Raw genomic sequence first — 114425 nt, 5'->3', positions numbered from 1 at the left:
GCAACGTCCACCGCACCACGGCGCGCACCGGCGTGCTGGTCTTCGTCTCGATCGCGGAACGCTATGCCGAAGTGGTTGCCGATTCGGGCATCGACGCCAAGGTCGGCCAGCATGTCTGGGACGGTGTCGTGCGCGATCTTACCGCGCATGCCGGCGACGACCGGCTTGCCGACGGCTTCGTCAAGGCGATCGAGCAGGTGGGTGCGGTGCTGGCCGAGCATTTCCCGGTCACAGTGGGCGACAGCAACGAACTTGACGACCATCTGGTCGAAATCTGAAAGCCCGCCTCCAAACGCTACTCAGCCGGACGCCTGACGCGGTTTTCTGCGCTTCCGGCCTTCGCCGGCCGAAGCACTCACTCATGAGCGGCCTTGGCAGGCAGGCTTCGGCCGGCGTTCACGTGTAAAGCTACGCTCCGCTCCGGTTCTCGAAAGCCCACGCCATCCGCCTCGGCTGAGCGCGTTTTCAAGCAGGCTTTGCCTGATGTCATCAGTGTCATGATCGCCTGTGAGAAAGCAGCCGGCGGGCCGCCGGGACTCTTGCAATCGGGCGATGCGGGTTTATGGTTAACAAATCATGAATACGCTGACGATCGACATCCGGAAAGCCGACCCGCGCGATGCCAGTGCCATCGCCGAGGTGCATCTGGAGGCCTGGCGCGGCGCCTATTCCGGCATCATTCCGCACCGCACCCTGACATCGATGATCAACCGTCGAGGTGCCGACTGGTGGGCAAATGCGATTCGCCGCGCCGCCACTGTTCTGGTGGTCGAGATCGGCGGAAAGATCGCCGGCTATGCGACGATCGGCAAGAACCGCGCCCGTGAACTCAGGCAGCAAGGCGAAATCTACGAATTATACCTGCGGCCGGAATATCAGGGCATCGGGCTCGGCAGCCGCCTGTTTTCGGCAGCCAAGGCGCGGTTGGCCGATCACGGGCTGAAAGGCATGGTCGTGTGGGCGCTGGAAGACAACCAGAACGCACTCGCCTTCTATGCCGGCGCCGGCGGCCGCGATGTAGCCGAGGGCGTCGAGATCTTCGAGCAGAAGGCGCTCAAGAAGGTTGCTTTCGTCTGGGAATGACAGCCCGGCCTTTCGGCCATTGCCTCTCCCGATTTCAGCCAGCACCATTCGCCGCATTGCACCATGACGCGTCGCCCGCTATCGATCTCCCATCGAGAGAGGGATTTAAGCCATGCGCATTGAAGCCATAGCCAGCGGAAAGAACCCGCCTGAGGACGTCAACGTCATCATCGAGGTGCCGATCGGCGGCGAGCCGATCAAGTATGAGATGGACAAGGAAGCCGGCACGCTGTTCGTCGACCGCTTCCTGCACACCTCGATGCGCTACCCCGGCAATTACGGCTTCGTGCCGCACACGCTGTCGGGCGACGGCGATCCGATCGACGTGCTGGTCTGCAACACGCGCGCCCTGGTGCCGGGCTGCGTCATCAACGTCAGGCCGATCGGCGTGCTGATCATGGAAGACAATGCCGGCCAGGATGAGAAGATCATTGCCGTGCCGTCGCCGAAACTGACGCTTCGCTACGAGAACGTCACCGAATACACCCAGCTGCCCGACATCACGCGCCAGCAGGTGCAGCACTTCTTCGAGCACTACAAGGATCTCGAGCCCGGCAAATGGGTCAAGATCGAAGGCTGGCACGATTCCAAATATGCCAAGAAGATGATCGTCGACGCGATCGAGCGGGCCAAGGCGAGCAAGTAGCCCAACTTCGTCATACCAGGGCGGAGCAGCCGCAAAGCGGCGTCGCGGAGACCCTGGTATCCATGCCGCGACGCCAGGCGACGTGTGCGGCGGAACGGAATTCCGCACCGCCGCGGCGGTGTTGATGTCGCGGCATGGATCCTCGGGTCTGCGCTGCGTCGCTACGCTCCTTGCTCCGCCCGTGGATGACGAAGCTACGGGTGCGATGCCCAATCTCCGCCGTGCTCAGTTATCCACTCGGCCGAAAGCCGGCACATTGCCGATGACGGTGCGCCTGTCCTTGCCGCAGGCGAAGGTGCGTGCCTTGTCGTCGGCAAGCTTGCGCGCCTGATCGTTGGCGGTGGGATTGCCGGTGGCCAGCACGAGGCCGACGGTGCAGCCGTCGCGGGCGCCCATCTGGCCGACCTTGGCGACGAGCAGCACCTCGGTCGGCTTTTTCTCGTCCTCGGGATTGCTGATCGAGCGGCGATGGATGGCTGCATAGGGCACAGCCTTGTCGCCGGTGGTTTCGATGCGCCATTCGATCTTGGCTCCGGACGAATTGAAACCGGAAAAGCTCTCCCAGACCGTCGTCATGTCGCCGCCGGGGGGAAAGCCGTAGAACAGCGATTCACGGGCATCGTCATAGGCTATCAGCACGGGATAGCCGCGATAGCCCGAACAGGCGAGTTCGGCCCAGTCGCCGTCGCCTTCCTCGGCCTGCGCGTAGGTCACGCAATCCTTTTTCGAATCCAGATCGGTGTAGGCGCTGGAAATGCCGTCGGCTTGCGCCGCCTGACCCAGACCGACCAGAACAAGCGGGATCAGAATGGCACGCATGGCGGTCAATCTCCGTTGCAAGCTGCCGCAGCGTAGCGCCAAACGTTATTTCTTCAAGCTCGCTTCAATCAGCAGGTCCGCGTTGCGGGCGACCGCTTGCGCCGGGCCGCCGAGCCCGAACAGCTGGCCGCTGATATAGGCACCCTCGATCAGCAGCAGCAGGCCGTCGCCGAGCGTGTCAGGGTCTTGCGCGCCCATCGCAACCGCCATGGCGCGCAGCCGGCGGCGCAGTTCCTGCTTGTTGGCCTCGCTGACCACACGGGCCGGATGGCTGTGGTCGGGATATTCGACCGCCGCATTGGTCATGCCGCAGCCGCGATAGTCCGCCACTTGCGTGCGCTTGCCGATGCGGGTCAGGAAAGCCTTGATCTGCGCGCGCGGGTCGCCGGGATGAGCGGCGACCGCCTCGTCGAAACGCTCCCAATATTCAAGATCGTACTGCCTGAGATAGGAGGCCGCCAGCTCGTCCTTGGACGGAAAGCTGCGGTAAAGACTGGGCTTGGTGACGCCGGCACGTTTGACGATCTCGTCGACGCCGATCGCCCTGATGCCGCGCCGGTAGAACAGGTCATAGGCCACATCGAGGATCTTCTTGGCGGCCTTCGGCGGAGCGGATGCATGACCCTCGCTGATGGTCAGATCAATATTTCTGTCGGTTGGCATCGTGTGGCTCGATTGACAATGTTACCGATCGGTACGTATACATGTTCCTACCCTGCAACGTACCGGTCAGTAACATGATAGCTCAATCCCGCCCCTTTGGCCAGCGCTACGCTTTCGTCGTGGTCGGCGTGATCTTCCTTAGCCTGCTGGTCGCGGCTGGCCTGCGCTCCGCACCCTCTGTCATGATGCTGCCGCTGGAAAACAGTTTCGGCTGGCGCCGCGACATCATCTCGCTGGCTGCTGGTGTCGGCATTCTGCTTTACGGTCTGACGGGGCCATTTGCCGCAGCCCTGATGGAGCGCATCGGGCTGCGCCGCACGTTGCTGGCCTCGCTGGTGGTGATGTCAGGCTCGACCGCGCTCAGCCTGCTGATGACCAAGCCGTGGCATCTGTTCATCACCTGGGGCGTGTTCTCGGGCATTGGTTCCGGTGCTGTCGCCAGCGTGCTCGGCGCGACCATCGTCAACCGTTGGTTCAAGACCAATCGCGGGCTTGTCATGGGATTGATGTCGGCCTCCAGCGCCTCGGGCATGCTGGTGTTCCTGCCGCTGATCGCCGCGCTGGCGCAGTCGGGCGGCTGGCAGCCGGTTGTCATTGCGGTCGCGATCGCGACCGCTGCCCTGATACCGCTGGTCTGGCTGCTGGTGCCGGAGCGGCCGGCATCGATCGGCATGGTGCGCTACGGCGCCGAGGCTGACGACGTGCCGCCCACTCCGCCTGCGTCACAGGGCAATTTTCTTGCGCATACGTTCTCGACGCTGCGCCGTGCCGCCGGCACGCGGGTGTTCTGGTATCTGTTCGCCACCTTCTTCGTCTGCGGCTTCACCACCAACGGGCTGGTCGGCACGCATCTGATCGCGTTCTGCGGCGACATGGGCATCGGCGAAGTGCAGGCCGCCGGCCTGCTGTCGATGATGGGCATCTTCGACCTGATCGGCACGACGTTGTCGGGCTGGCTCACCGACCGCTACGATCCGCGCAAGCTGCTCGGCGTCTATTACGGCATTCGTGGCCTGTCGCTGATCTATCTGCCCTATTCCGGCTTCTCGGCCACCAGCTTGATCATCTTCGCCGTGCTCTACGGCCTCGACTGGATCGCCACCGTGCCGCCGACGCTGCGGCTCGCCAACGAGGCGTTCGGCGATCGCAGCGGGCCGATCGTGTTCGGCTGGATCGTCGCCGGGCACCAGATCGGTGCGGCCGCTGCCGCCGCCTTTGGCGGCACCATGCGCGAGTTGCAGGGCAATTACGAACTGGCCTTCCTGATCGCCGGCATGACGGCAATCGCCGCCGCCTGTATCTCGCTGCTGATCAACACCAGCAAGCCGGCGTTCGATCCGGAGCCGCAAGCGGCTTAGGCGCGACGCTATCTCCCCCCTCGAGGGGGAGATGGCCGCGAAGCGGCCAGAGGGGGTCGGTCCGACTGGGCTCGGCCTCTTGCGATAGAAGGAGGTTAGCGCTCCACGCGCGGCGACCCCCTCTGCCGCCTCTGGCGACATCTCCCCCTCGAGGGGGGATTACCCTGTTCATTGTTATCAAACCTTCATCATCCCGAGATGCGCCTGAAACATTGACGCTGGATTTTGGTGGCACCGTTCAAGCCATCCAGGAGACAGCCGTGAACAAGCTTTCGATGACCCGCCGCGCTTTCGTCACTTCCGCCGGCGCCGTTGGCCTGGCCGGCGTTTCCGGCCTGGCGCTGCCCTATTATTCGCGCGCCAATCAGCGGCCTTCCTTCACCCATGGCGTCCAGTCCGGCGATGTCGACGCCACCAGCGGCGTGGTGTGGACGCGCACCGACCGACCGTCGCGCGTCATGTTCGAGGTGTCGTCGACGGAAAATTTCGCCAATGCGACACGCCTGGCGCCGCTCGACACGTCGCCGGCCAGCGATTACACGGTCAAGCGGCTGCTCACCGACCTCGCTTCCGACCAGGATATCTTCTACCGCATGACATCGGCCGATCTCGCCGACATCAACGCCGTTTCGGAGCCGATCACCGGCCGTTTCAGGACGGCGCCAGCCTCCAAGCGCGACATCCGCTTTGCCTGGTCCGGCGACACCGCCGGCCAGGGCTGGGGCATCGATGAGACCGGCATGAAGACCTACGCCACGATCGGCAAGCACACGCCTGACTTCTTCCTGCATTCGGGCGACACCATTTATGCCGACGGCGCCATGAAGGACGATGTCGACCTGCCCGGCGGCGGCAAGTGGAAGAACGTCGTGCTGATCGACGGCAAGCGCAAAGTCGCCGAGACGCTGGACGAGTACCGGGACCAGTGGAAATACAACATGATGGACAGGAGCGTGCTCGGCCTGAGCGCCATCTGCCCGACCTTCTACCAGTGGGACGACCATGAAGTGCTGAACAACTGGTCGGATTCCAAGGATCTCAGCGCCGACAGCCGCTACACGGAAAAATCCATCCACGTGCTGGCGGCCCGCGCGGCGCGGGCTTTCCACGAGATGACGACGATCCGCTACGAACCTTCCGAGCCCGGCCGCGTCTATCGCAAGATCGCTTATGGGCCGCTGCTCGACGTGTTCTTCCTCGACATGCGCTCCTATCGCGGCCCCAATGGTCCCGACATGCAGGATGAGATGACGCCGCAGTCGCGCATGCTCGGCGAGCAGCAGACGAAATGGCTGAAGCGCGAACTGGCGAATTCGAAGGCGACCTGGAAAATCATCGCCGCCGACATGCCGCTCGGCCTCGTCGTCTGGGACGACGGCACCAAGAAGGTTGGCGCCGAAGCGGTCAGCAATGGCGACAATGGCTTGCCAAAAGGGCGCGAGCTCGAGATCGCCAACCTGCTGCGCTTCATAAAGAATGCCGGCATCAGCAACACCGTCTGGCTCACCGCAGATGTGCATTACACGGCCGCGCATTATTACAACCCGGACAAGGCGCAGTTCCAGGAGTTCAATCCGTTCTGGGAATTCGTCTCGGGTCCGATCCATGCCGGCACGTTCGGTCCGAACGATTTCGACATGACGTTCGGTCCGGAGCTGAAGTTCATCAAGGCGCCGACCGCCGAACAGGGACAGAACCTGCCGCCCTCGGCCGGGCTGCAATTCTTCGGGCTCGTCGATATTTCAGGCGCCAGCGAGCAGATGACGGTGCGGCTGATGGATCGCGACGACAACGAACTCTACAAGGTGACGCTCGACCCGGTGCGGTCGGCGTAAGCGCGCTTCTCAACCCTCCCCCTTGTGGGGAAGGTCGGCGGCGGCTTCGCAAAGCGAAGCTGGCGAGACGGGGCGGGGGGTGAAGCGCTGACTAGTCCGGGTAGCAGACCATGGGGATATTCGGCCAGACGGCGCTGTCGCAGTTGGCGGCGTCCTGGCGCTGCTTGAAGGCGGCGCTGACCGGGCCGGTCACCATCGGGTCGACGCCGTCTGGTGCGTCGGCGAAAATCTGCTCGGCCGACTGTGCCTCTGACGGCAAGGCAGGCCGTGATTCCTTCATCGTCGCGGCTGACTGTGCGGCGTTGGCCGCCAGCAGGACGGCGAAGGCAACAGACGCGATGAGCGGCCAGAATCGGTTGAGTTTATCGGTCATGACGTTTGAACTGCCCGGGCCCCAAAGGGTTCCCGCCTTGGTTAACAAAATCATCTCACACGCAGATGCTTAAGATTTGATGAGTATTTGGTGACGCTCCTCCTCTTTCGCAACTGCGAAAAACCCTGTATGAGCCGCGCAACCGAAAGAGGCAGCGCCTTTTGGCCTGCTGCCTGCAACGCTTCCGAGACCAGAACATGAAAATCCGTAATATCGCGATCATCGCGCACGTCGACCATGGAAAGACCACCCTGGTCGACCAGCTTTTGAAGCAGTCCGGCTCCTTCCGAGACAATCAGCGCGTCGCCGAGCGCGCCATGGATTCCAACGACCTCGAAAAGGAACGCGGCATCACCATCCTGGCCAAGGCGACTTCGGTCGACTGGAAGGATACCCGCATCAACATCGTCGACACCCCCGGCCACGCCGATTTCGGTGGCGAGGTCGAACGCATCCTGTCGATGGTGGACTCAGCCATCGTGCTGGTCGACGCAGCCGAAGGGCCGATGCCGCAAACCAAGTTCGTCGTCGGCAAGGCGCTCAAGGTCGGCCTGAAGCCGATCGTCGTCATCAACAAGATCGACCGTCCGGACGCCCGTCACGTCGAGGTGGTCAACGAGGTGTTCGACCTTTTCGCGGCGCTCGACGCCACCGACGAGCAGCTCGACTTCCCGATTCTGTACGGTTCAGGCCGCGATGGCTGGGTTTCGGAAAATCCGGAAGGACCCAAGGACCAGCAACTGGGGCCGCTGTTCGACCTCGTCATCAAGCATGTGCCGGAGCCGACCGTTCATCCCGGCCCGTTCCGCATGATCGGCACCATCCTGGAAGCCAATCCGTTCCTCGGCCGCATCATCACCGGCCGTATCGAGAGCGGCACGCTGAAGGCCAACCAGCCGGTCAAGGTGCTGCACCATGACGGCACCCAGATCGAAACCGGCCGTATTTCGAAGATCCTGGCCTTCCGCGGCCTTGAGCGCCAGCCGATCGAAGAAGCGCAGGCGGGCGACATCGTCGCCATTGCCGGCCTGTCGAAGGGCACCGTCGCCGACACGTTCTGCGACCCGAGCGTGAGCGAACCGCTGCATGCGCAGCCGATCGATCCGCCGACCGTGACGATGTCGTTCCTGGTCAATGACAGTCCGCTGGCCGGCACCGAAGGGGACAAGGTGACCAGCCGCGTCATCCGCGACCGCCTGCTGCGCGAAGCCGAAGGCAATGTCGCGCTGAAGATCGAGGAATCGCCCGACAAGGATTCGTTCTTCGTCTCCGGCCGCGGCGAATTGCAGCTGGCCGTGCTGATCGAGACGATGCGCCGCGAAGGCTTTGAAATCGCCGTGTCGCGTCCGCGCGTCGTCATGCAGAAGGGCGAGAACGGCGAATTGCTGGAGCCGGTCGAAGAAGTCGTCATCGACGTCGATGAGGAGCATGCCGGCGTCGTCGTGCAGAAGATGTCCGAGCGCAAGGCCGAGATGGTCGAACTGCGCCCGTCCGGCGGCAATCGCCAGCGCATCGTCTTCCACGCGCCGACCCGTGGCCTGATCGGCTACCAGTCGGAGCTTTTGACCGACACGCGCGGCACCGCCGTGATGAACCGGCTCTTCCACGCCTATGAGCCCTACAAGGGTGAGCTGCCGGGCCGCACCAATGGCGTGCTGATTTCCAACGAACAGGGCGAATCGGTCGCCTACGCCATGTGGAACCTGGAAGATCGCGGCCCGATGGTCATCGATCCGGGCGTCAAGGTATATCAGGGCATGATCATCGGCATTCATAGCCGCGACAATGATCTTGAAGTGAACGTGCTCAAGGGCAAGAAGCTGACCAACATCCGTGCCGCCGGCAAGGACGAGGCGGTCAAGCTGACGCCGCCGATCCGCATGACGCTGGAACGCGCGCTGGCCTGGATTCAGGACGATGAACTGGTCGAAGTGACGCCGAAGACCATTCGGCTGCGCAAGCTCTATCTCGATCCGAACGAGCGCAAGCGGTTCGAGAAGTCGTCCAAGGTGGTCGGCGCGGCGTAAGCTCCCTATTTCCCAACAATCGAGAGGGGCGGAGCAACCAGTGTTCCGCCCCTTTTTCGTTCATCCACCGGCAGCCGAGATGATGGCCTGCCGATCGGCCTCGCCGGCCAGATCGATGCGGACCGCGATTCCCGCGCGGGCCGGCTTGCGCAGGGCCTTTGCGCCATCCGGGTCAATGATGAGCAGCCGCGTCTCCTCCAGCGCCTGAAGCCGTGATCGCGAGATGCCGAGTTCGCCGGCGAGCAGCCGGTCGAGTCGCAGCGATATCGGCATTTCCAGTCCAAGCTCGATTTCCAACACGGTCGCGGCTTCCCCGGTGTCGCCGAGCCTGCGCTTGTGAACGCTGACATCGGAGAACTCCTCGACGCGCCCGATCCGGTTGCGCAACGCGATTACATCGAAGGCATGACGGTGAGCGAGTGCAGGATCGTTGCTTTCGAGCGCCGCCAGCAGCGCCGGGTCGATGTCGCGGCGGTTGCAGCGCTCGAAAATGCCGAAATTCCAGGAGTTGTCGCAGTCGATGCAGCGATAGATCAGCCACACGTCGATGCGTTTGCCATTGGCGTTGACGCGGAATTTCCCGCTGCTGCAATAGGCCTTCACAGTGCCGCAACGATTGCAGCTGATGAGCGGCCGAGGTGGGGTTTGGGGTGCGATCGTCCAATGGATACGCTGAAGTCCAGACATGCCGATAAGCCCTTCCCGTCGGGAAGTTCATCAGGCCGGCGATGTCGAGATGCCCATGCGGGCGCGGCGTGGCGGTCGCTTGCTATGATCGGAAATCGGATGTCACGGGCGGCAGCGCGCAACAACGGTTCAGCAGTGCCAAACCGGTCTCGAACCGCCGCCCAGAAGAACACATGAAAATGAAAACAGACACCGCGAATGCGGTGTCATGCAGTGTGTCGGGGGAGTTGACGAGACCGGCGGTTACGTAGGCAAAGTGACGCTCAAAATTGTTTCGCGGCGGCCTTTCTAGCCGCGAGATGCTGGACCGACAAGGGTCTTTTGTCGGTGCTACCGCAGCCGAGCCACTTGCGCTAATATCCGAAATCGAAGGTTTTCAACCAGAGACCCCGGTTATGCACCCCACCTCGCTCCTGATTTTCGCCGCCGCTTTGTTCGTTGCCGCCGGTTCGCCCGGCCCCTCGATCGCGGCGCTTGTCGCGCGCGTCATCTCGAAAGGGTTTCGCGACGTGTTTCCGTTCCTGCTCGCCATGTGGATCGGCGAGGGCATCTGGCTGTCGCTGGCGGTGTTCGGCCTGGCTGTCGTGGCGCAGACCTTCCATTTCGCCTTCGTCGTGGTGAAATGGGTCGGCGTCGCCTATCTCGCTTACCTCGCCTGGAAAATGTGGACCGCGCCTGTCGATGCAAAAGAGGGCGAGATGCCGCGCGAGGATTCTCCGGCAAAGCTGTTCTTCGCCGGCATGGCGGTGACGCTTGGCAATCCCAAGATCATGATGTTCTACTTGGCGCTGCTGCCGACCATCATCGACCTCGCTTCGGTCAGCATCGTCGGCTGGGTCGAGCTGACGGCGACCATGGCCGTGGTGCTGGTCGCCATCGATCTCGGCTGGGTGCTCGCCGCATCACAGGCGCGCAAGCTTTTGAAGAGCAAACGCGCCATGAAGATCGCCAACCGCGTCAGCGCGACGACCATGGCCGGCGCGGCGGCGGCGATCGCTGCTCGCTGATCTTCCCCTCGCCCCGTTTACGGGGAGAAGGTGGCCCGAAGGGTCGGGTGAGGGGCAGCGCAAAGTTGGCCTCGATTCACGGATGTTGGTGCCGCCCCTCATCTGCCTGCCGGCATCTTCTCCCGTAAACGGGTAGAAGAAAGCAAATTCACCGTGCCATGGCGTGGTATTCGTCGTTCGGGCGCATGTCGATTGCCGCGGCCACCCGGTTCGACATGTTGAAGAAGGCAGCGGTCGAGGCGATGTCCCAGATGTCGCGGTCGGTGAAGCCGGCCTGACGCAGCGTGGCCCGGTCTGCCTCGACGATCTTGGCCGGCTCTTGCGTCAGCTTGACGGCGAATTCGAGCATTGCGGTCTGCCTGGGCGAAAGATCGGCGGCGCGGAAATTCATCGCCATCATTTCGCCGAGCGGCGGGTCGCCGGAGAGCTGGCGCACCGCCGCGCCGTGCGCGGTCAGGCAATAGTAGCAATGATTGATCGACGAGACGGCGACCGCGATCATCTCGCGTTCCAGCTTCGACAGGCCGGACTCACCCAGCATCAAATCGTTGTACATGTCGGTGAAGGCGCGCAGCTTCCTGTCGTCGAAGGCATAGGCCCTGAGCACGTTGGGGACGAGGCCGAGCTTCTCCTCGCATTTGGCGAAATAGGTTTTTGTCGCCTCGCTCAGCTCTCCCTGGCCAAGATCAAGCGCGCTGATTTTGCCGGTCATGGGTCATTTCTCCTCGTTGCGCGGCATCTTGTCGCCAAATTCCGATAATTCTTGGCAAGCCGTCAAACCTTTGTCGCCAAACAGCGGTCATCTGCTACCATAATCGTAAAAGCATTCGACGGGAGGGACGTGCGTCATGGCCAGCGTGAAATCCGCGAGCAAGCCGAAGAAAAAAGCCACGGCAGCGATTAAAGCGGAGGAAAGGCCAGCCAGGCTTGCAGACTATCTGCTCGCCCGCGCGCCAGCTGAAGACATTGCTCCCTACGATGTGGCCGACCTGGAGCGGGCCGCCGATCTCGCCGGCCAGGCAGTCGCCACTCACAGGAAAGGCGAGTGCGTCGTCGCCGTCGCTGCCGATTCGGGCGTTGTGCGAGACGGCCGCCCGATGACGGTTGTCACGGTCGTCAACGACAACATGCCGTTCCTGTTCGATTCCATCCTCGGCGAGATCACCGAGACATCGGGCGAACCGACCCTGGTCACCCATCCGGTTATCGTGGTGCGCCACGGCAAGGGCGGCGTGGAAGAAATCCTCGGCGACGGCAATTTCGCCAAGGACGATGGCAGCCACGACCGGCTTAGCGTCATCCATGTCCACATCCCGCGGCTGACATCCGAGCAGGCGAGCGGATTGAGCGAGCGGCTGCGCAAGATCCTTGGCCAGGTTCATGCCGCCGTTCACGATTGGAGGCCGATGCTGGCCCGCCTCGATCAGGCGATCTCGGAATTCCGCTATACGGCCGTGCCGCTCGACAAGAAGAGCGTTGCCGAGGCCCTCGCCTTCCTGGAGTGGCTGCGCGACGACAATTTCACCTTCCTTGGCATGCGCGAGTTCAAATACACCGGCGGCGAGGAAAGCGGCACGCTGGAGCGCGCTGAAAAGCCCGGCCTCGGCATCCTGTCCGACCCCGACGTGCTGGTGCTCAGGCGCGGCACCGAAGCGGTAACGACGACGCCGGAAATCCGCGCCTTCCTGCACGGGCCGGAGCCGCTGATCGTCACCAAGGCCAATGCCAAGTCTTCCGTGCACCGCCGCATCTATCTCGACTATATCGGCGTCAAGACCTACACCGCCAAGGGCACGCTCGCGGGCGAATTGCGCATCGTCGGCCTGTTCACCTCGACCGCCTACACGCGCTCGGTGATGAAGATCCCGTATCTCAGGTCCAAGGCCGAAACCATCATCGCCAAGTCCGGCTTCGACCGGCACGATCACTCCGGCAAGGCGCTGATCAACGTGCTGGAAAGCTATCCGCGCGACGAATTGTTCCAGGTGCCGGTGCCGATCCTGAGGAAGCACGCCGCTGCCATTCTGGGCCTGGTCGAGCGGCCACGCGTGCGGGCGCTGGTGCGCGCCGACCAGTTCGACCGGTTCGTCTCGATCCTCGTCTTCGTGCCGCGCGACCGTTACGACAGCGTCGTGCGCGAGAAGATCGGCTCGTATCTGAAGACCGTATTCGAAGGCCGGCTGTCGGCCTACTACCCGGCCTTTCCCGAGGGCGGGCTGGCGCGCGTGCACTTCATCATCGGCCGCTCCGGCGGCAAGACGCCGAAGGTCGAGCAAGCGACGATAGAGGCGGCGATCCGCGACATCGTGCGTACCTGGGAGGACGCCCTTTCCGATGCGGCCGAGGCCAGTGGCGGCGACCAGGCTTTGAAGGCGATTGCCGCGCGGCTGCCGGAAAGCTACCGCGATTCGTTCAGCGCGGCGGTGGCGCTGGCCGATGCCAGGCGCATTGCCAAGATCAGCGCCGGCAATCCGATCGCCATCGATTATTATCGTCATGCCGAGCAGAAACCGCATCAGGCGGCGCTGAAAATCTATCACCATGGCAGCCCGGTGGCGCTGTCGCGGCGGGTGCCGGTGCTGGAAAACATTGGCTTCCGCGTCATCAGCGAGCGCACCTTCGAGGTCGGCGACGAACAATCCGGCCTGGTCTTCATCCATGACATGGAGTTGGAGAACAGCTACGGCAAGCCGATCGACCTGACTGATGGCGGCGCGCTGTTCGAGGACGCTTTCCTCTCTGTCTGGCGAGGCGATGTCGACAATGACGGCTATAACGGCCTTGCCCAGACCGCCGGCTTGTGGTCAGGCGAGATCACGATCCTGCGCGCCTATGGCCGCTATCTGCAGCAGGTCGGCATCCCGCAAAGCCAGGATTTCATCGCCGCCGCGCTCAATCGCTATCCCGACATAGCGCGGGGCCTGCATGCGCTGTTCATCGCCCGGCTTGGCCCGACAGCCGAGACCGAAGGCGTGGTGGCCGCAAAGCACCTCAAGGCCAAGATCAAGGACGCGCTGGAGGATGTGTCGAACATCGATGACGACACCATCATCCGGCGCTATCTCAATCTGATCGAAGCCTCGCTGCGCACCAATCATTTCGTTGCCGATACGAAAGAGAAAGGCCAGTCGCTGGCGATCAAACTCGATTCGCACGCGGTCGAGGGCTTGCCGGCGCCGCGGCCGTGGCGGGAGATCTTCGTCTACGGTTCCGAGGTCGAAGGCCTGCATCTGCGCTTCGGTCCGGTGGCGCGCGGCGGCCTGCGCTGGTCCGACCGCGCCCAGGACTACCGCACCGAGGTGCTCGGCCTGGTCAAGGCACAGCAGGTCAAGAATGCCGTCATCGTGCCGGTTGGCGCCAAGGGCGGCTTCTATCCGAAGAAGCTGCCGATGAGCGCCGGTCGCGACGCGATCTTCGAGGCCGGCACCTCGGCCTACAAGAATTTCGTCTCCAGCCTGCTGTCGATCACCGACAATATCGGTCTCGACGGTGTCATCCCGCCGGCCGGCGTCATCAGACGCGACCCGGACGATCCGTATTTCGTCGTTGCCGCCGACAAGGGTACGGCGACCTTTTCCGACACCGCCAACGCGATCTCGGAGAAGCACGGCTTCTGGCTCGACGACGCCTTCGCCAGCGGCGGCTCGGCCGGCTACGACCACAAAAAGATGGGCATCACCGCCAAGGGCGCCTGGGAAGCGGTCAAGCGGCATTTCCGCGAGATCAACCGCGATATCCAGACCTCGTCCTTCAGCGTCGTCGGGGTTGGCGACATGTCGGGCGACGTGTTCGGCAACGGCATGCTTTTGTCGCCGAAAACCCGGCTGATCGCCGCCTTCGACCATCGCGACATCTTTATCGACCCCGATCCCGACATGGCAGCCTCGATGGCCGAGCGCGAGCGCATGTTCGCGCTGCCGCGTTCGAGCTGGCAGGACTACGACAAGACGAAACTGTCGGAAGGCGGCATCATCGTCTCGCGCAACCAGAAATCGATCACCTTGCCGGCGGCGGCGGCGGCGGCGATCGGCCTGGCCAAGACCACCGCCACGCCGGTCGAGATCATGACCGCCATCCTCAAGGCCCCGGTCGATCTCCTGTGGTTCGGCGGCATCGGCACCTATTTGCGGGCATCGACCGAAACCAACGCCGAAGTCGGCGATCGCGCCAACGATGCCATTCGCATCACCGCGCTCGATGTCCGGGCGAAAGTGATCGGCGAGGGCGCCAATCTCGGCGTCACGCAGCGGGCGCGCATCGAGTTCGGCCTGAATGGTGGCCGCTGCAATTCCGACGCCATCGACAATTCGGGCGGCGTCAACTGTTCCGACGTCGAGGTCAACATCAAGATCGCGCTGGCATCCGCCATGCGCAAGGGGTCGTTGACGCGCCCGGCACGCAACAAGCTGCTCGCCGAGATGACCGACGAGGTCGGCTCGCTGGTGCTGTCGAACAACTACCAGCAGACGCTGGCGCTTTCGATCGCCCGCAAGCGCGGCCTCGCCGACATCGCGCATCAGAGCCGCTTCATGACGGCGCTGGAAGCGCGTGGCCTGCTCGACCGCGCGGTGGAGACGCTGCCGTCGCCGGCAGCGCTCGCCGAGCGCGAAGCGCGTGGCGAACCGCTGACGAGAGCCGAACTCGGCGTGCTGCTCGCCTATGCCAAGATCGTGCTGTTTTCCGACATCGTCGCCAGCGACGTGCCTGATGACGCGCATTTCGATCGCGACCTGATGGGCTATTTTCCCGACCGGATGGCGAAGAAATACGCCACTGAGATCCATGGCCACCGGCTGCGCCGCGAGATCATCACGCGGGTCGTCGCCAACGACCTGGTCAATCGCGGCGGCCCGTCCTTCGTCAACCGGCTGCAGGAAGCCACGGGGCGCACCGCCGCCGACGTGGTGCGGACCTTCGCCTTGGTGCGCGACGGTTTTGCCTTGCCGGCGCTCTATCGCGAGATCGACGCGCTCGACAACCAGATCGACGGCCAGGTGCAGCTCGATCTCTATCAGATGGTCAGCCGCCTGATCTACGTGACCAGCGGCTGGTACCTCAAGAACGATGCCGGCACGGCACCCCTCGGCCAGCGCATCGCCGAGCTGCAGGAAGCACGCAAGGCGCTGGAACCGAAGCTCGTTGCGCTGCTGCCGGCTTTCTCGCGCGAGCGCATCGAGGAGAAGCGGCACGGGCTGTTCAAGAGCGGCGCGCCGGAAGGGCTGGCCGGGCAACTGGCGCTGAGCGAGGTGGCGGAACTTATCCCCGACATCGCGCTGACGGCGCGCACCGCCGGCGCCGATATCGTCGCCGCGGCCAAGGCGTTCTTCGCCGTCAGCGATGCCTTCCGCATCCCGCGTGTCGAGGACGCCGCACGCTCGATCACGCCTTCGGACTACTATGATCAGCTGGCACTGTCGCGCGCCACCGACACGATCGGCGCGGCACGGCGCGGCATCGCGGTGGCGGCACTCACCGGCCACGCCGGGACGGCGGACCCGGTGGCGGCCTGGCTGGACGCCGGCGGCGAGCGGGTGGCGCGCATCCGCGAGCGGCTGCAGGCGCTGACCGAGGGCGGCGACATCACCGTGTCGCGGCTGTCGGTGGCGTCGGGGCTGATGAGCGATCTGACGGGGATGTGAACCGCCGACGATCACCACACGCATCACCGGATGCGTGTGGCTCTTTTCGAATGCCATCCGCCTCGAAACCGGCGTTCAAAAAGCTCACCAGGAATGTTTGAGCGTGCCGACGATCTTCAGCCGGTCGCCGTAAAATTCGGTTCCGTAATAGCTGGTTGTCAAATACTTCCGGTCGAACAGGTTCGTTGCGTTCAGGGCCAACGTCACGTCCTTGGTCATCTTGTAGCTGATCGCCGCATCCACCAGTGCGTAGCCGCCAATCGAAGTCGTGTTCGCGTCATCCCCGTAGGTTTGTCCGATATAGCGCACGCCTCCGCCGATGGTCAGGTCGCCACGCCGTCCCTCCTCGGGTAGCGTATAATCAACCCAGGCCGAAGCCAGGTGGCGAGGGACACGCTGCGGCCGATTGCCGGCATTTCCTCCAATACCGTCTTCCAGGATCTCGGCATCCCAGTAGGAATAGGCAAGTGTCAGGTTCAGGTTTTCCGCAATGGCGGCCTTGCCCTCGAGTTCGATGCCGCGGACGCCAACCTTGCCGATCTGCTGCTGGACAACAGGCGTGACATAGGTCGGAACATTGGTTTGGGTAAGGTCGAAGACCGCGGCCGTGAACAGGCCGTCGAAGCCGTCGGGCTTGTACTTGATACCTGCCTCATACTGCCTGCCCTCTTGAGGCTTCAGCGAACCCGAGACCGCATATCCGTTGCCGCTTGGCGCCACGAGCGGCTGGAAGCTTTCCGAATAGTTGGCGTAGACCGCGAGGTTCGGAGTGAATTTGTAGGTCAGGCCGGCACGCTTGGTGAAGGCGGATGCCGTGTCGTCGTCCTGCGTTCCCGAGTCGAGATAGTCCGCCGTCGTATGCACGCGGTCCCAGCGCCCACCCAGGGTGACGATCCAGCGGTCGTCAAACGTCAATTGCTCCTGGGCATAGACACCGACTGCCTGTTGCTTGACCCGCCAGTTCACGTAGGGGCCGAGATTGATGCAGGACAGACCGCAATAGGCCGGATTGTCGATGCCGATGGGACCGGCGGTGCCGAAGAGAATGTTTTCACGGGTGTTGTCGTTGGCGTAGTCGACGCCGACAAGCGTCTTGCTGTCGATCCCGCCCCAGCCCGTATCGTATTGCAACTGATTGTCGAAGGCATAGCGGTTGGACAGGCCATCGACGGAAAATGCCGTGCGGTCCGCCGTGGGGTCAAGCGACGCGCCGTAGACCTCGGCGTAGTCGAGGCTCAAATGCGTGTAGCGGGCATTGGAGCGCAAGGTGAGGTTCTCGTTGAACTCGTGCTCGAACTGGTAGCCGATATCGACCTGCTCCGTGTTGAAGCGGTTGAAATCCGGCTCGCCCAGGAATGTGCCGATGTCGATATTGCCGCCAGCCGGGGTGCCGCGTGCGCCTGTGCCATCTCGCTTGTAATAGTCAGTCAGGATGGTGAGCGACGTTCCTTCCTCGGGCTTGATGGTCAACGCGGGCGCGATGTAAAGCCGATCGTCGTTGGAATAATCCCATCCTTGATCGCCATCCTTGGCCAGCCCTGTGAGCCGATAGGTCCACACGCCATCGGGGTCGATTGGCCGCCAAAATCAACGCCAACCTCCTTGGTACCGTCGCCATAGGACGTGTAAATCTCCCCCTGCTTCTGGTCCAGCGGCCGCTTGGTGATGGCATTGACCAGTCCGCCAGGACCGTTGAGACCAAAAAGCGTCGATGTCGATCCCTTCAGGACCTCCACGCGCTGAAGTCCGTAAGGTTCGAGACGGCTGGCCGTGAACCAGGCGGGGATGCGCGCCGTGAGACCATCGCGATAGGTACCGAGCGATGTCTGGTCGAAACCGCGGATGCGAATATAGTCGTATCGGTCATCGTTGCCGAACTCGTCGGTGAGGACGCTGGATGTATAGGCCACGGCCTGCTGCAGGCTTTCGACATGGCGCGCCTCCAGTTCCTTCTGGGTTACCACTGAAACCGAGGCGGGAACGTCGACGATCGGCGTATCGGTCTTGGTGGCGGTCGCCGTATCCTTGGCGACGATCGTTTGATCGGGCCCGACAACGCGGTCCGACTTGCCGGTGACGACGATGGTTTCCAGTTGAGTTGCATCGTCCGGCGAAACCTCCTGGGCCCGGCCGGCCCCCACCGCTCCAAAAGATGCCGCTATCAAGGCACTGCTCGCAAACAATCGCCTTGCCTGAGTGCGCGACAATGCCTGTCGACCAATCGTCATCTCTTATTCCCTGTCAGACCATATCGAGCCGTTCGACCGGCGACTTTCCGGCCCTGCGCGAGCGCAATTAGTCAAACCGGACAAAAAGAGTCAACTTAATAATCAAGAAATTCGCGCCGGCGGCAATCGCTGCGAAGCAGGGGGTGGAGGACGGTGCCGGACCTTCGGTCCGACTTCCCTCGCGAGAAAAAATAAGGGCTTGGCCCGCGCCGCGGAGGAAAGCCAATTGCTGGGTTTTCGAACAACGAACGCCCGGCAGGGGCAAGGGACGGCACCAAGCTTCGTTCATTGCATGAGCGCATGAAACATGCAGACATGGCGCCCGACACGGAACCGGTGCCGGGGGATCATCATGACGGTAGAAACAGTGCAGCGTGCGTCCGGGCGCGGCATCTGGGGATGGATGTTGTTCGACTGGGCGGCGCAGCCGTTCTTCACCGTCGTCACCACCTTCATCTTCGGGCCTTATTTCGTGTCGCGGATGGCGAGCGATCCGGAAACCGGGCAGGCGGCCTGGGGCTACGGCATTGCCGCGGCCGGCCTTGTCATTGCAGTGCTGTCGCCGATCCTCGGCTCGATCGCCGACCAGACCGGACCGCGCAAGCCGTGGATCGCATTCTTTGCCGCGGTCAAGATCACCTGCCTTTGCATGCTTTGGTTCGCGGCCCCCGGTTCGAACCTTTTCCTGGTCGTGCTGTTCTTTTCGCTGGCGTCGGTGGCGGCGGAGTTTTCGACCGTGTTCAACGATTCGATGATGCCGCGCCTGGTGCCGAAGAGCGAGATCGGCCGGGTTTCCAACATGGCCTGGGGCCTTGGTTATCTCGGCGGCATGATCGTGCTGGTCTTCGTCGTCGCCTGCCTGGCCGGTTCGCCTGAGACCGGCAAGACGATCATCGGCATCGACCCGCTGTTCGGACTCGACCCGAAGCTCGGCGAGGATGCGCGCGCAACCGGCCCTTTGTCAGCCGGCTGGTACTTCCTGTTCATCCTGCCGATGTTCTTTTTCACCCCCGACGCCATCAAGGGCCTGCCGATCGGTCCGGCTGTGCGAGAGGGGTTGGCGGAGCTGAAAGTGACATTGGGCGAGGTGCGCAAGCGCAGCGGCATCTTCCGCTTCCTCGTCGCCCGCATGATCTATCAGGACGGCGTCAACGCGCTGCTGGCGTTGGGTGGCACTTTCGCAGCTGCGATGTTCCACTGGTCGATCACCGAAATCGGTATTTTCGGCATCATTCTCAATGTCGTTGCCATCTTCGGCTGCCTGGTTGCAGCCCGTCTCGACACGGCGCTTGGCTCAAAAACCATCGTCATGATCTCGCTGGTCCTGCTCAGCATCGCCACGATCGGCATCGTCTCGACCGGGCCGGGCTACACGTTGTTCGGCCTCTGGATGATGCCTGGGCCGGACAGCGGCGGCCTGTTCGGCACGGCAGCGGAAAAAGCCTACATCTTCTTCGGCCTGTTGATCGGCGTGGCTTTCGGGCCGGTGCAGGCGTCGTCGCGATCCTACATGGCGCGCAGCGTCACGGCGGCAGAATCCGGCCGCTATTTCGGCATTTATGCACTGGCCGGGCGGGCGACCAGTTTCCTGGCGCCGTTCATGGTCGCGTCCGTCACCCTGGCCAGCGGCTCGGCGCGGCTCGGCATGGCGGTGATCGTGCTGTTCCTGGGCATCGGCATGGCGATCCTGGTCAAGACGCCCTATCCGGCGGACCGGCCGGCGGGATAGGAGCGCCTCTTTCCTTCCCCCCTTGTGGGAGAAGGTGGCCTCGCGAAGCGAGGTCGGATGAGGGGTGTTCCAGGGAACACCAACGTCTCACTTCGCTGGAACACCCCTCAACCGTCTCGGCGCTACGCGCCGATCCACCTTCTCCCGCAAGGGGAGAAGGAAGAAGTGCGTCAATGGCGGAAATGCCTGATCCCCGTAAACACCATGGCGATGCCGTGCTCGTCGGCAGCGGCGATCACGTCCTTGTCGTTCATCGAACCGCCCGGCTGGATGACGGCGGTGGCGCCGGCGGCGATTGCCGACAGCAAGCCATCGGCGAAGGGGAAGAAGGCGTCGGAGGCGACGACCGAGCCCTTGGTCAGCGGTTCGGCAAGGCCGGCGGCCTCGGCGGCGTCGAGTGCCTTGCGGGCGGCGATGCGTGAGGAATCGACCCGGCTCATCTGGCCGGCGCCGATGCCGACGGTGGCGCCGTCCCTGACATAGACGATGGCGTTGGACTTGACGTGCTTGGCGATGCGGAAGGCGAATTTCAGGTCGGCCATTTCGGCCGGCGTCGGCGCCCGCTTGGTCACCACTTTCAGTTCGAGGTCGTCGACGACGGCGTTGTCCCGGCCCTGGATGAGCAGGCCGCCGGCGACGGATTTGACCGTCGTACCCGGCGTGCGCGGGTCCGGCAGCCCACCGGTGACCAGCAGGCGCAAATTCTTTTTCGCCGCCACGATGGCCGCTGCCTCGTCGGTGGCGCCGGGCGCGATGATCACCTCGGTGAAGGTTTTTACGATCTCTTCCGCCGCCTCGGCGTCGAGGGTGCGGTTGACGGCGATGATGCCGCCGAAGGCCGAGACCGGGTCGCAGGCCAGCGCCTTGGCGTAGGCGGCTTTCAGCGAGTCGCCTTCGGCAACGCCGCACGGATTGGCGTGCTTGATGATGGCGACGGCGGCGGAAAGGTCGGGGTCGAACTCGCCGACCAGTTCGAAGGCGGCGTCGGTGTCGTTGATGTTGTTGTAGGATAGCTGCTTGCCCTGCAGCTGGCGCGCCGTGGCGACGCCCGGGCGCTTGTCGCCGTTGACGTAGAAGCCGGCGCTCTGATGCGGGTTCTCGCCATAGCGCATCACCTCGACCAACCTGCCGCCAAAGGCGCGCCATGTCGGATGTTCGATCTCGAGCGCCTCGGCGAACCAGCCGGAGATCGCCGCGTCATAGCTGGCGGTGCGGGCAAAGGCCTTGGCCGCCAGCTTCTTGCGGAAATCCAGCGAAAGCGAGCCGATGTTCATCTCCAGCGCATTCAGCACCGAGGCGTAATCGCCGGGGTCGGTGACGATGGCGACATAGGCGTGGTTCTTGGCCGAGGCGCGGATCATCGCCGGCCCGCCAATGTCGATGTTTTCGACGATCGACGCGTAGTCGGCGCCGGAGCGGCGGACCTCCTCGAACGGATAGAGATTGGAGACGACGAGATCGATCGGCTCGATGCCGTATTTGCGCATTGCCGCGGAATGCTCCGGATCGTCGCGCACGCCAAGCAGCGCGCCATGCACCCCAGGATGCAAGGTCTTGACGCGGCCGTCCATGATCTCGGGGAAACCGGTGAGCTCGGAGACGTCGCGCACCGGAAGGCCCGCGTCAGCGATCGCCTTTGCCGTGCCGCCGGTCGAGACCAGCTCTACGCCTGCGGCTGCCAGCGCTTTGGCGAAATCGATGAGGCCGGTCTTGTCGAAAACGGAGAGCAGGGCGCGACGCACGGGAACAAGGTCTGGTGCGGGAATGTTCTTGGCGGCGACGGCCATGGGCTGGCAGCCTTTCACGACTGGTGTGATGGATGCCCGCGCCCGTAGCACATGCCGTCCGGAAATCAAACCGGCGGTCAGGTGGGGCAAGGCAATGAATCCGTATTAAAACGAAAAACCCGCCTGTGTGGCGGGTCACTGGCGCAAATCAGCACCATGGGCGAATTTGTACCATAGCTGAGGTCACCGAGTCAAGAAAAAATTCCTATCGCTGCCGACGAAAGCTGCCGATGCTGCCGAACTGGTTGTCCTCAGGCCTTCTGTTAACCTGCGTTGGAAGCCCTGCCAGGAGGATCAGTTGTTTTCCGGATGACCGGCGATGCTGGTGCGCGTCAGCTGCCAGTGGACTTCGGCGATTTCCGAGGCTTTGAAGGCAAGCACGATCTGGCGGCTGCGGCGCGGGCCGCCAAGACCGGCGAAATAGATCGATTCATCGACTTCCGGCACCACTTCGGCTGCTGTGAACACCCAGGTATCGGCCTGATCGGCGGCCAGCACCAGGCGGTCATGCTCGTCCTGCAAAAGGTTGATGTCGGGGTGGACATGGAAGCGGACGGTGACGAAGTCGCGGCCATTGTTGCGGATCGCGGTATTGCCGGGCCGCTGGAAGCGGTCGCGGCCGGCCAGCACGTTGCCGTTCGACGACAGCTTCAGCTCGCGCTCATGCAGGAAGCCGAAGCGCGGGACATAGCCGTCATGACGGGCGATGAAGCCCTGAATGCCCTTCTGGTCGGTGCGCTTGCACTGCACGTGCTGCGGGCCGCCGATCAGCGGGGAACCGAGCAGGTCGTTGACACGCAGCGAATGGCTGAAGCGCGCCGACGAGGTGTCGTTGATGGTGGCGGTCGAGTGCGCGGCGGTGGCGCGCGCCAGCGGCCGGAATTCAGCCGCGCCATAGGTGTCGATACCGGCATTGACGATGTAGTGCTGGCGGCCGGACGATAGTTCGAAGGCAAGGCAGCTGGCGTGTGCGGCGTTGGACACATCGACCGGCGGCGGCGGGCCGGTGTCGGCGATGACTGTGGTGCCGCCCATCGACAGGCGCTCATAGCCGGAATGCGGCGCATGCAGCAGCGGCGCGCCGGCGGTGTCGTCGTGGCGCAGAATGGTGGCGATGCGGTCGTGGATGGTGGCGCCCATGCCGTTGAAGCGGGCGAGGCTGCCATCCTGATGGCGAAAGAAGCGCAGCGCCGGCAGCATGCGGTCGATGGCGCCGATCAGCGCCTGCGGCGGCGTTTCCGCCTGGTTGGCATAGGTCTGGCGCAGCGGCAGAAGGTCGGCGAGGATTTCCAGGACGACCATTGGATTGCGCGAAATGTGCCCGCCATCGGCGAGGATCTGGCGGTCGAGTTCCTCGGCAAGATTGCGGGTCGCGCCACGCAGGGCCGATGCCGGCGCCGGCAGGGACAAGGCAGCGAAGGCGAGCGCGATGCGAGCCCGCAGCCTGTCCTTGCCGTCGGGCATTTCGCGCGCCATCGACCTGAGGTAGCGGATCTGGATGGCTACCGATTTCAGGAAGGCGCGGTAGAAAGGGAACTCGGCGCCCTGCAATACGACCGAGGAGTGCTGCAACCAGGCGATGATGCGCTTGGCCGTCGTGCCGGGCTCCCAGGCGATGCCGGAAATATGGCTGCCATGCATGGTGATCCAATCGGAGACCAGGGCGCGGGCATTGGCGGCGGCAAGCTCGGTGCCGGCGGCGCGCATATGGCGCAGCCAGCGAAAGCCGTGCAGCGTCTTCTGCCAGCCGTGATTGGGCACGCTGATCTGGAAAGGCGACTTGCCGCCGGTCTCGACGAGATGCCCCGACAGGGGATAGCGGCCGTAATAGATCTCGAGCGCGATCTGCGGGTCGGCGAGGCGCAGGTCCGGCGGTGCGATCAGCACACGTTCCGGCGTGCGGCCGGAATAGCGCCAGCGATAGACAGGCCCGGCGCGCAGGCGCCGGCGCGTTTTGCGCCAGAACTCCTTCGCGACAAGCGTCCACAGACGCGTCGTGCTGCTGGCAGCAAGTGCCAAAACCCCTCCTGATCGTCCTCTACCCCGGCGCCGAGTCTACATGATTGCACGATTCGTGCGAAGGCGAATTCCACGACCCCACGCCGGTTCACCTGGCTTTGCCCCCGATCCTACCCCTAAAAGTCAGTAAATCCGGGCAATTCAATCGCTAGCCGGCTCGCCGCATGCGAGCGGCGAAGAAACCGTCGAGGCCCGAGCGTTCCGGCGCGCCGAGCTCCAGGTCGGCGGGCGTGGTGCGCAGCGTGCCTTGCGGCGTCAGGAACGGATCGATGCCGGCGATCTCGCCTTGCCGCAGCGGATCGTTGGCGACTTCAGGCGTGCCGGCCAGAAAGGCGTGATAGAGATCCTCGCCTTCGAGCGGATCGAGCGAACAGTTGGAAAAGACGATCCTGCCGCCGGGCTTCACCAGCGTGACGGCGCGGGCGAGCAGCCTGCGTTGCAGGTCGGCCAGTTTTTCGACATCGGCCGAAGTCTTGGTCCATGGCACGTCGGGATGCCGCCGCACCGTGCCGGTCGATGAGCAGGGCGCGTCGAGGAGCACGGCGTCGAACAAGTCCTTCGGCTCGTATTTGAGCAGGTCGGCCTGAACGATTTCGGCGGATAGGCCGAGACGGTCGAGATTCTGCGTCAGCCGCACGAGCCGGTTCTTCGAGGTGTCGACGGCGGTGACCTTCGCGCCGGCAACGATCAGCTGCGCGGTCTTGCCGCCGGGCGCGGCGCAGAGATCGGCAACCCGCAATCCCGTGACATCGCCGAACAGCCGGGCGGGCAGGCTGGCCGCGGCGTCCTGGACCCACCAGGCGCCCTCGGCAAAGCCAGGCAATTCAGTGACAGGACCGACAAGATTCTCGACCCGCACCGTGCCGGTCGGCAGGACGATGCCGCCGAGTTTTTCGGCCCAGAGACCGGGATCGGCCTTGACCGAGAAGTCGACCGGCGCCTCAACGCGATGCGCTTCGAGGATCTGTCCGGCCTTCTCGTTGCCGTAGGTGGTCTTCAGCCGATCGGAAAACCATTTGGGCGCTTCGTCGGTGGCGGCAAGGGCGGCAGGCAATTCTGTTTCCTTGGCACGTGCCAGTGTGCGCAGCACACCATTGACGAGGCCGGAGAAGCGCACCGTGCGCGGATCGGACTTGGCATGGGTCACCGCAATGTCGACGGCGGCGCTGTCGGGAATATCGAGGAACAGGATCTGTGCCGCCGCCACATGCAATATGTGCGACAAAGCGGTGGCATTGGGTGGCAGCGGCTTTTCCAGGCGCCGCGCCAGCAGCCCCGATATGGTCATGCGGTAGCGCAGCGCGGTGACCAGGATGGCGCGGACAAGGCCGCGATCGCGCAAATCGAGCGCCTTGTATTGCGGGTGGCCGTTTTCGTGATCGGTCAGCCCATCAAGCGGGGTCCTGGCGTCGATGACGGCGGCAAGCAGGCGCGCCGCCGCCTTGCGTGCGGCGAGGCCGGCAACGAAGTCGCCGCCGTCCCTGTGTTCCTGATCGCCTGAAACCGTGCGTCGAGGTCCTCTGTCCGCCACGCTCACGACCACCGGCCCTTGGGCCCGGTCGGATTGCGACCCCATGGGTTGGATTTGGGCTTGGCGGGCTCCGCCGGCTGCTCGGGCTGCGCTGCCTCGCCCCACGGGCCGGATGGCCGCGGTTGATCTGCCTGCCGTGGCGTCGACGCCTGGCGCGGGGCGGCCTGGGTTTCGCCTTGCATCTGCTGCGCCATCGCCTGCAAGGCTGCGATGCGGTTCTCAGTGGCGGGGTGGGTGGAGAACAGGCTGTCCATGCGCTCGCCGTGAAGGGGATTGATGATGAAGAGATGCGCGGTCGCGGGATTGCGCTCGGCATCGGGGTTGCGGATGCGTTCGGCGCCGCGGGCGATCTTGTCAAGCGCCGATGCCAGCCAGAGCGGGTGTCCACAGATTTCAGCGCCACGCCGGTCGGCCTCGTATTCGCGGGTCCGGCTGACCGCCATCTGCACGACCATCGCTGCAAAGGGCGCTACGATCATCGCCGCCAGCACGCCGACAAAGCCGAACGGATTGTTGTCGCGATTGCCACTGAAAAAGAAGGCGAAATTGCCGAGCATCGAGATGGCACCGGCAAAGGTGGCGACGATCGTCATGGTGAGCGTGTCGCGGTGCTGCACATGGGCGAGCTCGTGCGCTATGACGGCTGCGACCTCCTCGGGCGTCAGCGCCTGCAACAGGCCGGTGGAGGCAGCAACCGCCGCGTTCTGCGGGTTGCGGCCGGTGGCAAAGGCGTTCGGCTGCGGGTTGTCGATCAGATAGGTCTTCGGCATCGGCAGGCCGGCCTGTTTGGCCATTGCCTGGACGATGGCGTAATATTCGGGCGCGTTCCTTTCGTCGACCTCGACGGCACGGTTCATCGACAGCACCATCTTGTCGGCATTCCAGTAGCTGAACAGATTGGTGCCGGCCGCGAACAGGAAGGCGATCATCATGCCGCCGGTTCCGCCGATCAAAAAGCCGACGCCCATGAACAGCGCCGTCATCGCGGCAAGAAGCATGGCGGTGCGGATGGTGTTCATCGTCTGCTCCTGTCGAAATGGCACCGAAAAGGGGTCGATCGTCGTGCGTTCATGGCTATATGATGGGAAACGCCAGTTCCTGTTTCAATTGACTGGGCTCAATCTGCCGAGATTATCGCATGACCGACGAAATCAGTAAAACAGGCGCCGCTTCTGTCGAAGCGGCATCGCAGAGAGAGCTAACGCCGGCCGCACGCCGTGCGTTGGCCGAGGCCGCAGCGCGGCGGGAAGACTACCGCGAAAAGGAGGCCGCGCTGCCGAAGGAGATCGGCGGCCGCGGCGGCAAGGAGCCAGGGCGCTACGGCGACTGGGAGGTAAAGGGCCTCACCAGCGATTTCTAGATGCCGCCTAGGCGGCGTTGCGCTGCGGCTCGAGCGCGATCCAGCCACGCTCGTCGACGGTGATGCCGACCATGTCGTAGCCTGCGATCGCGGCATGTTGCGTTGGCAAGGGGTGCTTGTGCGTGGCGCTGATGACCATGACCGCCGCGCCCGCCGCTTCGGCTGCCGCGATGCCAGCTGGAGCATCCTCGAAGACGAGGCAATCGCGCGCGTCGAAGCCGAGCCGTTCCGCGCCAAGCCGGAAGCAATCGGGCGCCGGCTTGCCGCGGGAGACATCTTCCGCCGCGACGATGATGGCCGGGACGGGGATGCCGGCGGCCTTCATGCGCAACAGCGCCAGCTCACGTGGGGCGGAGGTTACGATCGCCCAGCGTTCGGGCGGCAGCGAATCGAGAAATGCCACGGCGCCTGAGATCTGGATAATGCCATCGAGATCGGCCGCCTCGGCCTTCAGCAGCAGATCAGCCTCGTATGCCGGGTCGACGCCCGGCAGTGCCAGGCCGGTGATGGTCTCGATCGCGCGCACGCCATGGATCGTCGGCAGGAAGGCGGCGACGTCGAGCCCCTGGCGGAGAGCCCAATTGCTCCACACCCGTTCCGCCGAGGCGATGGAATTGATGAGCGTGCCGTCCATGTCGAAGAGGAAGGCCGCGAATTTTCTGCCTGAATACATGATTTTCCTTGAGTCCGGGGAGGCGCTTGGTCGGGTGGCCGAACCTAACGTCTCGACTGCGGCAGGGGAAGACACGGGGGCGTGCTTTTCGATCGGCCCAGGGAACCACGATATCCTCCGGGCGTTTGGGAAGGACTGCTTCTCACAACAACGATCGAAGGGGGACCAACGGTGCTGATCCGGCTCGGCTACGAAATCGCCATCGAATGCGTAGCCGCCACGCCGGTGATTTCAGTGCTCGAGATCCATCGGGACAGGCAGGGCGACATCAAGCGGCAGACGCGGGTGCTGACCTCGCCCGCGGTGCCGACAAGACTGTACCACGATCTGCATGGCAATGCCTGCCGGCGCTTCACAGCGCCCGCCGGTGGTTTTCGCATCCTGTACGACGCGGTCGTAGAGGACAGCGGCGAGACGGACGAGGTAAACACCCTGGCCAGGGAAGTGCCGGTGGCGGATCTGCCCGACGAAGTTCTCGGTTATCTCCTGGGCAGCCGCTATTGCGAGACGGATCATCTGAGCAGCCTGGCCTGGCAGCTCTTCGGTGACATCCCGTCCGGCTGGGCGCGCGTGCAGGCGATCGTCGACTATGTCCACAACCGGCTGTCGTTCGGCTATGGCTATGCGCGCTCGACCCGCACCGCGGCGCAGGCGCATGAGGAGCGCGTCGGGGTCTGCCGTGACTTCGCCCATCTGGCGATCGCGCTTTGCCGCTGCATGAATATTCCGGCACGCTACGTGAACGGCTATCTCGGCGATATCGGCGTGCCAGCCGATCCGGCGCCGATGGACTTCTCGGCGTGGCTGGAAGTGTTCCTCGACGGCAAATGGTACACGTTCGATCCTCGCCACAACACGCCCAGAATCGGCCGTATCGTCATCGCCCGCGGCCGCGACGCCACCGACGTGCCGCTGCTGCACAGTTTCGGCCCCCACCGGCTCAGCCTGTTCAAGGTGTGGACCTATGAACAGGAAGGCAATCTGTTCAACCCGCCCTACCACGGCATCGACAGGACCGTCAGCGCACAGATGCTGGCGTAATCGCGACGCCTACCGATGCGACAGGGTGGCAGCGAGGTTCTTTCCAGGCGCAACTTTCGGGACACATGGTCCGCTTCGGCACAGTGAGCTTGTGCCGCAACAGGACGCCGTCGATGGCGTCGCGATGCCTTGGGCCAGATCATGGTAAGCGGCCGGTAAACGCGAGCGCCACGGCGCGTTCCCGTTTACCAACCGTTCACCTTTGCGGGTTCCAAAACTCAACAAAAACAACGACTTGCTGTTGGAAGGCGAGCTCTCCGCCAGGCCAAGGCGACATCCGGCGGGAATCCTGCATTGCCCTTTCCGCGGCGACGAGGCCGAGGCGAGTGGAGGCTGTAGGATGCGGAATTACGGGGGTCTTGTTCACGCGGTCGGCGGCTTCGCCAGGGATCGCGGTGGAAATTTCGCGGTCCTGTTCGGCCTTAGCGCCTCGGTCTTGGCGCTGGCAGCGGGCTTCTCGGTCAACGTATCGCAGCTCTACAATGCCAGATCGAGCCTCCAAGGCGTGGTCGACGCCGCGGTCACGTCGACGGCACGCGACCTGACGACCGGCGTCATCAAGGAAGCCGATGCCGACAATTCGGTGCAGGCCTTTCTCGACGCCAACAGCCAAGCAGGCATTCTGCAGGCCGACCAGATCGTGCTCGACAGGCTGATCGTCAACAGGACTGCCAAGACGGTTCAGGCCGACGCCCATATCGATGTCGCGCTGTACTTTCCGATTTTTGGCACGGGCGACATGAAACGCGTCACCGCTTCCACAACGGCGCTCTATTCGGACAAGACCGTCGAAGTGGCAATGATGCTGGACATAACGGGATCGATGGCCAAGCGCGGCAAGGTCGACAAGATCGGCGATCTGAAAGCTGCTGCAAAAAATGCTGTTCTGACGATGCTGCAGAAGCAGGATCCGCAGAACCCCCGCATCCGCGTAGCGATTGTGCCTTACGCGTCTGGCGTCAACGCCGGCAAGCTGGCGGAAAACCTCTATGCCGAGAAGCAAGGCAGCTCTGAGCTGCCACCCGTCGCCGGCAGTCCGCTTCTCGTCGCCAAGACGGGCAAAAATCTGCTGCCGTCCTTCAGCGACTACATCTCCATTGTCGGCGCGGCGATGCCACGCCCGGACAATTGCGCCACCGAGCGCAAGGACAAGAACGGCAACGCGGATATGAGCGCCGACGGCCCAGACACTGTTCGCACCGACAGGAACGGCAAGAAATACTATGCCCTGGTCAACCGGGACGATCATCTCGGCGGAGATATGAACAGGTGCCCTGATGCGGAAGTGATCCCGCTGACCGCCGACTCCGATGCATTGCTTGAATCGATCGAGGACTTCCAGGCCGATGGCTACACGGCCGGCGCGATCGCCATTCAGTGGACCTATTATATGCTGTCGCCGCAATGGCGCACTGCAATCAGGAACGCCGGTCTCGGCAAAGGCGCCTCGGATGCCGATCCGAAGAAGATCGCCAAGGTCGCGATCCTGATGACCGATGGCCAGTTCAATACCGCCTTCGCCGGGGCTGGGGACAGGTACAACAGCCAGGGCAACCTTGCGCGCGGCAACGCCGAAACGCTGTGCGAAAACATGAAAAATGATGGCATCGAGATTTTCACCATTGGCTTCGATCTGGACGACAACGACATGTCGGCAACCGAGCGGGACCAGGCAAAGGCGGTGCTGAAGGACTGTTCGTCGAAGGATACCTCCGCCGCCAAGAGGCATTTCTTCGACGTGTCCACCGGAGCCGAATTGGACGATGCCTTTCAGGAGATCATTCGCAACACCGAAAAGGTCGCATTGACCCAGTAGTCCGCAAACGGAAAAGGCCGCCGCTTCTTTCGAAGCCGGCGGCCTTCCGTGTTTCCGTCCGTGGCGCGGCCCATGGCGGCGACCTATCGGGTCACCTGCCGCGCATTTCGCGCCTTAACGGGAAGACTGCTTCCCGAAAGTGCAATCCGCTGAGGCCACGTTCTGGAAAACGAAATCACTCGACATCGGATCACCTCCTTTCGATTTGTTGAACACATACTCATGATGGGGTGCATTGCAGCAAAAGACAAGGTGCGGGTCTGAAATTAGCCTACGGGCGGGCCTGGTGCGAGCCGGCTTGCGGTTGCCAGGCAGGCCGGGCAAACTTCCGCTCCGGGGGTCGGCATTCGGAGGAATCGCATGGAGGCAGCCGAAAAGGCCGCTCGCATCGTTCGAACGGTGATCGAAACATTGAAACCGGGATTTGCCGTCAGGCTATGGACCGGAGAGCGGATCGGCCCCGCCACGGGTCCGGTGCTCACCATCAACGACCAGGACATCGTCTGGCAGATCGTGAAGCGACCGTCCCTGTCGACGCTGATCGAGATGTGGATTTCCAAAACGATCGACATCGAAGACGGGACGATTTTCGACTTCTACGCCCTGCCATCGCAAGGCAAGCTCAGAACCAAGCTCAAATCGCTGCCGAAAATGGCGATCCTGCGCGACCTGCCTTCCGTGCTTTTGGCGCGCAAGCAGATGACGGCGCGGACCGATCTGTCGGGGCGCAATCCTTATGTCAGCGGTTCGAGCCAGGAGGCGATCCAGCATCACTACGACATTTCGAACGCCTTCTACCGGCTCTTCCTCGACGAGCGCATGGTCTACAGCTGCGGCTACTTCAAGGATTTCGCCAATGGCATCGATCAAGCACAGATCGACAAGCTCGACCATATCTGTCGCAAGCTCCGGCTGAAGCCTGGCGAACGACTGCTCGACATCGGCTGTGGCTGGGGAGCGATGCTCATCCATGCCGCGAAGAACTATGGTGTTATCGGCCACGGTGTCTCGCTGTCGCAGGCGCAGACCGATCTTGCCCGCGAACGCATCCGCGCCGAAGGGCTGGAGGACCGCATCACCATCGAGATCAAATCCTATGCCGAACTCACCGGCTCGTTCGACAAGATCTCGTCGATCGGCATGTTCGAACATCTCGGGCTCGCCAACCACGCCACCTATTTCAAGACCATTCATCGCCTGCTGAAGCCGGGCGGCATCTATCTGCACCACGCCATCACCCGGCGCAGCAAGGGCGAATTGAAGAAGACGCTGCGCAAGGGGCCGGAGTACAAGGCGCTGCTCAAATACATCTTCCCCGGCGGCGAACTCGACACGATCGGCATGACAACAGGTAATCTCGAGGCGCATGGTTTTCTCGTCTACGATGTCGAGAACCTGCGCGAGCACTATGCCCGCACCTGCAGACTGTGGGCGGAGCGGCTGCACGAAAGGTTCGACGAGGCAATCGCCGAGGTGGGCGAAGCCAAGGCACGGCTATGGCTGCTTTACCTGACGGGCTGTTCGATCACCTTCGAACGCGCCTCGGCGCAGATTTTCCAGACCGTCGTGACCAAGCGCGCGCGTGGTCCAAGCGGCCTGCCGCCGACGCGGGCGGATCTGTATCGATAGCTTACAGGAAGCGCATCGCGTCGCCGGTTTCGACGCGCGCCGGCCGGTCGACCGTGCAATAGACGCCGAGATTGTGGGCGTTATGGCGGACCAGGTTGCGCAGGATCGCCGGATCATGGTCGAAGCCATCCTGGGCGATGATGGTGAAACCGCAGCGGCGGCAGGGTTCGGAGATGGTCAACTCCAAGTCGCCGATCGCCAGCTTGCGGCCGATCCATTCCGTTTCGGGAAACGAGCCTTCGATGGCCGCCATGTCGACGACGATGTTGGGGCGGAAGCGGCGTGGGTCGGTGGCGCCCTCTGGATGCAACGCCTTCAGGCGTGCCAGCGAGGCGGTGGTCAACAGATGGATGGGCGCCTTGCGGTAGCGCTCCGCGGTCAGCGGGCCGGAATAGCCAGGCGCGGCATTCTCGCGGCGAAACGGCCGGATTGAGGCCTCGAAGCCGAGATAGGCCGACACTGCGCGGTCGCTCTCGATACTTGGCGCAGCCAGCCAGTTGCCCTCGGGAACGGCAATCTCGAGTTCCAGGGCAGGCGACAGCCGGGTGCGGATGCGCGGCACCTTGTGCCATTTCGGGTCGCGGTCCGGTCGGGCGATCTCATTGTCGGACTTGTCGACAAGGCCGAACATACGGTCGCCCTCGATGCTCTCGATATCGACCGAGATTGTTTCGCGACGCTCGCCGGCAAGCGAACTCGCCGGATAGCGCCAAAGCTCACTGACAATGCCAAGCGCTGCCTGCATCAGCTCTTCTTGTTTTGCCGGTTGGCGACCAAATCATCGACGACGGCCGGATCGGCGAGCGTCGAGGTATCGCCGAGCGCTGAAAAATCGTCCTCGGCAATCTTACGCAGGATGCGGCGCATGATCTTGCCGGAACGCGTCTTCGGAAGGCCGGGCGCGAACTGGAGCTTGTCGGGCGAAGCGATGGCGCCGATCTCCTTGCGGACATGGGCGACCAGCTCCTTGCGCAGCTCCTCGCTCGGCTGCTCGCCGGCCATCAGCGTGACGTAGCAGTAGATGCCCTGTCCCTTGATGTCGTGCGGATAGCCGACGACGGCGGCTTCCGAAACCTTGTCGTGGCTGACCAGTGCGGATTCGACCTCGGCCGTGCCCATGCGATGGCCGGAGACGTTGATGACGTCGTCGACGCGGCCGGTGATCCAGTAATAGCCGTCGGCGTCACGGCGGCAGCCGTCACCGGTGAAATACTTGCCCTTATAGGTCGAAAAATAGGTCTGCACGAAGCGGTCGTGGTCGCCATAGACGGTGCGCATCTGGCCCGGCCAGGAATCGGTGATGCACAGATTGCCGTCGGCCGCCCCTTCCAGAACCTTGCCCTCGCCGTCGACCAGCTGCGGCTTGACCCCGAAGAAGGGCCGCGTCGCCGATCCCGCCTTGAGGTCGGTGGCGCCGGGCAGCGGCGTGATCAGGATGCCGCCGGTCTCGGTCTGCCACCAGGTGTCGACGATCGGCACCTTGCCGTTGCCGACGATGTTGAAATACCACTCCCAGGCTTCCGGATTGATCGGTTCGCCGACCGAACCCAGTACGCGCAGCGACTTGCGCGATGTCTTGGCGACATGCGCGTCGCCGGCGCCCATCAGCGCGCGCAGCGCCGTCGGCGCGGTGTAGAAGATGTTGACCTTGTGCTTGTCGATGACTTCCCAGAAGCGCGACTGCGACGGATAATTCGGCACGCCTTCGAACATCAGCGTGGTGGCGCCGTTGGCGAGCGGGCCGTAGACGATGTAGCTGTGGCCGGTGACCCAGCCGACATCGGCGGTGCACCAGTAGATGTCGCCGTCATGGTAATCGAAGACATATTGGTGGGTCATCGAGACGTAGACGAGATAGCCGGCGGTGGTGTGCAGCACGCCCTTCGGCTTGCCGGTCGAACCCGACGTGTAGAGAATGAACAGCGGGTCCTCGGCCTTCATCTTCTCGGGCTTGCATTCGGCTTTCACCGTCGCGACCTCGTCGTGGTACCAGACGTCGCGGCCTGAAACCCAGCCGGTCTTGCCGCCGGTGCGGCGCACGACCACCACCTTTTCGACTTTCGTCCCGGCTTTCGCGGCGATCTCGATCGCCTTGTCGGTGTTTTCCTTCAAAGGGATCGGCTTGCCGCCGCGCAGGCCTTCATCGGCCGTGATGACGAAGGTCGACTTGCAGTCGTCGATGCGGCCGGCCAGCGCATCCGGCGAGAAACCGCCGAAGACGATCGAATGGACGGCGCCGATACGCGTGCAGGCCAGCATCGCATAGGCGGCCTCCGGGATCATCGGCATGTAGATGGTGACGCGGTCGCCTTTCTTGACGCCGTGTTTCTTCATCACATTGGCGAGCCGGCAGACATGCTCGTAGAGCTCGTTATAGGTGACCTTCTTGTCATCGTAGGGATTGTCGCCTTCCCAGATGATGGCGGTCTGGTTGCCGCGCTTCTTCAGGTGCCGGTCGATGCAGTTGTAGGAAACGTTGGTCAGTCCGTCCTCGAACCATTTGATCGAGACCTTGCCGTCGAAGGAGGTGTTCTTGACCTTGCTGAAGGGCTTGAACCAGTCGATGCGCTTGCCGTGCTTGCCCCAGAATTTGTCCGGGTTCTTGACGCTGTCGGCATACCATTTCAGGTAGGTGTCATTGTCGATCAGCGCGTTTTTCGTCCACGCCGGCTGGACGCGATGGACATGAACCTCGGACATTCCTGACTTTCCTCCCGAACCAATCGCCGGCTTGAAATGCCGGCGGGATCGCAGCGACAGGGCCGCGAATTCGGCGGCATTATTACCAGTTCCGCCGTTACGGCAACATTAGACGTTGGATTCGCGCGGCGGGATGCCGCAGGTGGCTTTCCCGAGGCTGTCAGCACTCGGCCAAGTGCGCTGCTAACTGCATGTTTTCGCATGCTAAAGCCGGTTCAGATGAAGAAAAAATCAATAGACGATTAATCAGCGGCGCGCACAATCAGCCGTGGGAGGACAGGCGAATCAACCTGGGGACCGTAATGCGCGACCATGCCGAAATGGACCTGATGCTCAAAGGCTATGGCTTGACCACGGCCAAGATTCTTTATCACTTTCCCGATCACCCGCATCTGCTGCAGAGCTTCATCTGGCAGGACTACGATCTGGCGCCGAAGTTTCCGGTGCTGATCAAGTTCATCGAATTCTGGAAGGCCAAGCTGGACGGGCCGCTGCATTCGATCAGCTACACCCACCAGAAGCTGATCGCGCCGAATGAATGGCGCAAGGTGGATGGTGAGTTCGTGCTGCACTGAGAACAAGTAGCCAGTGATTGGCGGAAACGCCCATCGCTTCGTCATCCTAGGGTCTCCGCCACGGAGCTGCGCTCCTGCTTCGCCCTAGGATGACGAACCTGTGAGACGGCGGCCAACTGCAAGCGTTTCCGCCAAGTCAGCCGCTCACACAGCCGGCGGGTTGAGCCGGGCAAAGCCTTCCTGCCGCCGATACGGGAAGTACGGGTAGGGCGCGGTGACTTCGCTTGCGGCGTCGAGTTTCCCGATCTGCTCCGGCGTCAAGGTCCAGCCGACGGCGCCGAGGTTCTGGCGCAACTGCTCCTCGTTGCGGGCGCCGATGATGACCGACGACACGGTCGGGCGCTGCAGGAGCCAGTTGATTGCGATCTGCGGCACGGTCTTGCCGGTTTCCTGCGCCACCGCATCGAGCGCATCCATCACCCGATAGAGATGCTCGTCCTCCACCGGCGGTCCGAAGCTTGCCGTGTCGTGCAGCCGGCTCTTTTCCGGCAAGGGCTGGCCACGGCGGATCTTGCCGGTCAGGCGGCCCCAGCCAAGCGGGCTCCACACGAGCGCGCCAACGCCCTGGTCGAGGCCGAGCGGCATCAGCTCCCATTCATAGTCGCGGCCGACCAGCGAATAGTAGACCTGATGCGCGACATAGCGCGGATAGCCTTGACTGTCGGCTTGCGCCAACGACTTCATCACTTGCCAGCCGGAGAAATTGGAGACGCCGACATAGCGCAGCTTGCCGGCGCGCACGAGTTCGTCCAGCGTCGACAAGACCTCCTCGATCGGCGTCCCGGCATCGAAAGCGTGCAGCTGCAACAGGTCGATATAGTCAGTGCCGAGGCGCTTCAGCGCGGCGTCCACCGACTTGATCAACCGCGACCGGGAAGAGCCATAGTCAGCGGGGCCGTCGCCCATAGGCAGCGCGGTCTTGGTCGATATCAGGACGGCATCGCGGCGGCCTTTTATCGCTTCGCCAAGCACCTCTTCCGAGGCGCCGTTCGAATAGACGTCGGCAGTATCGAACAGATTGACGCCGGCCTCCAGGCAAATGTCGATCAGCCGCCGCGCTTCCCTGGCATCGCTGTTGCCCCAGGCGCCGAACAGCGGGCCGGAACCGCCAAAGGTTCCCGCGCCGAATGAGAGTGCGGGCACTTTCAGGCCCGATGCACCGAGACGTCGATAGTCCATCTTTTTACTCCTGTGGAATGAAGGGTGTCGAAAGCGGGTTTGCAGAGGACGGTCATGACCGGATGGGGGCAGGCTCGCCGAGCGTGGCGGTGCGATCGAGACGCAGCGCCAGGCCCGCCACGCCGAGCGCGGTGAGCGGCAGCAGCGCGGCGACCCAGGTCAGGGAGCCCAGGCCAAGACCATTGGCAATCACCGCGCCACCAAGCCAGGCGCCTGCGGCGTTGCCGAGATTGAAAGCGGCGATGTTGAAGGACGAGGCGAGGCTCTGGCCGGCACCTTGCGCCTTGTCCAGCACCCACATCTGCAGCGGCGCCACGGTGGCAAAGGCCGCGGCACCGAGCAGGCCGACATAGATCACGGCCATCACCTGGCTGTGGATGGCGAAGGTCATGGTGGCAAGCACCAGGGCCAGTACCACGAGACTGCCCAGCACGGCCGGCACCAGCCAGCGGTCGGCGACCTTGCCGCCAAGCAAATTGCCGGCAATGAGGCCGCCACCGAAGACGAGCAGGATCGGCGATACGGCCGCTTCCTTGAAGCCGCTGATCTCGGTCAGCAACGGAGCGATATAAGTGAAGACGGCGAAGACACCGGCATAGCCGAGCACGGTGGTGGCGAGACCGAGCAGGACGGGGGTGCGGCGCAAAACGGCGAGATCGGCGCGCAGGTCGCTCTTTTCGGGCGCCGTCCGGCTGCGTGGCACCAGAGCCAGGATGACGGCGAAGGCCGCCACACCGACCACTGTCACCGCCCAGAAGGTCGCCCGCCAGCCGAAGGCCTGGCCGAGCCAGGTGCCGAAGGGCACGCCGAGGATGTTGGCGATGGTCAGGCCGGTGAACATCAGCGCGATCGCCGAGGCTTGTCTGTTGGGTGCGACCAGCCCGGTGGCGACGACAGAGCCGACGCCGAAGAAGGTGCCGTGGGCAAAGGCGGTGATGATGCGGGCGCCCATCAGCGTCCAGTAGTCCGGCGCCAGCGCACAGGCGAGATTGCCGAGCGTGAAGATCGCCATCAGCGCCAGAAGCACGGTCTTGCGTGGCCAGTTGCCGGTGGCGATAGTCAGCAGGGGCGCGCCGATGACGACGCCGAGCGCATAGCCCGAAATGAGCTGGCCGGCGGCCGTGATCGAAACGCCGAGATCCTTGCTGACGTCAAGCAGCAGACCCATGATGACGAATTCGGTGACGCCGATGCCGAAGGCACCGGCGGCAAGCGCATAGAGAGCAAGAGGCATGGCGGTTTCCACTTCGATGACGACGAGCGCCGTCCCGCGCCCCGAGCCCTGAGATCGTGCTTCCCGGCATTGTGAACCAGACTTGCCTCGGGCACATTTTCTGTGAAATAGATTCATAAATGGCCAGGCCCGACATCAATCGCTCCGGCGAGATCGAAGTGTTCGTGCGCGTCGTCGAGGAAGGCAGTTTTTCCTCTGCCGCACGCGCGTTGCGCATGACGCCTTCGGCGGTGAGCAAGCTGATCGCGCGGCTGGAGGCCCGGCTTGGCGCGCGGCTGGTCAGCCGCTCGACGCGAAAGCTGCAACTGACGCCGGAAGGTACCGCGTTCTACGAGAGCGGCCTGCGCATCCTCGCCGACATGGCGGCGGCCGAGCAGGAGGCAGCGGCGGGTGCTTCACCGCGCGGGCGCTTGCGCGTCAACAGCTACGTGCCCTTCGGAGTACACCGGCTGATCCCGCTTCTGCCACGCTTCCTCGAACGCTACCCCGAGATTTCAGTCGATCTGGTGCTGACCGACAGCGTCATCGACCTGATGGCGGAACGCGCCGATGTCGCTATCCGTGCCGGGCCGCTGAGTGAGTCACGGCTGGTGGCGCGCAAGCTCGGGCAAAGCCCTGTGGTGGTCGTTGCAGCACCTTCCTACCTCGAGACGCAGGGCATGCCGCTGACGCCAGCCGATCTCGACAGGCATAACCGCATGGGCTTCGGGTTCGTCAGGCATCTCGATGGCTGGCCGTTCCTCGACGCGGACGGCCGCGCCATCATGGTTCCCATCACCGGCAACACGCTGGTCAGCGATGGCGAGGCGATGCGGCTGATGGCGCTGGCCGGCGCGGGCATCGCCCGGCTGGCTCGCTGGCATGTGGCGGAAGACATCGCGGCCGGCCGGCTGGTGCCGCTGCTGGAGGCATTCAATCCCGGCGACGAGGAGCCCACCCACGCCGTCTATGTCGGCCAGGGCCGGCATCTGCCGGCGCGGGTGCGTGCCTTTCTCGATTTTCTGGGAGAGAGCGTCCGGCTGAGCTGACATCCCGGGAGCCACGGCTCCCGGGATGTCAGCGTGGGCTGTATTTATGCTTTCGGCATGAACGGCGCGGGGCGGCGGCCCGCTGCCTGGCGCTCCAGCATCCAGCCGGGATATTCGGATGGCAGGGCGCTGACCTCGTCGAGACGAAGCAGATCGTCGCTGTCGAGCTTCACTTCAGTCGCGGCAAGGTTCTGCTCCAGCTGCTCCATGCGGCTGGCGCCGATGATGACGCTCATCACGAAGGGCTTGGCCAGGACATAGCCGAGCGCCACCGTGGCGACGCTGACATCATGCTTTTTGGCGATTTCGCGCATGACGGCAACGGCCGCCCAGGCACGGTCCTCATTGACCGGCGGGAAGTTGAAGGACGCGCGGCGGCCTTCGCCATTGCCGGGCACGCCGGGGCCGTATTTGCCGGAGAGCAGGCCACCGGCCATCGGCGACCACACCATCAGGCCGAGCTTCTCTTCGTTGAGCAGCGGCACGATCTCGCGCTCGAGGTCGCGGCCGGCGATCGAATAATAGGACTGGACGGTCTCGAAACGGGCAAAGCCCTTGCGCTCGGCGATACCGAGCGCCTTGGCGATGCGCCATGCCGCCCAGTTGGAGACGCCGACATAGCGAACCTTGCCGCTGGCAACGAGATCGTCGAGCGCCCGCAGCGTTTCGTCGATCGGCGTCACGGTGTCGGTGCCGTGCAGCTGGTAAAGATCGATATGGTCGAGCTGCAGCCGCTCCAAGCTGGCATCGACCGAGTCCATGATGTGGCCGCGTGACGAGCCGCGCTGGTTGGGGCCTTCGCCCATGGCGCCATGCGCCTTGGTGGCGATGACCACGTTCTGCCTGTTCACACCGAGATCCCTGAGCGACTGGCCGAGCAGCCGTTCGGATTCGCCAAAGGAGTAGACGTCGGCCGTATCGAAGAAATTGACGCCGGCGGCGAGCGAATGGGCAACGATCTCGTTGACCCCCTTCTGGTCGAGGCTGGCGATCAGGCCCCATTGGGCATTCTGACCGGCGGCGCCGAAGGTCATGGTGCCGAGGCACAGTTCGGAGACGAACATCCCCGTATTTCCAAGCTGGTTGTAGCGCATGATGGCGGCTCCAGAGAGTTTGTGATGACGCAAAGCAAATAGGAACGGTACGTTTCGTTTCCAATTGCTGGCTCAACGAGCCCGCCGAGTTGGCCTATAACCCCTCACCGCATCTAATGCCGCCATCAGAAAAGCGCCCGCTGCATTCACCGAACGAGGTTCGCATGAGTATGCGGATTATAGTCTATAACTCGGATCTTCGTCTTCGGGCGGCGATTGACCTCCTCGACGAAGTCGTCATCCCACACGGGACCTGAGAGAAGATATTCCGCAAGCGAAGGTGTTGCGCCGACCAGTCGGTCGTAGTCCTCGGGGGAGAGTACGACAGCAGTTGGCTTTCCGCGCACCGTGATGGTTTGTGGCCCTTGTTCCCGCGCCTGCCGTACGAGTTTCGACAGATTGTTCTTCGCGTCCTTAAGATGCCAGTTCAAGGGCACTACTCGCTAGATGGCTTCGCTAGTCATATACCAGATGCCGTTGAAGCATGGCAGGGTTTCCGCTCGAACAGATGTGTTCGCCAGTTCCGGACATGGGTTGGAAGCTATTGGCAGCGAGAATCTATAGCCTCTTTCGGCGGCAGATCGCAAACCATCGGGGATTGGCCTAAACATCTCTCTCGTCGTCATCCACGGGCGGAGCAAGGAGCGCAGCGACGCAGCGCAGACCCGAGGATCCATGCCGCGACATCTGCCGAAGAATGCAGCGGAACAGAATTCTGCACCGCTGCATTTTCCTTGTCGTCACGGCATGGATCCTAGGGTCTGCGCTCCGCTTCGCGTCGCTCCGCCCTAGGATGACGAAGGTGTGGTGGCCTGCAGCCAATCGAATATGTTGGAATTTAGCGACTAGAGACCGGGCTGTGCATCGGAACTATCGGCTGCCGAAGATCGCCGAACCGACGCGGACGCTGGTGGCGCCGAAGGCGATCGCGGTCTCATAATCGCCGGACATGCCCATCGACAGTCTGGCGACGCCGGCCTCTTGCCCAAGCTTTTCCAGCAGGGCGAAGTGGGGGCCGGGGTTCTCGTCGGCCGGCGGGATGCACATCAGGCCCTCGATGGCGAGGCCATGCACCTCGCGGCAGCGGGTGACGAACGCCACTGCCTCGCGTGGCTCGATGCCTGCCTTCTGCGGCTCGGAGCCGGTGTTGACCTGGACATAGAGCTTTGGCGCACGGCCCTGTTTGGCGATCTCCTTGGCGAGTTCGACGGCGATCTTCTCGCGATCGACCGTCTCGATGACGTCGAACAGCGCTACCGCTTCCCTAGCCTTGTTGGATTGCAGCGGGCCGATCAGATGCAGTTCGATGTCGGGAAATGCGTCCTTCAGGTCAGGCCATTTGGCTTGCGCCTCCTGCACCCGGTTTTCGCCGAAGACGCGCTGGCCGGCCTCGATGACCGGGCCGATGTCGGCAGCGTCAAAGGTCTTTGAGACTGCGACCAGCGTCACGGCGCCGGTTTCGCGGCCGGCCTCGCGCTCGGCGGCGTCGATCTTCGCCTTGACCGCGAAAAACTGCTGAACGGCATCGCCCATATACAAATCCTGCTGTTTTGACCGGCGTTTTTGTCAGACGCGATACCCATATGGTTGACGGGTTTGCCAAACCATGGTGAACACCCGGACCACATTCCCTGAACTGCCGAGCCGTCGCCCGCAGTTCGCGCATGCTTTTAAGTGAAAAACGCCCCATGGCAACCGAACGATACAATCCGCGCGCGTCAGAGCCCAAATGGCAGAAGGCCTGGGACGCCAAGAAGCTGTTCGAAGCGCACAATGACGATCCGCGCCCGAAATACTACGTGCTGGAGATGTTCCCCTATCCGTCGGGGCGCATCCATATCGGTCATACCCGCAATTACACGATGGGCGACGTGGTGGCGCGCTACAAGCGGGCCAAGGGTTTCAACGTGCTGCACCCGATGGGCTGGGACGCCTTCGGCATGCCGGCCGAAAACGCGGCGATGCAGAACAAGGTCCATCCCAAGGAATGGACCTACCAGAACATCGCCACCATGCGCGAGCAGCTCAAGGTTATGGGGCTGTCGCTGGACTGGGCGCGCGAATTCGCCACCTGTGACGTCGACTATTACCACCGCCAGCAGATGCTGTTCCTCGATTTTGTCGAGAAGGGGCTGGTGACGCGCAAATCCTCCAAGGTCAACTGGGATCCGGAGGACATGACGGTGCTCGCCAACGAGCAGGTCATCGACGGGCGCGGCTGGCGCTCGGGCGCGCTGGTCGAACAGCGCGAACTGACGCAGTGGTTCTTCAAGATCACCGATTTCGCGCAGGATCTGCTGGATTCGCTCGACGGCCTCGACGAATGGCCGGAAAAAGTGAAGCTGATGCAGCAGAACTGGATCGGCCGCTCGGAAGGCCTGCTGATCCGTTGGCCTCTGGCCGACGCCTCTGATGGCGAGCATGAGCTGGAAGTCTATACGACAAGGCCCGACACCATCTTCGGCGCTTCCTTCATGGCTGTCGCCGCCGATCATCCGTTGGCCAAGAAGGCCGCTGCGCACAATCCGGCGCTGGCGAAGTTCATCGACGATATAGGCCATATGGGCACCTCGGTGGCGGCGCTGGAGACAGCTGAGAAGAAGGGTTTCGACACCGGCCTCCGCGTCGTCCATCCGTTTGACGACAACTGGACGCTGCCGGTCTATGTCGCCAATTTCGTGCTGATGGAATACGGCACCGGCGCCATTTTCGGCTGTCCGTCCGGCGACCAGCGCGACCTCGACTTCGCCAACAAATACGGCCTGCCGGTGATTCCGGTGGTGATGCCGGAAGGCGAGAATCCGGCGACGTTCCAGATCATCGACGAAGCCTATGTCGATAACGGCGTGATGATCAATTCGCGCTTTCTCGACGGCATGAAGCCGGATCAGGCTTTCGACGAAGTCGCCAAACTGCTGGAGCAGAAGACCATCGGCAACCGGCCGATGGCCGAGCGCAAGGTGAATTTCCGCCTGCGCGACTGGGGCATTTCGCGCCAGCGCTACTGGGGCTGCCCGATCCCGATGATCCATTGCGAGGCTTGCGGCGTGGTGCCGGTGCCGAAGGTGGACCTGCCGGTGAAGCTGCCCGACGATGTCGATTTCGATCGCCCGGGCAATCCGCTCGACCGGCATCCGACATGGCGCCATGTGAAATGTCCGCAATGCGGCAGGGATGCGCGGCGCGAAACCGACACGATGGACACGTTCGTCGATTCGTCGTGGTACTTTGCCCGCTTCACCGCGCCGTGGGCGCATGAACCGACCGATCCCAAGGCGGCCAACGAATGGCTGCCGGTCGACCAGTATATTGGCGGGATCGAGCACGCGATCCTGCATCTGCTCTATTCGCGCTTCTTCACCCGCGCCATGCGCGAGGCCGGCCATGTCGATCTGGCCGAGCCGTTCAAGGGCCTGTTCACGCAAGGCATGGTGGTGCACGAAACCTATCGCGTCGGCTCGGCATCGAATGGCCGCTGGCTGGCGCCCACCGAAGTTCGGCTGGAGGACGTCGACGGCAAGCGCAGCGCCATCGACATCGCCACCGGCGAGGCCGTCACCATCGGCCCGCTGGAAAAGATGTCGAAATCGAAAAAGAACACGGTTAGCCCGGAAGACATCACCGATGGCTACGGCGCCGATACGGCGCGCTGGTTCATGCTGTCCGATTCTCCTCCCGAGCGCGATGTCGAGTGGACCGACGATGGCGCCGCCGGTGCGCATCGTTTCATCCAGCGCATCTGGCGCCTGGTGTCGACGGCCGCCGAAACACTGGCCGGCATCAAGCCCGTGGCGGCCAGCAGCGGCGAGGCCGCATTGGTTTCCAAGGCCGCGCACAAGATCCTGAAGGCGGTCGGAGAGGATATCGAGAAGCTCGCTTTCAACCGCGCCATCGCCCGCATCTACGAACTGGCCAACGCGCTGACCACGCCGCTCAACGAGGTGGCCGAAGGCAAGGCCGATGCAGCGCTGAAAGGCGCCTGTCGGCAGGCGGTGGAGATTCTCGTGCATCTGATCGCGCCGATCATGCCGCATCTGGCCGAGGAGTGCTGGGCGACGCTTGGCGGCACCGATCTCGTTGCCGAACGGCCCTGGCCGGTCTTCGATCCGGCGCTGGTCGTCGACATCGAAGTCACCTATCCGGTACAGGTCAACGGCAAGAAGCGGGGGGATTTGACAATTGCCCGCGACGCGGACCAAGGTGCGGTCGAAAAAGCGGTATTGGCTCTCGACTTCGTGCAGAAAGCACTTGAAGGTAAGGCTCCGCGCAAGGTGATCATCGTGCCGCAGAGGATCGTCAATGTCGTTGCCTGATCGGGAAAAGACAGAGTTGAACCATTTGCTGCGCCGCATTGCGCTTGCCGGCCTGATAGGTTCGCTCGCGCTTGTCTCGGCCTGCACGGTGCGGCCGCTCTATTCGAGCGCGCCACTGTCGGGTTCGCAGGCCAGTGCCAGTGCGGAACTGGCGTTGATCGGCATCAAGCCGGTCAATACGCGTTACGGCCAACAGGTGCGCAACAATCTGATTTTCGGGTTTGGACGAGGCTCCGGCGAGCCGGCCTCGCCGGTCTATTCGCTCAATCTCGGCGTGACCGAAGCGGTCGAGTCCGCGGCACTCGTGCAGGTCGGAACGGATGAAGACGAACCGACCGCCGGTTCCGTGACGCTGACCGGCAGCTATACGCTGGCCGATGCGAAGACCGGCGTGGTGATCGCATCCGGCAAGCGTTCGATCACCTCGTCCTTCGACAGGCCGCGTCAGGAATTCGCCGCATACCGGGCGCAGATCGACGCCGAGAATCGCGCTGCGCGAGAGTTGGCGGAAGCGCTGCAGCTGTCCATTGCCCAGGACCTTGTCCGGCACGGCAAGACCGGCTAGCGCACCTCATCGCTTCACGGAAACGGTCCGGCGCCCCAGGCATGATGGGGTGATCGCGGGATCATGACCAGATTCTCGAACAGAGCCAGATTCCGAACAGGGATTGTCCGAAGATACCCATCGAGCTGCTGCGGCACGGCGAGTAGATCGCGCCACCGGCGTGGAAGCGGCGAGACGACGATCGTGCCGTGTCGCTCGCAGATTACCACGAAGATTTTGGTGCCCAGGATGGTCGGCGATCCATCCGGGAAGCAACTGTTAACCACTCGCTCCCTATTGCTCGGCAGACATTTCAGAGTGAGTCTTGAGAATGGAAGCCAAGCGTTTTTCCCGGGTCAATTTATCGACGGCCGCATCGCCTGATGATCCCGAGGGGAAGCGCTCCGAGAGCATCGGCGACAGGGGTGGTCAGCGAGGTTCTTCTGCGGCAGGCGACCTTGATCGTCCGGCTCGCAAGGAGCCGGGCGGCCGGCAGCCCGCCACACGCCAGGCCGGTTATTCAGTGCCGGTGGTCGATCTCGGTGGCAACAAGCGGCCCTATATGGAGCCGCGGGGTGGCTCGGACGACACGCTTTCGAAAATCGGCGATATCGAGAGCCCTGCCTGGCAGGAATATTTCTTCCTTGCACCCAACGTGCGTTTTACACGCACGCCGGACTATGAGGCCAGGAAGCATCGTCCGCAGCACGAGCGTGTTGTCGAACACGCCGCGACGCGCCCAGCAGAGCAAGCCGTTGCGCAATCCATGATCAAAGGGGCGTCCTCCGCGCCTTCGCTCCTGGCATTGCCGGCTTCGGTGAAAAGCCCTGCTTCCCAGCCGCTGGCCGGCCACGCCACGCAAGGGCCACTGCCGCCGGCTGCTGCTTTTGTTGCCGCGGGGCGCGCCAGGGAGAAGGTGCCAGCCGTTGCGCCGATGCCGCCGAGGACGGTCGCTATGGCACGGGCATCCGCGCGCGCGTCCGTTGCTCCGGGCGCCAAAACGACCACTTCCGAAAGGTTGCGCTGGCCATATCTTTCGGATCATGCCTTCTTCGAGGCCATGGCACCCTATCTGGTCGACGTTTCGTCGCCGGCCCGGCAGACCAGTCCAGCGTCGCCTGCGCCGCTCGCCGTGGCGCCAGTCACCACTACGCCGATCGATATTCGCCCAGGGACCGATGCCACCGCATTGTTTCGTGTCATCGACTGCCTTCCGGGCCAAGCCTTGAAGCCGTTGCCGGATGCTTGTCCGGCCAATTCGAACCAGGCCGTGGCCCAACCCGGCGTGCCGGCGAGCGATGCGCCGTCGCCGGTCCAGCCTGTCGCAATCCCAGCCGCCAAAAGCGACGCCGTTTCCGCGTCGGCCGCGCCAATTGTGAACGTCCCTGCCAGGGCCGTTGCCGCCCGCTCTGCGCGCTTGCCTGGGGCTGGAAAGGTCGTGCTGTCAACCGCGGGCGATCCCTATGAGCTTCCCTCGGAAGAGCTGTTGCAGCAGCCTCCGGAGGGACAAGGCTTCTACATGTCGCAGGAGCGGCTCGAGCAGAACGCCGATCTGCTGGAAAGCGTGCTCGAGGACTTCGGCGTGCGTGGCGAAATCATTCATGTTCGCCCAGGCCCGGTGGTCACGCTTTATGAGTTCGAGCCGGCGCCGGGCGTCAAATCCTCGCGTGTCATCGGGCTTGCCGATGACATCGCCCGCTCCATGTCTGCGATTTCGGCGCGCGTCGCCGTCGTGCCTGGCCGCAACGTCATCGGCATCGAGCTTCCCAACGAGACCCGCGAAACCGTCTATTTCCGCGAGCTGATCGAATCGGAAGGCTTCCGCAAGACCAGCTGTAAGCTGGCGCTTTGTCTCGGCAAGACGATCGGCGGTGAGCCTGTTATCGCCGAGCTGGCGAAAATGCCGCATCTGCTGGTGGCCGGAACCACCGGCTCCGGCAAGTCGGTTGCCATCAACACCATGATCCTGTCGCTGCTCTACCGGCTGAAGCCGGAAGAATGCCGGCTGATCATGGTCGATCCCAAGATGCTCGAACTCTCCGTCTATGACGGCATCCCGCATCTTCTGACGCCCGTCGTCACGGACCCCAAAAAAGCCGTCACGGCGTTAAAATGGGCCGTGCGCGAAATGGAGGACCGTTATCGCAAGATGGCGCGGCTCGGTGTGCGCAACATCGATGGCTACAATGAGCGCGCCGCCACTGCCCGCGACAAGGGCGAGACGGTTGTCATGACCGTGCAGACCGGCTTCGAAAAAGGCACCGGCGAGCCGCTTTTCGAACAGCAGGAAATCGACCTTGCGCCGATGCCCTACATCGTCGTCATCGTCGATGAGATGGCTGACCTGATGATGGTTGCCGGCAAGGAGATCGAAGGCGCCATCCAGCGTCTGGCGCAGATGGCGCGCGCGGCCGGCATTCATCTGATCATGGCGACGCAGCGCCCCTCGGTCGATGTCATCACCGGCACGATCAAGGCCAATTTTCCGACCCGGATTTCCTTCCAGGTGACATCCAAGATCGACAGCCGCACCATCCTGGGCGAACAGGGGGCCGAACAGCTGCTTGGCCAGGGCGACATGCTGCACATGATGGGTGGCGGGCGCATTTCGCGCGTGCACGGGCCCTTTGTTTCCGACGCGGAGGTCGAGCATGTCGTGGCGCATCTGAAGGCGCAGGGCCGCCCAGAATATCTGGAAACCGTGACAGCCGACGAGGATGAGGAAGAAATCGAAGACGACCAGGCGGTCTTCGACAAGGGATCCGTTGCAGCCGAAGACAGCGATGCCATCTACGACGAGGCGGTCAAGGTGGTGGTGCGCGACAAGAAGTGTTCGACGTCCTACATCCAGCGGCGCCTGGGCATCGGCTACAACCGCGCCGCATCCCTGGTCGAGCGCATGGAAAAGGAAGGATTGGTCGGCGCACCCAACCATGTCGGCAAACGCGAAATCATCATGGGACGGCGCCAGCAGGCGACCGCGCCTGACGATGACAGTGCGGACTGAGCGGCGGACCCTTGGCGCCTGAAGCACATTAAAAAAGGCCGGTCACCCGGCCTTTTTCAGTTGAAAGTGGTGCGGCTTCAGCCGATCTTCTGGCCGGTCTTTGCCCAGTCGGCGAGGAACTGTTCCAGGCCCTTGTCGGTCAGCGGGTGCTTGACCAGCGCCTTCAGGGTCGCCGGGGGGGCGGTCACGACATCGGCGCCGATGAGGGCCGCCTGCTTGACGTGGTTCACGGTGCGCACCGAAGCGACGAGGATCTCAGTCTGGAAATCGTAATTGTCGTAGATCTGCCTGATCTCCTGGATCAGCTCCATGCCGTCGATGCCGATGTCGTCGACGCGGCCGACGAAGGGCGAGATGAACGAGGCACCGGCCTTGGCCGCCAGCAGCGCCTGGTTGGCCGAAAAGCACAGCGTGACGTTGACCAGGCGGTTCATCTCGGTGCGGATCGTCTTGCAGGCCTTGAGACCGTCCAGCGTCAGCGGCACCTTGATGCAGACATTGTCGGCGATCTTGGCCAGAACCTTGGCCTGCTGCATCATCTCGGAATATTCAGTGGCGGTGACTTCAGCCGAGACCGGACCCTTGACGATGTCGCAAATCTCTTTGGTGACGTCGGCGATCTTGCCGCCGGATTTGAGGATCAGCGACGGATTGGTGGTGACGCCGTCGAGCAGCCCCAGATCGTTCAGCTCACGGATATCCTTGACGTCGGCTGTGTCGACAAAAAATTTCATGGCGGGTCTCCTGAAGATTTTCATGTGCATGTCATGCACATTCGGGGTCGGCCTTTGATCTAGACCAAAGTCAGGGCAAGGTCACGCCTCATGATCGAAGATTCGCCCTTTGTCGCAGCCGCACCGGTGCTGGTGCCGATGCCCGCCGAACGCCCCTACACCTATGCCGTGCCGGCCGGCATGCGCGTGGTGCCGGGCTCGATCGTGCGCGTGCCGCTCGGGCCGCGGCAGGTCGCCGGCATCGTCTGGGACGGCGCGGTCGAGAAGGTCGACGCGAAAAAGCTGCGCCCCATCGAACAGGTCTTCGACTGCCCGCCGATCGACCGAGCGATGCGCCGTTTCGTCGACTGGGTGGCGCAGTACACGCTGTCGCCTCCGGGCATGGTGGCGCGCATGCTGCTCAGGGCGCCGGAGGCTTTCGACCCCGAACCGTGGATCGAAGGGCTGCAGCGCACGCTTCTCGCACCCGACCGGATGACGGGGGCCAGGCAGCGTGTGCTGGAGACGGCCGAAGGCGGCCTTGCCTGGACGCGCTCCGGCCTCGCTCACGCCGCCGGCGTGTCGTCGACAGTGATTGACGGCCTGAGGGCGCAAGGCGTGTTCGAGACCGTGATGATCCCGCCGCGCCCGGTGGTGGCCGCGCCCGATCCCGGCTACGCCATTCCGGAACTGATGCCGGACCAGAGCGCCGCGGCGCAGATGCTGCGCGCCAATGTCGCAGCCGGCGTGTTCAACGTCGCGCTGCTCGACGGCGTCACCGGATCGGGTAAGACCGAGGTCTATTTCGAGGCGGTGGCGGCTGCGCTCGACCAGGGCAGGCAGGTGCTGATCCTGCTGCCGGAAATCGCGCTGACGCATGCCTTTCTCGAGCGCTTCCAGCAGCGCTTCGGCGCCAAGCCGGGCGAATGGCATTCCGACCTGCCGCCGCGGATGCGCGAGCGGGTTTGGCGGCAAGTGGCGGAGGGCGGTGTGCGGGTCGTCGCCGGCGCGCGCTCGGCGCTGTTCCTGCCGTTCAAGGAGCTCGGCCTGATCGTCGTCGACGAGGAGCACGACCCTGCCTACAAGCAGGAGGACCGCGTCTTCTACAATGCGCGTGATATGGCCGTGGTGCGCGGCCATATCGGCAGCTTTCCGGTGGTGCTGGCGTCGGCGACGCCGTCGGTCGAAAGCCGGGTCAATGCCAGCCAAGGTAAATATAACAGAGCGGTGCTTTCCGCTCGCTTCGCCGAGGCGGCGCTTCCGCACCTGAAGGCGGTCGACATGCGGCGCGCGCCGCCGGCGCGTGGCGGTTTCCTGTCGCCGGTGCTGCTCGACCAGATGCGCCAGACGCTGGAGAGGCAGGAGCAGTCGCTGCTGTTCCTCAATCGGCGCGGCTATGCGCCGCTGACGCTGTGCCGGGTTTGTGGCCACCGCTTCGGCTGCCCGGTCTGCTCGGCCTGGCTGGTCGAGCACCGGTTTCGCGGCCAACTGGTCTGCCATCATTGCGGGCACAATGAGCGCCGCCCCGAGGCCTGCCCGGAATGCGGCACGCTGGATCATCTGGTCGCCTGCGGACCGGGCGTCGAGCGGATCGCCGAAGAGGTCGTTACGCATTTTCCCGACGCGCGCACCATCGTTTTGTCGTCGGACCTGATGGGCGGCGTGCGGCGGCTGCGGCTGGAGCTGGAGGCGATCGCCGATGGCCAGGCCGACATCGTCATCGGCACGCAGCTCGTCGCCAAGGGCCACAATTTTCCCAACATGACTTTGGTCGGCGTCGTCGATGCCGATCTCGGACTTGCCAATGGCGATCCGCGCGCCGCAGAGCGCACGTTCCAGCTGCTCAGCCAGGTCACCGGGCGAGCCGGCCGCACCGGCAAGAAGAGCCTTGGCCTGCTGCAGACTTTTCAGCCCGAGCATCCGGTGATGCGGGCAATCGTCTCCGGCGACGCCGAGGCTTTTTACGAGCGCGAGATTGCCGAGCGCGAACGGGCTGCCCTGCCGCCTTTCGGCCGGCTCGCCGGCGTCATCGTCAGCGCGGTGACACGGGCAGAAGCCGAGGGCCATGCACGCGGCCTGCGCCGCGCCGCGCCCGAGGCGACCGATCTGTTCGTGCTGGGGCCGGCGGAGGCGCCGCTGTCCCTGCTCGGCGGCCGCCACCGCTTCCGCCTGCTGATCCAGGGCGAACGGCGCGCCGACATGCAAGGTTTTATTCGCGCGATGCTTGCCGACGGGCCGAAGCAGCGCGGCTCGGTCAGGGTGCAGGTCGACATCGACCCGCAGAGCTTTTTGTAAGGTCGCGCTTTCAGCGATAGGTTGCCCGCAAGCCAGCGAGATGTGGAAACTCATATGAAAACCCTCGGCCTTCTCGGCGGCATGAGCTGGGAATCGACCGCCATCTACTATCGCCTGCTCAACGAGATCGTGCGCGAGCGGCTGGGCGGCTTGCATTCGGCGAAACTGCTTCTGTGGTCGTTCGACTTTGCCGAAATCGCCGAGCGGCAGCATCATGGCGACTGGGACGGCGCCGGTGTGCTCCTCGTAGAAGCGGCGCGCAAGCTCGAGGCCGGAGGCGCGGAAGGTCTGCTTTTGTGCACCAACACCATGCACAAACTGGCCGACCAAGTGCAGGCGTCGGTGTCGATCCCGCTGATCCACATCGCCGACGCCACCGCGGTGGCGGTCAAGCGCGCCGGCATGCAACGCCCGGCGCTGCTAGCGACGCGCTTTACGATGGAACAGGATTTCTACAAGGGCCGGCTCACCGAGATATATGGCTTGAGCCCCGTCGTACCCGATGCCGCCGGCCGCGACATGGTTCATCGCGTCATCTACGAGGAACTGTGCCAGGGCATCGTCACGGAGGTCTCGAAGGCGGCCTATATCGCCGAGACCGAACGCCTGCGCCGCGAAGAGGCGGCCGACAGCGTCATCATGGGCTGCACCGAGATCACCATGCTCATCGGCCAGCAGGATTTCGACATCCCGGTCTTCGACACGACGCGCATTCATGCCGAGGCGGCTGTGGAATTCGCGCTCGGTTGATGCGCCTATCCTAAAGTGCCTGAAGCCATCTGGCGCGGCGGTTTTCCTCCGTTAGAATGCCTGGAATTTCAAAACAGGCATTTCGAGGGGACAAAATGGATTTTGCGCTTCCGTGGCCGACGAGCCAGGGCGAATGGCTGGCCTGGTCGAGCGCCGTCTTCACCGTGCTGCTCGGTCTTTTGTTTTTTCTGGCACCTGGTATCGCCTTCCGTGCCCTGCGCCTGCAGGTCAAGCCAGAGAAGGTTGCTGCGATCGCCGAGGGGCGCGGCAGGATGTCGGGCTTTTATCTGGGTGTCGGCTTGTGCTGTATCCTGCTGGCGCAGCCGCTGATCTACATGGCGCTTGGCTTCTCCTGGCTGTTCACAGCCTTCGGTCGGCTGCTGTCGATGATGTCTGATGGCGCCAACACGCCTTTCAATTGGGTTTCCATTGTGCTGGAATTGGTGCTGGCGGCGTTGCCGCTCGCCTTTGCCTTCGGCTTTCTGCCTTGAATCGTTGGGTATTCCGCGATGGAAGACGGGCGACTTTCGCCGGATGCGACAATAGTGCCTGAAAACCATGCGGAACGACGCATTGCGGTCTTAAAATGCCTGTGCTAGACGGCAATCGACTTTCGGCCGGGGATAGCGGAAGCCGCGCCTCCGTGCTCGAAAAAATGCAGTAAGGTCAAAGATTTAGCCAGAGTTTTTGCTCGCGCCAACAATCTACGGCCTGTCAGACAAGAGAAAAGACGGTCCGTGGCTCAATCGTCATCGCCAATCTCAGGTGCCGCAGAACGCTATGCGGGTTCGCTGTTCGAACTCGCCCTGCAGGCAAATTCCGTGGCCAAGGTCGAAGCCGACCTCAACAGCTTCGAAGCCATGCTCGCGGGCAGCGCTGATCTCACCCGGCTGATCAACAGCCCGGTGTTCTCCAGCGAGGACCAGGCGAAGGCCATCGCGGCGATCGCCGACAAGGCCGGGATCGCCGGCCTCACCGGAAATTTCCTGCGCGTCGTCGCCCGCAACCGCCGGCTGTTCGCCATTCCCGGCATGATCAGGGCGTTCCGCCAGATATCAGCCGAACATCGTGGCGAGACCGCTGCTGAAGTGACGTCGGCGCACGAGCTGACGGCTGCCCAGCAGACCGAACTCAAGGCGGCGCTGAAGAGCGTTGCCGGCAAGGACGTGGCTATCTCCGTCACCGTCGATCCGTCGCTGCTCGGCGGGCTGGTGGTCAAGATGGGCTCGCGCCAGATCGATACGTCGCTCAAAACCAAACTCAATTCGCTCAAGCTTGCACTGAAAGAGGTCGGCTGATGGACATCCGCGCCGCGGAAATTTCCGCAATTCTGAAAGACCAGATCAAGAATTTCGGCAAGGAGGCCGAGGTCTCCGAAGTCGGACAGGTGCTGTCCGTCGGTGACGGTATCGCCCGTGTCTACGGCCTCGACAATGTCCAGGCCGGCGAGATGGTCGAGTTCCCCGGCGGCATCCGCGGCATGGCGCTCAACCTCGAAGCCGACAATGTCGGCGTCGTCATCTTCGGCGCCGACCGCGACATCAAGGAAGGCGACATCGTCAAGCGCACCGGCGCCATCGTCGACGTCCCCGTCGGCCCCGGCCTGCTCGGCCGCGTCGTCGATGCGCTCGGCAATCCGATCGACGGCAAGGGTCCGATCAAGGCAGTCGAGCGCAAGCGCGTCGACGTCAAGGCGCCCGGCATCATTCCGCGCAAGTCGGTGAACGAGCCGATGTCGACCGGCCTCAAGGCCATCGATGCGCTGATCCCGGTCGGCCGCGGCCAGCGCGAGCTGGTCATCGGCGATCGCCAGACCGGCAAGACCGCCATTATCCTCGACACGATGCTCAACCAGAAATCGGTGCACGACAACGGCCCCGAGAAGGAAAAGCTCTACTGCGTCTACGTCGCCGTCGGCCAGAAGCGCTCGACCGTCGCGCAGTTCGTCAAGGTGCTGGAAGAGCGCGGCGCGCTCGAATATTCGATCATCGTCGCCGCCACCGCTTCCGATCCAGCACCGATGCAGTTCCTGGCGCCGTTCGCCGGCGCCACCATGGGCGAATATTTCCGCGACAATGGCATGCACGCGCTGATCAGCTATGACGATCTGTCGAAGCAGGCCGTCGCCTACCGCCAGATGTCGCTGCTGCTGCGTCGCCCGCCGGGCCGCGAAGCCTATCCGGGCGACGTCTTCTACCTGCACTCGCGCCTGCTCGAGCGCGCTGCCAAGCTCAACGACGATCTGGGCGGTGGGTCGCTGACCGCCCTGCCGATCATCGAGACGCAGGCCAACGACGTGTCGGCCTATATCCCGACCAACGTGATCTCGATCACCGACGGCCAGATCTTCCTCGAGACCAACCTGTTCTTCCAGGGTATTCGTCCTGCGGTGAACGTCGGTCTGTCGGTCAGCCGCGTCGGTTCGGCCGCGCAGATCAAGGCGATGAAGCAGGTTGCCGGCTCGATCAAGGGCGAGCTCGCGCAGTACCGCGAAATGGCGGCCTTCGCGCAGTTCGGCTCGGATCTCGACGCCGCCACGCAGCGCCTGCTCAACCGCGGATCGCGCCTCACCGAACTCCTGAAGCAGCCGCAGTTCTCGCCGCTGAAGACGGAAGAGCAGGTCGCGGTGATCTTCGCCGGCGTCAACGGCTATCTCGACAAGCTGCCGGTCAACCAGGTCGGCAAGTTCGAGCATGGCCTGCTCAGCCACATGCGTTCGGCCGGCAAGGACGTCCTCGATGCCATCCGCAAGGAAAAGGCGCTGTCGGACGATCTGCGCGCCAAGCTGAAGGCCGAGATCGACGCTTTCGCCAAGACCTTCGCCTGAGCGAATTGCCAGTCGGGATGAGACAAGACGGGATCAGGTTTGAAGCATGCCTTCATTAAAAGACCTTCGTAACCGTATCGCCTCGGTCAAGGCGACGCAGAAGATCACCAAGGCGATGCAGATGGTCGCCGCGGCGAAGCTGCGCCGTGCGCAAGAGGCCGCGGAAGCGGCGCGCCCCTATTCGGAGCGCATGGGTTCCGTGCTGGCCAACATCACCCAGGCAATCGGCGGCGGCGGCGATGCCCCGGCGCTGATGACCGGCACCGGCAAGGACGACGTGCACCTGCTCGTCGTCTGCACCGCCGAGCGCGGCCTGTGCGGCGGCTTCAATTCACAGATCGCCCGCCTTGCCCGCGACCATATTCGCAAGCTTTTGGCGGACGGCAAGCAGGTCAAGATCATCTGCGTCGGCAAGAAGGGTTTCGACATCCTGCGCCGCGACTATGCATCGATGATCATCGACCGCGTCGATCTGCGCGAGGTCAAGACACTCGGCTTCGTCAATGCCGATGCGATCGCCAAGAAGGTCATCCACCTCTTCAACGAAGGTGGCTTCGACATCTGCACGCTGTTCTATTCGCAGTTCAAGTCGGTGATCAGCCAGATCCCGACCGCGCAGCAGATCATTCCGGCCGGCGTTGCTTCGGCTCCGGCCGAGGCGATCGATGGCGGCAACGCTGTCTACGAATATGAGCCGGAGCCGGGCGAAATCCTCTCCGACCTCATTCCGCGCAACATCTCCGTGCAGGTTTTCCGGGCGCTGCTCGAAAATGTGGCCGGCGAAATGGGCGCCAAGATGAGCGCCATGGACAATGCGACGCGCAACGCCGGCGACATGATCAACAAGCTGTCGATCACCTACAACCGCCAGCGGCAGGCGCAGATCACCAAGGAACTGATCGAAATCATTTCGGGCGCCGAGGCGCTCTAGGCGTGGTTCGCGGGTCATCGACCCGCGACTGGACCGCGTGAGAAACAAAGGACGAAAAAGGGTAAAGACGATGGCGAAAGCAGCGACCCCCAAGACGGCAGCCCCCAAGGCCGCTGCCGCGAAGACCGCAGCCCCCGCGAAGGCGGCAAAGGCTCCAGCAGCAGCCGCGAAGGCGGCCCCGGCCAAGGCGGCAGCACCGGTGAAGGCCGCTGCTGCCAAGACATCGGCAGTGGCCAGCAAGGCAACCGGCGTTGCCGGCAAGGTTCGCCAGGTCATCGGCGCCGTTGTCGACGTGCAGTTCGGCGATCACCTGCCGGCGATCCTGAACGCGCTCGAGACGACCAATGTCGGCAACCGCCTGGTGCTCGAAGTTGCCCAGCATCTGGGTGAAAACACCGTGCGCTGCATCGCCATGGACTCGACCGAAGGTCTGGTTCGCGGCCAGGAAGTGCGTGACACCGGCGCGCCGATCACCGTGCCGGTCGGCCCGGGCATGCTCGGCCGCATCATCAACGTCATCGGCGAGCCGGTCGACGAAGAAGGCCCGGTCGACGCGACCGAAATGCGCTCCATCCACCAGCCGGCTCCGACCTATGTCGAGCAGTCGACGGAAGCGCAGATCCTGATCACCGGCATCAAGGTGCTCGACCTCTTGGCTCCCTACGCCAAGGGCGGCAAGATCGGCCTGTTCGGCGGCGCCGGCGTCGGCAAGACCGTGCTGATCCAGGAACTGATCAACAACATCGCCAAGGCGCATGGCGGCTATTCGGTGTTCGCCGGCGTCGGCGAGCGCACCCGAGAAGGCAACGATCTGTATCACGAGTTCATCGAATCCGGCGTCAACAAGAAGGGCGGCGGCGAAGGCTCCAAGGCCGCACTCGTCTATGGCCAGATGAACGAACCGCCGGGCGCGCGCGCCCGCGTCGGCCTGACCGGCCTGACGGTTGCGGAATATTTCCGCGACCAGGGCCAGGACGTGCTGTTCTTCGTCGACAACATCTTCCGCTTCACGCAGGCTGGCTCGGAAGTGTCGGCTCTGCTCGGCCGCATCCCGTCGGCCGTCGGCTATCAGCCGACGCTCGCCACCGACATGGGCGCGCTGCAGGAACGCATCACCACCACCACCAAGGGCTCGATCACGTCCGTGCAGGCCATCTACGTGCCCGCCGACGACTTGACCGATCCGGCGCCGGCGACCTCGTTCGCCCACCTTGACGCGACGACGACGCTCAACCGCGCCATCGCCGAAAAGGGCATCTATCCGGCCGTCGATCCGCTGGATTCGACCTCGCGCATGCTCGACCCGCTGGTCGTCGGCGACGAGCACTATGGCGTCGCGCGCCAGGTGCAGTCGATCCTCCAGCGCTACAAGTCGCTGCAGGACATCATCGCCATCCTGGGCATGGACGAGCTCTCGGAAGAGGACAAGCAGACCGTGGCCCGCGCCCGCAAGATCGAGCGCTTCCTGTCGCAGCCATTCTTCGTCGCCGAAGTGTTCACCGGCGCGCCGGGCAAGCTGGTCGATCTCGCCGACACCATCAAGGGCTTCAAGGGCCTTTGCAACGGCGACTACGATCACCTGCCGGAAGCCGCCTTCTACATGGTCGGCGGCATCGAGGAAGCAGTCGAGAAGGCACAGCGCCTCGCGGCTGAAGCGGCGTAATATATGCAAAGGAAGTTCTGTTGCTCGACCTTGCAAGAGGTGATGACAGAGCTTCCCTCGCCGTCGTTCTTCGAGACCGACGATGGGGTGCTGATGGTGACGGTCGGGACTGTCGAAACAGAGGACGGTCCTGGGTATTTTGATCAAGCGGTCATGTTCTGTCCATTCTGCGGGACCGAGTTGCAGACTGACGAAATTATCGCCGGCAAGGTGAAGCAAAATGGCTGAAGCTTTCAAGTTCGAACTGGTCTCGCCGGAACGCCTGCTGGTTTCTGAGCAGGTCGAATCCGTCGTCATTCCAGGCGCCGAAGGCGAGATGACCGTCATGGCGCATCACGCCCCGGTCATGACCACGATCAAGCCGGGTGTCGTCACGGTGAAGACCCCGGCGGGCGGTGAAGAACGCTATGTGGTGTTCGGCGGCTTCGCCGACATCGTTCCGGCCGGCTGCACGCTGCTGGCGGAATCGGCGGTCGCGGTGAAGGATGTCGACCGCGCCGATCTCGCGCGCCGCATCCAGGAAGCCAAAGAAGACGCCACTGATGCCAAGGACGACGAGGCTCGCAGCAAGGCGGAGCAGTTCCTTAGCCAACTCACCACGCTGGAAGGCGCCATCCTGCCGGCTTGAAATTCGGTTTCGATGAAAGAGTAAAAAGCGGGGCCTTGCCTCGCTTTTTTGTTTGTTGGACAGTCGCGCTGCCTTGGGATGGGGGTGGGCCGGTGACGGAAGAAACAGCGCAACGAGAAACAGCCTCACGCTCCTGGTGGTCGACGGCCCTGGTGTCGGCCTTCGGCGGTCCATTCGGCGGATTTCTGTGGATCGGCAGCGGCAAGCCGGCGGTTGCCAGCCTGGTGGTGATCAGCGCCATCGTTTTCGCACTCGCCTACAGCGGATTTCCGGTGCTGCCGGGAACCGATCTTGCCTGGCTGGCCAATTTTTCAGGTATCGGTTCGATGATCCTGGGGGCAGCGCTCGTTGTGCCCTTCGCCCATCGGTTCAAGCCGGTGAGATGGTATGCGCACGGGTTTTGGGTGCTGGTGCTTGTCTTTCTGACTACCTATCCGGCTGCATTTGCGATCCGTTCGTTCCTGTTCCAGCCGTTTTCGATACCATCCAGCAGTATGGTGCCGACATTGCAAGGCGGCGACTATCTCTTCGTCTCCAAATTCGCATATGGCTACAGCCGCTACAGCGTGCCGTTCAATCTGTTGCCGATAGAAGGCCGCATGTTCGGCGCGGAGCCCAAGCGAGGGGATGTGGTGGTGTTCAAATTCCCGCCCGACCCCAGCGTGGATTACATCCAGCGGATCGTCGGTCTTCCCGGGGACAAAATCCAGATGGTCAATGGCGTGCTGCACATCAACGATGTGGCCGTCGGCCTCAAGGATGCAGGCACTTTCTCCTACGAGGAACGCGAGCAACCTGCCAGGCTTGAACGGGAGACCCTGCCGGGTGGTGTCACCCATTTCGTTCTCGACCTGACGGACAGTTCCATCGGCGACAACACGCGGGAATTTGAGGTGCCCGAAGGCCACTATTTCATGCTGGGCGACAATCGCGACAATGCCTCCGACAGCCGATTCATGGTCGGCTTCGTTCCCTACGAAAACCTCGTCGGCAAGGCCGTGCGATTGTTCTGGAATTCAAAAGGCACGGAGTATTCTTCCCGGCAAACGCTGGACGGTTCGGTCGGCAAATAAGCCTGAATCGAGTTGGTTCGGACCCGCACCAAGTCTGGTTGATGACTACTTCATATCTATGCCGAGCGCGGCGAAGGCCAAGGTCGGACCGTCGCGTCGCAGGTGGACGAGATGCACAGCCACAAGTTCGATCAACGTCTGGCGTTCGGCGTGATCCCCAGCGAAGCCGGCCAGGTCGAACACCGCGGTCACGGTTTCGTTGGCCGGCAGTTGCTCACTCAAAAGTTCCGTCAACGCCGCGTCGAGCGGATCGGTGAAATGGCCCTCCGGCAAGGTTTTCCCTCGCGCGGCGCAGGCGGCGATCCAGGCAGCCACCACCAGGGTCAGATGGACCAGTTCGGTACCGGCTTCCAGGCATTCGATGGCGGAAGCGATGATGCGCTGCGGCAGTTTCTGGCTGCCGTCATTGGCGATCTGCGCCGTGCGATGGGCAAGTGCAGTGTTGGAAAAACGCTCCGCGAGCTCCGCAATATAGGCGCTCGTGTCCAATCCGGCATCCTCGGGCAGGGTCGGGATGGCTTCGGCCCACAAGGCATCGACGAATTGGCGGATCGCCGGGTCGGCGAAGGCGCGGTCGACGGTGGCATGACCGCTGAGCAGGCCAAGATAGGCGATGGCCGAATGCGAGCCGTTGAGCAGCCTGAGCTTCATGTCCTCGAACGGGCCGACGTCGCGAACCATGGTGACGCCGAATTGTTCCCACGCGGGCCGGCCAGTCGGGAACTTATCTTCGACCACCCACTGACAAAACGGCTCGGTCATCACGGGCCAGGCATCCTCGACGCCGAGTTCTTCAGCGATCCGCGCCCGATCGGCGTCGGTGGTTGCAGGCACGATGCGATCGACCATGCTGGAGGGAAACGCGACCTGGTGTGCGATGTGGTCGGCAATTCCGACATCACTCGATTGGGCGAGCCCGGCATCTCGCAACTGGGCGAATTCGACCAACAGCCGGTGCAGCGTGGCGCCGTTGGCCGGCAAATTGTCGCAACACAGGACAGTGAAGGGCGGCGTGCCGGCGGCGCGTCGCAGGGCAAGCGCCTCGGTCAGGAAACCATGCGCTGTCTTCGGCATCCGGGGATTGGCCAGATCATGGACGATATCAGGATGGGCGGCGTCCAATCCGCCGCCTGCCGCCCTCAGATAGGCTTTTTCGGTGATCGTCAGCGTGACGATGCGGGTGCGCGGATCGGTCAGCGTGGCCAGCACAGCGCTGGGGTCTTCGGGCGCCACCAGCATCGCGCCGATCGAGCCGATGACCTGAAGCTTTTCGGTTCCACTGCTTCTGATCGCCAGCGTGTAGAGCCCGTCCTGCGGCGTGAGAGCGTCGCGCGTGTCGGTGCTGCGCAGCGAAACGCCTGTTATGCCCCAATCCGCCTCGCCTGCCGCCAGGCAATCGTCGACATAGGCTGCCTGATGGGCGCGGTGGAAGGCGCCGACACCAAGGTGCACAATGCCCGGGACGACGCGGCTGCGATCATACGCAGGTGTCGCGATCGAGGCAGGCAGTGCGCGCACGGTCTTCGTGGAAAGGCGTTCGGTCGTCGTGGTGCGACTGGTCTGGTCGGATGACATGAGTGGCCTCGGCAGGGATCGGCAAAGCGGCGTAACATTCGATTTCCTGCCACACAATGGGTCGAAAAGTCATCATACAACAATCGCATTTTTGTATGTTGACATTATTTCTTGCCGCCCCTACCGATAGTGGCCTTGGGAGGATGACCGTGGCACTGACCCATGCGGATTTGCTGTTTCCCGCCGAGGCGCATTCGCGCTCGGTTGCCCGTGATCTCTATGCCGGGATCAAGGACCTGCCCCTTGTCAGCCCGCATGGCCACACCGATCCGCGCTGGTATGCGCTGAACGAGCCGTTCCCGGACCCGGCGCAACTGCTCATCGTCCCCGATCACTACATCTTCCGCATGATGTTCAGCCAAGGCGTCCGCCTTGAGGATCTCGGCGTGGCGACGCTCGACGGCGCGCCGGTCGAGACCGACGGCAGGGCGATCTGGCGGCTTTTTGCCGAGCACTATCATCTGTTTCGCGGCACGCCGACCCGGCTATGGTTCGATCATGTGCTCGCCGATCTGTTCGGCATCGACGAACCGCTGACCGCGGCGACTGCCGACCGCCACTACGACACCATCGCGACGCTGCTGCAGTGGGAGAATTTTCGCCCGCGCGCGCTGTTCGAGCGTTTCAACATCGAGGTCATCGCGACCACGGAAGGCGCGCTCGACGATCTCAAATGGCACCAGATGATCCGCGACAGCGGCTGGCAGGGCCGTGTGGTCACCGCTTATCGGCCGGATGCTGTCGTCGATCCCGATTTCGAAGGGTTTTCAACCAATCTCGACCGGCTCGGTGAGATCACCGGCTGCGACACCGGCAATTGGGCCGGCTATCTCGATGCGCATCGCCAGCGGCGTGCCTTCTTCAAAAGCTTCGGCGCGACTTCGTCGGATCATGGCCATCCGACGGCCGAGACCGCCAATCTTTCGGATGCGGCGGCGCAAGAGCTGTTCAATCGGATTCGCCGTGGTTCCGACGATGAGCGCGAGCGAAAACTGTTCCGCGCCCAGATGCTGACCGAGATGGCCAAGATGAGCCTCGACGATGGACTGGTCCTGCAGATCCATCCCGGCTCCTGGCGCAATCATTCGCCCGCGATCTTCCAGAAATTCGGCCGCGACAAGGGTTTCGATATCCCGACCAGGACCGATTATGTGACGGCGCTGAAGCCGCTGCTCGACTGCGTCGGGCTGGAGCGCGACCTCACCGTCATCCTGTTCACGCTCGACGAGACCAGTTATGCGCGCGAGCTGGCGCCGCTGGCCGGTGTCTACCCGGCGCTGAAGCTCGGGCCGGCATGGTGGTTCCACGACAGCTCGGAAGGCATGCGGCGCTTCCGCGAGATGACCACCGAGACGGCCGGCTTCTACAACACCGTCGGTTTCAACGACGACACCCGTGCCTTTCCGTCGATCCCGGCGCGTCACGATGTGGCGCGGCGAGTCGACTGCGCGTTCCTGGCGCGTCTCGTCGCCGAGCATCGGCTGCGCGAGGACGAGGCGTATGAGCTGGCGCGGGAACTGACCTATACGCTGGCGAAAAAGGCGTATCGGCTCTGAAGGGGCAACTCGCCCGCAATGCAAAGGGAGGAAACCATGTTGCATTTTTCAAGACTGACGGGAGCTGCGCTACTCGCCGCCGCACTGATGGCCGGAACGGCAAGCGCCCAGACGGTTCTGCGCTCGTCCGACACCCACCCGGACGGCTATCCGACGGTCGAGGCAGTCAAATATTTCGGCGAGCTTGTAAAGGAGCGTACGGCCGGCCGCTATGCGGTCGAGCTCTATCATTCCGCGCAGCTCGGCGAAGAAAAGGACACGATCGAGCAGGTTCGCACCGGCGTGATCGACCTCAACCGCATCTCGATGGCGCCGTTCAACGGGCTCATTCCCGAAACCACGGTGCCCTCGCTGCCCTACATCTTCCGCTCGGAAGACCATATGCACAAGGTCATGGACGGGGCGGTCGGCGACCAGATCGCGGCGGCGTTCGAACAGGTCGGGCTGGTGCTGCTCGCCTTTTATGACAGTGGCGCGCGCTCCTTCTACAATTCGAAGAAGCCGATCAACTCATTAGCCGATCTGTCCGGCATGAAGTTCCGCGTCATCCAGTCCGACATCTTCGTCGACATGGTGGCGGCACTCGGCGCCAACGCGACGCCGATGCCGTATGGCGAGGTGTATTCGGCGATCGAGACCGGGGTCATCGACGGCGCGGAAAACAATTTTCCGAGCTACGACACCGCCAAGCATGCGGAAGTCGCCAAGTTCTATTCGCTCGACGAGCACACTATGGTGCCGGAAGCCTTCGTCATGGCGAAGTTGAGCTGGGACAAGCTGACGCCGGAGGATCAGGCGATCTTCAAGGCGGCCGCCAAGGAGAGCGTCGCCAGGCAGCGCGAGCTGTGGACCGCCAAGGTCAAGGAATCGCGCGCCAAGGTCGAGGCGGCCGGTTCGCAGATCACGACGCCGGACAAGCAGCCCTTCATCGACGCCATGGGTCCGGTCTACGAGAAGCACGTCAAGGACGACAAGCTGAAGGCCATGGTCGAAGCCATCAAGGCCGTGCAGTGATCAAGCGGCGGCGCGGGCATTCCACGCCGCCATCCTCTTGCGGAGAGAACCGGTGACCTCCAGCCCAGAACACAGACCGCCCCTGTCCGGCGTCGCGCGCATGATGTCGCGCGTCAGCACAGCGGCGCTATGGGTCGCAGGCATCGGGCTGGTGCTGATGACCGCCTTCGTCGCCTGGCAGGTGTTCGGTCGTTATGTCCTGAACCGCTCGCCAAGCTGGACCGAGCAGGGCTCGGTGATGCTGATGAGCTGGTTCATTTTCCTCGGCGCTGCCGTCGGGGTGCGCGAGAACTATCACCTCGGCTTCGACGTCCTGCTCTACGTGCTGCCCAAAGGCGGCAAGCGTTGGCTGCGGATGATCTCGGACCTCGTCGCGCTCGCCTTCGGCATCGGTATGATCTGGTATGGCAGCCAACTGGTTGCATTGACCTGGGGCGCTACCTTGCCGTCGCTCGGCATATCCGGGGGCTGGGACTACGTCCCGCTGGTCGCGGGAGGCGTGCTCGTCGTGCTCTTCACGCTGGAGCGCATCGTGCTTCGTCTCTCCGGTGCGCCGATCGACGATGTGCTCGATGAACTGCCGCCGGCGGAAGTTGCAACCGAACTCGACACGGCGAACGTGAAGGTCTGACGGCATGGAACTCTGGATCCTCTTCGGCGTCTTCACCCTTCTGATGCTTATCGGCACGCCGATCGCTTTCTGCCTCGGCGTCGCAAGCTTTGCCACCGTCCTTTACATGGGCCTGCCGCCGCTCATCGTGTTCCAGCGCCTGAATTCCGGCATGAGCGTCTTTTCGCTGCTGGCCATTCCGTTCTTCATCTATGCCGGCGACTTGATGGTGCGCGGCGGCATCGCCAGCAAGATCGTTGCCTTCGCCGGCTCGCTCGTTGGCCATTTGCGCGGCGGCCTCGGGCAGGTCAACATTGCGACCGCTACACTGTTCGGCGGCATTTCCGGCTCCGCGGTGGCCGAGGCAGCGGCGGTCGGCGGCTTGATGATCCCGCAGATGAAAGCGCGTGGATATGGAGCGGATTACGCCGTCAACGTCACGTCGATGGCGGCGCTGATCGCGCTGCTCCTGCCGCCGTCGCACAACATGATCATCTACTCGATCTCGGCAGGTGGAAAGATCTCCATCGCCGACCTGTTCACGGCCGGCATCATTCCGGGCCTGCTGTTGGCCCTGTCGCTGATGATCACCGCCTATTTCGTGGCGCGCTCCCGCGGCTATCCGACCGAGCCGTTTCCGGGCTTCACCGCCGTCGCGCATCTCTTCGCTGTCGCGGTGCCCGGCCTGCTGCTGATCGCGATCATCTTCGGTGGCGTACGATCGGGCGTTTTCACGGCAACCGAGAGTTCCTGTGTCGCGGTCATCTATGCGTTGCTCGTCACTGTCTTCGTTTACCGGCAGATGACTTGGGAAGGTTTCGTTCATGCCACCCATGGTGCCGTGCGCACCACGGCCATGGTGCTGCTCATCATCGGCATGGCGGCGGCGTTCTCGTGGTTGATGGCCTTCCTGAAAGTGCCGGCAGCGCTCATAGCCTCCATGAACGCGATCTCGGACGATCCGCTGGTCGTGCTTCTCCTGCTCAACGTCTTGATGCTGTTCCTCGGCACCTTCATGGACATGGGGCCGACGATCATCATCTGTACGCCGATCTTCCTGCCCGTGGCGCAAGCCTACGGCGTCGACCCGGTGCATTTTGGCGTTATCATGATCCTCAACTTCGGCATCGGGCTGAATACGCCGCCGGTGGGCGCTGTGCAGTTCGTGGCGTGCGCAGTGGGCAAGATATCCGTCTGGGAAGCGATGCGCTCGATCTGGCCGTTCTACGGGGCCGGGCTCGTGGTACTGGGGCTCGTCACTTACATTCCGGCCATTTCGCTCTGGCTACCGAGCGTCTTCAAATAGGGGCGACATGGCATCGGACACCGCAACCGACCTCAGGGTCGAGAGAAAACCCAAATTGTCGGAGACAGTGGTCACGACGATCCGCAAGCAGTTGCAGGCGGGTGAGATCCTGCCCGGCCATAAATTGCCGACCGAAGGCCAACTGACCGAAACCTTCGGCGTCAGCCGCACCGTCATCCGCGAGGCGCTGGCCAAGCTTGCCGCCGACGGGCTGGTCGAACCGCGCCAGGGCGCCGGCGTCTTCGTCACAGAGCACATCTCGACAAAGTTCGGCGCGCTTGCCGCCGACATGGGCAGCAAGGATTCGATCGCGCTCAACGTGCTCGAAGTGCGGCTGGCGATCGAGATTGAATCGGCCGGGATCGCCGCAGTCCGCCGCAATGCCGCGCAGGAGGCGGCGATCCAGGAAGCCTTCTTCGAATTCGAGCGGCTGCTGCTTGCCAGCGAGCCGACCGGTCCGGCCGACCTCGCCTTCCATCGCGCGATCGCCAGCGCCACCAGCAACCCATTCTATGTCGAGATGCTCGACGTGCTCGGCCGGCGCGCCATCCCGTGCGACGTGACTTCGCCCTGGTCGACCGAATTGGCGCAATCCGATAGCTACCAGCGCGGACTGCAGCGCGAGCACCTGGTGATCCTCAACGCCATTACCTCTGGCGATGCCGAGGCCGCGCGAGAGGCGATGCGCGCGCACCTCACCGCCAGCCAGCAGCGTTACCGCGAACGCCTGCATGCGCGTCAGGCTTTTTATGCCAGTTCGGTCAAGGCCGCCGCCGGCGAATGACCCATCTCAAGTCAGGATTGAAATGAACCAGAGCCACACCGACTATTCATCCCGCTTTGCCATCGACCCGGTCGCCGCCGCGGCGATGGCAACCGATGAGCTGCGCCACAACTTTCACATTGACGGCCTATTCCAGCCCGGCCGCATCAGCCTGACCTACACACATTACGACCGCATGATCGTCGGCGGCGCCGTGCCGACGGGCGCCGCGCTTCAACTGGAAACGATCAAGCCGACCGGCACCAAGAACTTTCTCGACCGTCGCGAGCTGATCGCCGTCAACATCGGCGGTGCAGGCGTCATCAAGGCCGGCGGCCAGTCCTTCGAATTGCAGGCGCGCGACATGCTCTATCTCGGCATGGGCATCGCTGATGTGTCGTTCGCGTCGGCCGATGCAGATGCGCCGGCCAAATTCTATCTGCTCAGCGCGCCGGCGCATCAGGCCTGGCCCAGCCGGCTGATCCGCATCGGCGACGCCAAGCGCCTCGATCTCGGCAGCAAGGACACCTGCAACGAGCGTTCGATCTTCCAGTTCATCCATGCCGACGGCGTGAAGACCTGCCAGCTGGTGGTCGGCATGACTCAGCTGGCGCCGGGCTCGGTGTGGAACACCATGCCGTGCCATGTGCATGACCGGCGCATGGAGGCCTATCTCTATTTCGACCTGGCGGAGACGGCACGCGTCTTCCACTTCATGGGCGAGCCGGACGAGACGCGCCATATCGTCATGGGCAACGAGGAAGCGGTGCTGTCGCCGGGCTGGTCGATCCATTCGGGCGCCGGCACTTCCAATTATGCTTTCATCTGGGCGATGGCCGGCGACAACGTCGACTATACCGATGTCGACCCGGTGGCGTTGAGCGATCTGCGGTGAGCGACCCCTTCAGCCTTGCCGGAAAACGTATCCTGGTCACCGGCGCCAACACCGGCATCGGCCAGGGCATCGCCGTATCGATCGCACGCGCCGGGGGCGCGGTGGTCGGCGTCGGCCGCTCGTCGATGGACGATACGGCAGACAAGGTCGCCGCGCTGGGAGGGCAATTCGAGGCGGTCAGCGCCGACCTTGCCGACATTTCGGCCGCCGGCCCGTTGCACGACCGGATCTGGGACGAAAGCGGTCCGCTCGACGGGCTGGTCAACAATGCCGGCATCATCCGCCGCGCCGATGCCGTCGATCTCAGCGAGGCCGATTGGGACGACGTCATGGACGTCAATCTGAAAACGGTTTTTTTGCTCTGCCAAAGCTTTGCAAGGCGTGCCTTGGCCGCTGAGCGGAAAGGCAAGATCGTCAACATTGCCTCCGTGCTGAGTTTCCAGGGTGGCATCCGCGTTGCGTCCTACACTGCCTCGAAGCACGGTGTGCTCGGCATCACGCGTCTGCTCGCCTGCGAATGGGCGCAAAAAGGCATCAACGTCAACGCCATCGCGCCGGGCTATATCGAGACCAACAACACGCAGGCGCTGCGCGCCGATCCCGACCGCAGCGCCGCCATCCTGGCGCGTATCCCGGCCGGCCGCTGGGGCGAGGCGGGCGACATTGGCGACGCCGCCGTCTTCCTGCTGGCGCCGGCATCGGACTATATGCATGGAGCGGTGGTGCCGGTGGATGGCGGCTGGCTGGCGCGCTAGCGAGGTTCATCGTTTAGCGGAAACGCTGAACCGCGCTATCTCATTGTTTTAACGCAATTCCGGACGGAAAACCGTTTCACACTTTTCCTGGAATTGCTCTGAGGAGACAACGATGACCGCAAAGATTTTCGCGCAAGCCGGCGAGGGCGCCTGGACGAAGACGCCAGACGGCAACAGGCGGCGCGTTCTCCTGCACACCGACGAGTTGATGCTGGTCGAATTCGGCTTCGACAAGGGTGGCGTCGGCGCCCTGCATTCGCACCCGCATGTCCAGGCAAGCTATGTCGCCGAAGGCCGCTTCGAGGTGACCATCGACGGTAGGACCGAAACCATCGAGACCGGCGGCAGCTTCATTGTGCCGTCCGGTCTGGTGCACGGCGTCAAGGCGCTGGAAGCAGGGCGGCTGGTCGACAGCTTCACGCCGCACCGGGCCGATTTCCTCGGCTAGCCAAGGGTAAGAGATCGAGCGGGAATGACCCGCACCCCGAAAGAGGCGCGGGTCTGTTGCCTGGGCGCTTGTGGCGCCGCGGTACTCAAGACATCACCGCAGGATGAGGACCCTGCCGCACCGTGGTGAAGATAGTCTTAATGCGCCGGCGCTGCATGGCACGACGAACCGGAGGCTGCGCTCGCTCGATCAGGTGATGTGACGCAGGAGGCTGAAGAGCCGCTCGAACGTCTTGCCGTAGGGCGGGCGCAACAAGGCTCCGGCGCTCAGCCGGGACTGTGTGAAAACCGGCTTCTCCTTGCTGAACGTCCGGAATCCCCACTCGCCGTGATAGGCGCCCATGCCGCTGGCGCCGACCCCGCCGAAAGGCTGGTTTTCCTGTACCAGATGCAGCATGCAGTCGTTGATGGTGACACCGCCGGCAATAGTCTCGTGCAGGATGCGTTGACGATTGCCGCTGTCGCGGCCGAACCAGTAGAGCGCCAGCGGGCGCTCCGCTCCGTTCACATGCGCGATCGCTTCGTCGATCCCGGTGTATTCTACGATGGGCAGCACCGGCCCAAAAATCTCCTCGCGCATCAGCCGCAGGTTTGCGCCGGCGTTGCGGACCAGGGTCGGCAGCAGCTTCCGGCTTTTGGCACCCAGCTCTTCGCCGGCCGGGTTGATTTCGGTGACATCGGCGCCGGCGTCACGCGCTTCAGTGATCATGTCGCGCAGGCGCTGGTGGTGCCGGTCGCTGATGATGGCGGTATAATCGGGGTTGTCGCGCAAGGTCGGGTAGAGCTTCGCGATCGCCGTTGCTAGCTTGACAGCGACCGTGCCTGCCTGCCCCTTCGGCACCAGCAGATAATCCGGCGCGATGCAGGTCTGCCCGGCATTCAAGAGCTTGCCATAGGCAATGCTGGATACCGCCGCGTCAAGATCGCAGGACGGATCGAAGATTGCCGGCGACTTGCCGCCGAGTTCGAGCGTGACCGGGGTCAGGTTGGCGGCCGCGGCGATCGCGACCTGGCGTCCGACCGCGGTCGAGCCGGTGAACAGCAAATGATCGAAAGGCATCGACACGAAGGCCTTGCCCATCTCGGCATCGCCGGTGATGACGCTGAGCTCATCGGATGCGAAATGCTCGGCAACGAGTTTGGCCAGCAGCACTGAGAATGCCGGCGTCAATTCGGAAGGTTTTATGAGCACGCGGTTGCCGGCGGCAAGGGCGGCGGTCACCGGCGCGACGGCGAGTTGGAAAGGATAATTCCAGGGCGACACGATACCGACGACGCCGAGCGGCTGCGGGACGAGGCGATTTCGGCCGGGCAGGAACGGCATGGTGGTGACAACGCGGCGTTCGCGCATCCAGCCCCTGACATGCGACAGCGCGTGGCGGATGCCGGCGCGCACGACGAACAGTTCCGCAAGGCGCGTCTCGTGTGCCGAACGGCCGCCAAAGTCGGCGTCGATGGCGGTGCAGATGTCGGCTTCATGCCGCTCGGTCAGCGCCAGCAGGCGTTTCAGGCGATCCTTGCGGATGCCAAAGTTGGGGAAAGGCTGCGCCTCGAAGGCGGCGCGCTGCAGGTGGAACCGCTCGCCGAGAACATCCTGTCTGGTCTGCAGCATCGCATCCTCCCTGGCTAGCGGAGCCGAGCTTACATTGCTGGGTAAAGGAATCCAGCGAGGTAAAGGTGTCGTTAGGGAAGGATAGCCTCTACCTCTTGTCAGAGGCACGATGCCCTGTCCGGATGAAGGCCTCCAAGGCGGGACGATTGTTGCCCGTCCGCCAGGCCAGCGCGACCTCGTAGGGAATCGGCGAACCGGCTCCAGCCAAATCCCGAAACACCACGCCTTCGCGACCTGCCTCGCCGAACAGGCCCGGCACCAAGGCAACTCCAAGGCCCGCTGCCACAAGACCGACGATGGTCTCCATCTGGACCGCGCGCTGGGCAACCCGTGGCGTAAAGCCGGCTTGCGCACAGGATTGCAGGATCGTTGAATGAAGGCCGGGGCCTTCATTGGGCGGAAAGAGAATCCAGGGTTCATTTGCGAGTGCGGCCAAAGCGATCGGATCGTCCGGTGCCAGAGCCAGTTTGTGGCGCGCCGGAATGGCCGCGACCAGACGGTCCCTGACCATGGTTTGCACTGTGATGCGTTGCACGGCGCTGGGCGGGAGCGGGAGAGCGGCGATCCCGATGTCCATGCGGTCGTCGAGAAGTGCAGCAACCTGCCGGGCTGTCGGAGCTTCCTCGAGCTCCAGCACAACTCCCGGGTGACTTTCCCGGAATGCGGCGATCAGAGTCGGCAGCAGCTGCCGCACGGCACTGGCGACGAAGCCGATGCGCAGCGACCCAATCTCGCCGGCGCCCGCGCGTCGCGTCAGAGCCATGGCGCGTTCGGCCTGGACGATCGTTCTTTGCGCTTCTTCCCGCAGTACCTCACCGGCCACGGTCAGGCTGTCGATTCGATTGGTGCGCTCGAAAAGCTTTACACCAAGCTCTTCCTCCATCAGCCGGATTGCGGCAGTCAATGGCGGCTGCGCCATGTTCAGCCGCTCAGCGGCTCGCCGGAAGCTCATGGCTTCGGCAACGGCGAGGAATTGCTGGAATTGGCGCAAGCTCAACATGCGATATATCCATCATATCATAAGGGCACATAAACAGTATTCGACGTATCGCGTTCTCATAACCATCTGAAGGGCATCGTTCAACGCATGGGAGTTTCAGATGTCGAAGGATAAAAGAGTCGCAGTCGTAACCGGCGGAGCCAGCGGCATCGGGTTCGGCATAGCGCAAGCGATGCAGCAAGCGGGTTATGCTGCCGTTCTCATTGGCCGTGACGAGGATCGCCTCCGCAAGGCCGCGAAAAGGCTCGGTCCGCACGCCTCATGGCGGCGGGCGGATGTGGGAAAACGTCACGAGATTCAAGCGGCGCTGGCTCCCCTCGACCGGGTCGACGTCCTCGTGAACGCAGCCGGATTCACCCGAAGCATCAGCCTCTCGACTCCGATCGGGGACGCCGAGGCCGATTGGGATGCCCTCATCGAGGCCAACCTCAAAGGCAGCTTCCTGATGACTCACGCAGTGGCGCCCTTGCTCGCGAGCCCTGGGGGGCGCGTCATCAACATCGGTTCGATTGGCGCGCAGACCGGCGGCAGCCGGCCAGGCAGCCTTGCTTATGCAGCCGCGAAATCCGGCCTGCACGGCCTAACCTACGCGCTGGCACGCGAACTGGCACCGCGCGCCATTACGGCAAACGTCATTGCTCCGGGGTTCATCGCCGACACGGGATTCACCGGTGCCTGGCCGCAGGATCGTGTCGCGGCGATCGTCGCCGAGACGCCGATGGCGCGGCCGGGAACACCGGCCGATATCGCGGGAGCGGTGCTATGGCTCGCCTCGGACGCAGGCTCCTTCGTCACCGGCGCGGTCATTCCAGTCAATGGCGGGTGGCGGATAGGCTGAGACCGTTGTTGGTGTCGTGCCGACGAGCGACCCTGTTGTGATCCGATGGCCGCTGGGCTAAGCCAAAGTACCCCTACGGAGAGTCGTCTTGACCGGTTTCCACATCCTCTCCAGTCCACGAAATTCCAGTCCGGTGTCTGCCTGATGCTGATATCGGCGACGAGTATCTTGGCCATGGACCCCAAGCGGCGCGTTTCGTGCCGGGCGGCCCAGCGGAATTGCGGATGAAGGGCGCTCACAGGCTTGAGGCTGCGTTTGGAGCGGCTGCGCGAAGGGTTGTGCGGGAGTTTCTGCGGTTCGTGCCGCTGTCTCTGAAACAGCGCATGCAAAAACGCACATACGCACGCGCGGCGCCCGCCAACAGAATTTTCATTTCGGGTTGCGCGCGCAGCGGCACGACGCTGACACAGCGGCTGATGAGGTGTTTCGAGGACATTTTCGTCCATCCGCCCGAAGCGCGATACACAATGCTGGACATGTTGGACCGGCCGGAATCGAACCTCGTCGTCAAGCGCGATGCGCGCGGTTTTGCGCATCTGGCGAAGCTCCCTCCCTCCATCGGCTTGATCTATTGCGTGCGCCATCCGTTCGACACGCTGACAAGTTCGCATCCGCAAACACGCAACGAGCGTCGGTTCCACGTCACGCCGCATCGCTGGCTGGCCGAATACGACGCGCTGACCCGGCTGAAGAATGCACAACCGCACCGGCAGATACTCTTTGTCCGCTACGAAGACATGATCGGCGTGCCCGATGCGCAGCAGGACAAAATCGCGCAGTCGTTCGGACTGACACCGCGCATTCGTTTCAGCGAGGATCCGGACAATCCGATCCGGTGGGCTTCGTTGAGAAAATGGGAAAGGAATGAAGAGTTCAGGACTTATCTCGGCGGCCTGCCCCCGGCATTTCTCGTCCGCGTCCAGCGTTTCTGCGCCGAGTTCGGCTATGACATGCCAATGAGCACGCCGACCGTGGACGCGCGGTGATGCAGGCAGCGGCGGCCCTCGCGACAGACGAGCGAGATCCCAAGCGGCGCGTGCTGAAGGACGTGTTCGGCTTCGATGATTTCCGCCCCGGCCAGGCCGATGTCATGGATGCGCTGCTGGCCGGGCGTCATGTGCTGGCCGTCATGCCGACAGGGGCGGGCAAATCGCTCTGCTACCAGGTCCCGGCACTTGTCCTGGGCGGGCTCACCATTGTCGTTTCGCCGTTGGTGGCGCTGATGCAGGATCAGGTCGCCGCCTTGCGGCTTGCCGGCGTGGCTGCCGATACGATCAATTCCTCGATCGACCGCGATGCCAATATCGCCGCATGGCGTCGCGTCGCCTCAGGCCAGACGCGGCTGCTCTATCTCGCGCCGGAGCGGCTGATGACCGAACGGATGCTCGAGGCGCTGGCCAGGCTCGATGTCAGCCTGATCGCCGTCGACGAGGCGCACTGCATCTCGCAATGGGGGCCGGCGTTCCGGCGCGAATACGAGGACCTGTCGCGTCTGCGCGGCATCTTTCCCAACGCGCCGATCATCGCGCTGACGGCAACGGCGGACGAAGGCACGCGCACCGACATCGAATCCCGGCTGTTTGCCGAGCGCGTCGAGACCCTGGTGCTGGGCTTCGACCGGCCGAACATCAAGCTTGCCATCGAGGCCAAGCAGGACAGCAAGCGGCAATTGCTGCGCTTCGTCGAGCGCCATCCCGGCCGCAGCGGCATCGTCTACTGCCTGTCGCGCAAGAAGACGGAGGAGATGGCGGCCTTCCTCGAGAAGAACGGCGTCACCGCGCTCGCCTATCATGCCGGCATGAGCAAGGAGGCGCGCGACGCTAACCAGAACAGCTTCATGACCTTGTCCGGTGTCGTCATAGTGGCGACCATCGCTTTCGGCATGGGCATCGACAAGCCTGACGTCGCCTATGTCTTCCACACCGACATGCCGGGCAGCCTGGAGGCCTACTACCAGGAGATCGGCCGCGCCGGCCGCGATGGGCGGGACGCCGAGGCACATATGCTGTTCGGCCTTGGCGATATCCGCATGCGCCGGATGTTCATCGACGACGAGGATGCGCCGCCCGAGCACAAGAGGCGCTCGCATGGCCGGCTCGACACGCTGATCGGCTACTGCGAGACGGCGCAGTGCCGCCGCCAGGTGCTGCTCGGCTATTTCGGCGAGGAAGCGCAGCCTTGCGGCAATTGCGACACCTGCCTCGACCAGGCGCCGCGCGCCGATGGCGGAGCGGAGGCGCGGATCATCCTGGCAGCCATCGCGCAGAGTGGCGAACGCTTCGGTGCCGGCCATGTCATCGACATCCTGCTCGGCCATGAAACCGAAAAAGTGCTGGCCAGGAACCACCAGAGGCTCGCCAGCTTCGGCAGCGGGCTGGCGCACAAGAAGGATTTCTGGCTGTCGCTGATCCGGCAACTCGTCGCCGGCGGGTTCCTGATGCCGGATCCGGCCGGCCATGGCGGGCTCGCCATCGCCGAAAAAGGCCATGCGCTTGGCCGTGGCGAGGTGCCGTTCCATTATCGTGTCGAGGTGCGCAGCCGCGCCTTGCGCGGCAAGACGCGCTCCGGGCAGGATTTCGGGCAATCGGATGTGGACACCGGGCTGCTGGCCGCGCTGAAGACCTTGCGACTGCGCCTCGCCAAGGAGCGCCAGGTGCCGGCCTATGTGGTGTTTTCCGATCGCACCCTGATCGACATGGCCGAGCGCCGCCCGCACGACCTCGACGCCTTCGCTGAAGTGAATGGAGTTGGGGCGGCAAAGCTGAAGGAGTTCGGCCAGGTGTTTCTGAGCGCGATCGCGGTGCACCAATCCGGTGGCTCGGCCTGAGGTCAGATCAGCGACTGGTCACCTGCCCTGAAGCGGAGGGATCTTCGGAGGAGGCATCCGTTCCGAGCCCTCCTGTTCCGTCGCCGCCGCGCATTCCTCCGCCGCCCATGCCCCCGCCGAGACCGATCAGTTCAATGTTCTCTGGCCGGCCAGTCGACAGATCAGGTTTAGACCGAGGCGTTCATCGACTTCATGGCTGAGCATCTGCAACCGCAATAGGTGCCGCTGTCCGGTTATTCACCGCAGCGTCGACCCGCTGGGCGTCAGTCGCGCGATATGGATAGTCCCGTGAGAAGCGGAGCGTAGGCGGCGAGCCTGCGGGATACGAACTCCGTGAAGAGCCGCACCCGCTTCGTCTTGCGTGTTTCCCCCTGTGTGAGAAGCCAGAGCGTTCCGTACATGTGCAGGTCGGTGCCCGGTACCCTCACCAGCAGGGGGTCGGCATCTCCGACGAAGCACGGCAGTGTCGTGATCCCGAGACCTTGCCGTACGGCAACGATCTGCGCCTCGGCGTCCGTGGTCCTGAATGGAACCCCTGTGGTGCGAACTTCACCCGCGCCGGCCCACTCTGGAATTCCATGAACGCTTATGACGATCCACCGGATGGGATCAGGTGCGCCCGCACGCCACGCGGCCAGGCGATCGCGGGACATGTAGACGCCGCCGAACACCTCCGCTCCCTTCAGGCCGTGAAGATTGAGCGGCAGGGTTTTGCGGTCGTAGACGACGCGGATCGCCACGTCGGCCTCTCGGTTGGTCAGATTTGCCAGCTCGCCGGACGACAGGATTTCCATCTCGATGTCTGGATGCAGACGCGCGAAGTCGGCGAAGTCCGACATGAGCAGGTGTGTCGCGAGGGGCGGTGCCAGGGTCACCCGCAGAAGCCCGCGCACGCTCTGATCGCGCCCGAAGACGCGCGTCTCCAATTGGTGAGACGACGCTTCCATCTGGTTCGCGAGCCCGAGGACCTCCTCGCCCGCAGCCGTCAGCCGGTAGCCCGAAGGCAGCTTTTCGAACATTTGCGCCCCGAGGCGTTCCTCAAGCTGTGCGATGCGTCGCAGCACGGTCGAGTGATTCACCCCGAGCTGCGCGCCGGCAGCCCGCACAGAGCCTCCGCGTGCGACGGCTAGAAAGTAGCGAATGTCATCCCAGTCGATCATGGTGCAATCCGGCACCGCGCGGTGCGCCTTCCAAAGCCCGTATCTAGCACATCCTACAGCAGTAGGGGCGGGACATCATGGCTTATGTCGACAGGGCGGCGCAATTCCGAATGGCGGACACGGATCGTCGCGGCTGGCGTCAGTCCTGAAAGCGGATCGATTTTGCACCACCGATGTGCGCGCTTCCGCACTCACCACCTGACCCCGACGGGCCCATCTAGAGGTCCTCGGGGCGTACCCGAACGATCAAAGACAGAACCTGGAAGGATTGAGTCATGGGAAAACTGGACGGTAAGGTTGCGGTTATTACGGGTGGCGCCACCGGCATCGGCCGCGCCGCAGCGAAGCGCTTCATCGAGGAGGGTGCCTTCGTCTTCATCTTCGGCCGCCGGCAGGAAGCGCTAGACGCCGCTGTGGCCGAGCTCGGGCCCAATGCCCGCGCGGTGAAGGGCTCGGTCTCGGATGAGGCCGACCTCGATCGGCTCTATGCGGCGGTGAAGGCCGAGCGCGGAACCCTCGACATCATCTTCGCCAACGCCGGGGTGGGAAGCCTGCTTCCGCTCGGCAAGCTCACCGCCGAGCACATTGACGAAACCTTCAACACCAATGTGAAGGGTACGATCTTCACGGTCCAGAAGGCGCTGCCGCTGATGGGCGAGGGCGGTTCGATTATCCTGACCGGATCGAGCGCCGGCACCACGGGCGCGCCCGCATTCAGCGTCTATAGCGCGAGCAAGGCGGCCGTGCGCAACCTCGCGCGGACTTGGGCGGAAGACTTGAAAGGCACCGGCATCCGGGTAAACGTGCTGTCGCCCGGGCCGACGGCGACCGAACTCGCGAAGGCAGCGATAGGCGAGGAGGGCTTGAAGGTCTTCGCCTCGATGAATCCGCTTCAGCGGATGGCCGATCCAGCGGAGATCGGGGCGGCGGCTGCGTTTCTCGCGTCGCCCGACAGCAGCTTCATGACCGCCAGCGAGGTCGCCGTCGACGGGGGCTTGGCGCAAATCTGACCCGCCACGCCCCGCCGTTCATTCCATTCGATATCCCGAGCCCGCAGGGCCTGGTAAACTGAAGGAGAATATACATGAGCTATGCAATTATTGGCTTCGGCAAGATCGGCCAAGCTCTTGCCAAGGCGTTTGCCCGCAACGGCATCGAAGTGTCCGTGGCAACCACGCGCGACCCGGAAAGCTTTGCATCAGCCGCGGCCGCAATCGGACCCACGATCATCCCGAAAACGCTGGCGGACGCGGTCAAGGCGGACATCATCTTTTTGGCTGTCCGCTTTGAATCGCACCCAGATGTCGCGAAGGCGCTGTCAAGCTGGGAAGGCAAGACGATCATCGACGCGACGAACGTGTTTCCAGTCCCCGAAGAGCTGGACGGTCTGCCGTCCACCGCCTTCGTCGCGAAGGCGTTCACCGGCGCCAAGCTCGTCAAAGGCTTCAATCACCTGATTGCGGCCACTTTGGCTGCCGATCCGATCGTCGAGGGCGGCCACCGGGTCGTCTTTCTGTCGAGCGACGACGAGGACGCGATCGCTCCCGCGGCGGCCTTGGCCAAACAACTCGGGTTCGCACCGGTCAAGCTGGGGAAACTCAACGAGGGCGGCGCACTGGTGCACGCACGCGGCCGCACTTGGGGCCAGCTGATCTTCCAGGATCTGTTCAAGAAGGAGCAATAACGGATTTACCGTGCGCTGTCAGAGTGGCCGGTGTTCGACGCCGGCCACATCGTCAGCATCGAGCCGAGCGCGCAAAGCGACGCGCTTGAAAGCGGCTTACATCTGCCTAGGATCCTTCGGCTGACATGTGCCTGCCACCCATGAATCGTAGTTGCAAAAGCTGATGTCCCAGCCGGCATCGCGTTTTTTGGAAGTTGCCTCACGACCGCTGTGCGGATACGGGGCTGGAGAAGAAATCAAAGTGGATGTGTTGACCTAAATGAGCGCTGAACAGGGGCTAGAGGTTCTCCGGCAATACTGTGTACGCCTTGAGGCCATTTTCATGCTCTATGTCGATGCGGTGCGAGGTTTCAAGAATACCGCAGAGGCATTGCAGGAAGCTGTCGCCAACCCGGCACTTGCCACAACGCTGGACAGTTGGAATTGGTACGGGCTGGACCCGCCGGGTGTAGGCGCACGTTACGTTGGGGTGATCAAAATCAGGGAAACATTGGCTCGTAATGCGGCCAACGGCCCTAACAAAATTGCCATGGCCCGTTCTTCGATTCTAACTGCTTACGCCGCCTGGGAACATGAGACTCGGCCCGCATTGGCTGCGGAACTAGGCATTGATACCAATCGGATAACAAGTCCCACCTTCGGTGATCTGAATAAATACCGCCAGGCCGTTGCTCACGTAAGCGGTCGGCTTGACCGCGCAACGGAAGTGCTCAACCTAGTCGCGGTCGGCGACAATGTGGATCTAGACGAGGTAGCCCTTACTACGCTGTTTGATGCCCTAGTCTTAGAAGTTAATAGGCTTGCGGAAGCGCATTGCGGGCTTCAGCTTGGCCACCTATTCGTTAAAAGAACAACGCATTAGCCTGGAAATTGGAGCGTCTCCATTAGATCGCCAGATAAAATAGCTTATCTTTCGGCAGGTTAGAATGCGATCGTAAGAATGGCGGAGAGGGAGGGATTCGAACCCCCGATGGGCTTGCACCCATGCCGCATTTCGAGTGCGGTGCATTCGACCACTCTGCCACCTCTCCGCGGTCATGGTCGGCCGTTGCCGGCGCGGCGCACTAGATAACGGCTGAACGGGCAGGTTACAAGGCCAATCCGTCAGTTATTTGGCTTGCTTGGCAAGCGGCGGATTCACGGGCTGGTGGGGTACAGCGAGACCCGAGGCAGATTGCCGACCAGTCACCCATCCTCAGCCCAGGCGGGGGCAACGCCGTGGGCATGTCGGCACAGCCGGTCCGTGCCCGCCAATGACGGTCTCGGAAACGGCGCGGCTGGTTTGCCTTGACTCGCCCCCAACCTTCGGTTAGGGACAGCGCGTAATCGGCGTGGAGGGTTCTTCCGCGCCGCTTGTTTTTTGAACCCGCAGACTGACAAAAAGACGGCCGAACCGCCAGATGCGGTTCATCAAGGCCGACCGAACAGCGAAAGGCAAAAAATGTTCGCAGTCATTAAAACGGGTGGCAAGCAGTATCGCGTTGCCGCCAACGATCTCCTGAAGATCGAAAAAGTCGAAGCCAATGTCGGCGATATGGTCGAGATCGGCCATGTGCTGGCGCATGGCGAGGGCGAGAATGTCACGTTCGGCGCGCCGTTCGTCGACGGCGCGGTGGTCACCGCCGAAGTCGTCGAACAGGGCAAGAACCGCACCGTCATCGCCTTCAAGAAGCGCCGCCGGCAGAATTCGCGCCGCAAGATCGGCCATCGCCAGCTTTTGACCACCGTGCGGATCTCCGAGATCCTGCTGGGTGGCGCCAAGCCGACGAAGACGGCATCGGTCAAGGCGCCGAAGAAGGTGAAGGCCGAGGCCGCCACCGAGGTGCAGGCGGAAGCTGCGCCGAAGAAGGAGCCCAAGGCCAAGGCAGCCGAGACAAAGGCAGCCGAGACCGCGGCAGCGCCGCTGTTCAAGGCGCCGAAGGGTGAGCCGGACGATCTGACCGTGATCAAGGGCATCGGCCCGGTCGCAGCCAAGGATCTCAACGAGCAGGGCATCATCACCTTCGCGCAGCTCGCCAAGCTGACCGACAAAGATGTCGCCAAGATCGACGAGCACATGTCCTTCAGCGCCGACCAGATCAAGGACTGGCGCGAGCAGGCCAAGGAATTGGCTGCGAAGTAATTTTCTGGCGACCTGGTCGCCGGATCGGACTTGAAACGGAACGCGAACGCGTTCATAAGGCCTTTTAGGCGCCTTGCGGCGCAACGGAGTTAGTTAGATGGCACACAAGAAAGCTGGCGGCTCGTCGCGCAACGGTCGCGACTCGCATTCCAAGCGTCTGGGCGTGAAGAAGTTCGGCGGCGAAGCCGTCATCCCGGGCAACATCATCATTCGTCAACGCGGCACCACGTGGCATCCCGGCGTCAATGTCGGCATGGGCACGGACCATACGCTTTTTGCGCTCGAGACCGGCGCCGTGACGTTCAACAAAAAAGCCAACGGCCGAACCTACGTATCGGTCAATCCGATTGCCAAAGCCGCGGAGTAGCCGGTTCCGCACTAGAACACCGGCGCCCATCTCGGGAACCGGTGTCTGGCAAAGCCAGGAAAAGGATCAGGGGAGATGGGTTTCCATCTCCCCTTTTTCTTGTGCCTGGAGGACTTTCAAATGGTTGCCGAAGCGGAAGACTCAGAAGACGAAAGTTACGCGATAGATTGTCCGGTGCTGGTCACCGAGCGACTGGTGATGCGGGCGCCTCACGAAGGCGATATCGCGCAACTGGTCGAACTTGCCGACAACCGCCATGTCGCCGAAATGCTGGCCCGCATGCCGCACCCCTATGGCGAGCCCGAGGCGCGCTCTTTCCTGGCCATGACCAAGTCGCGCCGGGCCGGTATCGCTTATGCCCTGACGCTGGCCGGCACCGACACTTTCGTCGGCTGCGCCGGTCTCAACACCACCGATCGCGGGCTGGAGCTCGGTTACTGGATCGGCGAGCCGCACTGGAAGAAGGGCTATGCGACCGAGGCGGCACATGCGCTGGTCGATCTCGCCTTCCAGAGGACGTCGATCCAGGTTCTGCATGCCTCGACCCGGGTCATCAATCCGGCCTCGCGCCGCGTCATCCACAAATGCGGGTTCCAATATGCCGGCCAGGGCATGCTGAATTCGATTGTCGCCGGCCAGGTTCCCGTCGAGCGCTACCGGCTCGATCGCAAGACCTGGACGAGCTTGCGGAACTGGGTCCACTTTTGATGTGTGCCGATATTCAGGTGAGGCCGGCCTGCGAATGGCGGTTTCCTGCGCTTCCGGTGCTCGCGTACGAAAAGTACGCTCCGCTCCGGTTCTCGGAAGCCACTATTCTCGGCTCGGCCTGACCTGAATCTCGACACACATCGGGTACGGCGCGAAACCAATGGGAGGCAAACCTGGATCAGCCCAGTTCGACCCACACCGGCAGATGGTCCGAACCGTCCGCTTTCCGGTCGACCCACAGGCGCTGCAGGGACCTGGCGAGAGACGCGCTGGTGAAGATGTAGTCGATGCGCTTGTGGCGGCTGGGATCGGTGGGTTGCTTGGGATCGACCCAGCTGATGAGATCGTCGCCGGTGGCGTTCAGGCGCAAGGCGGCATCGACGGCGAAGTCGGCGGTCAGCGGCATGCCGAATTCATGGTCCGGCCGGCCGGCGAGTTCGACATATTCGGGCGATCCGGCCAGCATGTTGAAATCGCCCATGCCGACAAAGGCTTCGGGATGCGGCAGTTCCGGCAGGCCGATCTCGGCGACGCCGGACAGTGCGCCGCCTTCGAGCGCATAGTTCAGCATGCGTTGGCGCAGGAACTGGATCTGGCTGGCGCGTTCGACGGGGCTGCGGTGATCGAGATGGATGGAATAGAAGCGGATGAAACCAAGCGGCGTCTCGATCAGCGCTTCCAGCGCGCCGCGCTGGAAGTTCATCATCTCGAAGCTGCGGCTGCGCGGCAAAAGCAGGTTGCGCGACAGATGAATGGGCGTCTTAGACAGCACCATGTTGCCGAGCTGGAAGGTTTTCGTGACGGCGCGGCCATTGTCGATGTGCGAACCGATATTGGCCTCGAAATTGCTGCCATAGACGGCGAAGTAGTCGGGCAGCGCCTCGCCGATCTCGGCGACCATGTCGCGGCCGCCATTCCGGGGATTGTTGCGGGTCACCTCCTGCAAAGCGATCACGTCGGCGCCGCGCACGGCATCAGCGATGCGCCCGACATCGTACTGCCCGTCGAGGCCGATGCCGTACTGGATGTTGTAGGTTACAAGCTTCATTCCGGCATCTCTCCGGCCGATCCCGCGCGGCCATTGTCACAAAACGGCCTCGCCCTTCGCCGCGCCTTGGTTTAGAGCAAGGCTCAAGGTTTAGAGCAATGCCGCAAGGCCACTAGTAGAAACTGTACAATCCCATGAAATTTCTCGATCAAGCCAAGGTCTACATCCGCTCCGGTGACGGTGGCGCCGGTTCTGTGTCGTTCCGGCGCGAAAAATTCATCGAGTTCGGCGGACCGGATGGCGGCGATGGCGGCCGTGGCGGCGATGTCTGGCTGGAGGCAGTCAACGGGCTGAACACGCTGATCGACTACCGCTATCAGCAGCATTTCAAGGCCAAGACCGGCGTCCACGGCATGGGCCGCAACATGACCGGCGCCAAGGGCGCCGACGTCACGCTGAAAGTGCCGGCGGGAACGCAGGTGTTCGAAGAAGACAACGAGACGCTGATCTGCGACCTGACCGTGGTCGGCCAGCGCTTTCTGCTGGCCAAGGGCGGCAATGGCGGTTTCGGCAACCAGCATTTCAAGACCTCGACCAACCAGGCGCCGCGCCGCGCCAACCCGGGCCTGCCGGGCGAAGAGCTCAACATCTGGCTGCGGCTGAAGCTGATCGCCGATGCCGGGCTGGTCGGGTTGCCGAATGCCGGCAAGTCGACATTCCTCGCCGCCGTCACCGCGGCCAAGCCGAAGATCGCCGACTATCCGTTCACGACGCTGCATCCCGGCCTCGGCGTCGCCCGCATCGACGCGCGCGAGTTCGTCATCGCCGATATTCCGGGCCTCATCGAAGGCGCGCATGAGGGCGTCGGCATCGGCGACCGCTTCCTTGGCCATGTCGAGCGCACGCGCGTGCTGCTGCATCTGGTTTCGGCACAGGAGGAAAATCCGGGCAAAGCCTACAAGACCGTGCGCGCCGAACTGGAGGCCTATGGCAACGGCCTGACCGACAAGGTCGAGATCGTGGCGCTGTCCCAGGTCGATACGCTCGACGCCGATGCGCGCAAGAAGAAGGTTGCCTCGCTGAAGCGTGCCGCCGGCCGCGCGCCGATGCTGTTGTCGGCGGTCACCGGCGAAGGTGTCGAGGCGGTGTTGCGGGCGCTGATGTCGGTGGTGGGCGAAGCCCGCGCCGCGACTGCGGCTCCAGTCGAGACGCGCTGGGACAGATAGGACGATGCAGTCGCTGAGAAAATATCGGCGCATCACCGTCAAGATCGGCTCGGCGCTGCTCGTCGACCGCACGACGGGGCTGAAGCGCGACTGGCTGGCCTCGCTCGCCGACGACATTGCCGGGCTGGCCCAGGGCGGCGCCGAGATCCTCGTCGTCTCGTCCGGCGCCATCGCGCTTGGCCGCACGATCCTTGGCCTCGGCAAGCGAGCCCTGAAACTGGAGGAGAGCCAGGCGGCGGCAGCCGTGGGACAGATCGCATTGGCCGGCGCCTGGTCGGACGCGCTCGGCAAGGGCAGCCTGAAATCGGGCCAGATCCTGCTGACGCTCGGCGACACCGAGGAGCGCCGCCGCTATCTCAACGCGCGGGCGACGATCTCGACGCTCTTGAAGATGAAGGCGGTGCCGGTCATCAACGAAAACGACACGGTGGCGACATCCGAAATCCGCTACGGCGACAATGACCGGCTGGCGGCCCGCGTCGCCACCATGATGGGTGCTGATCTTTTGGTGCTGCTCTCCGACATCGATGGCCTCTATACGGCGCCGCCGGCGCGTGACCCTCAGGCCAAATTCATTCCGGTGGTCGACCGCATCACGCCCGATATCGAGGCGATGGCGGGTGCGGCCGCTTCCGAGCTGTCGCGCGGCGGCATGCGCACGAAGCTCGATGCCGGCAAGATCGCCACCGCCGCCGGCACCGCGATGATCATCACGTCGGGCACGCGGTTGTCGCCGCTGATGGCGATCGAACGCGGCGAGCGCGCTACTTTCTTTCGGCCGAGCAGCAACCCGGTCAAGGGCTACAAGACCTGGATCGCCGGCCAGCTCGAACCGGCCGGCCGGCTTACGGTCGATGCCGGCGCCATCGGTGCGCTGCTGTCGGGCAAGTCGTTGCTGCCGGCCGGCGTCAAGCTGGTCAGCGGCAATTTCTCGCGCGGCGACACGGTGGCGATCCTGTCGCCCGAGGGCCGCGAGATCGCGCGCGGGCTGGTTGCCTACGATGCGGCCGATGCCGTAAGGATCGCGGGCCTGAAGACGACCGAGATCGAAACCGTGCTCGGCTACGAGGCGCGTTCGGCGATGATCCACCGCGACGACCTTGTGGTGAGCCATTCGGGTGACCAAGTACGGGCCGGCGACCAAACAGGGGCCGGTGACCAAGTCACGGTCGGTGGCGATGTAAGCGGAGGATGAGCCATGCTGAAACTGCATGAAAAATCCGGGGATGACACCGTAGCAACGATGGCCGATATCGGCCGTCGTGCCCGCGCTGCCGCCCGACCGCTGGCCATTGCCACGACCGCCGCCAAGAACGCCGCACTCCTCGCCATGGCAGAGGCGATCGTCGCTCGGGAGCAGGACATTCTCGACGCCAACGCCATCGATGTCTCGAACGGCCAGGAATCCGGGCTTTCCGCCTCCTTCATGGACCGGCTGAAGCTCGATCCGGCGCGCGTTCGCGCCATGGCCGACGGCATCCGGGAAATCGCCGCGCTACGGGATCCGGTTGGCGATGTGATGGCGCAATGGGACCGGCCGAACGGCCTGCATATCGAGCGCGTGCGCACGCCGCTCGGCGTCGTCGGCGTCATCTATGAGAGCCGCCCGAACGTCACCGCCGATGCCGGTGCGCTGTGCCTCAAGGCCGGCAATCCGGTGATCCTGCGTGGCGGCTCGGATTCGCTCAATTCATCAGCCGCCATCCATGCCTGCCTGGTCGAAGGGCTGAAGGAAGCCGGCCTGCCGGAAGACGCCATCCAACTGGTGCCGACCACCGATCGCGCCGCCGTTGGCGAGATGCTGAAGGGTTTGAGCGGTACGCTGGACGTCATCATCCCGCGCGGCGGTAAAAGCCTCGTTGGGCGGGTGCAGAGCGAGGCGCGGGTGCCGGTCTTCGCGCATCTCGAAGGCATCTGCCATCTCTACATCGACCGCTCGGCCGATCTCGACATGGCGGTGCGGATAGCCGTCAACGCCAAGATGCGGCGCACCGGCGTCTGCGGTGCCGCCGAGACGCTGCTGGTCGACCAGGCGGTCGCCTCCACCCATCTGGTGCCGATCCTCGACGCACTGCGCGCGGCGGGTTGCGAAATCCATGCCGATGCCGACGTGCTGAAAGTGTTTTTCGATGCCAAGCCGGCGATCGATGCCGACTGGGTGACCGAGTATCTCGACGCGATCATCGCGGTGAAGCTGGTCGACGGCGTTGCCGGTGCCATCGAGCATATCGAGACGTTTTCCTCGCATCACACCGAGGCGATCGTCGCCGAGGACGCGCAAGCCGTCGAAAGATTCTTCAACGAGATCGATTCGGCGATCCTGCTGCACAACGCATCGACGCAGTTCGCCGATGGCGGTGAGTTCGGCATGGGCGCCGAGATCGGCATAGCCACCGGCAAGATGCATGCGCGCGGACCGGTCGGCGTCGAGCAACTGACCTCGTTCAAATACCGCGTGCGCGGGTCGGGACAGGTGAGGCCTTGAATCTTTTCGTTGTCAGAGCCTGAGGCAATGCTGGCATCTTGCGAACCGGCGGTACCCTCCCGTTACCTGAAGATGCCGCATGCCGAGAAAGGCCTCGCCGTCGGCCTGTTCGGCGGCTCGTTCAATCCGCCGCATGCCGGCCATGCGCTGGTCGCCGAGATCGCGCTCAGGCGCCTGGCGCTCGACCAGCTGTGGTGGATGGTCACGCCGGGCAATCCGCTGAAGAACACCAGGGAACTGGCGCCGCTCGGCGAACGGCTGCAGCTGTCGGAGCAGATTGCCAAGAACCCGAAGATCAAGGTCACCGCGTTCGAAGCCGCCCATCACGTCCGCTACACCGCCGACACGCTGGCGCTGGTCAAGGCGCGCAATCCCGGGGTCGACTACGTCTGGATCATGGGGGCGGATAGTTTGCGCGATTTCCACCGCTGGCAGCGCTGGCGCGAGATCGTCATGACCTTCCCGATCGCCGTCATCGACCGCCCGGGCGCGACGCTGTCGTTCCTGTCCTCCGTCGTCGCCAAGACCTTCGACTATGCCCGCATCGACGAGGGCGATGCGCCGCGGCTTGCCCGCATGAAAGCACCGGCCTGGACCTTTATCCACGGCCCGCGCTCGTCGCTGTCATCAAGTGCGATCCGCAAGCTGGCGAAGGGGTGAGCCCGACCGCCCGCCCATGTCGCTTTTATCGCTCCCTTTGCCCGTTTCATGGGCAATCCTGAGCAGGCATGTCGATTCCCAGGAAAACCCGCAGCGAAGCCGAGCAGGGCGCCGAGCCCACACCGCTGATCGCGATTGCCAGCGTCATCGTGTCGATGGCACTGATAGCCGTCGGCAACGGGCTGATGTTTGCCTATATCCCGGTTCGGCTCGGCGCCGAGGGTTTCGATCCGACCTGGGCCGGACTTATCATCACCGGACTTTCGGCCGGTGGGCTGGCGGGCTGCATCCTGACCGGACCGCTGGTGCGAAGGGTCGGCCATGCCCGTGCCTTCATGGTGTTGTCGGCGCTGATCGCACTCGCCAACGCCGCCGTCGGCGCCGGGGTCCATCCGCTGCTGTGGATAGCCGCCCGCGCGCTCTACGGCTTTGCCATCTGCGGCCTGTTCATCGTCGCGCAGAGCTGGCTGAACGACGCCGTTGCCAACGCCATCCGTGGCCGGGTCATGGCTTTCTTCTACGTTGCCTATGTCGCCGGGCTTGGCGTCGGCTACGCGACGCTGGCGCTGGTCGATATCAGGACAGCGGATGCGCCGCTGATCGGCATCGCCTTCACGGCGCTATCGATCCTTCCCGTCGGGATGACCCGACTTGCCCAGCCGCCGGCACCGCAGGCGGCCTCGGTGGCGCTGCGCCGCGCCTGGCGGGTTTCACCGGTCGGCGTCGCCGGCATGCTTGCGGTCGGCGGCCTGTCAATGTCGATTGCGGGCTTCGCGCCGATCCACGCCACGGCCAAGGGCTACAGCCAGGCCGATGTGGCGCTGCTGCTTTCGGCGATGCCTCTTGGCACGCTGATCCTGCAGATCCCGCTTGGCTGGATTTCCGACCGAACCGACCGCCGCTATGTGCTGATCGCCGCATCCGCGCTTGCCATGGTCGCCGGCGTATTTGCGCTCGGGTACGATGGCGGCGCGTTGGCCGCGTTGGTTGTGATCTATATCGTGTGGGACGGCGCCTCGGAATCGATCTATTCGCTGGCCAGCGCACATGCCGCCGACCGCGCCGGCAAGGATGACATGGTGGCGCTGTCCAGTTCGCTTTTGTTTGCCTGGTCGCTGTCGGGTTTCGTCGTGCCCGGCATAGTGACGGCGCTTTCGGCCGTCTTTGGAACGCAGGCTTTCATCTATGTGGCTGTTCTCATCGCCGCAGCCTTCTGCCTGTTCGTGCTCTTGCGTGTGTTCACGACGCGTGCGGTCCCGGTCGGTGAAACCGGCAGTTTCGCACCGATGACGGCGCAGGCGCCTTTGCCGGTCGAACTTGCCTTCGCACCGGACGATGAGGGCCGGCACTGAGCCAACCGATTATTGCCGGCGGGCTTCGGGTTGGGGCGCTTCCGGCGGCGGCAGCGGGATCGATATGCCTTTGCTATCGAATTCCTGTTTGGCGCGCTTGGTGAGATCGGTCTGGGTGGCGAAGAAGTCCGCCGACGATGTCCAATAGCGCAAGGCAATCGAAACAGTGCTGTCGCCCAATGTCGAGACGAAAGCGATCGGTGCCGGCTCACGCTTGATCCTCCGCTCGGCCGCGGCAATGGCAAGCAAGGTTTTCTGCGCCCTGTCGATGTCGTTCCAGGAGCCGATGCTGAGCGTGATGTCGCTGCGGCGCACGCCGTTGCGCGAGAAGTTGCGCACCGGCTGGTTCCACAACGTCGAGTTGGGCGCCAGGATGTAGACGCCGTCGGCGGTCCTGAGCTTGGTCGCGAACAGACCGATTTCCTCGATCGTGCCGGCGATCGAACCGACCTCGACGGATTCGCCGATGCGGAACGGCCGCAGCGCCAGAAGCATGATGCCGGCGGCGATGTTCTGCAGCGTGCCTTGCAACGCCAGGCCGATGGCGAGGCCAATGGCACCGATCGCGGCAATGATCGAGGCCGTCTGCACGCCGAACTGGCCGAGCACCATGATGGTGACGAGGATCAGGATGGCGTAGCGGACGATCTTGGAGAAGAAATGCCGCAACGTCGCATCGAAACCATGGATATGGCCGAGACCGGCGAAGATCGAACGTTCGGCAAGACCGGCGACGATGTAGCCGACAATCAAGAGGATGACGGCACCGATGGCCGAGAAGGAGTACGAAACAATCAGCGTGCTCAGTTGGGCGAGGCCAGCCTGGACGCTGAGAAAGGCGTTTTGCGGGTCGATCGGCATGGGGGGAATCCGGTTGGTCGGTGAGCCGATAACCCATGCGGGCGGTGAGGGTTCCGATCTTTTCCGGCGTGCAGCGGAACCACAAGAGCGACAATACGTTCGTGCGAGGCAGGGTCCCGTCTTGAAACTGTCAGGGAACTCTGCCTATCTAAGGGGTGTCACCTGCTTCAAGGGGTGATTTGGTTGTTCTTGCTGCGAAAGGAAATACACTGAGAACAGCACTGCGGAAGAAGGCCGATATCATGCCTTCGCCGGCCAGGATCAGCGTAGACGACGCCGTGTCCCGCGCCATCAAGACAGTCCTTGCCAGTCTGGAAGACTCCAAGGCCGAAAACATTGTCTCCATCGACATCCAGGGGAAATCGAGCCTCGGCGACTACATGGTCGTCGCTTCGGGCCGATCGCACCGTCATGTCGCGGCTGTCGCCGATCATCTTCTCAAAGCGATCAAGGATGCCGGTCTCGGCACCGCGCGCGTTGAGGGGCTGTCCGGCGCCGACTGGGTCCTGATCGATTCTGGCGACATCATCGTCCATGTCTTCCGCCCCGAAGTCCGCGAATTCTACAATCTCGAAAAGATGTGGCAGGCGCCGGACCTCGAGGAAGAAACGCTCCACTAAGTCGTTCGCGCGGCTTACAAGGCGAGGATGAAGATATCAGTTCATGCCGTGGGCCGGATGAAAGCCGGCCCCGAAAAGCTGCTTGCCGACCGCTATTTCGAGCGCTTCGCCAAGAGCGGCCCGGCCGTGGGGCTTGAATTTGGCGGCATTGCCGAGATTGCCGAGGGGCGCAGCCAGACCGCCAACGAGCGCCGGCGTGAGGAAGGCCAGAAACTGCAGACGCAGTTGCAGCCCGGCACCGCTTTGATCCTGCTGGACGAACGCGGCAAAAGCTTTTCCTCGGAAGATTTCGCCGGGCGCCTGGGCCTGTTGCGTGACGGTGGCCGCAAGGCGCTGGTCATCGCCATCGGCGGCGCCGACGGTCACGATCAGTCGCTGCGCGACCAGGCCGAACTGGTGATGTCGTTCGGATTGTTGACATGGCCGCATCAGCTGGTGCGCGTGATGCTGGGAGAGCAGCTTTATCGGGCGGCCACCATTCTTTCGGGACATCCTTATCATCGCTCGTAACCGGTGAATTGGTGCGGTACACCCGGATTTCCGCCCCAATGCCGAGGCAAGATTGCATCGAGTGGGCGGTTTCGAACATGGTTGATTGTTCGTTAACGAAGCCACGCATAGAGTCGGGCTTCAATGTCTGAAGACAGAAAATCAAGAACGGGCTCCTGGCGCGCGCGCTGCGGCATCGCGGCGGCGGTGCTTGTGCTGTCGCTGCATGCGGGGCGGGCGGAAAACACGCTCGACATGGCTCCCGATCCGGATCAGAGCCGGGCCGAATATGAACGGGTCTCGAAGGAGATCACGCTGTCGTCGGAACGATTGGCCAAACTCTCCGCCGATATCGCGACGATCAAGAAGGATCACGCCTCGATCACCGCCGCATTGATCCAGTCGGCGATGACCGAGCAGAAGCTCGGCCAGGACATCGAGGACATCGGCGCCCGGCTGGAAGGACTGAAGGGCCAGGAACAGAAGATCCGCGCCTCGCTGATGGCGCGGCGCGACGTTCTGGCCGAAGTGCTGGGCGCGCTGCAGCGCATGGGCCTCAACCCGCCGCCGGCGATCCTGGTCAAGCCCGAGGACGCGCTGTCGTCGGTGCGCAGCGCCATCCTGCTCGGCGCGGTGGTGCCGGAACTGCGCCAGCAGACCGATAGCCTGCTTGCCGATCTCAAGGAACAGACCAGGATCACGGCGTCGATCGAGGCCGAACGGGCGCGGCTGACGGCGGCGGTCGGCGACCAGACGGCGGAAAAGAAGCGGCTCGGCATGCTGCTGGAGGCCAAGCAGAAGCTCGAAGCCGACACGCAGACGCAAATGGCCGCCGAAAAGCAGCGATCCGAAGCGCTGGCGGCCAAGGCCGGCAGCCTGAAGGAGTTGATCGCGTCGCTCGAAGCGCAGGCCGACAAGAGCCGCAAGGCTGCCGATGCTGCCAAGGCCGCCGAGCAGAAGACGGCAAGCGGCGACAACACATCGGCGCCGGCGGAACTGGCGTCGCTGCCCGTTCCGGAAAGCAACCAACTTGCCGCCGCGGTGCCCTTTTCGGCCCTTCAGGGACAGATCGCGCTGCCGGTGACCGGCCGTATCAAGCGGCGATTCGGCGCCGATGACGGTAACGGCGCGGTGATGCTTGGCGACATGGTTGCGACACAATCGGGAGCCATCGTTACCGCGCCGGCGGATGGAAATGTGCTTTATGCGGGGCCGTTTCGCTCTTATGGTCAACTCTTGATCCTGAACGCAGGCGACGGCTATCATGTCGTTTTGGCGGGGATGAGCAGAATCAGCGTCGCGACCGGTCAATCAGTGCTTGCAGGAGAGCCGATCGGTGCGATGGGAGAGGCCCGGGTGGCGAGCACCTCGGTTTCGAAGAATGGAAATGCCACGCCGGAACTCTATGTCGAGTTCCGCAAGGATGGAAAACCCGTCGATCCGGCCCCATGGTGGGCGGACCGTTTTTCTGGAAGGACGTGAATAATGCGGAAACTGTCGCTTCTGTTTGCCGGTGCGCTGATGGGCGCGTCCGCCATGAGCCTGGTCTATGGCGCGCCCGGCTCGGCGGCGAACGCTGCAGGGTCGGAGACCTACAAGCAACTGGCGATCTTCGGCGATATCTTCGAGCGGGTGCGGGCACAGTATGTGACACCGCCCGACGACAAGTCGCTGGTCGAGAATGCCATCAACGGCATGCTGGCCTCGCTTGACCCGCACTCCTCCTACATGAATGCCGAGCAGGCGCAGGATATGCGCGTCCAGACCAAGGGCGAGTTCGGCGGCCTCGGCATCGAGGTCACCATGGAGAACGATCTGGTCAAGGTGATCACGCCGATCGACGACACGCCGGCCGCCAAGGCAGGCGTGCTGGCCGGCGACTACATCGCCAAGATCGACGGCGAAGAGGTTCGCGGCCTGACCCTCAACGATGCGGTCGACAAGATGCGCGGCCTGGTCAACACGCCGATCAAGCTAACCATCCTGCGCCAGGGCGCCGACAAGCCGATCGAACTGACGGTCGTGCGCGACATCATCAAGGTCAAGGCGGTCAAGTTCCGGGTGGAGAACGACATCGGCTACATGAAGATCACCTCCTTCACCGAAAAGACCTATGACGACCTCGAGAACGCCATCGACACCATCAAGAAGCAGATTCCCGACGACAAGCTGAAGGGCTACGTTCTGGATCTCCGCCTCAATCCAGGTGGCCTGCTCGACCAGGCGGTGAGCGTGTCCGATGCCTTCCTCAACCGCGGCGAGATCGTCTCGACGCGCGGCCGCGACCCCAAGGACGTCACCCGCTTCGACGCCAAGCCCAAGCAGGTCGACGACATCAACGGCAAGCCGATGATCGTCCTGGTCAATGGCGGTTCGGCCAGTGCGTCGGAAATCGTCGCCGGCGCGCTGCAGGACCTGCGCCGTGTCACGGTGGTCGGCACGCAGTCCTTCGGCAAGGGTTCGGTGCAGACCATCATTCCGCTCGGCGAGAATGGTGCGCTGCGGCTGACGACGGCGCTCTATTACACGCCGTCCGGCAAGTCGATCCAGGGCAAGGGCATCACGCCGGACATCAAGGTCGAACAGCCACTGCCGCCGGAACTGCAGGGCAGGGATCTGACACGTGGCGAATCCGATCTCAAGGGCCATATCAAGGGCGCCGACGAGAGCACGACGGGTTCGGGCTCGGCGGCCTATGTGCCGCCGGATCCGAAAGACGATCTGCAGCTCATCTATGCCGAGCAGCTGCTGCGTGGCCAGAAGACCGATCCGTCCTTCCCGCCCAATCCGCAAAAGGCGGTTCTCAACCAGTAAGGATCTGGAGCGGCGCACGCGCCGCCCCATCTTTCTGTTTGAGCCAGATGGAAGCAATGCGATGCTGCCGGGACCGAGAGGTTCCGGCAGTTTGATTCGGGGGGCGAGGCAAAGCTCCCGAGACATGGCGCGGGGTGCGCCGGGATTGATGAATTCGCGCATGTCTTTTCGAAGCGGCTTCGTCTTCGGAGCCATGTGCCCGGGGATTAGGCTTGGCTGATATCGGCAAGGACATCGAACGCCCGCTCGGACAGGCAGTCCGGTCGCCGCGCGCCGCCGGCAAGATCAGCGGCAGTGCGATCATGGCGACAGTGGCCGTGCTGGCGGTGGCCGGCGTCTCCGGCGCGATCGCGCTCAGGGAAAAGCCGTTTAGAAAGCCGCAAGAGGTTGCCGTTTCAACGCCGAAAGTGACCGCGGCGGCCGAGCCTGCCCCTGCGCCGCCCGCATCGACCCCGAAGCCGGAGGCGCCGGTCAAATCAGGCGGGCCGCAGATCATCCATGTGCAGACGGAGGAGGGCGATGGGCCGCCCAAGGCAGCGATCGTCATTCGCGATCCGTCGACTATCGGCCAGAACCTGAAGATCGCGCATATTCCAGACAAGGCGCTGATCGAGACCAGCGAGACCGGGCCGTTGCCGGTGCGCGCCACGGATGGCAGGCGGCCGTTCGACGTCTATGCGCGGCCCTGGTCGGGCGGGCGCGGCGCACGGGTGGCGATCGTCATCGGCGGGCTTTCGGTTTCGCAGACCGGCACCCAGGCGGCCATCGCCAAGCTGCCGGCGGAGGTGACGCTGGCTTTCGCGCCGCAAGGCAACAGCATCGGCCGGTGGATGCAGGCAGCCAGGCAGAGCGGCCACGAGATCGTCATGCAGGTGCCGCTCGAACCGTTCGACTATCCCAAGGTAAATCCGGGACGCAACACGCTGACGGTGGCGGCGAGCGCGGATGAGAACCTGAAAAGCCTGCACTGGGCGCTGTCGCGGACGACCAACTATACCGGCGTCATGAACTATATGGGCGCCCGCTTTTCCGCCGACGCGGCGGCGATGGAGCCGTTCATGGCCGAACTCGGCAAACGCGGCCTTGCCTATATCGATGACGGCTCGTCGGCTCGCAGCCTGGCGCCGGACCTGGCGCTGAAGGACGGCGTGCCCTTCGTCGCCGGCGACATGGCGATCGATGCCGTGCAGGATCGCGGCGAAATCCTGAAGAAGCTCGACAGCCTGGAGGCGACCGCGCGGGCCAAAGGCACTGCCGTCGGCATCGGTTCGGCCTTCGACTTGACGGTCGATACCGTGTCGTCCTGGGTGGTCGAGGCCAAGAAGCGCGGCATAGAGATCGTGCCGATTTCAGCGGTGGCTATAGATCCGCAAAAAGGCTAGCCATCGTAAGACGGCTGGAAAGACTGACTGATGCAAAAGACAAAAAAAATCGACCGCGAAAAATTGCCTTATCGTCCCTGCGTCGGGCTGATGATCCTCAACGCCGATGGGCTGGTCTGGGTCGGGCATCGCATCGCCGAACCGGACAGCGAATTCGCCGGCACGACACAGCTCTGGCAGATGCCGCAGGGCGGCATCGACGACGGCGAGGAGCCGTTGCAAGCGGCCGAGCGTGAACTCTATGAGGAGACCGGCATGCGGGGCGTCTCGCTGCTGGCCGAGGCACCGGACTGGATCAACTATGATTTGCCGGACCACCTCGTCGGCATCGCCTTCAAGGGCCGGTATCGCGGCCAGACGCAGAAATGGTTCGCCTTTCGCTTCCACGGCGATGTCAGCGAGATCCAGATCAACCCGCCGCCGGGCGGCCACACCGCCGAGTTCGACAAATGGGCATGGCGGCCTATGCGGGACCTTCCCGACCTGATCGTGCCGTTCAAGCGCCATGTCTATGAGGACGTGGTGGCGGCGTTCCGGCATCTGGTGCAATAGCGCTATACAACAACCGCGGTTGCCGCGCCGGCCCGGCGGTCCTATTGATGTCTCCACTACCACGCGAAGGGTCGCCATGAACGACGCCCCCCAAAAGTCGCCCCCAGAAGAGGTCACCGCCACAAGCGAAGTGGCGGCTGGGGCCATCCTCACCATCGATCTCGGTGCAATCCGTGAAAACTACCGGCGGCTGAAGGCGCGGTTGGGCGATGTTGCCTGCGCTGGGGTGCTCAAGGCGGACGGCTACGGCGTGGGCGCCGGCCAGGTCGCGGCGGCGCTGCTGCGCGACGGCTGCGATATCTTCTTCGTTGCGCTTCTGGGCGAAGGCGTCGCCCTGCGCCACTCGCTTGGGCCGGGCCCTGCCATTTTCGTGTTGAACGGCATTCCGCCCGGTGCCGAGCCGGACGCCGTGGCAGCAAACCTTTGCGCTGTTATCAACAGCCCCGAGCAACTGGCGGCTTGGCGTGTGACGGCTCGCCGCGCCGGCCGAAAACTGCAGGCCGCGATCCAGGTCGACAGCGGCATGTCGCGGCTCGGCATGGCGCCTCGGGATGTGGATCGCATCGCCGCCGACCCGCAGGCCTTCGACGGCATCGACATCCGTTACGTGATGAGCCATCTGGCCTGCGCCGACGAGCCGGAGCATCCGGCCAATGAGAAGCAGCGGCTGGCGTTCGAGCGGCTGCGCAAGATGCTGCCGGAGGCGCCGGCATCGCTGACCAATTCCTCCGGCATCTTTCTTGGGGAGCGCTTTCACTACGATCTCGCCCGCCCCGGTGCCGCGCTCTACGGCATCAATCCGACGCCGGCAAAGTCCAATCCGATGCTGCCGGTGGTGCGGCTGCAGGCAAAGGTGGCACAGACGCGCAGCGTCGAAAAAGGCGCCGGCGTCGGCTATGGCCACACCTATCATGCGCAAGGCCCGCTCAGGCTGGCGACGATTTCGTTCGGCTACGCGGATGGCTGGCAACGCCGCGCCGCGTCCGCCGCCTGGTTCGAGGGCGTGCGGCTGCCTTTCCTCGGGCGGGTGTCGATGGATTCGATCATTCTCGACATTTCCGCCCTGCCGGTCGGCAGGCTGCGCGAGGGTGATCTCGTCGAACTGCTCGGTCCCTCGCAAAGCGTCGATGACGCCGCCGGCCATGCCGGCACCATCGGCTACGAGATCCTGACCAGCCTCGGCCCGCGCTTCCATCGGCGCTATGTCGGCGGTTGAGCGGTTTGGCCGCGCTTGACAAGCGGACGCCTGTCGGCAAGGCTCCGGGCATGAGCAACCTCGCTTATATCAGAACCTTGTTCCGGGTCTGCCCGATCGCGGGATCGTAGCCCCGGCGCGGCCGCCTTTTGGCGTCCGTCCGAACCGGGGCATTTCTACCTGACATCATCATTCCCGAGCCAGACAGCTTCGCGGCTGCCGGCTTTCATCAAGCCACCGTTTGTGCGGCGGCAGGCGCGCGTCTGTTGGATGCGCCAAGTCATGAGGTTTGCCATGCAACATGCAACAGGATTGCGTCCACCGAGCCGGCTTCTGGTCAGCGATGCCGACCACCACCGGCTGACGGGCCTGGCGCGGGCGTCGCTCGACCGCGTGCCCGAGACGGCCGAAGAACTGCTTTCGGAGATGGACCGTGCCTTCGTGACGGCAGCGGCTTCCATGCCGGCCAACGTGGTGCGGATGGGTTCGACGGTGACAATCCGCAACGATGGCGGCCACACCCAGCGCATCACGCTGGTCTATCCCGGCGAAGCAGACATCAGTGAAAACAGGATCTCGGTGCTGACGCCGATGGGGACGGCGCTTATCGGCGCGTCGATCGGGCAGACAGTGTGCTGGAGCAGCCGTGGCGGCCGGGAACTGTCGGCGACCATCGAAGCGGTCGATGCGCCGGCCTGCGGGCGGGAAGGGTCCTGAGCATGGAGACGGCGATGACAGGCGCGAATTTCCGGCTGACGACGAAGGACTTCGCCGTCCTCGAGATCATGCTGGAGCGTTGGCGGGCTTTCGCGGATCCGATTGTTCCAATGCTTGAAGAGAAGCTTTCCAAAGCCGAGGTCGTCGCGATCGATTCGGTCGGATCCGATATCGTGACGCTGAACAGCAGGCTGGTGTTTCGTGTCGATGCCGGCCCTGCCGAGACCCGAACTCTGGTGCAGAATGAGGTGCGCGGTCCGGTCGGCTCCAGCCTGTCGATCATGACAAGGCGGGGGCTTTGCATGCTCGGCATGGCCGAGGGTCAGACTGCATGGATCGAACAGGCCGACGGCAGGCGGGAGTCGGTCCTGATCGCGACCGTGCTCTACCAGCCGGAGGCCGCGCGGCGTGCCGTCAGGGAGAAATCCCGAGACGAGGCGCGACGGCCGCATGGGCTCACCCTCGTCTACAGCGCCGCAGCCGATTGGCGGCCCCTTGGCGTAAGGGCCGGAATGCGGCAGACAGGGGATGACGACCCCGGTCCCACGGCGGCGTGAACAGGCAACACTGCACGATCCCGAAAGTCGGCATCGATTTTCGCTGGGGATCGTGCGCAAATCGGAAATACGGCCGCGTCCAGGCGTCCTCAAGGGCGTGCGGCGCGGCAAGGAGTGAACGATGAAGATCATGGTGCTGGGCGGCGGCGTCATCGGAGTGACCACGGCGTACTTTCTTGCCGAGGCCGGTCACGAGGTGACGGTTCTCGATCGCCAGAAAGGCCCGGCGCTGGAAACCAGCTTCGCCAATGCCGGCGAGATATCACCCGGCTACGCCTCGCCCTGGGCCGGCCCCGGCATTCCGCTGAAGGCGATCAAATGGCTGCTGATGAAGCATGGCCCGCTGGTGGTGCGGCCGGCCTTCGATCCGCATATGTGGACATGGCTGATCAAGATGCTGCGCAACTGCACGGCCGAGCGCTATGCGATCAACAAGGCGCGCATGGTTCCGCTCGCCGAATACAGCCGCGACACGCTGAAGGCGCTGCGCGAAGCGACCGGCATCGCCTATGACGAGCGCACCCAGGGCACGCTGCAATTGTTCCGTACGCAAAAGCAGCTCGACGGCACATCAGGCGATGTCGAGGTGCTGAAGAAGTATGGCGTGCCTTACGAGATCCTCGACCAGGACGGCTGCATCGCGGCTGAGCCTGGCCTTGCCGGGGTGCGCGAAAAGTTCGTCGGCGGCCTCAGGCTGCCGCACGACGAGACCGGCGACTGCAAGATGTTCACCGACAGGCTGGCCGAACTCTGTGTGGCCCGTGGCGTCAAGTTCGAGTACGACGTGACGATCTGGCGCGTCATCCGCAGCCGCAACCGCATTGCCAATCTCAGCACCAGCAAGGGTTGGAAGACCGCCGACGCCTATGTGATGGCGCTGGGCAGTTATTCGGCGGGTTTCATGCGCCGAGTGAAGCGGCCGATCCCGGTCTATCCGGTCAAGGGCTATTCGATCACCGTGCCGATCAAGGACGCCGCGGCGGCACCGGTGTCGACGGTGATGGACGAGACCTACAAGGTGGCGATCACCCGGCTCGGCGACCGCATCAGGGTTGGTGGTACGGCCGAGATTTCCGGCTTCGACCTCAGGCTGCACGAATCGCGGCGGCGCACGCTGGAACACTCGGTCGGCGATCTCTTTCCGGGCGCCGGCGCCATGCGGGACGCGACGTTCTGGTGCGGGCTGCGGCCGATGACGCCGGATGGTCCGCCGCTGATCGGCCGCACCGAGCTCTCCAATCTCTATCTCAACACCGGCCACGGCACGCTCGGCTGGACCATGGCTTGCGGCTCGGGCAAGGTTCTGGCCGACATTATCTCCAGCCGGGTGCCTGACATCGACGTCCGCGACCTCGCGCAGGAGCGTTATTTTCGGTAAGTCATGTGTTGGTCAGAATGGCGAGAGCGCGCTATCCTCCACTTATGAGGCGCTTCTAGCCATCTCCTACGGCTGAGTAGTCTGGCGCCCGATCCTGAGTGGTGCGATGATACGCGAATGGGTGCAGACTTCACTGAGAGAGAGTTGCGAGCGCGGCTAAACCAACTGGGTGCGCGCGTTGCAGAACTTAGGGCCGCAAGGCTGCCTCATCCTGAGGGAGAGCATATCGCAGGCGGCCCGCTTGGTCCGACAGACCCACTAGAGGCGGAGTTCCTAGAACGGTCAGGAGGATGGTGGGTCTCCAATCGCAACCCGGCGTTCACTTTCGTATCCCTCATGCTCTTTATTCGCTCGCTGCGTCGAACGCGCTAGTTGCCAGCCTGTTAGGACCATATCCCTGTCTCAATTTGGGTTGGTCAAATAATCGCCGTCAGAACGCCTGCCGGACCCAGTCTTCTTCGAACAGCAGCCGATAGGCCCACGGTATCGCTACATTGGTGGCGACCGGATTGGAGTGGGCGACATAGTCGTCATAGATCGGCTTCATCCTGGTGTAGAAGGCCGGATCGAGTACCATCATGCCGTTCTCACTGTCGTGGAAGAAGCTGCGGTTGTTGAGATTGACCGACGAGATGGCGACCAACCTTTCGTCGATCATCATGATCTTGGAATGCAGCACCACGTCAGGCGCCTTGAATTCGCGGATGTTGATGCGGTCGCCATATTTCTCGACGAACAGCTTGTTGAGCGCGGTGAGAAACTTGCCGCCGATATCGCCCTTGAGATCGATGCGGCCGACAATGTCGATCCTGACGCCGCGGGCGAGCGCCCGGTCAACAGCCTGGGCAAGCTTGGGCGTCAGGTTGAGGTAGGGATTGACGATCTGGATATGGTGCTGGGCAGCGTCGACCAGTTCGACGAAATAGTCCTCCAGCGCATGGCCGTCCTCGTAGGGCACCGAAATGAAGTGTCGTGCCGTGCCTGACGGGCGGGCGCCGTCGGACCGGACCGGAATGGAGAAGGGGCGCGCCAGATTGGTGTCGGCGTCGCGCAGCCACACTGTCGAAAGATGCGCAGCCAGCATTTCGACCGTGGCCGGATCGGCGAACTCGATGTCGAAGTCGCTCCAGTTCGAATAGTAGTTCAGCGAGAGCCCGTCGGTCTTGCCGTATTGCTCAAGATCGGGATAGCGCGACAGATCGATCGGCTGGTGGAACAGGAAGCCGTCATGGATGTTGCGGCCGCCGATGATGGCGCGCGACCGCCGTGGATCGTCGGCAAGCGTCGCCAGCATCTTGACGTGATGGACCTTGTGCAGTTGTGAAATCTGCTCGTCGATCGGCGCACCATGGTCCGCCCGCCAGCGATATTCCTGCAATTCGACATTGGGGAATTCGGCCGCCAGCCGATGCAGCATGGCGTCGTCCTTGTCGCGCTCCAGCACGTCGGTGACCAGGATGCGCACCTTGGTGCCGAGGGCCGCATGATGACGGATCAGCCGTTCGATGATGCGGCCGGAAAAGTCGGCTTTGAACTCCAGGGACGACAGATAGATCAGCTTCAGCCTTGGCGCCTTGGAGAAGTCGAGCGGCAGCTCCGGGTCGCCCTTGTCGATGGCGCTGTCGGACAGCGGCGCCCCCATCAGCGCCTCGACCTTGGCGTTGAAGCCATCGCGCGATTTGCGCAGCAGGCGCGGCTTTCCGATCGGCAAGGCGCAGGTCTGCGACAGCCAGCGGCTGGCATAGAAGGCGCGGCTGAGCGCATCGAGGCCGGTGGGGTTAGGCGTCGTGCAACGCTCGTAGCGACTGTCGAAGGCGGCGAGAGCCGGATCGGCGGCCTCTTCGCGCCGAATGGTGAGCGGCGCGCCGGCCGGGGCAAGGCTGGAGCGGATCCTTGCGGTGCAGCGGTTCAGGCCGTCACTCGGAAACAGGCTGACCGTGTCGTCCTCGCCGGACAGGCGAAAACGGAATGCCGTGCCCATGGCGATGGTGCGTGAACCGCCGCCGGCACGGATCGCCAGCGTGCCGTCGCAGATGCCTTCGATGTCGGCCGGTTGCTTGCCGGCCTGGCGCAGCACGACCTCGACGCTGCGCGCCTGCAGGCCGGAGAAATCGAAGATCCTGGGCGCCGAGGGCCGCGCAGCCGCATCGATGTAGAGTGTCTGCCGCGACACCCGCCAGCGTCCGTCGAAATGGCCCTCGCCGCTGCTGGCGCCGGCCGGCGGCAGATGCGTTTCGGCAACCGGTCCGGCCAGTTTTTGCAGTGTCCGGTAGGTCGCCTGGAAATCGCTGTTGCGGATTTCATGGCGGTCATGGCCGAAAGGGCCGGTGCCGTTGGCGCGGTCCATGGCGCCAAGCTGGTGGTGGGCGAGCAGCGTCAGGAAGCGTTTTTCATAGTCGCTCGTGCCGGCGTCACCGAAAAACTGCGCGGCGGCGATCTGCGGCCCAGCTGTCCCGGCCGAGAGCGCGGGTCGCGCGCAAGCGCTCTGGCCTTGCAGCAGGTCGCAGGCATTGCGGCCAGCGCCGGCACAGCCGGCAAGGACAGCCAGCCCGAACAGAACGATGGCGATGGATGCGCGACCCTTCACCCGGCCGCTCCGGCCTTCAGGGCGCTCAATTGCGCCGGATCGCGCGGCGGCATGAAGCCCTGCGGGAAGACCTTGCAGACGGGAATGGCGAAGGTGGCGATCAACAGTTCGGCCTCGCCGCGCATTTTGCGTGGCGCTGTCTTGTCGTCGCGGATCGCTTTCGCCGAGGCGACCAGGGTGCCGTCGCAGTCGCAATGGTTGTGGCGGGCGATGTAGCAGGCATCATGCGCCTGGCACGCCGCATCGAGGCGGTCGGCCGGCCGGGCCGAGAGGTCGCCGGTGCGGGTGCCGGGGCCGCAATAATTGCCGAAGACGAAAGGCGAAGGCCGCGCCATGGCGTAGCGGATCGGCTTGGGCAGTTCGGCTCCCGGGACCTTCGTCCACGGATTGGCGCAAGCCGAAACGAAAAGCAGCGGCAGGATGGCAAGAACGGCTCGCATGTCTATCCGCGCCAGCTTTCTGAAAGTGTCCCTGCGCGCGGCGTCCGCCCACAGCCGACGACCGCACGCCTGATGCCACACTGGCCGGTTTTGTGGCAAGGAAAAGGCGGCACGGCTACAGCGCATCGCGTTTGATCGGATTCATGCGATGCGCTTTAGCGTCTTTGTTTTATGCATGTCGTTCTCTCAAAACCGAGATCATTTTTGGGCGACATGCATCAGACAAACAGGTTTCGCTCCCGCTCCACCACCTTGGTGATGAAGCTGGCGACGATCTGGACGCGGCGCAGCGGCCTGACCGATTCGTGATAGACCAGCCAGTAGGCACGGCGGATCGGCGCGACCACATCGACGGATACCAATTCCGGCATCGAGCGGGCGACGAAGGTGTGCAGGATGCCGATGCCGGCGCCCGAGCGCACCGCCTCGGCCTGGCCGAGCGCCGAGGAGATGGCGAAGCTGGTGCGCCAGTCGGTGCTGAATTCGCCCGCATAGTCGAGCGAGGGACTGACGATGAGGTCGGGTACGTAGCCGATGAGCGTGTGCTGGCCGAGCTCGGCGGCGGTTTTGGGCAAGCCATGCGCCTCGACATAGGCGCGCGAGGCAAACAGGCCGAGCGAGTAGTCGACCAGCTTTCCTGCCACCAGCCGGCCTTCGGTCGGCCGCTCGACGGTGATGGCGATGTCGGCCTCGCGACGCGACAGGGAGAAGGAGCGCGGCACCGGCACAAGCTGGATCGTCAGCTCGCGGTGCAGGGCGGTTAGTACGCCAAGGCGCTTGGCCAGGAAGGCGACACCAAAACCGTCGGGCGCGCCGATGCGCACCGTGCCGGAAACATCGTCGCCTTCACCTGAAATGGTCGAGCGCGCGGCGATCATGTCGCCCTCCATGCGCTCGGCAATGTCGAGAAAACGCTCGCCGGCGGGCGTCAGCTCGCTGCCGGTGGTCAAGCGGCGAAACAGCTTTGTCCGCAACGCTTCCTCGAGTGCGGCGATGCGGCGTGAGACGGTGGCGTGGTTGAGCTCCAGCCGTTTGGCGGCGCCAAGGATCTGGCCTGCGCGCGCCACGGCGAGGAAGATGCGGACGTCATCCCAGTTCATGGGGAGGGTCCAGATGACAATTATCGACGCTGCGTTCTGTGGTGGAACTCAATCTCTCAATCCGCACGGCAGCAATTGCATCCCACCATTTGCGGGAATTGATGCTCGCTCGTCAATCGTTATCTATTCTCCGCACAACGGTTGCGTTCTCCGTCGCGTTGCCATCCGCCGGCCAAAGGCGGACAATGCAGCATCACAAACAAGGGAGAGAAATCATGATCGACTATGGTCATTTCATTGGCGGCAAGCATGTCGCCGGGACCAGCGGCCGCAAGCAGGATGTCATGCAGCCGATGGACGGCTCGGTGCGCGGCACGGTGGCGTTGGCCTCGCAGGCGGAACTGCGCGCGGCGGTCGAGAATGCCAAGGCAGCGCAGCCGAAATGGGCCGCGACCAACCCGCAGCGCCGCGTACGCGTGCTGATGAAGTTTCTCGAACTGGTCGCGCGCGACTATGACGAACTGGCCGACATCCTGGCGCGCGAGCACGGCAAGACGATCGCCGATGCCAAGGGAGACATCCAGCGCGGCCTCGAAGTGGTCGAGGTCTGCATCGGCGCACCGCACATGATGAAGGGCGAATTCACCGACGGCGCCGGCCCCGGCATCGACGTCTATTCGATGCGCCAGCCGCTCGGCGTGGTCGCCGGCATCACGCCGTTCAACTTCCCGGCGATGATCCCGCTGTGGAAGATCGCGCCGGCCATCGCCTGCGGCAACGCCTTCATCCTGAAACCGTCGGAACGCGATCCGGGCGTGCCGATGCGCATTGCCGAACTGTTCCTCGAGGCCGGCCTGCCGGCGGGCATCCTCAATGTCGTCAATGGCGACAAGGATGTCGTCGACGCCATCCTCGACGATCCCGACATCAAGGCCATCGGCTTTGTCGGCTCGACGCCGATCGCCCATTACATCTATTCGCGCGGCACAGCCGCCGGCAAACGCGTGCAGTGCTTCGGCGGTGCCAAGAACCACATGATCATCATGCCCGATGCCGACATGGACCAGACCGTAGATGCGCTGATCGGCGCCGGCTACGGCTCGGCCGGCGAGCGCTGCATGGCGATCTCGGTCGCCGTCCCGGTCGGCAACGATACCGCCAACCGGCTGATGGAAAAGCTGATCCCGCGCGTCGAGAGCCTGAAGGTCGGTCCTTCGACGGACTCTTCCGCCGATTTCGGCCCGCTGGTGACGGCGCAGGCATTGGAACGCGTCAAGGGCTACGTGGATACCGGCGTCAAGGAAGGCGCCAAGCTGGTCGTCGACGGCCGCGGCTTCTCCATGCAGGGCTATGAAGACGGCTACTATATGGGTGGCTGCCTGTTCGACAACGTGACCGCCGATATGCGCATCTACAAGGAAGAGATCTTCGGGCCGGTGCTCTCTGTTGTGCGCGCCCCGACCTATGAGAGCGCGATCAAGCTCGCCAACGATCACGAGATGGGCAATGGCGTCGCCATCTTCACCCGTGACGGCGATGCCGCGCGCGACTTTGCAAGCCGTGTCCAGGTCGGCATGGTGGGCATCAACGTGCCGATCCCGGTGCCGATCGCCTACTACACGTTCGGCGGCTGGAAGGCATCTTCGTTCGGCGATCTCAACCAGCACGGCCCGGACGCGTTCCGCTTCTACACCAAGACCAAGACGGTGACCTCGCGCTGGCCGTCCGGCATCAAGGATGGTGCCGAATTCGTCATCCCGACGATGAACTGACCGGACGATTTCTTGGTTGCGCGTCCTCGCCTTCGGCTGCGGTCGCGCGGGCGGGCATCAAGGATGGTGCCGAATTCGTCATACCGACGATGAACTGACCGGACGATTTCTTGGTTGCGCGTCCTCGCCTTCGGCTGCGGTCGCGCGGGCGGACATCAAGGATGGTGCCTAATTCGTCATCCCGACGATGAATTGACCGGACAACAAATTGATTTGTATTAAGGCCCGGGCGCTCGCGCCCGGGCCTTTTTTGCAATCCGGCCGCGACCCTATCCGCTTGAACGCTAATGTGATGGAACCAAGTAGGTTCTGCCGTCTTGGTTTGCAGTCCTGCCGCAAGGAGGTACGGCAGATCAAGCAACGGCGCTGGCGACAGCTTCGGGGACATCGTCTGGCGCAAGGAGGTGTCAGATGACCCGTCTTGTGGCAACGCTATTTTTCGCGGCGGTTTCCGCGTTCCCCGCCGTCCCGGCGCTGGCGGAGCAATGCGCGGCCCGTGCGGATATGATCAAAGCGCTCGGGGAAAAATTCCACGAAAGCGAGGCGGCGCGCGGCCTGGTCAACCCGAGCCTGATTCTTGAGATATTCGTCTCCGACCGGGGCACCTGGACAATTCTTGCCACCGACACGCGTGGTCAGAGTTGCGTCATCACGGCGGGCGAAGGCTGGGACGGTTCGTTGATGGCGGCGGCTGCCTTGCCAAGGACTTGACCCGAGCTTCGAGGAAGCGCCGGCGACGAAAGCGCACCGGATATAAAAGGACGTTCAGCGCGTGGCGGCCGTCTCGGCGTGGCCGCGCAGCAGCGCCATCAGGCGTTTGGCATCCTTGGCCGCGGCCTCCTCGTCGCCGGCAAGGATCGAGCGGATCAGCGCGACATGGTGCTCGGCGGATTCTGCAAGACCGGTCTCGGCCTTGTAGCGGAACCAGAAGCGGCGGCTGTGGGTCTGCAAGGGGGCGGCCAGACGGGCGGCGAAGAGATTGTCGGCAGCCAGCGCCAGCGCTTCGTCGAGTGCCTTGTCGGCCTGGATGAAGGCAAGCACATTACCCGAGATCACCGCCTTCTGCATGGCAAGCGCTGCTTCGTGAAACAGGTCGGCGGCTTCGCGGGTGACGAAGCGGGCGGCCGAGCGGGCCAGCACCACCTCGACGCCGCGACGTGCATCGAGGACGCGCAACCAGTCGCCGGGATGGAGCGGGGCGATGGCGATGCCGGCGCGTGGCCTGACGTCGAGCAGCCCTTCCCATGCCAGCCGCTGGATCGCCTCGCGCACCGGTGTCCTGCCAAGCCCGAGCCTGTCGATCAGAGCGCCCTCGGTGACGAAGCTTGCCGGGGCCAGTTCGAGCGTGACGATCATGTGCTCGAGCACATGGTAGGCCCTGGTCGCGGCCGGCTCTGCCGAGGTGCTTGCTGCCGTGGATATCAAATGCGCTCTCCTGATATATCTTGAATATATCATAACGGAATCCGCGTTGACAGCGGGTTTGTTAATAGATATACCACTGATATATCAGATGGAGAGATGATCATGTGGACCGGAGTTTTTCCCGCCGTCACGACTAAATTCACCGCGGATGATCGTCTCGATCATGCCGAGATGGAGCGCTGCTTCAGCCTGCAGATGGAGGCCGGTTGCGACGGCATCATCGTCTGCGGATCGCTCGGCGAGGGGCCGATGCTGTCGCCCGACGAGAAGATCGAGGTGCTGAAGACCGCACAGAAGGTCGCCGGCAAGAAGCCGGTGCTGCTGACCGTCAACGAGGCCGGCACACGCGAGGCGGCCAGCATCGCCAAACGCGCCGCCAAAGAAGGCGCCAATGGCCTCATGGTCGTGCCGAGCCCGATCTACCACACCAATGCGGAAGAGACGGTCGCGGCGCTGCGCGCGGTCGCCGAGGCGGGCGACCTGCCGGTCATGATCTACTCCAACCGGCTTGCCTACCGCGTCGACGTCAGCGTCGACCAGATGGAGGAGCTGGCGTCGGACAGGCGCTTTGTCGCGATCAAGGAATCCTCCGACGACATCCGTCGTTCGACCGAGATCATCAATCGCCTGGGCACTCGCTACGACCTGTTCACCGGCGTCGACAATCTGGCCTTCGAGGCGCTGTCGGTCGGCGCCATCGGCTGGGTTGCGGGACTGGTCACAGCCTTCCCGCGCGAGACCGTCGCCATATTCCAGCTGATGAAGCAGGGCCGCCGCGAGGAGGCGCTCGCCATCTACCGCTGGTTCCGGCCGCTGCTCGATCTCGATGTCTCGACCTATCTGGTCCAAAACATCAAGCTTGCCGAAGTGTTCGCGATCAACACAAATGACCGCGTTCGCATGCCGCGCCAGCCGCTGTCGGGCGAGCGCCGCAAGGCCGTCGAGAAGACCGTCAAGGATGCGCTCGCGGTTCGGCCGACGCTGCCGACATTTTGATGGCTTTCTTCTCCCCGTTCACGGGGAGAAGATGGCGGCAGCCAGATGAGGGGCAGCGCCTACGTGTCAGGAAATTCCAAGTCGACAGAAGCGGTGCGCCGCCCCTCATCCGCCCTTCGGGCACCTTCTCCCCGTGAACGGGGAGAAGGCTTGGACATCGCCATCATCGGTGGCGGCATCATCGGCATCTGTGCAGCCGCTTCTCTCGCCGAGGCCGGACGCAGGGTCACCGTCTTCGACCGCACAGGCATTTGCGAGGAGACGAGCTCCGGCAACGCCGCCGCCTTTGCCTTTTCCGATGTGCTGCCGCTGGCCCACAAGGGCATGATCCGGCAGCTGCCGAAATGGCTGGCCGATCCGCTTGGCCCGCTCAGCATTCCGCCCGCCTATCTGCCGAGGCTTCTGCCCTGGCTGATCCGCTTCTGGCGCGCCGGTGCGCCGGGGAAATACGAGGCGAGCCTTGCCGCTCAGGCGGGCATGATGAAGCTCGCCGAGGCGGAGTGGATGGGCTTGCTCGATCGCTCCGGTACGCGGTCGATGCTGCGCGAGGATGGCTCGCTCGAGCTCTATGAAAGCGAAGCCGAGTTCCAGGCCGGGCTGCCCGGCTGGGCGGCGCGTGAGCGTTTCGGCATCGGTTTCCGCCATGTCGAGGGCGAGGAGCTGGCCGCCTTGCAGCCGGGGCTGTCGCCGCGCTTCATCAAAGGCACGTTCGTGCCGGGATGGAAGACGGTCGCCGACCCGAAACTGCTGGGCAAGGCGGTGTGGGCCTACGCACAAAGCAAGGGTGCCCGCTTTGAGATGGCCCGGATCGGCCAAGTCGCGGCGGATCAGGATGGTGCGACGCTGACATTGGCAGACGGCACGACCAGACAGGCGCGACACCTCGTCGTCGCAGCAGGCGCATGGTCGCATCTGCTGGCGAAGCAACTCGGCGATCGCATTCCGCTGGAGACCGAGCGCGGCTACAACACCACGTTGCCGACGAGTGCCTTCGACGTGAAGCGGATGCTGATCTTCTCCGGCCATGGCTTCGTCGTCACGCCGCTCGCAACGGGCCTGCGCGTCGGCGGCGCCGTCGAGCTCGGCGGCATCGAGCGGCCGCCCAATTATGCCAGGTCAAAGGCGCTGCTGCAGAAGGCGCAGAAATTCCTGCCGGGGCTCGATCCCTCGGGCGGGCGCGAATGGATGGGGTTCCGTCCCTCGCTGCCGGATTCAGTGCCCGTCATCGGCGGCGCGCCGGGAAAGCGGTCGGTGGTCTATGCCTTCGGCCATGGCCATCTCGGCCTGACCCAGGCGGCGGCCACCGGACGGTTGATCAGGGATCTTGTCCTGGGGCAGACTCCGCCGATCGATCTGGCCCCCTTCAGTCCGCAACGATTTTGATTTTTTCGTGTTTTTGATTTTCGAGGAGCGTCATGGCCAAGAAATCCTTCTTCTGCATAGACGGCCACACCTGCGGCAATCCGGTGCGGCTGGTCGCTGGGGGCGGCCCGCTGCTGCAGGGCGCGACGATGATGGAGCGGCGTGCGCATTTTCTGGCCGAGTATGACTGGATCCGCACCGGCCTGATGTTCGAGCCGCGCGGCCACGACGTGATGTCCGGTTCGATCCTCTATCCGCCGACGCGCGAGGATTGCGACATCGCCATCCTGTTCATCGAAACCTCCGGCTGCCTGCCGATGTGCGGCCATGGCACGATCGGCACGGTGACGATGGCGATCGAGCACGGTCTGATCAAGCCGAAGACGCCGGGCGTGCTTCGGCTCGACACGCCGGCCGGACTTGTCATCGCTGAATACAAGCAGGTCGGCGACTATGTCGAGGAGGTGCGCATCACCAATGTGCCGTCCTTCCTCCATGCCGAGGGGCTGACGGTCGAATGCCCCGGGCTCGGCGAAATCACCGTCGATGTCGCCTATGGCGGCAACTTCTACGCCATCGTCGAGCCACAGAAGAACTATCGCGACATGGCCGATTATTCGGCGGGCGACTTCATCGCCTGGAGCCCGGTGGTGCGCCAGCGGCTCAACGAGAAATATTCCTTCGTCCATCCCGAGAACCCGGGCATCAACCGGCTGTCGCACATGCTGTGGACCGGTGCGCCGACGGTGGATGGCGCGGATGCCCGCAATGCCGTGTTCTACGGCGACAAGGCGATCGACCGCTCGCCCTGCGGCACCGGCACCTCGGCGCGCATGGCGCAGCTTCATGCCAAGGGCAAACTCAAGGCCGGCGACAGCTTCGTCCATGAATCGATCATCGGTTCGCTGTTCAAGGGCAAGGTCGAAAAGGATGTCACCGTCGCCGGCAAGCCGGCCATCATTCCCTCTATCGGCGGCTGGGCGCGGATGACCGGGCTGAACACCATCTTCATCGACGACCGCGACCCGTTCGCGCACGGATTTGTTGTCAAGTGATGGGAATCCTGACCTTGCGGAAAGCGACGGCTTGAAAAACGGATCGTGCCAAAAACGCAACGATTCCTTTCATCACCTAATTTTGACGGCGATTTCTTCGAAACGGAGCGCATGATGCGGTCGAATCGTCAAAGACATTGCGTTATGCCAATGGTAGGGTCCGCGATAGTCCAGGGGCCGGATGATGGAAAACGGGCAATCGGACAGCGTGCTTCGAAAACACGCATGACGATTGAAAAATGACGTTGCAATCCGGGCTCGAAACTTTACGACTAGGGGAAATACGAAAAGGAATGCGTCTGCATGGGCGACATTCCAGGGGAGCCATGTACACATGCAGTACTTTGTCCAGCAGCTTATCAACGGGCTGACGCTGGGATCGATCTATGGGCTGATCGCGATCGGCTACACGATGGTCTACGGCATCATCGGCATGATCAATTTCGCCCATGGCGACATCTTCATGGTGGGTGCCTTCACGGCTCTGATCGTCTTCCTCGCCCTTGGCGCGCTGTTCTATTCCGTGCCGGTTGTGCTGGCGCTGCTGATCATGATGATCGTGGCGATGCTGCTCACCAGCCTCTACAACTGGACAATCGAAAAAGTCGCCTACCGGCCGCTGCGCGGTTCGTTCCGACTGGCCCCGCTGATCACTGCCATCGGCATGTCGATCGCGGTGTCGAACTTCGTCCAGGTGACGCAGGGTCCCCGCAACAAGCCGATCCCGCCGATGGTCAGCCAGGTTTACAACATCAACGGCATCAGCGTGTCGCTGAAGCAGATCATCATCGTCGTCGTCACGGCGCTGCTGCTGGCGCTGTTCTGGTATCTGGTCAACAAGACCTCGCTCGGGCGAGCGCAACGGGCCTGTGAGCAGGACCGCAAGATGGCGGCGCTGCTCGGCATCGATGTCGACCGCACCATCTCGATCACCTTCATCATGGGTGCGGCCCTTGCCGCGGTCGCCGGCACTTTGTTCCTGATGTATTACGGCGTCATTGCCTTCTCTGATGGCTTTACGCCCGGCGTGAAAGCCTTCACGGCGGCGGTGCTGGGCGGCATTGGTTCGCTGCCGGGCGCGGTGGTTGGCGGGCTGATGATCGGTTTCATCGAGAGCATGTGGTCGGCATATTTCTCGATCGACTACAAGGACGTCGCGGCGTTCTCGATCCTGGCCATCGTGCTGATCTTCCTGCCTTCCGGCATATTGGGCCGGCCAGAAGTCGAAAAGGTCTGAGACCATGGCCGTCACCGTATCTCCGGAGCGCGACACCGTCGCCACGCCTATGCAGCGCGCGTTGCGCGAGTCACTTTATGCCGCTGCCATATCGTTTGGCCTGTTCGTGCTGTTCATCGGCCTGAAGACCGGCCAGAACATTTCCAATGAATTGGTCCTGACGACGCGTTGGGGCCTGCTTGCCGCCGTGGTGATCGCCACGGCCATCGGGCGCTTCCTCTATGTCGCTTATGGCCAGCCCTTCCTGGCCAACCAGAAGATCACCGACGTCGCCACCGGTCTGCTGCCGGCCAGCGTGGCGTCACGCTTCTTCCAATTGCCGGCCTTCATCGTGGCCTTGGTCGCGGCGGTGGTGTTGTTTGCGGTCAACAGTTCTCTCGTCGGATGGGTGGGAGCGGAGCCGGCGGGCTATCTGCAATTCCTGCGCGCCTTGGCGGTCATCTATGTGCTGGCCTGCGTGATCTATTATTTCCGGGGCTTCATCCATGCCAACTTCACCAAACTCGGCATTGCCGCGCTGATCCTCTATCCGATCCTGGTGGTGGCGATCCTGTCGCTGATGTCCTGGTCGTTCGTCGGCGGGCTGCAAGGCTCGCTGAAATGGGTCGACAATTTCGGCATCCAGATCCTGATCTATGTGATGCTGGCCTGGGGCCTGAACATCGTCGTCGGCCTCGCCGGCCTGCTCGACCTCGGTTATGTCGCCTTCTACGCGGTCGGCGCCTATGCCTATGCGCTGCTCGGCACGCAGTACGGCCTGTCGTTCTGGATCCTTTTGCCGGCCGCCGGCGCCATGGCCGCCTTCTGGGGCGTGCTGCTCGGCTTCCCGGTGCTGCGCCTGCGCGGCGACTATCTGGCGATCGTCACCTTGGCTTTCGGTGAGATCATCCGCCTGGTGCTGATCAACTGGCGCGAGGTCACCAACGGTTCGGCCGGTATTTCCGGCATCCCGAAGGTCACCTTCTTCGGCCTGATGACCTTCAACGTGTCGGACCCCAATTATATCGCCAAGGTGCTGCATCTGGCGACATCGAGCGCCTACTACAAGATCTTCCTCTATTACCTGATCCTGGCGTTGGCGCTGCTGACAGCCTTCGTCACCATCCGGCTGCGGCGCATGCCGGTCGGCCGTGCCTGGGAAGCGTTGCGGGAGGACGAGATCGCCTGCCGCTCGCTCGGCATCAACACCACCACCACGAAGCTCACAGCCTTCGCCACGGGTGCGATGTTCGGCGGCTTCGCCGGCGCGTTCTTCGCCGCACGGCAGGGCTTCGTCAGCCCGGAATCCTTCGTCTTCCTGGAATCGGCCATCATCCTGGCCATCGTCGTTCTCGGCGGCATGGGTTCGCTGGTCGGCATCGCGGTCGCCGCAATGGTGATGATCGGCGGCACCGAGGCATTGCGCGAACTCGACTTCCTCAAGCAGGTCTTCGGGCCGGACTTCACACCGGAACTCTACCGCATGCTTCTGTTCGGCATGGCCATGGTCATCGTCATGCTGTGGAAGCCGCGCGGCTTCGTCGGCAGTCGTGAACCAACCGCCTTCCTCAAGGAGCGAAAGGCTGTCTCAAGCTCCTTCACCAAGGAAGGACACGGCTGATGAATGCGAACCCTGTTCAGAAGGCCAATTCCGGCGTGAACGACGCTATCCTGCAGGTCGATCATCTGTCGATGAAGTTCGGTGGCCTTGTGGCCATCGGCGATCTGTCTTTCGCCGCCAAGCGCGGCGAGATCACCGCGCTGATCGGCCCTAACGGCGCCGGCAAAACCACGGTGTTCAACTGCATCACCGGCTTTTACAAGCCGTCGGAAGGCATGATCACGCTCAACCGGAACGATGGTTCGACCTTCCTGCTCGAGCGGCTGCCCAACCATGAGATCCCGGCGCGCGCCAAGGTGGCGCGCACCTTCCAGAACATCCGCCTGTTCTCCGGCATGACCCTGCTGGAGAACCTGCTGGTCGCCCAGCACAACAAACTGATGAAGGCATCGGGCTACACGGTCCTCGGCCTGTTCGGCTTCAGCGGCTATCGCAAGGCTTCGGCCGAATCGGTGGAACTCGCCAAGCATTGGCTGGAAAAGGCCGATCTTGTCGACCGTGCCGACGACCCGGCCGGCGACCTGCCCTATGGCGCGCAGCGCCGCCTCGAGATCGCTCGCGCCATGTGCACGGGACCCGAGCTTCTGTGCCTCGACGAACCGGCGGCCGGCCTCAATCCGAAGGAATCGGCGGCGCTGAACGAGCTGCTGATCGACATCAAGAACACATCCGGTACCTCGATCCTGTTGATCGAGCACGACATGTCGGTGGTCATGCAGATCTCCGACCATGTCGTGGTGCTGGAGTACGGCCGCAAGATCTCCGACGGCAGTCCGCAGTCGGTGCGCACCGATCCGCGCGTCATCGCCGCCTATCTCGGCGTCGACGACGAGGAAGTCGAAGCGGTCCTTACCGAAGTCGGCGACGAAGATGTCATCGAACAGCTCGATACAGGGCCGGATGCCGCGCATGGTCCGGGGACATCGTCGTCCTATCTCGCCGGGCCGGTGACCGACACGGTGGGCCACAGTTCAGGTGAGCGGGTTACGGTCGCCAAGGGCGCATCAAAGGCGGGTCAAGTCGACGCAAGAGCCAATGCCGCGCCCAGAAAGCCGTCCGAGCGGGTGAAGGCCAAGCCGGCCGCGAAACCTCCCACAGCCAAGCCGCGCGGAGGGCGTAAATGATGGCCGCGACAACGCTGCTCGATATCAAGGGCGTGCAGACCTATTACGGCAACATCCGGGCGCTGAACGGCGTCGATGTCACTGTGAAGGAAGGTGAGATCGTGGCGCTGATCGGTGCCAACGGCGCCGGCAAGTCGACGCTGATGATGACTATTTTCGGCGCGCCGCGCGCTCGCGCCGGCACCATCACCTTTGCCGGCACCGACATCACCCAGATGCCGACGCACGAGATCGCGCGCATGCGCATTGCCCAGTCGCCCGAGGGCCGGCGGATATTTCCGCGCATGACGGTGATGGAAAACCTGCAGATGGGCGCCAGCCTCGACAACCTCAAGCACTATGACGAGGACGTCGAGAAGGTGTTCACGCTGTTCCCGCGGTTGAAAGAGCGCATCACCCAGCGCGGCGGCACGCTGTCGGGCGGTGAGCAGCAGATGCTGTCGATCGGACGCGCGCTGATGGCACGGCCGAAGCTGCTTTTGCTCGACGAGCCGTCGCTGGGTCTCGCGCCGCTGATCGTCAAGCAGATATTCGACGCCATCCGCGAACTGAACCGCACCCAGGGGCTGACCGTGTTCCTGGTCGAGCAGAACGCCTTCGGCGCGCTCAAGCTCGCCACGCGCGGCTACGTCATGGTCAATGGCAATGTGACGATGAGCGGCACCGGCAAGGAGCTGCTCGCCAATCCGGAAGTGCGCGCCGCCTATCTCGAAGGCGGGCACCACTGAGTTCGGAGCGGAATGCGTGCATCCGCCATTCTGCTCCAGATTGTTTGTTTGTCGCATGATCTTGTCCGGAAAGTCCGCAACTTTTCGGGGTCATGCTAAGGAGACTTCACCATGCAGGGCATTCTTTATGAGGAACCCTCGATCTGGCAGTTCTTCTTCGTCACCTGTCTGCTCGGCGGCTGGGCGGCGTGGATGACGGGCAAGGCCAGTGCTCAGACGTGGCGCAGCTTCATCCAGCTGTTCGCCTATATGCTGGGCCTCGGCATCGCGATCCGCTTCATCCATCACGCGCTGTTCGGCGGCACCATGTTCTCGCTGCACTATTATGTCGTCGACACCATCGTGCTGATGATCCTCGGCTTCGTCGGCTATCAATACACGCGCACCAACCAGATGGTGACACAGTATAATTGGCTCTACGAAAGAGCTTCAATCTTGAGCTGGAAACCGAAAGGTTGACGTTCATCATTAACGCCGCCTCGGAATTGAATCGGCGTGACAAGTGCCTGAAAATCGGCAAACTATGCTTTCTGCGATAAGGGTGGGCATCGCATGAAAGCTTCATCCACGCCCACTCCGTAAATGGGAGCGTTTAAATGAAAAAGTCACTTTTGTCCGCCGTAGCCCTGACCGCGCTTGTCGCGTTCGGCGGCAACGCGTGGGCCGATGTAATGTTCGGCGTTGCCGGCCCGATCACCGGTCCGAATGCCGCCTTCGGCGCACAGCTTCAGAAGGGTGCGGAAGCGGCTGTCGCCGACATCAATGCCAAGGGCGGCATCAACGGCGAGCAGATCAAGCTCGAAGTCGGCGACGATGTCTCCGATCCGAAGCAGGGCATCTCGGTTGCCAACAAGTTCGTCGGCGACGGCGTCAAGTTCGTGGTCGGCCACTTCAACTCGGGCGTCTCGATCCCGGCGTCGGAAGTCTATGCGGAAAACAACATCGTCGAGATCACCCCGGCTGCCACCAACCCGCAGCTCACCGAGCGCGGCTTGTGGAACGTGTTCCGCACCTGCGGGCGCGATGACCAGCAGGGTAGCATCGCCGGCGCTTATCTCGCCGCAAACTTCAAGGACGCCAAGATCGCCGTCGTGCACGACAAGACCACCTACGGCCAGGGCCTTGCCGACGAAACCAAGAAGGCGATGAACGCCGCCGGCGTGACGGAAGTCATGTACGAAGGCATCAATGTCGGCGACAAGGACTTCTCGGCGCTGATCGCCAAGATGAAGGAAGCCGGCGTTTCCATCATCTATTGGGGCGGCCTGCATACCGAAGCCGGCCTGATCATCCGCCAGGCGGCCGACCAGGGCCTCAAGGCGACGCTGATTTCCGGCGACGGCATCGTGTCGAACGAGCTGGCTTCGATCGCGGGCGACGCGGTTGCGGGGACGCTCAACACGTTCGGCCCGGATCCGCGCCTGATCCCTGCCAACAAGGAACTCGTCGAGAAGTTCCGTGCGCAGGGTTTCGAGCCGGAAGCCTATACGCTCTACGCCTACGCTGCCGTGCAGGCGCTTGCCGAAGCAGCGACCGTTGCCAAGTCGAACGACCCGCAGGCAGTTGCCAAGGCGCTGCATGAAAACGGCCCGTTCAAGACCGTGCTCGGCGACCTGTCCTATGACGCCAAGGGCGACCCGACGCTGCCCGGCTACGTCATGTACGAATGGAAGAAGGGCGACGACGGCAAGTACACCTACATCCAGAAGATGTAAGCGTCAGTCTCCAGACCGTTTACGGATGCCCGGCGCCTCGCGCCGGGCATTTTCTTTTCCCATCACGTTCAGGGGGCGGCCGACAGAGCCGGGTCCTTAGCCGGTGAATGATCGTGCGCTAACTGCAAAGCCGGCGCTTTTCTTGCTGTTCGGATGAATGCGAAGGGCTTCTGGCGCAATGATTCCATTTCAATCGGTTTAAACGCACGTCAATTTTGTTTGCACTGCAGCATTTTCACGCTAATCATTGCGCCGATTTCTCTTCCTTCCGTTGCTGGAGCCCAGTCCTTGGCCATCACGAAGATCCTCGTCGCCAACCGGTCCG

At 63.3% G+C, this 114425-nt stretch carries 99 protein-coding genes, 1 tRNA gene and 2 pseudogenes (2 of these 102 cut by a window edge); 72 read left to right on the top strand and 30 right to left on the bottom strand.

Annotation, left to right across the window (positions count from 1 at the left end; genetic code table 11):
- From AC0L24_RS19960 to ppa, 3 genes are all read left to right on the top strand, one after another.
- A protein-coding gene (locus AC0L24_RS19960) for a TPM domain-containing protein (RefSeq protein ID WP_128287906.1) crosses the window boundary here: on the top strand, positions 1-278 show its end. Its footprint begins 361 nt before the window's first position; the window shows 278 of its 639 coding nt (coding positions 362-639); the start codon falls outside the window, past its left edge; the stop codon is at positions 276-278.
- Between the two features lie 298 nt (positions 279-576).
- Positions 577-1083, top strand: a complete 507-nt coding sequence (locus AC0L24_RS19955) for a GNAT family N-acetyltransferase (protein WP_013528996.1) — start codon at positions 577-579, stop codon at positions 1081-1083.
- Between the two features lie 112 nt (positions 1084-1195).
- On the top strand, positions 1196-1729 hold the full coding sequence (gene ppa, locus AC0L24_RS19950) for an inorganic diphosphatase (RefSeq protein ID WP_013528997.1): 534 nt from the start codon (positions 1196-1198) through the stop codon (positions 1727-1729).
- A gap of 225 nt (positions 1730-1954) precedes the next feature.
- Here the strand turns inward: ppa and AC0L24_RS19945 are convergent, their stop codons facing one another.
- The gene (locus AC0L24_RS19945; protein ID WP_127808781.1) at positions 1955-2548 is read right to left on the bottom strand and encodes a hypothetical protein; all 594 of its coding nucleotides are present in this window, start codon (positions 2546-2548) and stop codon (positions 1955-1957) included.
- Between the two features lie 45 nt (positions 2549-2593).
- Positions 2594-3211 carry a TetR/AcrR family transcriptional regulator gene (locus AC0L24_RS19940; protein ID WP_473564086.1) on the bottom strand — a complete coding sequence of 206 codons (618 nt, stop codon included), beginning with the start codon at positions 3209-3211 and terminating at the stop codon, positions 2594-2596.
- A gap of 74 nt (positions 3212-3285) precedes the next feature.
- Here AC0L24_RS19940 and AC0L24_RS19935 point away from each other — a divergent pair, with 74 nt between their 5' ends.
- Together AC0L24_RS19935 and AC0L24_RS19930 are read left to right on the top strand one after the other, a co-directional pair.
- Entirely contained in the window at positions 3286-4569 is a 1284-nt protein-coding gene (locus AC0L24_RS19935) for an MFS transporter (protein WP_127267938.1), read from the top strand.
- A 275-nt stretch (positions 4570-4844) separates the two neighbouring features.
- Positions 4845-6404, top strand: coding sequence for an alkaline phosphatase D family protein (locus AC0L24_RS19930; protein ID WP_473564103.1), 1560 nt, complete (start codon positions 4845-4847; stop codon positions 6402-6404).
- Positions 6405-6495: 91 nt separating this feature from the next.
- On the opposite strand, the gene AC0L24_RS19925 is transcribed toward AC0L24_RS19930, so the two are convergent.
- Positions 6496-6777: a hypothetical protein gene (locus AC0L24_RS19925; protein WP_245466367.1), complete on the bottom strand. Its 282-nt coding sequence runs from the start codon at positions 6775-6777 to the stop codon at positions 6496-6498.
- A gap of 197 nt (positions 6778-6974) precedes the next feature.
- Between AC0L24_RS19925 and typA the strand changes: the two genes are divergently transcribed.
- Positions 6975-8804, top strand: coding sequence for a translational GTPase TypA (gene typA, locus AC0L24_RS19920; RefSeq protein WP_023811726.1), 1830 nt, complete (start codon positions 6975-6977; stop codon positions 8802-8804).
- Between the two features lie 60 nt (positions 8805-8864).
- Here the strand turns inward: typA and AC0L24_RS19915 are convergent, their stop codons facing one another.
- Complete coding sequence (locus AC0L24_RS19915; protein WP_473564085.1) at positions 8865-9491, bottom strand: DUF1062 domain-containing protein; 627 nt, start codon at positions 9489-9491, stop codon at positions 8865-8867.
- Between the two features lie 395 nt (positions 9492-9886).
- Between AC0L24_RS19915 and AC0L24_RS19910 the strand changes: the two genes are divergently transcribed.
- Positions 9887-10498: a LysE family translocator gene (locus AC0L24_RS19910; RefSeq protein WP_127382018.1), complete on the top strand. Its 612-nt coding sequence runs from the start codon at positions 9887-9889 to the stop codon at positions 10496-10498.
- 148 nt (positions 10499-10646) lie between these two features.
- Here the strand turns inward: AC0L24_RS19910 and AC0L24_RS19905 are convergent, their stop codons facing one another.
- On the bottom strand, positions 10647-11210 hold the full coding sequence (locus AC0L24_RS19905) for a peroxidase-related enzyme (RefSeq protein ID WP_292662408.1): 564 nt from the start codon (positions 11208-11210) through the stop codon (positions 10647-10649).
- Between the two features lie 136 nt (positions 11211-11346).
- On the opposite strand from AC0L24_RS19905, the gene AC0L24_RS19900 reads away from it, so the two are divergent.
- The gene (locus tag AC0L24_RS19900; RefSeq protein ID WP_473564084.1) at positions 11347-16137 is read left to right on the top strand and encodes an NAD-glutamate dehydrogenase; all 4791 of its coding nucleotides are present in this window, start codon (positions 11347-11349) and stop codon (positions 16135-16137) included.
- An 84-nt stretch (positions 16138-16221) separates the two neighbouring features.
- On the opposite strand, the pseudogene AC0L24_RS19895 reads toward AC0L24_RS19900, so the two are convergent.
- Positions 16222-18365: pseudogene (locus tag AC0L24_RS19895) on the bottom strand (TonB-dependent siderophore receptor).
- A 352-nt stretch (positions 18366-18717) separates the two neighbouring features.
- Here AC0L24_RS19895 and AC0L24_RS19890 point away from each other — a divergent pair.
- The gene (locus AC0L24_RS19890) at positions 18718-20094 is read left to right on the top strand and encodes an MFS transporter (protein ID WP_127808789.1); all 1377 of its coding nucleotides are present in this window, start codon (positions 18718-18720) and stop codon (positions 20092-20094) included.
- A 170-nt stretch (positions 20095-20264) separates the two neighbouring features.
- Here the strand turns inward: AC0L24_RS19890 and purH are convergent, their stop codons facing one another.
- The 4 genes from purH to htpX all read right to left on the bottom strand — a co-directional run bounded on the left by purH (position 20265) and on the right by htpX (position 26450).
- Positions 20265-21881, bottom strand: a complete 1617-nt coding sequence (purH, locus tag AC0L24_RS19885) for a bifunctional phosphoribosylaminoimidazolecarboxamide formyltransferase/IMP cyclohydrolase (protein ID WP_127273763.1) — start codon at positions 21879-21881, stop codon at positions 20265-20267.
- A 294-nt stretch (positions 21882-22175) separates the two neighbouring features.
- Positions 22176-23900 (bottom strand): heparinase II/III family protein, encoded by a 1725-nt coding sequence (locus AC0L24_RS19880; protein ID WP_127808790.1) that lies wholly within the window; start codon positions 23898-23900, stop codon positions 22176-22178.
- A 148-nt stretch (positions 23901-24048) separates the two neighbouring features.
- Entirely contained in the window at positions 24049-25476 is a 1428-nt protein-coding gene (locus tag AC0L24_RS19875; protein ID WP_127808791.1) for an RsmB/NOP family class I SAM-dependent RNA methyltransferase, read from the bottom strand.
- Positions 25434-26450: a zinc metalloprotease HtpX gene (gene htpX, locus AC0L24_RS19870; RefSeq protein ID WP_127808792.1), complete on the bottom strand. Its 1017-nt coding sequence runs from the start codon at positions 26448-26450 to the stop codon at positions 25434-25436. Before htpX ends, AC0L24_RS19875 begins: the two co-directional genes overlap by 43 nt.
- A 119-nt stretch (positions 26451-26569) precedes the next feature.
- Here htpX and AC0L24_RS19865 point away from each other — a divergent pair, with 119 nt between their 5' ends.
- Positions 26570-26791 carry a DUF1674 domain-containing protein gene (locus tag AC0L24_RS19865; protein WP_127808793.1) on the top strand — a complete coding sequence of 74 codons (222 nt, stop codon included), beginning with the start codon at positions 26570-26572 and terminating at the stop codon, positions 26789-26791.
- Positions 26792-26798: 7 nt separating this feature from the next.
- Here the strand turns inward: AC0L24_RS19865 and AC0L24_RS19860 are convergent, their stop codons facing one another.
- Positions 26799-27464: an HAD-IA family hydrolase gene (locus AC0L24_RS19860; RefSeq protein ID WP_127301864.1), complete on the bottom strand. Its 666-nt coding sequence runs from the start codon at positions 27462-27464 to the stop codon at positions 26799-26801.
- 171 nt (positions 27465-27635) lie between these two features.
- Between AC0L24_RS19860 and AC0L24_RS19855 the strand changes: the two genes are divergently transcribed.
- The 3 genes from AC0L24_RS19855 to AC0L24_RS19845 all read left to right on the top strand — a co-directional run bounded on the left by AC0L24_RS19855 (position 27636) and on the right by AC0L24_RS19845 (position 31950).
- Positions 27636-28505, top strand: coding sequence for a transglutaminase-like domain-containing protein (locus AC0L24_RS19855; RefSeq protein ID WP_127397486.1), 870 nt, complete (start codon positions 27636-27638; stop codon positions 28503-28505).
- Positions 28506-28845: 340 nt separating this feature from the next.
- Positions 28846-30321, top strand: coding sequence for a TadE/TadG family type IV pilus assembly protein (locus tag AC0L24_RS19850; RefSeq protein WP_127808794.1), 1476 nt, complete (start codon positions 28846-28848; stop codon positions 30319-30321).
- Positions 30322-30681: 360 nt separating this feature from the next.
- A complete protein-coding gene (locus tag AC0L24_RS19845; RefSeq protein WP_127397484.1) occupies positions 30682-31950 on the top strand; it encodes an SAM-dependent methyltransferase in 1269 nt (422 codons plus the stop codon).
- 1 nt (position 31951) lies between these two features.
- Here the strand turns inward: AC0L24_RS19845 and AC0L24_RS19840 are convergent, their stop codons facing one another.
- A complete protein-coding gene (locus AC0L24_RS19840; protein ID WP_127808795.1) occupies positions 31952-32695 on the bottom strand; it encodes an MOSC domain-containing protein in 744 nt (247 codons plus the stop codon).
- Positions 32695-34650, bottom strand: a complete 1956-nt coding sequence (gene acs, locus AC0L24_RS19835) for an acetate--CoA ligase (protein ID WP_127808796.1) — start codon at positions 34648-34650, stop codon at positions 32695-32697. The genes AC0L24_RS19840 and acs overlap by 1 nt, the downstream gene beginning before the upstream one ends.
- 302 nt (positions 34651-34952) lie before the next feature.
- Between acs and AC0L24_RS19830 the strand changes: the two genes are divergently transcribed.
- Complete coding sequence (locus tag AC0L24_RS19830) at positions 34953-35225, top strand: usg protein (protein WP_013529022.1); 273 nt, start codon at positions 34953-34955, stop codon at positions 35223-35225.
- A 144-nt stretch (positions 35226-35369) separates the two neighbouring features.
- Here AC0L24_RS19830 and AC0L24_RS19825 read toward each other — a convergent pair whose 3' ends face one another.
- Positions 35370-36404 carry an aldo/keto reductase gene (locus AC0L24_RS19825; protein WP_127808797.1) on the bottom strand — a complete coding sequence of 345 codons (1035 nt, stop codon included), beginning with the start codon at positions 36402-36404 and terminating at the stop codon, positions 35370-35372.
- A 52-nt stretch (positions 36405-36456) separates the two neighbouring features.
- On the bottom strand, positions 36457-37638 hold the full coding sequence (locus tag AC0L24_RS19820) for an MFS transporter (protein ID WP_127808798.1): 1182 nt from the start codon (positions 37636-37638) through the stop codon (positions 36457-36459).
- 119 nt (positions 37639-37757) lie between these two features.
- On the opposite strand from AC0L24_RS19820, the gene AC0L24_RS19815 reads away from it, so the two are divergent.
- Positions 37758-38666, top strand: coding sequence for a LysR family transcriptional regulator (locus tag AC0L24_RS19815; protein WP_127808799.1), 909 nt, complete (start codon positions 37758-37760; stop codon positions 38664-38666).
- Positions 38667-38710: 44 nt separating this feature from the next.
- Here the strand turns inward: AC0L24_RS19815 and AC0L24_RS19810 are convergent, their stop codons facing one another.
- From AC0L24_RS19810 to AC0L24_RS19800, 3 genes are all read right to left on the bottom strand, one after another.
- Positions 38711-39760, bottom strand: coding sequence for an aldo/keto reductase (locus AC0L24_RS19810; protein ID WP_473564083.1), 1050 nt, complete (start codon positions 39758-39760; stop codon positions 38711-38713).
- Positions 39761-39906: 146 nt separating this feature from the next.
- Positions 39907-40191, bottom strand: a complete 285-nt coding sequence (locus AC0L24_RS19805) for a type II toxin-antitoxin system Phd/YefM family antitoxin (RefSeq protein WP_473564082.1) — start codon at positions 40189-40191, stop codon at positions 39907-39909.
- A 439-nt stretch (positions 40192-40630) separates the two neighbouring features.
- Positions 40631-41293 carry a YggS family pyridoxal phosphate-dependent enzyme gene (locus AC0L24_RS19800; RefSeq protein ID WP_473564081.1) on the bottom strand — a complete coding sequence of 221 codons (663 nt, stop codon included), beginning with the start codon at positions 41291-41293 and terminating at the stop codon, positions 40631-40633.
- A gap of 155 nt (positions 41294-41448) precedes the next feature.
- Between AC0L24_RS19800 and leuS the strand changes: the two genes are divergently transcribed.
- The 3 genes from leuS to AC0L24_RS19785 all read left to right on the top strand — a co-directional run bounded on the left by leuS (position 41449) and on the right by AC0L24_RS19785 (position 47624).
- A complete protein-coding gene (gene leuS / locus AC0L24_RS19795) occupies positions 41449-44073 on the top strand; it encodes a leucine--tRNA ligase (protein WP_127808802.1) in 2625 nt (874 codons plus the stop codon).
- Complete coding sequence (gene lptE / locus AC0L24_RS19790) at positions 44060-44638, top strand: LPS assembly lipoprotein LptE (RefSeq protein WP_127808803.1); 579 nt, start codon at positions 44060-44062, stop codon at positions 44636-44638. Before leuS ends, lptE begins: the two co-directional genes overlap by 14 nt.
- Positions 44639-44948: 310 nt before the next feature.
- Entirely contained in the window at positions 44949-47624 is a 2676-nt protein-coding gene (locus AC0L24_RS19785; protein WP_127808804.1) for a DNA translocase FtsK, read from the top strand.
- 77 nt (positions 47625-47701) lie between these two features.
- Here AC0L24_RS19785 and fsa read toward each other — a convergent pair whose 3' ends face one another.
- Entirely contained in the window at positions 47702-48358 is a 657-nt protein-coding gene (gene fsa, locus AC0L24_RS19780; protein WP_127270489.1) for a fructose-6-phosphate aldolase, read from the bottom strand.
- A 90-nt stretch (positions 48359-48448) separates the two neighbouring features.
- On the opposite strand from fsa, the gene AC0L24_RS19775 reads away from it, so the two are divergent.
- The 10 genes from AC0L24_RS19775 (at position 48449) to lepB (ending at position 58504) form a co-directional block, all read left to right on the top strand.
- The gene (locus tag AC0L24_RS19775) at positions 48449-50632 is read left to right on the top strand and encodes a primosomal protein N' (protein ID WP_127808805.1); all 2184 of its coding nucleotides are present in this window, start codon (positions 48449-48451) and stop codon (positions 50630-50632) included.
- Positions 50633-50686: 54 nt separating this feature from the next.
- A complete protein-coding gene (locus tag AC0L24_RS19770; protein WP_473564080.1) occupies positions 50687-51382 on the top strand; it encodes an aspartate/glutamate racemase family protein in 696 nt (231 codons plus the stop codon).
- Between the two features lie 95 nt (positions 51383-51477).
- A complete protein-coding gene (locus AC0L24_RS19765) occupies positions 51478-51873 on the top strand; it encodes an AGROH133_08824 family phage infection protein (protein ID WP_127808807.1) in 396 nt (131 codons plus the stop codon).
- A gap of 246 nt (positions 51874-52119) precedes the next feature.
- The gene (locus AC0L24_RS19760; RefSeq protein ID WP_473564079.1) at positions 52120-52680 is read left to right on the top strand and encodes a F0F1 ATP synthase subunit delta; all 561 of its coding nucleotides are present in this window, start codon (positions 52120-52122) and stop codon (positions 52678-52680) included.
- On the top strand, positions 52680-54209 hold the full coding sequence (gene atpA, locus AC0L24_RS19755; protein ID WP_023811756.1) for a F0F1 ATP synthase subunit alpha: 1530 nt from the start codon (positions 52680-52682) through the stop codon (positions 54207-54209). The genes AC0L24_RS19760 and atpA overlap by 1 nt, the downstream gene beginning before the upstream one ends.
- Before the next feature lie 46 nt (positions 54210-54255).
- Entirely contained in the window at positions 54256-55140 is an 885-nt protein-coding gene (locus AC0L24_RS19750; protein WP_127261419.1) for a F0F1 ATP synthase subunit gamma, read from the top strand.
- A 70-nt stretch (positions 55141-55210) separates the two neighbouring features.
- On the top strand, positions 55211-56803 hold the full coding sequence (gene atpD, locus AC0L24_RS19745) for a F0F1 ATP synthase subunit beta (protein WP_164873751.1): 1593 nt from the start codon (positions 55211-55213) through the stop codon (positions 56801-56803).
- A gap of 42 nt (positions 56804-56845) precedes the next feature.
- Positions 56846-57031, top strand: coding sequence for a hypothetical protein (locus AC0L24_RS19740; protein ID WP_473564077.1), 186 nt, complete (start codon positions 56846-56848; stop codon positions 57029-57031).
- Positions 57024-57431 carry a F0F1 ATP synthase subunit epsilon gene (locus AC0L24_RS19735; RefSeq protein ID WP_127808809.1) on the top strand — a complete coding sequence of 136 codons (408 nt, stop codon included), beginning with the start codon at positions 57024-57026 and terminating at the stop codon, positions 57429-57431. The genes AC0L24_RS19740 and AC0L24_RS19735 overlap by 8 nt, the downstream gene beginning before the upstream one ends.
- Before the next feature lie 326 nt (positions 57432-57757).
- The gene (gene lepB, locus AC0L24_RS19730) at positions 57758-58504 is read left to right on the top strand and encodes a signal peptidase I (RefSeq protein WP_127397902.1); all 747 of its coding nucleotides are present in this window, start codon (positions 57758-57760) and stop codon (positions 58502-58504) included.
- A 45-nt stretch (positions 58505-58549) separates the two neighbouring features.
- On the opposite strand, the gene AC0L24_RS19725 is transcribed toward lepB, so the two are convergent.
- Positions 58550-60079 (bottom strand): mannitol dehydrogenase family protein, encoded by a 1530-nt coding sequence (locus tag AC0L24_RS19725; protein ID WP_292136215.1) that lies wholly within the window; start codon positions 60077-60079, stop codon positions 58550-58552.
- A gap of 143 nt (positions 60080-60222) precedes the next feature.
- Between AC0L24_RS19725 and uxaC the strand changes: the two genes are divergently transcribed.
- The 8 genes from uxaC (at position 60223) to AC0L24_RS19685 (ending at position 67426) form a co-directional block, all read left to right on the top strand.
- Complete coding sequence (gene uxaC / locus AC0L24_RS19720) at positions 60223-61635, top strand: glucuronate isomerase (protein WP_473564076.1); 1413 nt, start codon at positions 60223-60225, stop codon at positions 61633-61635.
- 36 nt (positions 61636-61671) lie between these two features.
- Entirely contained in the window at positions 61672-62649 is a 978-nt protein-coding gene (locus tag AC0L24_RS19715) for a TRAP transporter substrate-binding protein (protein ID WP_127808812.1), read from the top strand.
- 100 nt (positions 62650-62749) lie between these two features.
- Positions 62750-63280: a TRAP transporter small permease gene (locus AC0L24_RS19710; RefSeq protein WP_127269376.1), complete on the top strand. Its 531-nt coding sequence runs from the start codon at positions 62750-62752 to the stop codon at positions 63278-63280.
- Positions 63281-63284: 4 nt separating this feature from the next.
- Positions 63285-64565, top strand: coding sequence for a TRAP transporter large permease (locus AC0L24_RS19705; RefSeq protein WP_127269374.1), 1281 nt, complete (start codon positions 63285-63287; stop codon positions 64563-64565).
- 7 nt (positions 64566-64572) lie between these two features.
- Positions 64573-65349, top strand: coding sequence for a FadR/GntR family transcriptional regulator (locus tag AC0L24_RS19700; RefSeq protein WP_473564075.1), 777 nt, complete (start codon positions 64573-64575; stop codon positions 65347-65349).
- Positions 65350-65371: 22 nt separating this feature from the next.
- Entirely contained in the window at positions 65372-66223 is an 852-nt protein-coding gene (gene kduI / locus AC0L24_RS19695; RefSeq protein ID WP_473564074.1) for a 5-dehydro-4-deoxy-D-glucuronate isomerase, read from the top strand.
- Positions 66220-66978 (top strand): 2-dehydro-3-deoxy-D-gluconate 5-dehydrogenase KduD, encoded by a 759-nt coding sequence (gene kduD, locus AC0L24_RS19690; RefSeq protein WP_127380704.1) that lies wholly within the window; start codon positions 66220-66222, stop codon positions 66976-66978. Before kduI ends, kduD begins: the two co-directional genes overlap by 4 nt.
- A gap of 112 nt (positions 66979-67090) precedes the next feature.
- Complete coding sequence (locus AC0L24_RS19685) at positions 67091-67426, top strand: cupin domain-containing protein (RefSeq protein ID WP_127270498.1); 336 nt, start codon at positions 67091-67093, stop codon at positions 67424-67426.
- A gap of 189 nt (positions 67427-67615) precedes the next feature.
- On the opposite strand, the gene AC0L24_RS19680 is transcribed toward AC0L24_RS19685, so the two are convergent.
- Positions 67616-69037, bottom strand: coding sequence for a coniferyl aldehyde dehydrogenase (locus tag AC0L24_RS19680; RefSeq protein WP_292631895.1), 1422 nt, complete (start codon positions 69035-69037; stop codon positions 67616-67618).
- A gap of 88 nt (positions 69038-69125) precedes the next feature.
- A complete protein-coding gene (locus AC0L24_RS19675; protein WP_128363431.1) occupies positions 69126-70037 on the bottom strand; it encodes a LysR family transcriptional regulator in 912 nt (303 codons plus the stop codon).
- 100 nt (positions 70038-70137) lie between these two features.
- On the opposite strand from AC0L24_RS19675, the gene AC0L24_RS19670 reads away from it, so the two are divergent.
- From AC0L24_RS19670 to recQ, 3 genes are all read left to right on the top strand, one after another.
- A complete protein-coding gene (locus AC0L24_RS19670; RefSeq protein WP_128363430.1) occupies positions 70138-70875 on the top strand; it encodes an SDR family NAD(P)-dependent oxidoreductase in 738 nt (245 codons plus the stop codon).
- Between the two features lie 224 nt (positions 70876-71099).
- Positions 71100-71861 carry a sulfotransferase gene (locus tag AC0L24_RS19665; RefSeq protein WP_473564073.1) on the top strand — a complete coding sequence of 254 codons (762 nt, stop codon included), beginning with the start codon at positions 71100-71102 and terminating at the stop codon, positions 71859-71861.
- Positions 71861-73702 (top strand): DNA helicase RecQ, encoded by a 1842-nt coding sequence (gene recQ, locus AC0L24_RS19660; RefSeq protein ID WP_473564072.1) that lies wholly within the window; start codon positions 71861-71863, stop codon positions 73700-73702. The genes AC0L24_RS19665 and recQ overlap by 1 nt, the downstream gene beginning before the upstream one ends.
- A 263-nt stretch (positions 73703-73965) precedes the next feature.
- Here the strand turns inward: recQ and AC0L24_RS19655 are convergent, their stop codons facing one another.
- Positions 73966-74862: a LysR family transcriptional regulator gene (locus AC0L24_RS19655; protein WP_292681963.1), complete on the bottom strand. Its 897-nt coding sequence runs from the start codon at positions 74860-74862 to the stop codon at positions 73966-73968.
- 275 nt (positions 74863-75137) lie between these two features.
- Here AC0L24_RS19655 and AC0L24_RS19650 point away from each other — a divergent pair, with 275 nt between their 5' ends.
- The 3 genes from AC0L24_RS19650 to AC0L24_RS19640 all read left to right on the top strand — a co-directional run bounded on the left by AC0L24_RS19650 (position 75138) and on the right by AC0L24_RS19640 (position 77408).
- Entirely contained in the window at positions 75138-75872 is a 735-nt protein-coding gene (locus AC0L24_RS19650; RefSeq protein WP_127808822.1) for an SDR family NAD(P)-dependent oxidoreductase, read from the top strand.
- Positions 75873-75946: 74 nt separating this feature from the next.
- Positions 75947-76546 (top strand): NADPH-dependent F420 reductase, encoded by a 600-nt coding sequence (locus AC0L24_RS19645; protein WP_292681966.1) that lies wholly within the window; start codon positions 75947-75949, stop codon positions 76544-76546.
- Positions 76547-76805: 259 nt separating this feature from the next.
- Positions 76806-77408 (top strand): hypothetical protein, encoded by a 603-nt coding sequence (locus AC0L24_RS19640; RefSeq protein WP_127808824.1) that lies wholly within the window; start codon positions 76806-76808, stop codon positions 77406-77408.
- A gap of 79 nt (positions 77409-77487) precedes the next feature.
- On the opposite strand, the gene AC0L24_RS19635 is transcribed toward AC0L24_RS19640, so the two are convergent.
- Positions 77488-77577, bottom strand: a tRNA-Ser gene (locus tag AC0L24_RS19635).
- A gap of 410 nt (positions 77578-77987) precedes the next feature.
- On the opposite strand from AC0L24_RS19635, the gene AC0L24_RS19630 reads away from it, so the two are divergent.
- The 3 genes from AC0L24_RS19630 to AC0L24_RS19620 all read left to right on the top strand — a co-directional run bounded on the left by AC0L24_RS19630 (position 77988) and on the right by AC0L24_RS19620 (position 79743).
- On the top strand, positions 77988-78668 hold the full coding sequence (locus tag AC0L24_RS19630; protein WP_127317713.1) for a 50S ribosomal protein L21: 681 nt from the start codon (positions 77988-77990) through the stop codon (positions 78666-78668).
- 97 nt (positions 78669-78765) lie between these two features.
- Positions 78766-79035 carry a 50S ribosomal protein L27 gene (gene rpmA, locus AC0L24_RS19625; RefSeq protein WP_013529063.1) on the top strand — a complete coding sequence of 90 codons (270 nt, stop codon included), beginning with the start codon at positions 78766-78768 and terminating at the stop codon, positions 79033-79035.
- Between the two features lie 120 nt (positions 79036-79155).
- Positions 79156-79743: a GNAT family N-acetyltransferase gene (locus AC0L24_RS19620; protein ID WP_164873766.1), complete on the top strand. Its 588-nt coding sequence runs from the start codon at positions 79156-79158 to the stop codon at positions 79741-79743.
- Positions 79744-79921: 178 nt separating this feature from the next.
- Here AC0L24_RS19620 and AC0L24_RS19615 read toward each other — a convergent pair whose 3' ends face one another.
- Positions 79922-80791, bottom strand: a complete 870-nt coding sequence (locus tag AC0L24_RS19615; RefSeq protein ID WP_127808979.1) for an endonuclease/exonuclease/phosphatase family protein — start codon at positions 80789-80791, stop codon at positions 79922-79924.
- Between the two features lie 134 nt (positions 80792-80925).
- On the opposite strand from AC0L24_RS19615, the gene obgE reads away from it, so the two are divergent.
- The 5 genes from obgE to AC0L24_RS19590 all read left to right on the top strand — a co-directional run bounded on the left by obgE (position 80926) and on the right by AC0L24_RS19590 (position 86454).
- On the top strand, positions 80926-81957 hold the full coding sequence (gene obgE, locus AC0L24_RS19610) for a GTPase ObgE (protein WP_027037254.1): 1032 nt from the start codon (positions 80926-80928) through the stop codon (positions 81955-81957).
- A 4-nt stretch (positions 81958-81961) separates the two neighbouring features.
- The gene (proB, locus tag AC0L24_RS19605; protein ID WP_127808980.1) at positions 81962-83152 is read left to right on the top strand and encodes a glutamate 5-kinase; all 1191 of its coding nucleotides are present in this window, start codon (positions 81962-81964) and stop codon (positions 83150-83152) included.
- A gap of 3 nt (positions 83153-83155) precedes the next feature.
- On the top strand, positions 83156-84442 hold the full coding sequence (locus AC0L24_RS19600; protein WP_127808981.1) for a glutamate-5-semialdehyde dehydrogenase: 1287 nt from the start codon (positions 83156-83158) through the stop codon (positions 84440-84442).
- Positions 84443-84514: 72 nt separating this feature from the next.
- On the top strand, positions 84515-85102 hold the full coding sequence (locus AC0L24_RS19595) for a nicotinate-nucleotide adenylyltransferase (protein WP_127327663.1): 588 nt from the start codon (positions 84515-84517) through the stop codon (positions 85100-85102).
- 68 nt (positions 85103-85170) lie between these two features.
- Positions 85171-86454 carry an MFS transporter gene (locus AC0L24_RS19590; RefSeq protein WP_127267096.1) on the top strand — a complete coding sequence of 428 codons (1284 nt, stop codon included), beginning with the start codon at positions 85171-85173 and terminating at the stop codon, positions 86452-86454.
- A gap of 9 nt (positions 86455-86463) precedes the next feature.
- On the opposite strand, the gene AC0L24_RS19585 is transcribed toward AC0L24_RS19590, so the two are convergent.
- Entirely contained in the window at positions 86464-87315 is an 852-nt protein-coding gene (locus AC0L24_RS19585; RefSeq protein WP_473564071.1) for a mechanosensitive ion channel family protein, read from the bottom strand.
- A 242-nt stretch (positions 87316-87557) separates the two neighbouring features.
- Here AC0L24_RS19585 and rsfS point away from each other — a divergent pair, with 242 nt between their 5' ends.
- The 10 genes from rsfS (at position 87558) to AC0L24_RS19535 (ending at position 97019) form a co-directional block, all read left to right on the top strand.
- Positions 87558-87935: a ribosome silencing factor gene (gene rsfS, locus AC0L24_RS19580; RefSeq protein WP_013529073.1), complete on the top strand. Its 378-nt coding sequence runs from the start codon at positions 87558-87560 to the stop codon at positions 87933-87935.
- A 27-nt stretch (positions 87936-87962) separates the two neighbouring features.
- Entirely contained in the window at positions 87963-88445 is a 483-nt protein-coding gene (rlmH, locus tag AC0L24_RS19575; RefSeq protein WP_127267094.1) for a 23S rRNA (pseudouridine(1915)-N(3))-methyltransferase RlmH, read from the top strand.
- 123 nt (positions 88446-88568) lie between these two features.
- Positions 88569-89906: a murein hydrolase activator EnvC family protein gene (locus AC0L24_RS19570; RefSeq protein WP_473564070.1), complete on the top strand. Its 1338-nt coding sequence runs from the start codon at positions 88569-88571 to the stop codon at positions 89904-89906.
- Entirely contained in the window at positions 89907-91238 is a 1332-nt protein-coding gene (locus AC0L24_RS19565; RefSeq protein WP_024502881.1) for a S41 family peptidase, read from the top strand. It abuts the gene before it with no gap.
- A gap of 212 nt (positions 91239-91450) precedes the next feature.
- Entirely contained in the window at positions 91451-92620 is a 1170-nt protein-coding gene (locus AC0L24_RS19560) for a divergent polysaccharide deacetylase family protein (protein ID WP_127327589.1), read from the top strand.
- Between the two features lie 30 nt (positions 92621-92650).
- Positions 92651-93172: an RNA pyrophosphohydrolase gene (locus AC0L24_RS19555; RefSeq protein ID WP_127808985.1), complete on the top strand. Its 522-nt coding sequence runs from the start codon at positions 92651-92653 to the stop codon at positions 93170-93172.
- Positions 93173-93248: 76 nt separating this feature from the next.
- Positions 93249-94388 (top strand): alanine racemase, encoded by a 1140-nt coding sequence (gene alr, locus AC0L24_RS19550; RefSeq protein ID WP_127267090.1) that lies wholly within the window; start codon positions 93249-93251, stop codon positions 94386-94388.
- A 273-nt stretch (positions 94389-94661) separates the two neighbouring features.
- The gene (gene rnk / locus AC0L24_RS19545) at positions 94662-95084 is read left to right on the top strand and encodes a nucleoside diphosphate kinase regulator (RefSeq protein WP_127267089.1); all 423 of its coding nucleotides are present in this window, start codon (positions 94662-94664) and stop codon (positions 95082-95084) included.
- Positions 95085-95098: 14 nt separating this feature from the next.
- Positions 95099-95641: a GreA/GreB family elongation factor gene (locus AC0L24_RS19540; RefSeq protein WP_473564069.1), complete on the top strand. Its 543-nt coding sequence runs from the start codon at positions 95099-95101 to the stop codon at positions 95639-95641.
- Between the two features lie 121 nt (positions 95642-95762).
- Positions 95763-97019 (top strand): D-amino acid dehydrogenase, encoded by a 1257-nt coding sequence (locus AC0L24_RS19535; RefSeq protein ID WP_127397566.1) that lies wholly within the window; start codon positions 95763-95765, stop codon positions 97017-97019.
- 430 nt (positions 97020-97449) lie between these two features.
- Here the strand turns inward: AC0L24_RS19535 and AC0L24_RS19530 are convergent, their stop codons facing one another.
- From AC0L24_RS19530 to AC0L24_RS19520, 3 genes are all read right to left on the bottom strand, one after another.
- Complete coding sequence (locus AC0L24_RS19530; protein WP_473564068.1) at positions 97450-99606, bottom strand: phospholipase D-like domain-containing protein; 2157 nt, start codon at positions 99604-99606, stop codon at positions 97450-97452.
- Positions 99603-100046, bottom strand: a complete 444-nt coding sequence (locus AC0L24_RS19525) for a hypothetical protein (protein WP_127808987.1) — start codon at positions 100044-100046, stop codon at positions 99603-99605. Before AC0L24_RS19525 ends, AC0L24_RS19530 begins: the two co-directional genes overlap by 4 nt.
- Before the next feature lie 218 nt (positions 100047-100264).
- On the bottom strand, positions 100265-101146 hold the full coding sequence (locus tag AC0L24_RS19520) for a LysR family transcriptional regulator (RefSeq protein WP_473564067.1): 882 nt from the start codon (positions 101144-101146) through the stop codon (positions 100265-100267).
- A 215-nt stretch (positions 101147-101361) separates the two neighbouring features.
- Here AC0L24_RS19520 and AC0L24_RS19515 point away from each other — a divergent pair, with 215 nt between their 5' ends.
- Positions 101362-102858, top strand: coding sequence for a CoA-acylating methylmalonate-semialdehyde dehydrogenase (locus AC0L24_RS19515; RefSeq protein ID WP_023811796.1), 1497 nt, complete (start codon positions 101362-101364; stop codon positions 102856-102858).
- Positions 102859-103269: 411 nt separating this feature from the next.
- Positions 103270-103569, top strand: a complete 300-nt coding sequence (locus AC0L24_RS19510) for a hypothetical protein (RefSeq protein WP_292681676.1) — start codon at positions 103270-103272, stop codon at positions 103567-103569.
- A gap of 54 nt (positions 103570-103623) precedes the next feature.
- Here the strand turns inward: AC0L24_RS19510 and AC0L24_RS19505 are convergent, their stop codons facing one another.
- Positions 103624-104316 (bottom strand): GntR family transcriptional regulator, encoded by a 693-nt coding sequence (locus AC0L24_RS19505; protein WP_164873767.1) that lies wholly within the window; start codon positions 104314-104316, stop codon positions 103624-103626.
- A 69-nt stretch (positions 104317-104385) separates the two neighbouring features.
- On the opposite strand from AC0L24_RS19505, the gene AC0L24_RS19500 reads away from it, so the two are divergent.
- The 10 genes and pseudogenes from AC0L24_RS19500 to pyc form a co-directional block, all read left to right on the top strand.
- Positions 104386-105279, top strand: coding sequence for a dihydrodipicolinate synthase family protein (locus tag AC0L24_RS19500; protein ID WP_128288057.1), 894 nt, complete (start codon positions 104386-104388; stop codon positions 105277-105279).
- 45 nt (positions 105280-105324) lie between these two features.
- Positions 105325-106662: an NAD(P)/FAD-dependent oxidoreductase gene (locus tag AC0L24_RS19495; protein ID WP_164873768.1), complete on the top strand. Its 1338-nt coding sequence runs from the start codon at positions 105325-105327 to the stop codon at positions 106660-106662.
- Between the two features lie 32 nt (positions 106663-106694).
- A complete protein-coding gene (locus AC0L24_RS19490; protein ID WP_127808993.1) occupies positions 106695-107696 on the top strand; it encodes a 4-hydroxyproline epimerase in 1002 nt (333 codons plus the stop codon).
- Between the two features lie 334 nt (positions 107697-108030).
- Positions 108031-108933 carry a branched-chain amino acid ABC transporter permease gene (locus AC0L24_RS19485; protein WP_473564066.1) on the top strand — a complete coding sequence of 301 codons (903 nt, stop codon included), beginning with the start codon at positions 108031-108033 and terminating at the stop codon, positions 108931-108933.
- Between the two features lie 4 nt (positions 108934-108937).
- Positions 108938-110533: a high-affinity branched-chain amino acid ABC transporter permease LivM gene (gene livM / locus AC0L24_RS19480; protein WP_127320417.1), complete on the top strand. Its 1596-nt coding sequence runs from the start codon at positions 108938-108940 to the stop codon at positions 110531-110533.
- Positions 110533-111639 (top strand): annotated as a pseudogene (locus tag AC0L24_RS19475) (ABC transporter ATP-binding protein); the annotation flags it as partial. The gene livM and the pseudogene AC0L24_RS19475, both read left to right, overlap by 1 nt.
- A 17-nt stretch (positions 111640-111656) precedes the next feature.
- Entirely contained in the window at positions 111657-112385 is a 729-nt protein-coding gene (locus AC0L24_RS19470) for an ABC transporter ATP-binding protein (RefSeq protein ID WP_127296224.1), read from the top strand.
- Between the two features lie 111 nt (positions 112386-112496).
- Complete coding sequence (locus tag AC0L24_RS19465) at positions 112497-112844, top strand: DUF6867 family protein (protein ID WP_127320415.1); 348 nt, start codon at positions 112497-112499, stop codon at positions 112842-112844.
- Between the two features lie 137 nt (positions 112845-112981).
- Positions 112982-114100, top strand: a complete 1119-nt coding sequence (locus tag AC0L24_RS19460) for a branched-chain amino acid ABC transporter substrate-binding protein (RefSeq protein WP_127382923.1) — start codon at positions 112982-112984, stop codon at positions 114098-114100.
- 288 nt (positions 114101-114388) lie between these two features.
- A protein-coding gene (gene pyc, locus AC0L24_RS19455) for a pyruvate carboxylase (protein ID WP_127808995.1) crosses the window boundary here: on the top strand, positions 114389-114425 show its start. The gene runs 3422 nt beyond the window's last position; 37 of the gene's 3459 nt are visible here — the first part of the coding sequence; the start codon lies at positions 114389-114391; the stop codon falls past the right edge of the window.

This window comes from Mesorhizobium sp. WSM4809, from assembly GCF_055811655.1.
The sequence above is the reverse complement of the archived record's forward strand: the minus strand, read 5'-3'. Positions and strand labels throughout refer to the sequence as shown.

What these genes read in the sequence shown, in the direction of transcription:
- AC0L24_RS19955 (WP_013528996.1), top strand. Translation starts at nt 577, where the DNA reads ATGAATACGCTGACGATCGACATCCGGAAAGCCGACCCGCGCGATGCC.
- ppa (WP_013528997.1), top strand. Translation starts at nt 1,196, where the DNA reads ATGCGCATTGAAGCCATAGCCAGCGGAAAGAACCCGCCTGAGGACGTC.
- AC0L24_RS19945 (WP_127808781.1), bottom strand. Translation starts at nt 2,548, where the DNA reads ATGCGTGCCATTCTGATCCCGCTTGTTCTGGTCGGTCTGGGTCAGGCG.
- AC0L24_RS19940 (WP_473564086.1), bottom strand. Translation starts at nt 3,211, where the DNA reads ATGCCAACCGACAGAAATATTGATCTGACCATCAGCGAGGGTCATGCA.
- AC0L24_RS19935 (WP_127267938.1), top strand. Translation starts at nt 3,286, where the DNA reads ATGATAGCTCAATCCCGCCCCTTTGGCCAGCGCTACGCTTTCGTCGTG.
- AC0L24_RS19930 (WP_473564103.1), top strand. Translation starts at nt 4,845, where the DNA reads ATGACCCGCCGCGCTTTCGTCACTTCCGCCGGCGCCGTTGGCCTGGCC.
- AC0L24_RS19925 (WP_245466367.1), bottom strand. Translation starts at nt 6,777, where the DNA reads ATGACCGATAAACTCAACCGATTCTGGCCGCTCATCGCGTCTGTTGCC.
- typA (WP_023811726.1), top strand. Translation starts at nt 6,975, where the DNA reads ATGAAAATCCGTAATATCGCGATCATCGCGCACGTCGACCATGGAAAG.
- AC0L24_RS19915 (WP_473564085.1), bottom strand. Translation starts at nt 9,491, where the DNA reads ATGTCTGGACTTCAGCGTATCCATTGGACGATCGCACCCCAAACCCCA.
- AC0L24_RS19910 (WP_127382018.1), top strand. Translation starts at nt 9,887, where the DNA reads ATGCACCCCACCTCGCTCCTGATTTTCGCCGCCGCTTTGTTCGTTGCC.
- AC0L24_RS19905 (WP_292662408.1), bottom strand. Translation starts at nt 11,210, where the DNA reads ATGACCGGCAAAATCAGCGCGCTTGATCTTGGCCAGGGAGAGCTGAGC.
- AC0L24_RS19900 (WP_473564084.1), top strand. Translation starts at nt 11,347, where the DNA reads ATGGCCAGCGTGAAATCCGCGAGCAAGCCGAAGAAAAAAGCCACGGCA.
- AC0L24_RS19890 (WP_127808789.1), top strand. Translation starts at nt 18,718, where the DNA reads ATGACGGTAGAAACAGTGCAGCGTGCGTCCGGGCGCGGCATCTGGGGA.
- purH (WP_127273763.1), bottom strand. Translation starts at nt 21,881, where the DNA reads ATGGCCGTCGCCGCCAAGAACATTCCCGCACCAGACCTTGTTCCCGTG.
- AC0L24_RS19875 (WP_127808791.1), bottom strand. Translation starts at nt 25,476, where the DNA reads ATGGGGTCGCAATCCGACCGGGCCCAAGGGCCGGTGGTCGTGAGCGTG.
- htpX (WP_127808792.1), bottom strand. Translation starts at nt 26,450, where the DNA reads ATGAACACCATCCGCACCGCCATGCTTCTTGCCGCGATGACGGCGCTG.
- AC0L24_RS19865 (WP_127808793.1), top strand. Translation starts at nt 26,570, where the DNA reads ATGACCGACGAAATCAGTAAAACAGGCGCCGCTTCTGTCGAAGCGGCA.
- AC0L24_RS19860 (WP_127301864.1), bottom strand. Translation starts at nt 27,464, where the DNA reads ATGTATTCAGGCAGAAAATTCGCGGCCTTCCTCTTCGACATGGACGGC.
- AC0L24_RS19850 (WP_127808794.1), top strand. Translation starts at nt 28,846, where the DNA reads ATGCGGAATTACGGGGGTCTTGTTCACGCGGTCGGCGGCTTCGCCAGG.
- AC0L24_RS19845 (WP_127397484.1), top strand. Translation starts at nt 30,682, where the DNA reads ATGGAGGCAGCCGAAAAGGCCGCTCGCATCGTTCGAACGGTGATCGAA.
- AC0L24_RS19840 (WP_127808795.1), bottom strand. Translation starts at nt 32,695, where the DNA reads ATGCAGGCAGCGCTTGGCATTGTCAGTGAGCTTTGGCGCTATCCGGCG.
- acs (WP_127808796.1), bottom strand. Translation starts at nt 34,650, where the DNA reads ATGTCCGAGGTTCATGTCCATCGCGTCCAGCCGGCGTGGACGAAAAAC.
- AC0L24_RS19830 (WP_013529022.1), top strand. Translation starts at nt 34,953, where the DNA reads ATGCGCGACCATGCCGAAATGGACCTGATGCTCAAAGGCTATGGCTTG.
- AC0L24_RS19825 (WP_127808797.1), bottom strand. Translation starts at nt 36,404, where the DNA reads ATGGACTATCGACGTCTCGGTGCATCGGGCCTGAAAGTGCCCGCACTC.
- AC0L24_RS19820 (WP_127808798.1), bottom strand. Translation starts at nt 37,638, where the DNA reads ATGCCTCTTGCTCTCTATGCGCTTGCCGCCGGTGCCTTCGGCATCGGC.
- AC0L24_RS19815 (WP_127808799.1), top strand. Translation starts at nt 37,758, where the DNA reads ATGGCCAGGCCCGACATCAATCGCTCCGGCGAGATCGAAGTGTTCGTG.
- AC0L24_RS19810 (WP_473564083.1), bottom strand. Translation starts at nt 39,760, where the DNA reads ATGCGCTACAACCAGCTTGGAAATACGGGGATGTTCGTCTCCGAACTG.
- AC0L24_RS19800 (WP_473564081.1), bottom strand. Translation starts at nt 41,293, where the DNA reads ATGGGCGATGCCGTTCAGCAGTTTTTCGCGGTCAAGGCGAAGATCGAC.
- leuS (WP_127808802.1), top strand. Translation starts at nt 41,449, where the DNA reads ATGGCAACCGAACGATACAATCCGCGCGCGTCAGAGCCCAAATGGCAG.
- lptE (WP_127808803.1), top strand. Translation starts at nt 44,060, where the DNA reads ATGTCGTTGCCTGATCGGGAAAAGACAGAGTTGAACCATTTGCTGCGC.
- AC0L24_RS19785 (WP_127808804.1), top strand. Translation starts at nt 44,949, where the DNA reads ATGGAAGCCAAGCGTTTTTCCCGGGTCAATTTATCGACGGCCGCATCG.
- fsa (WP_127270489.1), bottom strand. Translation starts at nt 48,358, where the DNA reads ATGAAATTTTTTGTCGACACAGCCGACGTCAAGGATATCCGTGAGCTG.
- AC0L24_RS19775 (WP_127808805.1), top strand. Translation starts at nt 48,449, where the DNA reads ATGATCGAAGATTCGCCCTTTGTCGCAGCCGCACCGGTGCTGGTGCCG.
- AC0L24_RS19770 (WP_473564080.1), top strand. Translation starts at nt 50,687, where the DNA reads ATGAAAACCCTCGGCCTTCTCGGCGGCATGAGCTGGGAATCGACCGCC.
- AC0L24_RS19765 (WP_127808807.1), top strand. Translation starts at nt 51,478, where the DNA reads ATGGATTTTGCGCTTCCGTGGCCGACGAGCCAGGGCGAATGGCTGGCC.
- atpA (WP_023811756.1), top strand. Translation starts at nt 52,680, where the DNA reads ATGGACATCCGCGCCGCGGAAATTTCCGCAATTCTGAAAGACCAGATC.
- AC0L24_RS19750 (WP_127261419.1), top strand. Translation starts at nt 54,256, where the DNA reads ATGCCTTCATTAAAAGACCTTCGTAACCGTATCGCCTCGGTCAAGGCG.
- atpD (WP_164873751.1), top strand. Translation starts at nt 55,211, where the DNA reads ATGGCGAAAGCAGCGACCCCCAAGACGGCAGCCCCCAAGGCCGCTGCC.
- AC0L24_RS19740 (WP_473564077.1), top strand. Translation starts at nt 56,846, where the DNA reads ATGACAGAGCTTCCCTCGCCGTCGTTCTTCGAGACCGACGATGGGGTG.
- AC0L24_RS19735 (WP_127808809.1), top strand. Translation starts at nt 57,024, where the DNA reads ATGGCTGAAGCTTTCAAGTTCGAACTGGTCTCGCCGGAACGCCTGCTG.
- lepB (WP_127397902.1), top strand. Translation starts at nt 57,758, where the DNA reads ATGATCCTGGGGGCAGCGCTCGTTGTGCCCTTCGCCCATCGGTTCAAG.
- AC0L24_RS19725 (WP_292136215.1), bottom strand. Translation starts at nt 60,079, where the DNA reads ATGTCATCCGACCAGACCAGTCGCACCACGACGACCGAACGCCTTTCC.
- uxaC (WP_473564076.1), top strand. Translation starts at nt 60,223, where the DNA reads ATGACCGTGGCACTGACCCATGCGGATTTGCTGTTTCCCGCCGAGGCG.
- AC0L24_RS19715 (WP_127808812.1), top strand. Translation starts at nt 61,672, where the DNA reads ATGTTGCATTTTTCAAGACTGACGGGAGCTGCGCTACTCGCCGCCGCA.
- AC0L24_RS19710 (WP_127269376.1), top strand. Translation starts at nt 62,750, where the DNA reads ATGATGTCGCGCGTCAGCACAGCGGCGCTATGGGTCGCAGGCATCGGG.
- AC0L24_RS19705 (WP_127269374.1), top strand. Translation starts at nt 63,285, where the DNA reads ATGGAACTCTGGATCCTCTTCGGCGTCTTCACCCTTCTGATGCTTATC.
- AC0L24_RS19700 (WP_473564075.1), top strand. Translation starts at nt 64,573, where the DNA reads ATGGCATCGGACACCGCAACCGACCTCAGGGTCGAGAGAAAACCCAAA.
- kduI (WP_473564074.1), top strand. Translation starts at nt 65,372, where the DNA reads ATGAACCAGAGCCACACCGACTATTCATCCCGCTTTGCCATCGACCCG.
- AC0L24_RS19685 (WP_127270498.1), top strand. Translation starts at nt 67,091, where the DNA reads ATGACCGCAAAGATTTTCGCGCAAGCCGGCGAGGGCGCCTGGACGAAG.
- AC0L24_RS19680 (WP_292631895.1), bottom strand. Translation starts at nt 69,037, where the DNA reads ATGCTGCAGACCAGACAGGATGTTCTCGGCGAGCGGTTCCACCTGCAG.
- AC0L24_RS19675 (WP_128363431.1), bottom strand. Translation starts at nt 70,037, where the DNA reads ATGTTGAGCTTGCGCCAATTCCAGCAATTCCTCGCCGTTGCCGAAGCC.
- AC0L24_RS19670 (WP_128363430.1), top strand. Translation starts at nt 70,138, where the DNA reads ATGTCGAAGGATAAAAGAGTCGCAGTCGTAACCGGCGGAGCCAGCGGC.
- AC0L24_RS19665 (WP_473564073.1), top strand. Translation starts at nt 71,100, where the DNA reads ATGAAGGGCGCTCACAGGCTTGAGGCTGCGTTTGGAGCGGCTGCGCGA.
- recQ (WP_473564072.1), top strand. Translation starts at nt 71,861, where the DNA reads ATGCAGGCAGCGGCGGCCCTCGCGACAGACGAGCGAGATCCCAAGCGG.
- AC0L24_RS19655 (WP_292681963.1), bottom strand. Translation starts at nt 74,862, where the DNA reads ATGATCGACTGGGATGACATTCGCTACTTTCTAGCCGTCGCACGCGGA.
- AC0L24_RS19650 (WP_127808822.1), top strand. Translation starts at nt 75,138, where the DNA reads ATGGGAAAACTGGACGGTAAGGTTGCGGTTATTACGGGTGGCGCCACC.
- AC0L24_RS19645 (WP_292681966.1), top strand. Translation starts at nt 75,947, where the DNA reads ATGAGCTATGCAATTATTGGCTTCGGCAAGATCGGCCAAGCTCTTGCC.
- AC0L24_RS19640 (WP_127808824.1), top strand. Translation starts at nt 76,806, where the DNA reads ATGAGCGCTGAACAGGGGCTAGAGGTTCTCCGGCAATACTGTGTACGC.
- AC0L24_RS19630 (WP_127317713.1), top strand. Translation starts at nt 77,988, where the DNA reads ATGTTCGCAGTCATTAAAACGGGTGGCAAGCAGTATCGCGTTGCCGCC.
- rpmA (WP_013529063.1), top strand. Translation starts at nt 78,766, where the DNA reads ATGGCACACAAGAAAGCTGGCGGCTCGTCGCGCAACGGTCGCGACTCG.
- AC0L24_RS19620 (WP_164873766.1), top strand. Translation starts at nt 79,156, where the DNA reads ATGGTTGCCGAAGCGGAAGACTCAGAAGACGAAAGTTACGCGATAGAT.
- AC0L24_RS19615 (WP_127808979.1), bottom strand. Translation starts at nt 80,791, where the DNA reads ATGAAGCTTGTAACCTACAACATCCAGTACGGCATCGGCCTCGACGGG.
- obgE (WP_027037254.1), top strand. Translation starts at nt 80,926, where the DNA reads ATGAAATTTCTCGATCAAGCCAAGGTCTACATCCGCTCCGGTGACGGT.
- proB (WP_127808980.1), top strand. Translation starts at nt 81,962, where the DNA reads ATGCAGTCGCTGAGAAAATATCGGCGCATCACCGTCAAGATCGGCTCG.
- AC0L24_RS19600 (WP_127808981.1), top strand. Translation starts at nt 83,156, where the DNA reads ATGCTGAAACTGCATGAAAAATCCGGGGATGACACCGTAGCAACGATG.
- AC0L24_RS19595 (WP_127327663.1), top strand. Translation starts at nt 84,515, where the DNA reads ATGCCGCATGCCGAGAAAGGCCTCGCCGTCGGCCTGTTCGGCGGCTCG.
- AC0L24_RS19590 (WP_127267096.1), top strand. Translation starts at nt 85,171, where the DNA reads ATGTCGATTCCCAGGAAAACCCGCAGCGAAGCCGAGCAGGGCGCCGAG.
- AC0L24_RS19585 (WP_473564071.1), bottom strand. Translation starts at nt 87,315, where the DNA reads ATGCCGATCGACCCGCAAAACGCCTTTCTCAGCGTCCAGGCTGGCCTC.
- rsfS (WP_013529073.1), top strand. Translation starts at nt 87,558, where the DNA reads ATGCCTTCGCCGGCCAGGATCAGCGTAGACGACGCCGTGTCCCGCGCC.
- rlmH (WP_127267094.1), top strand. Translation starts at nt 87,963, where the DNA reads ATGAAGATATCAGTTCATGCCGTGGGCCGGATGAAAGCCGGCCCCGAA.
- AC0L24_RS19570 (WP_473564070.1), top strand. Translation starts at nt 88,569, where the DNA reads ATGTCTGAAGACAGAAAATCAAGAACGGGCTCCTGGCGCGCGCGCTGC.
- AC0L24_RS19555 (WP_127808985.1), top strand. Translation starts at nt 92,651, where the DNA reads ATGCAAAAGACAAAAAAAATCGACCGCGAAAAATTGCCTTATCGTCCC.
- alr (WP_127267090.1), top strand. Translation starts at nt 93,249, where the DNA reads ATGAACGACGCCCCCCAAAAGTCGCCCCCAGAAGAGGTCACCGCCACA.
- rnk (WP_127267089.1), top strand. Translation starts at nt 94,662, where the DNA reads ATGCAACATGCAACAGGATTGCGTCCACCGAGCCGGCTTCTGGTCAGC.
- AC0L24_RS19540 (WP_473564069.1), top strand. Translation starts at nt 95,099, where the DNA reads ATGACAGGCGCGAATTTCCGGCTGACGACGAAGGACTTCGCCGTCCTC.
- AC0L24_RS19535 (WP_127397566.1), top strand. Translation starts at nt 95,763, where the DNA reads ATGAAGATCATGGTGCTGGGCGGCGGCGTCATCGGAGTGACCACGGCG.
- AC0L24_RS19525 (WP_127808987.1), bottom strand. Translation starts at nt 100,046, where the DNA reads ATGCGAGCCGTTCTTGCCATCCTGCCGCTGCTTTTCGTTTCGGCTTGC.
- AC0L24_RS19520 (WP_473564067.1), bottom strand. Translation starts at nt 101,146, where the DNA reads ATGAACTGGGATGACGTCCGCATCTTCCTCGCCGTGGCGCGCGCAGGC.
- AC0L24_RS19515 (WP_023811796.1), top strand. Translation starts at nt 101,362, where the DNA reads ATGATCGACTATGGTCATTTCATTGGCGGCAAGCATGTCGCCGGGACC.
- AC0L24_RS19510 (WP_292681676.1), top strand. Translation starts at nt 103,270, where the DNA reads ATGACCCGTCTTGTGGCAACGCTATTTTTCGCGGCGGTTTCCGCGTTC.
- AC0L24_RS19505 (WP_164873767.1), bottom strand. Translation starts at nt 104,316, where the DNA reads ATGATATATTCAAGATATATCAGGAGAGCGCATTTGATATCCACGGCA.
- AC0L24_RS19500 (WP_128288057.1), top strand. Translation starts at nt 104,386, where the DNA reads ATGTGGACCGGAGTTTTTCCCGCCGTCACGACTAAATTCACCGCGGAT.
- AC0L24_RS19495 (WP_164873768.1), top strand. Translation starts at nt 105,325, where the DNA reads ATGAGGGGCAGCGCCTACGTGTCAGGAAATTCCAAGTCGACAGAAGCG.
- AC0L24_RS19490 (WP_127808993.1), top strand. Translation starts at nt 106,695, where the DNA reads ATGGCCAAGAAATCCTTCTTCTGCATAGACGGCCACACCTGCGGCAAT.
- AC0L24_RS19485 (WP_473564066.1), top strand. Translation starts at nt 108,031, where the DNA reads ATGCAGTACTTTGTCCAGCAGCTTATCAACGGGCTGACGCTGGGATCG.
- livM (WP_127320417.1), top strand. Translation starts at nt 108,938, where the DNA reads ATGGCCGTCACCGTATCTCCGGAGCGCGACACCGTCGCCACGCCTATG.
- AC0L24_RS19470 (WP_127296224.1), top strand. Translation starts at nt 111,657, where the DNA reads ATGGCCGCGACAACGCTGCTCGATATCAAGGGCGTGCAGACCTATTAC.
- AC0L24_RS19465 (WP_127320415.1), top strand. Translation starts at nt 112,497, where the DNA reads ATGCAGGGCATTCTTTATGAGGAACCCTCGATCTGGCAGTTCTTCTTC.
- AC0L24_RS19460 (WP_127382923.1), top strand. Translation starts at nt 112,982, where the DNA reads ATGAAAAAGTCACTTTTGTCCGCCGTAGCCCTGACCGCGCTTGTCGCG.